At 37.2% G+C, this 115343-nt stretch carries 116 protein-coding genes, 3 tRNA genes and 3 rRNA genes (1 of these 122 running past the window's edge); 39 read left to right on the top strand and 83 right to left on the bottom strand.

Annotation, left to right across the window (positions count from 1 at the left end; genetic code table 11):
* Positions 1-482 precede the first annotated feature (482 nt).
* Entirely contained in the window at positions 483-1784 is a 1302-nt protein-coding gene (gene nqrF, locus R3E91_04820; protein ID MEZ5315511.1) for an NADH:ubiquinone reductase (Na(+)-transporting) subunit F, read from the bottom strand.
* A 422-nt stretch (positions 1785-2206) separates the two neighbouring features.
* Here nqrF and htpG point away from each other — a divergent pair, with 422 nt between their 5' ends.
* Complete coding sequence (gene htpG / locus R3E91_04815; protein MEZ5315510.1) at positions 2207-3988, top strand: molecular chaperone HtpG; 1782 nt, start codon at positions 2207-2209, stop codon at positions 3986-3988.
* A 50-nt stretch (positions 3989-4038) separates the two neighbouring features.
* Here htpG and yajC read toward each other — a convergent pair whose 3' ends face one another.
* Together yajC and R3E91_04805 are read right to left on the bottom strand one after the other, a co-directional pair.
* A complete protein-coding gene (gene yajC, locus R3E91_04810) occupies positions 4039-4431 on the bottom strand; it encodes a preprotein translocase subunit YajC (GenBank protein MEZ5315509.1) in 393 nt (130 codons plus the stop codon).
* Between the two features lie 183 nt (positions 4432-4614).
* Complete coding sequence (locus tag R3E91_04805; protein ID MEZ5315508.1) at positions 4615-4995, bottom strand: histone; 381 nt, start codon at positions 4993-4995, stop codon at positions 4615-4617.
* 107 nt (positions 4996-5102) lie between these two features.
* On the opposite strand from R3E91_04805, the gene R3E91_04800 reads away from it, so the two are divergent.
* The gene (locus tag R3E91_04800; GenBank protein ID MEZ5315507.1) at positions 5103-7865 is read left to right on the top strand and encodes a tetratricopeptide repeat protein; all 2763 of its coding nucleotides are present in this window, start codon (positions 5103-5105) and stop codon (positions 7863-7865) included.
* An 85-nt stretch (positions 7866-7950) separates the two neighbouring features.
* On the opposite strand, the gene R3E91_04795 is transcribed toward R3E91_04800, so the two are convergent.
* The 9 genes from R3E91_04795 to R3E91_04755 all read right to left on the bottom strand — a co-directional run bounded on the left by R3E91_04795 (position 7951) and on the right by R3E91_04755 (position 15965).
* Positions 7951-8316: a hypothetical protein gene (locus R3E91_04795; protein MEZ5315506.1), complete on the bottom strand. Its 366-nt coding sequence runs from the start codon at positions 8314-8316 to the stop codon at positions 7951-7953.
* 217 nt (positions 8317-8533) lie between these two features.
* Positions 8534-8929: a hypothetical protein gene (locus tag R3E91_04790; GenBank protein ID MEZ5315505.1), complete on the bottom strand. Its 396-nt coding sequence runs from the start codon at positions 8927-8929 to the stop codon at positions 8534-8536.
* A 64-nt stretch (positions 8930-8993) separates the two neighbouring features.
* Positions 8994-9551, bottom strand: a complete 558-nt coding sequence (locus tag R3E91_04785; protein MEZ5315504.1) for a hypothetical protein — start codon at positions 9549-9551, stop codon at positions 8994-8996.
* A gap of 200 nt (positions 9552-9751) precedes the next feature.
* On the bottom strand, positions 9752-10750 hold the full coding sequence (locus tag R3E91_04780; protein MEZ5315503.1) for a hypothetical protein: 999 nt from the start codon (positions 10748-10750) through the stop codon (positions 9752-9754).
* Entirely contained in the window at positions 10740-11504 is a 765-nt protein-coding gene (locus R3E91_04775; protein ID MEZ5315502.1) for a glycosyltransferase family A protein, read from the bottom strand. Before R3E91_04775 ends, R3E91_04780 begins: the two co-directional genes overlap by 11 nt.
* A 13-nt stretch (positions 11505-11517) precedes the next feature.
* Positions 11518-12507 carry a hypothetical protein gene (locus R3E91_04770; GenBank protein ID MEZ5315501.1) on the bottom strand — a complete coding sequence of 330 codons (990 nt, stop codon included), beginning with the start codon at positions 12505-12507 and terminating at the stop codon, positions 11518-11520.
* Positions 12508-12727: 220 nt separating this feature from the next.
* Complete coding sequence (locus tag R3E91_04765; protein ID MEZ5315500.1) at positions 12728-13693, bottom strand: CDP-glycerol glycerophosphotransferase family protein; 966 nt, start codon at positions 13691-13693, stop codon at positions 12728-12730.
* Positions 13683-14840, bottom strand: a complete 1158-nt coding sequence (locus tag R3E91_04760; protein ID MEZ5315499.1) for a glycosyltransferase family 4 protein — start codon at positions 14838-14840, stop codon at positions 13683-13685. The genes R3E91_04765 and R3E91_04760 overlap by 11 nt, the downstream gene beginning before the upstream one ends.
* Positions 14841-14987: 147 nt before the next feature.
* On the bottom strand, positions 14988-15965 hold the full coding sequence (locus tag R3E91_04755; GenBank protein ID MEZ5315498.1) for a hypothetical protein: 978 nt from the start codon (positions 15963-15965) through the stop codon (positions 14988-14990).
* Positions 15966-16150: 185 nt separating this feature from the next.
* Between R3E91_04755 and R3E91_04750 the strand changes: the two genes are divergently transcribed.
* Entirely contained in the window at positions 16151-16750 is a 600-nt protein-coding gene (locus tag R3E91_04750) for a Yip1 family protein (GenBank protein MEZ5315497.1), read from the top strand.
* Here the strand turns inward: R3E91_04750 and R3E91_04745 are convergent.
* From R3E91_04745 to R3E91_04730, 4 genes are all read right to left on the bottom strand, one after another.
* Entirely contained in the window at positions 16747-17331 is a 585-nt protein-coding gene (locus R3E91_04745) for a hypothetical protein (protein ID MEZ5315496.1), read from the bottom strand. The two genes, R3E91_04750 and R3E91_04745, sit on opposite strands and share 4 nt — an antisense overlap.
* A 110-nt stretch (positions 17332-17441) precedes the next feature.
* Positions 17442-17556: ribosomal RNA gene (gene rrf / locus R3E91_04740) — 5S ribosomal RNA — on the bottom strand.
* 139 nt (positions 17557-17695) lie between these two features.
* Positions 17696-20642: ribosomal RNA gene (locus R3E91_04735) — 23S ribosomal RNA — on the bottom strand.
* 201 nt (positions 20643-20843) lie between these two features.
* Positions 20844-22394: ribosomal RNA gene (locus tag R3E91_04730) — 16S ribosomal RNA — on the bottom strand.
* Together the 16S, 23S and 5S rRNA genes form the textbook arrangement of a ribosomal RNA operon.
* 358 nt (positions 22395-22752) lie before the next feature.
* Here R3E91_04730 and R3E91_04725 point away from each other — a divergent pair.
* The 5 genes from R3E91_04725 (at position 22753) to R3E91_04705 (ending at position 27688) form a co-directional block, all read left to right on the top strand.
* Positions 22753-22826, top strand: a tRNA-His gene (locus tag R3E91_04725).
* 159 nt (positions 22827-22985) lie between these two features.
* Positions 22986-25229, top strand: a complete 2244-nt coding sequence (locus R3E91_04720) for a DNA translocase FtsK 4TM domain-containing protein (protein MEZ5315495.1) — start codon at positions 22986-22988, stop codon at positions 25227-25229.
* A gap of 6 nt (positions 25230-25235) precedes the next feature.
* Complete coding sequence (locus tag R3E91_04715) at positions 25236-26000, top strand: MBL fold metallo-hydrolase (protein ID MEZ5315494.1); 765 nt, start codon at positions 25236-25238, stop codon at positions 25998-26000.
* Positions 25997-26623, top strand: coding sequence for an SET domain-containing protein-lysine N-methyltransferase (locus R3E91_04710; GenBank protein MEZ5315493.1), 627 nt, complete (start codon positions 25997-25999; stop codon positions 26621-26623). The genes R3E91_04715 and R3E91_04710 overlap by 4 nt, the downstream gene beginning before the upstream one ends.
* Before the next feature lie 165 nt (positions 26624-26788).
* The gene (locus R3E91_04705) at positions 26789-27688 is read left to right on the top strand and encodes a hypothetical protein (GenBank protein MEZ5315492.1); all 900 of its coding nucleotides are present in this window, start codon (positions 26789-26791) and stop codon (positions 27686-27688) included.
* Between the two features lie 88 nt (positions 27689-27776).
* Here R3E91_04705 and R3E91_04700 read toward each other — a convergent pair whose 3' ends face one another.
* Both R3E91_04700 and R3E91_04695 read right to left on the bottom strand, forming a co-directional pair.
* Positions 27777-29057, bottom strand: coding sequence for an amino acid carrier protein (locus R3E91_04700; GenBank protein MEZ5315491.1), 1281 nt, complete (start codon positions 29055-29057; stop codon positions 27777-27779).
* 337 nt (positions 29058-29394) lie between these two features.
* The gene (locus R3E91_04695) at positions 29395-30090 is read right to left on the bottom strand and encodes a hypothetical protein (protein ID MEZ5315490.1); all 696 of its coding nucleotides are present in this window, start codon (positions 30088-30090) and stop codon (positions 29395-29397) included.
* Between the two features lie 139 nt (positions 30091-30229).
* Between R3E91_04695 and R3E91_04690 the strand changes: the two genes are divergently transcribed.
* Positions 30230-30952, top strand: coding sequence for a hypothetical protein (locus R3E91_04690; GenBank protein ID MEZ5315489.1), 723 nt, complete (start codon positions 30230-30232; stop codon positions 30950-30952).
* 7 nt (positions 30953-30959) lie between these two features.
* Positions 30960-32048, top strand: coding sequence for a DUF3419 family protein (locus R3E91_04685; GenBank protein MEZ5315488.1), 1089 nt, complete (start codon positions 30960-30962; stop codon positions 32046-32048).
* A gap of 72 nt (positions 32049-32120) precedes the next feature.
* Here R3E91_04685 and R3E91_04680 read toward each other — a convergent pair whose 3' ends face one another.
* A complete protein-coding gene (locus tag R3E91_04680; protein ID MEZ5315487.1) occupies positions 32121-32675 on the bottom strand; it encodes a carbonic anhydrase in 555 nt (184 codons plus the stop codon).
* Between the two features lie 191 nt (positions 32676-32866).
* Here R3E91_04680 and R3E91_04675 point away from each other — a divergent pair, with 191 nt between their 5' ends.
* Together R3E91_04675 and R3E91_04670 are read left to right on the top strand one after the other, a co-directional pair.
* Positions 32867-33871 (top strand): TauD/TfdA family dioxygenase, encoded by a 1005-nt coding sequence (locus R3E91_04675; protein ID MEZ5315486.1) that lies wholly within the window; start codon positions 32867-32869, stop codon positions 33869-33871.
* A 135-nt stretch (positions 33872-34006) separates the two neighbouring features.
* Entirely contained in the window at positions 34007-34321 is a 315-nt protein-coding gene (locus R3E91_04670) for a hypothetical protein (GenBank protein MEZ5315485.1), read from the top strand.
* 104 nt (positions 34322-34425) lie between these two features.
* Here R3E91_04670 and R3E91_04665 read toward each other — a convergent pair whose 3' ends face one another.
* From R3E91_04665 to R3E91_04620, 10 genes are all read right to left on the bottom strand, one after another.
* Positions 34426-35706, bottom strand: a complete 1281-nt coding sequence (locus R3E91_04665) for a hypothetical protein (GenBank protein ID MEZ5315484.1) — start codon at positions 35704-35706, stop codon at positions 34426-34428.
* Between the two features lie 771 nt (positions 35707-36477).
* Positions 36478-37113 (bottom strand): CatB-related O-acetyltransferase, encoded by a 636-nt coding sequence (locus R3E91_04660; protein MEZ5315483.1) that lies wholly within the window; start codon positions 37111-37113, stop codon positions 36478-36480.
* A complete protein-coding gene (locus tag R3E91_04655) occupies positions 37094-37387 on the bottom strand; it encodes a hypothetical protein (GenBank protein ID MEZ5315482.1) in 294 nt (97 codons plus the stop codon). Before R3E91_04655 ends, R3E91_04660 begins: the two co-directional genes overlap by 20 nt.
* Before the next feature lie 121 nt (positions 37388-37508).
* Positions 37509-37886 carry a hypothetical protein gene (locus tag R3E91_04650; protein ID MEZ5315481.1) on the bottom strand — a complete coding sequence of 126 codons (378 nt, stop codon included), beginning with the start codon at positions 37884-37886 and terminating at the stop codon, positions 37509-37511.
* A 167-nt stretch (positions 37887-38053) separates the two neighbouring features.
* On the bottom strand, positions 38054-38488 hold the full coding sequence (locus tag R3E91_04645) for an Lrp/AsnC family transcriptional regulator (GenBank protein ID MEZ5315480.1): 435 nt from the start codon (positions 38486-38488) through the stop codon (positions 38054-38056).
* A 123-nt stretch (positions 38489-38611) separates the two neighbouring features.
* Positions 38612-39208, bottom strand: a complete 597-nt coding sequence (locus tag R3E91_04640) for a hypothetical protein (GenBank protein MEZ5315479.1) — start codon at positions 39206-39208, stop codon at positions 38612-38614.
* 45 nt (positions 39209-39253) lie between these two features.
* Positions 39254-40726, bottom strand: coding sequence for a YfjI family protein (locus R3E91_04635; protein MEZ5315478.1), 1473 nt, complete (start codon positions 40724-40726; stop codon positions 39254-39256).
* A 328-nt stretch (positions 40727-41054) separates the two neighbouring features.
* Positions 41055-41315: a hypothetical protein gene (locus R3E91_04630; protein MEZ5315477.1), complete on the bottom strand. Its 261-nt coding sequence runs from the start codon at positions 41313-41315 to the stop codon at positions 41055-41057.
* 267 nt (positions 41316-41582) lie between these two features.
* Entirely contained in the window at positions 41583-42194 is a 612-nt protein-coding gene (locus R3E91_04625; GenBank protein MEZ5315476.1) for a hypothetical protein, read from the bottom strand.
* Between the two features lie 3 nt (positions 42195-42197).
* A complete protein-coding gene (locus R3E91_04620; protein MEZ5315475.1) occupies positions 42198-43265 on the bottom strand; it encodes a site-specific integrase in 1068 nt (355 codons plus the stop codon).
* A gap of 217 nt (positions 43266-43482) precedes the next feature.
* Between R3E91_04620 and R3E91_04615 the strand changes: the two genes are divergently transcribed.
* Entirely contained in the window at positions 43483-44076 is a 594-nt protein-coding gene (locus R3E91_04615) for an AAA family ATPase (GenBank protein MEZ5315474.1), read from the top strand.
* Positions 44073-44660 (top strand): DUF6434 domain-containing protein, encoded by a 588-nt coding sequence (locus R3E91_04610; protein ID MEZ5315473.1) that lies wholly within the window; start codon positions 44073-44075, stop codon positions 44658-44660. Before R3E91_04615 ends, R3E91_04610 begins: the two co-directional genes overlap by 4 nt.
* Before the next feature lie 9 nt (positions 44661-44669).
* On the opposite strand, the gene R3E91_04605 is transcribed toward R3E91_04610, so the two are convergent.
* The 37 genes from R3E91_04605 to lnt form a co-directional block, all read right to left on the bottom strand.
* The gene (locus R3E91_04605; protein ID MEZ5315472.1) at positions 44670-45251 is read right to left on the bottom strand and encodes a pentapeptide repeat-containing protein; all 582 of its coding nucleotides are present in this window, start codon (positions 45249-45251) and stop codon (positions 44670-44672) included.
* Positions 45248-46108, bottom strand: coding sequence for a nucleotidyl transferase AbiEii/AbiGii toxin family protein (locus R3E91_04600; GenBank protein ID MEZ5315471.1), 861 nt, complete (start codon positions 46106-46108; stop codon positions 45248-45250). The genes R3E91_04605 and R3E91_04600 overlap by 4 nt, the downstream gene beginning before the upstream one ends.
* A complete protein-coding gene (locus tag R3E91_04595; protein MEZ5315470.1) occupies positions 46095-46694 on the bottom strand; it encodes a type IV toxin-antitoxin system AbiEi family antitoxin domain-containing protein in 600 nt (199 codons plus the stop codon). Before R3E91_04595 ends, R3E91_04600 begins: the two co-directional genes overlap by 14 nt.
* Before the next feature lie 140 nt (positions 46695-46834).
* Positions 46835-47584: an alpha/beta hydrolase gene (locus R3E91_04590; protein ID MEZ5315469.1), complete on the bottom strand. Its 750-nt coding sequence runs from the start codon at positions 47582-47584 to the stop codon at positions 46835-46837.
* Between the two features lie 53 nt (positions 47585-47637).
* Entirely contained in the window at positions 47638-48174 is a 537-nt protein-coding gene (locus tag R3E91_04585; GenBank protein MEZ5315468.1) for a GNAT family N-acetyltransferase, read from the bottom strand.
* Between the two features lie 71 nt (positions 48175-48245).
* Positions 48246-48328: transfer RNA gene (locus tag R3E91_04580), tRNA-Leu, on the bottom strand.
* Between the two features lie 101 nt (positions 48329-48429).
* Entirely contained in the window at positions 48430-49107 is a 678-nt protein-coding gene (locus R3E91_04575) for a hypothetical protein (GenBank protein MEZ5315467.1), read from the bottom strand.
* A complete protein-coding gene (gene gap / locus R3E91_04570; protein MEZ5315466.1) occupies positions 49104-50120 on the bottom strand; it encodes a type I glyceraldehyde-3-phosphate dehydrogenase in 1017 nt (338 codons plus the stop codon). Before gap ends, R3E91_04575 begins: the two co-directional genes overlap by 4 nt.
* A gap of 107 nt (positions 50121-50227) precedes the next feature.
* Complete coding sequence (gene rplQ, locus R3E91_04565; protein ID MEZ5315465.1) at positions 50228-50656, bottom strand: 50S ribosomal protein L17; 429 nt, start codon at positions 50654-50656, stop codon at positions 50228-50230.
* Positions 50653-51750 carry a DNA-directed RNA polymerase subunit alpha gene (locus R3E91_04560; protein MEZ5315464.1) on the bottom strand — a complete coding sequence of 366 codons (1098 nt, stop codon included), beginning with the start codon at positions 51748-51750 and terminating at the stop codon, positions 50653-50655. Before R3E91_04560 ends, rplQ begins: the two co-directional genes overlap by 4 nt.
* A gap of 12 nt (positions 51751-51762) precedes the next feature.
* On the bottom strand, positions 51763-52167 hold the full coding sequence (gene rpsK, locus R3E91_04555; protein MEZ5315463.1) for a 30S ribosomal protein S11: 405 nt from the start codon (positions 52165-52167) through the stop codon (positions 51763-51765).
* 20 nt (positions 52168-52187) lie between these two features.
* On the bottom strand, positions 52188-52556 hold the full coding sequence (gene rpsM / locus R3E91_04550; GenBank protein MEZ5315462.1) for a 30S ribosomal protein S13: 369 nt from the start codon (positions 52554-52556) through the stop codon (positions 52188-52190).
* A 67-nt stretch (positions 52557-52623) separates the two neighbouring features.
* Positions 52624-53985 carry a preprotein translocase subunit SecY gene (secY, locus tag R3E91_04545; GenBank protein ID MEZ5315461.1) on the bottom strand — a complete coding sequence of 454 codons (1362 nt, stop codon included), beginning with the start codon at positions 53983-53985 and terminating at the stop codon, positions 52624-52626.
* A gap of 2 nt (positions 53986-53987) precedes the next feature.
* Positions 53988-54428 carry a 50S ribosomal protein L15 gene (gene rplO, locus R3E91_04540; protein MEZ5315460.1) on the bottom strand — a complete coding sequence of 147 codons (441 nt, stop codon included), beginning with the start codon at positions 54426-54428 and terminating at the stop codon, positions 53988-53990.
* The gene (gene rpsE, locus R3E91_04535) at positions 54428-54904 is read right to left on the bottom strand and encodes a 30S ribosomal protein S5 (GenBank protein ID MEZ5315459.1); all 477 of its coding nucleotides are present in this window, start codon (positions 54902-54904) and stop codon (positions 54428-54430) included. The genes rplO and rpsE overlap by 1 nt, the downstream gene beginning before the upstream one ends.
* A 12-nt stretch (positions 54905-54916) precedes the next feature.
* Positions 54917-55285 carry a 50S ribosomal protein L18 gene (gene rplR / locus R3E91_04530; GenBank protein MEZ5315458.1) on the bottom strand — a complete coding sequence of 123 codons (369 nt, stop codon included), beginning with the start codon at positions 55283-55285 and terminating at the stop codon, positions 54917-54919.
* A 10-nt stretch (positions 55286-55295) separates the two neighbouring features.
* Entirely contained in the window at positions 55296-55835 is a 540-nt protein-coding gene (gene rplF, locus R3E91_04525) for a 50S ribosomal protein L6 (protein ID MEZ5315457.1), read from the bottom strand.
* Positions 55836-55855: 20 nt separating this feature from the next.
* Positions 55856-56251 (bottom strand): 30S ribosomal protein S8, encoded by a 396-nt coding sequence (gene rpsH / locus R3E91_04520; protein MEZ5315456.1) that lies wholly within the window; start codon positions 56249-56251, stop codon positions 55856-55858.
* Positions 56252-56809, bottom strand: a complete 558-nt coding sequence (gene rplE, locus R3E91_04515) for a 50S ribosomal protein L5 (GenBank protein MEZ5315455.1) — start codon at positions 56807-56809, stop codon at positions 56252-56254.
* A 13-nt stretch (positions 56810-56822) separates the two neighbouring features.
* Positions 56823-57155: a 50S ribosomal protein L24 gene (rplX, locus tag R3E91_04510; protein MEZ5315454.1), complete on the bottom strand. Its 333-nt coding sequence runs from the start codon at positions 57153-57155 to the stop codon at positions 56823-56825.
* Between the two features lies 1 nt (position 57156).
* On the bottom strand, positions 57157-57525 hold the full coding sequence (gene rplN / locus R3E91_04505; protein ID MEZ5315453.1) for a 50S ribosomal protein L14: 369 nt from the start codon (positions 57523-57525) through the stop codon (positions 57157-57159).
* Positions 57526-57547: 22 nt separating this feature from the next.
* Positions 57548-57802: a 30S ribosomal protein S17 gene (gene rpsQ / locus R3E91_04500; GenBank protein MEZ5315452.1), complete on the bottom strand. Its 255-nt coding sequence runs from the start codon at positions 57800-57802 to the stop codon at positions 57548-57550.
* 9 nt (positions 57803-57811) lie between these two features.
* Positions 57812-58012 carry a 50S ribosomal protein L29 gene (gene rpmC, locus R3E91_04495; GenBank protein ID MEZ5315451.1) on the bottom strand — a complete coding sequence of 67 codons (201 nt, stop codon included), beginning with the start codon at positions 58010-58012 and terminating at the stop codon, positions 57812-57814.
* Positions 58013-58025: 13 nt separating this feature from the next.
* Positions 58026-58445, bottom strand: a complete 420-nt coding sequence (rplP, locus tag R3E91_04490) for a 50S ribosomal protein L16 (protein ID MEZ5315450.1) — start codon at positions 58443-58445, stop codon at positions 58026-58028.
* Positions 58446-58484: 39 nt separating this feature from the next.
* The gene (gene rpsC, locus R3E91_04485) at positions 58485-59105 is read right to left on the bottom strand and encodes a 30S ribosomal protein S3 (GenBank protein MEZ5315449.1); all 621 of its coding nucleotides are present in this window, start codon (positions 59103-59105) and stop codon (positions 58485-58487) included.
* Between the two features lies 1 nt (position 59106).
* Positions 59107-59460, bottom strand: coding sequence for a 50S ribosomal protein L22 (gene rplV, locus R3E91_04480; GenBank protein ID MEZ5315448.1), 354 nt, complete (start codon positions 59458-59460; stop codon positions 59107-59109).
* Between the two features lie 6 nt (positions 59461-59466).
* Complete coding sequence (gene rpsS / locus R3E91_04475) at positions 59467-59730, bottom strand: 30S ribosomal protein S19 (GenBank protein ID MEZ5315447.1); 264 nt, start codon at positions 59728-59730, stop codon at positions 59467-59469.
* Between the two features lie 3 nt (positions 59731-59733).
* The gene (gene rplB, locus R3E91_04470) at positions 59734-60588 is read right to left on the bottom strand and encodes a 50S ribosomal protein L2 (GenBank protein ID MEZ5315446.1); all 855 of its coding nucleotides are present in this window, start codon (positions 60586-60588) and stop codon (positions 59734-59736) included.
* A 13-nt stretch (positions 60589-60601) separates the two neighbouring features.
* The gene (rplW, locus tag R3E91_04465) at positions 60602-60940 is read right to left on the bottom strand and encodes a 50S ribosomal protein L23 (protein MEZ5315445.1); all 339 of its coding nucleotides are present in this window, start codon (positions 60938-60940) and stop codon (positions 60602-60604) included.
* Positions 60937-61638 carry a 50S ribosomal protein L4 gene (gene rplD / locus R3E91_04460; protein MEZ5315444.1) on the bottom strand — a complete coding sequence of 234 codons (702 nt, stop codon included), beginning with the start codon at positions 61636-61638 and terminating at the stop codon, positions 60937-60939. The genes rplW and rplD overlap by 4 nt, the downstream gene beginning before the upstream one ends.
* Positions 61639-61646: 8 nt before the next feature.
* Complete coding sequence (gene rplC, locus R3E91_04455) at positions 61647-62315, bottom strand: 50S ribosomal protein L3 (GenBank protein MEZ5315443.1); 669 nt, start codon at positions 62313-62315, stop codon at positions 61647-61649.
* A gap of 340 nt (positions 62316-62655) precedes the next feature.
* Positions 62656-63480 carry a hypothetical protein gene (locus R3E91_04450; GenBank protein ID MEZ5315442.1) on the bottom strand — a complete coding sequence of 275 codons (825 nt, stop codon included), beginning with the start codon at positions 63478-63480 and terminating at the stop codon, positions 62656-62658.
* Between the two features lie 78 nt (positions 63481-63558).
* Positions 63559-64497, bottom strand: coding sequence for a methionyl-tRNA formyltransferase (gene fmt / locus R3E91_04445; protein ID MEZ5315441.1), 939 nt, complete (start codon positions 64495-64497; stop codon positions 63559-63561).
* Between the two features lie 3 nt (positions 64498-64500).
* Positions 64501-65379, bottom strand: a complete 879-nt coding sequence (lpxA, locus tag R3E91_04440; protein MEZ5315440.1) for an acyl-ACP--UDP-N-acetylglucosamine O-acyltransferase — start codon at positions 65377-65379, stop codon at positions 64501-64503.
* 16 nt (positions 65380-65395) lie between these two features.
* Positions 65396-65848 carry a 3-hydroxyacyl-ACP dehydratase FabZ gene (fabZ, locus tag R3E91_04435; protein MEZ5315439.1) on the bottom strand — a complete coding sequence of 151 codons (453 nt, stop codon included), beginning with the start codon at positions 65846-65848 and terminating at the stop codon, positions 65396-65398.
* A 24-nt stretch (positions 65849-65872) separates the two neighbouring features.
* Positions 65873-66721 carry a UDP-3-O-acyl-N-acetylglucosamine deacetylase gene (lpxC, locus tag R3E91_04430; protein MEZ5315438.1) on the bottom strand — a complete coding sequence of 283 codons (849 nt, stop codon included), beginning with the start codon at positions 66719-66721 and terminating at the stop codon, positions 65873-65875.
* A gap of 43 nt (positions 66722-66764) precedes the next feature.
* Entirely contained in the window at positions 66765-68372 is a 1608-nt protein-coding gene (lnt, locus tag R3E91_04425; protein MEZ5315437.1) for an apolipoprotein N-acyltransferase, read from the bottom strand.
* 242 nt (positions 68373-68614) lie between these two features.
* Between lnt and R3E91_04420 the strand changes: the two genes are divergently transcribed.
* Positions 68615-69751: an RsmB/NOP family class I SAM-dependent RNA methyltransferase gene (locus R3E91_04420; GenBank protein MEZ5315436.1), complete on the top strand. Its 1137-nt coding sequence runs from the start codon at positions 68615-68617 to the stop codon at positions 69749-69751.
* Here the strand turns inward: R3E91_04420 and R3E91_04415 are convergent.
* A complete protein-coding gene (locus R3E91_04415; protein MEZ5315435.1) occupies positions 69732-71012 on the bottom strand; it encodes a D-alanyl-D-alanine carboxypeptidase family protein in 1281 nt (426 codons plus the stop codon). The genes R3E91_04420 and R3E91_04415 overlap by 20 nt on opposite strands.
* 99 nt (positions 71013-71111) lie before the next feature.
* On the opposite strand from R3E91_04415, the gene R3E91_04410 reads away from it, so the two are divergent.
* Positions 71112-71540, top strand: coding sequence for a hypothetical protein (locus tag R3E91_04410; GenBank protein MEZ5315434.1), 429 nt, complete (start codon positions 71112-71114; stop codon positions 71538-71540).
* On the opposite strand, the gene R3E91_04405 is transcribed toward R3E91_04410, so the two are convergent.
* The 3 genes from R3E91_04405 to R3E91_04395 all read right to left on the bottom strand — a co-directional run bounded on the left by R3E91_04405 (position 71527) and on the right by R3E91_04395 (position 73556).
* On the bottom strand, positions 71527-71925 hold the full coding sequence (locus R3E91_04405) for an ATP-binding protein (protein ID MEZ5315433.1): 399 nt from the start codon (positions 71923-71925) through the stop codon (positions 71527-71529). The two genes, R3E91_04410 and R3E91_04405, sit on opposite strands and share 14 nt — an antisense overlap.
* Positions 71926-71955: 30 nt before the next feature.
* Positions 71956-72501, bottom strand: a complete 546-nt coding sequence (lptE, locus tag R3E91_04400) for an LPS assembly lipoprotein LptE (protein ID MEZ5315432.1) — start codon at positions 72499-72501, stop codon at positions 71956-71958.
* Between the two features lie 104 nt (positions 72502-72605).
* Positions 72606-73556, bottom strand: coding sequence for a tetratricopeptide repeat protein (locus R3E91_04395; GenBank protein ID MEZ5315431.1), 951 nt, complete (start codon positions 73554-73556; stop codon positions 72606-72608).
* Between the two features lie 602 nt (positions 73557-74158).
* Between R3E91_04395 and R3E91_04390 the strand changes: the two genes are divergently transcribed.
* Positions 74159-74983: a hypothetical protein gene (locus R3E91_04390; GenBank protein ID MEZ5315430.1), complete on the top strand. Its 825-nt coding sequence runs from the start codon at positions 74159-74161 to the stop codon at positions 74981-74983.
* 23 nt (positions 74984-75006) lie between these two features.
* On the opposite strand, the gene dnaE is transcribed toward R3E91_04390, so the two are convergent.
* Together dnaE and R3E91_04380 are read right to left on the bottom strand one after the other, a co-directional pair.
* Positions 75007-78666 carry a DNA polymerase III subunit alpha gene (gene dnaE / locus R3E91_04385; protein MEZ5315429.1) on the bottom strand — a complete coding sequence of 1220 codons (3660 nt, stop codon included), beginning with the start codon at positions 78664-78666 and terminating at the stop codon, positions 75007-75009.
* A gap of 179 nt (positions 78667-78845) precedes the next feature.
* Positions 78846-80240, bottom strand: coding sequence for an MFS transporter (locus R3E91_04380; protein ID MEZ5315428.1), 1395 nt, complete (start codon positions 80238-80240; stop codon positions 78846-78848).
* A 196-nt stretch (positions 80241-80436) separates the two neighbouring features.
* Between R3E91_04380 and R3E91_04375 the strand changes: the two genes are divergently transcribed.
* From R3E91_04375 to R3E91_04360, 4 genes are all read left to right on the top strand, one after another.
* On the top strand, positions 80437-80907 hold the full coding sequence (locus R3E91_04375; GenBank protein ID MEZ5315427.1) for a hypothetical protein: 471 nt from the start codon (positions 80437-80439) through the stop codon (positions 80905-80907).
* Between the two features lie 146 nt (positions 80908-81053).
* Entirely contained in the window at positions 81054-82331 is a 1278-nt protein-coding gene (hisS, locus tag R3E91_04370; protein ID MEZ5315426.1) for a histidine--tRNA ligase, read from the top strand.
* Positions 82309-84084 carry an aspartate--tRNA ligase gene (aspS, locus tag R3E91_04365; protein ID MEZ5315425.1) on the top strand — a complete coding sequence of 592 codons (1776 nt, stop codon included), beginning with the start codon at positions 82309-82311 and terminating at the stop codon, positions 84082-84084. Before hisS ends, aspS begins: the two co-directional genes overlap by 23 nt.
* A 1-nt stretch (position 84085) precedes the next feature.
* Positions 84086-84745: an FKBP-type peptidyl-prolyl cis-trans isomerase gene (locus tag R3E91_04360; protein ID MEZ5315424.1), complete on the top strand. Its 660-nt coding sequence runs from the start codon at positions 84086-84088 to the stop codon at positions 84743-84745.
* Positions 84746-84944: 199 nt separating this feature from the next.
* On the opposite strand, the gene trxA is transcribed toward R3E91_04360, so the two are convergent.
* Entirely contained in the window at positions 84945-85271 is a 327-nt protein-coding gene (gene trxA / locus R3E91_04355) for a thioredoxin (GenBank protein MEZ5315423.1), read from the bottom strand.
* A gap of 223 nt (positions 85272-85494) precedes the next feature.
* On the opposite strand from trxA, the gene R3E91_04350 reads away from it, so the two are divergent.
* The 10 genes from R3E91_04350 (at position 85495) to R3E91_04305 (ending at position 94762) form a co-directional block, all read left to right on the top strand.
* Entirely contained in the window at positions 85495-86103 is a 609-nt protein-coding gene (locus R3E91_04350) for a thiamine diphosphokinase (protein ID MEZ5315422.1), read from the top strand.
* A 114-nt stretch (positions 86104-86217) separates the two neighbouring features.
* Positions 86218-87432, top strand: coding sequence for an aromatic amino acid transport family protein (locus R3E91_04345; protein ID MEZ5315421.1), 1215 nt, complete (start codon positions 86218-86220; stop codon positions 87430-87432).
* Positions 87433-87618: 186 nt separating this feature from the next.
* Positions 87619-88338, top strand: a complete 720-nt coding sequence (locus R3E91_04340) for a DUF2709 domain-containing protein (protein MEZ5315420.1) — start codon at positions 87619-87621, stop codon at positions 88336-88338.
* Positions 88314-88745 (top strand): tRNA (adenosine(37)-N6)-threonylcarbamoyltransferase complex ATPase subunit type 1 TsaE, encoded by a 432-nt coding sequence (gene tsaE, locus R3E91_04335; protein MEZ5315419.1) that lies wholly within the window; start codon positions 88314-88316, stop codon positions 88743-88745. Before R3E91_04340 ends, tsaE begins: the two co-directional genes overlap by 25 nt.
* Entirely contained in the window at positions 88720-89298 is a 579-nt protein-coding gene (gene yihA, locus R3E91_04330; protein ID MEZ5315418.1) for a ribosome biogenesis GTP-binding protein YihA/YsxC, read from the top strand. Before tsaE ends, yihA begins: the two co-directional genes overlap by 26 nt.
* Entirely contained in the window at positions 89295-90044 is a 750-nt protein-coding gene (locus R3E91_04325) for a DUF3820 family protein (protein MEZ5315417.1), read from the top strand. The genes yihA and R3E91_04325 overlap by 4 nt, the downstream gene beginning before the upstream one ends.
* 9 nt (positions 90045-90053) lie before the next feature.
* Positions 90054-90932, top strand: a complete 879-nt coding sequence (gene pdxS / locus R3E91_04320) for a pyridoxal 5'-phosphate synthase lyase subunit PdxS (protein ID MEZ5315416.1) — start codon at positions 90054-90056, stop codon at positions 90930-90932.
* Positions 90929-91471: a pyridoxal 5'-phosphate synthase glutaminase subunit PdxT gene (pdxT, locus tag R3E91_04315; protein ID MEZ5315415.1), complete on the top strand. Its 543-nt coding sequence runs from the start codon at positions 90929-90931 to the stop codon at positions 91469-91471. The genes pdxS and pdxT overlap by 4 nt, the downstream gene beginning before the upstream one ends.
* 209 nt (positions 91472-91680) lie before the next feature.
* Complete coding sequence (locus tag R3E91_04310) at positions 91681-92955, top strand: phosphoglycerate kinase (protein ID MEZ5315414.1); 1275 nt, start codon at positions 91681-91683, stop codon at positions 92953-92955.
* 247 nt (positions 92956-93202) lie between these two features.
* A complete protein-coding gene (locus R3E91_04305; GenBank protein ID MEZ5315413.1) occupies positions 93203-94762 on the top strand; it encodes an Npt1/Npt2 family nucleotide transporter in 1560 nt (519 codons plus the stop codon).
* Positions 94763-94795: 33 nt separating this feature from the next.
* Here R3E91_04305 and R3E91_04300 read toward each other — a convergent pair whose 3' ends face one another.
* Both R3E91_04300 and R3E91_04295 read right to left on the bottom strand, forming a co-directional pair.
* Positions 94796-95305 carry a CDP-alcohol phosphatidyltransferase family protein gene (locus tag R3E91_04300; GenBank protein MEZ5315412.1) on the bottom strand — a complete coding sequence of 170 codons (510 nt, stop codon included), beginning with the start codon at positions 95303-95305 and terminating at the stop codon, positions 94796-94798.
* 9 nt (positions 95306-95314) lie between these two features.
* Entirely contained in the window at positions 95315-95920 is a 606-nt protein-coding gene (locus R3E91_04295; protein MEZ5315411.1) for a DedA family protein, read from the bottom strand.
* A gap of 364 nt (positions 95921-96284) precedes the next feature.
* On the opposite strand from R3E91_04295, the gene R3E91_04290 reads away from it, so the two are divergent.
* The 4 genes from R3E91_04290 to rho all read left to right on the top strand — a co-directional run bounded on the left by R3E91_04290 (position 96285) and on the right by rho (position 102036).
* Positions 96285-97307 (top strand): S49 family peptidase, encoded by a 1023-nt coding sequence (locus R3E91_04290; GenBank protein ID MEZ5315410.1) that lies wholly within the window; start codon positions 96285-96287, stop codon positions 97305-97307.
* Positions 97304-99964 carry a DNA polymerase I gene (polA, locus tag R3E91_04285; protein ID MEZ5315409.1) on the top strand — a complete coding sequence of 887 codons (2661 nt, stop codon included), beginning with the start codon at positions 97304-97306 and terminating at the stop codon, positions 99962-99964. Before R3E91_04290 ends, polA begins: the two co-directional genes overlap by 4 nt.
* On the top strand, positions 99958-100560 hold the full coding sequence (gene coaE / locus R3E91_04280) for a dephospho-CoA kinase (GenBank protein MEZ5315408.1): 603 nt from the start codon (positions 99958-99960) through the stop codon (positions 100558-100560). The genes polA and coaE overlap by 7 nt, the downstream gene beginning before the upstream one ends.
* 108 nt (positions 100561-100668) lie before the next feature.
* Positions 100669-102036, top strand: coding sequence for a transcription termination factor Rho (gene rho / locus R3E91_04275; GenBank protein ID MEZ5315407.1), 1368 nt, complete (start codon positions 100669-100671; stop codon positions 102034-102036).
* 215 nt (positions 102037-102251) lie between these two features.
* On the opposite strand, the gene R3E91_04270 is transcribed toward rho, so the two are convergent.
* Together R3E91_04270 and R3E91_04265 are read right to left on the bottom strand one after the other, a co-directional pair.
* Complete coding sequence (locus R3E91_04270) at positions 102252-103631, bottom strand: DUF4116 domain-containing protein (protein ID MEZ5315406.1); 1380 nt, start codon at positions 103629-103631, stop codon at positions 102252-102254.
* Between the two features lie 180 nt (positions 103632-103811).
* A tRNA-Ser gene (locus R3E91_04265) sits at positions 103812-103898 on the bottom strand.
* Positions 103899-103969: 71 nt separating this feature from the next.
* Between R3E91_04265 and dnaB the strand changes: the two genes are divergently transcribed.
* Genes dnaB through R3E91_04245 form a run of 4 tightly spaced genes read left to right on the top strand, consistent with a single transcriptional unit; the run spans position 103970 to position 108033 of the window.
* Positions 103970-105385 (top strand): replicative DNA helicase, encoded by a 1416-nt coding sequence (gene dnaB / locus R3E91_04260; protein ID MEZ5315405.1) that lies wholly within the window; start codon positions 103970-103972, stop codon positions 105383-105385.
* Between the two features lie 47 nt (positions 105386-105432).
* Positions 105433-105522 (top strand): AURKAIP1/COX24 domain-containing protein, encoded by a 90-nt coding sequence (locus R3E91_04255; protein ID MEZ5315404.1) that lies wholly within the window; start codon positions 105433-105435, stop codon positions 105520-105522.
* 5 nt (positions 105523-105527) lie between these two features.
* Positions 105528-107357, top strand: a complete 1830-nt coding sequence (gene mnmG / locus R3E91_04250) for a tRNA uridine-5-carboxymethylaminomethyl(34) synthesis enzyme MnmG (GenBank protein MEZ5315403.1) — start codon at positions 105528-105530, stop codon at positions 107355-107357.
* A complete protein-coding gene (locus R3E91_04245) occupies positions 107338-108033 on the top strand; it encodes a lipoate--protein ligase family protein (GenBank protein ID MEZ5315402.1) in 696 nt (231 codons plus the stop codon). Before mnmG ends, R3E91_04245 begins: the two co-directional genes overlap by 20 nt.
* Here R3E91_04245 and R3E91_04240 read toward each other — a convergent pair.
* From R3E91_04240 to R3E91_04215, 6 genes are all read right to left on the bottom strand, one after another.
* Complete coding sequence (locus R3E91_04240) at positions 108011-109486, bottom strand: glycosyltransferase family 39 protein (protein ID MEZ5315401.1); 1476 nt, start codon at positions 109484-109486, stop codon at positions 108011-108013. The genes R3E91_04245 and R3E91_04240 overlap by 23 nt on opposite strands.
* 63 nt (positions 109487-109549) lie before the next feature.
* The gene (gene sdhB / locus R3E91_04235) at positions 109550-110317 is read right to left on the bottom strand and encodes a succinate dehydrogenase iron-sulfur subunit (protein ID MEZ5315400.1); all 768 of its coding nucleotides are present in this window, start codon (positions 110315-110317) and stop codon (positions 109550-109552) included.
* Positions 110305-112182: a succinate dehydrogenase flavoprotein subunit gene (gene sdhA / locus R3E91_04230; GenBank protein ID MEZ5315399.1), complete on the bottom strand. Its 1878-nt coding sequence runs from the start codon at positions 112180-112182 to the stop codon at positions 110305-110307. The genes sdhB and sdhA overlap by 13 nt, the downstream gene beginning before the upstream one ends.
* Positions 112179-113168: a hypothetical protein gene (locus R3E91_04225; protein MEZ5315398.1), complete on the bottom strand. Its 990-nt coding sequence runs from the start codon at positions 113166-113168 to the stop codon at positions 112179-112181. The genes sdhA and R3E91_04225 overlap by 4 nt, the downstream gene beginning before the upstream one ends.
* A 166-nt stretch (positions 113169-113334) precedes the next feature.
* The gene (locus R3E91_04220; GenBank protein ID MEZ5315397.1) at positions 113335-114135 is read right to left on the bottom strand and encodes a TatD family hydrolase; all 801 of its coding nucleotides are present in this window, start codon (positions 114133-114135) and stop codon (positions 113335-113337) included.
* Positions 114092-115343, bottom strand: partial view of a protein-disulfide reductase DsbD family protein gene (locus tag R3E91_04215; protein MEZ5315396.1) — the 3' portion only. It continues 890 nt past the right edge of the window; only the last 1252 of its 2142 coding nucleotides appear in the window; the start codon falls outside the window, past its right edge; it ends in the stop codon at positions 114092-114094. The genes R3E91_04220 and R3E91_04215 overlap by 44 nt, the downstream gene beginning before the upstream one ends.

Genomic DNA, 115343 nt, shown 5'->3' with positions numbered 1-115343 from the left:
AATTTTGTACTATCAAAATAGACCTCCTCACTCTATTTGAAGAGGATCTTGTTCCTTATAGCTTTTGAAAATCAGAGGGATCAAATTTTGGACTCTTATCAAGAAAAAAAGAAGAGGTCCTTTTCTTATGTGTCCCAGTTTTTAAAAGACGTTTGTAAGCAATCATTCTTGATTGTTTCCCGTCTAAACATCAGACGCTGACATCTCATCAACTTATTTTTATGATTGTGAATAGATAAAGGCTAGGAAACTCATCTTTCATCTTGAGATAAAAGATCATTTTATTCAATGCATTCCTCATTAATCAATTGCAAATCAGTCTATTTAAATAGCTCGAATCAAAAGGTTCCAATGATTTTTTTCATCAAAGATAGAGATTCACAATATTAAGTATTAAAGCAAAATCTTTTGTAAAGATCAGAAGACTTCTTATTACGATGCTCTATGTAAAAGCCGTATAAATTCTCCTGCTGATTTCAGAGTTAGATGCCAAAATCATCAAGAATAATATTTTCTCTTGGGATGCCATAATGATCTAATAAATTCAACACACTAGAATTATGTAAAGGAGGCCCGCAGACGTAGTAAAGAGAGTCTTCTGGCTCCTCCATATGGATCAATTGTCCAAGCTCAAATGCTTTAAAGAGATAGTTTGTGTGAATCGGATCATTCCCTGGCCATCCGCTTTCAAGATCCTCTGAAAGAGGTTCAGAAAGCACTAAGTGATACCGAAAATTTTTATAATCTCGATCAAGTTCTTCGTACTCTTTTTGATAAATATTTTCTTTCAATGAACGAGCTCCATACCAAAAATCAACTTGACGATCTGTTTTTTCAGTTTTAAATAAATGCATAATATGGCTACGACTAAATGAAGAACCGGCACCTCCAATCAAGAAAATTACTGAACGATTGTCATGAATCATAAAAGATTCTCCGTACGGACCTGATAATTTCAGTTTATCTCCAGGTTTAAGGCTAAAGGCATAACTGGAACAGATCCCCCAAGGAATGTTTTTCGCAATCTCTTCTTTAAGAAAAGGAGGAGTGGCAATGCGAATATTAAACTTTAATGTCCTTTCTTCTGCAGGATATGATGCTAATGAATAAGCACGAATGACATCATCTGAATGAAGATCACTAAAATTCACTAGTCGTCCAAATAATCCAAATTTCTCCCAATCCTCATAGAATTTTGGATCCATTGTCTCTTTCCATTGATCGGTATTTGTTTTAAATGGAGGAACATGAAATTGCAAATATCCACCTGATTGATAGGGAATCTCTTCCCCTTCTGGTAACTGAACGACTAATTCTTTAATAAAAGTGGCTACATTTTCATTAGTCAAAACCGTTGCCACCCACTCTTTAACCTCAAGATAACGCTCTTCCACATGAACATGGAGGTCATGCTTGACTTTCAATTGACAAGAAAGTCGCCATCCTTCTTTAAGCTGTTTTTTTGTAAAAGTACTTTTATCAGTTTCTAAAGGCTCCTCTAAACCTTCAAGAACTCGAAGTTGACATTGTTTGCAAGTCGCCTTTCCACCACAAGGAGATGGAACTGGAATGCCTTCTGAGGTTAAAGCTGCAAGCAAGGTCTGACCCCCAGAAACAACTTTAGTCAGTGATTCATTTTCATTAATACGGATCGTGCAAGGAGTGGTTCTGACAAATTTCCTCTTTGTGAAAAGAATCATCACAGTGAGGATTAGTCCAATAAAAACAAATGCAACAATGGCGACTAGTGTGAGAGCTAGTCCCTGAATAAAATATAAAAACATCATATATTTTATTTTACTCTCTGGATCCTCACTTTTCAATATCATAAATTCTAAACAAGAGGAGAGGTTATCCCCCCTCTCCTCTTGTTTTCACACAACTAGAAGATTGTGAATGATATCTTATGAAAAAAAACTTAAAAATAAACTACTGATAAAAAGTTATTTAAATAAAAACATCCCTATCTATTCCTCATATCTATATCATGCTCTTTTTCCCTATTCCAACCAAATAAAGGATCACTAGGTCTTTAAGTCATTGATTTATGATTAGATGGACTTCTATTAGCATGCGCTCTCTTTTCTCTTCTTAAATCCACCAAATCGAAATTCTCATGATTCCAATCTGAGAGAGAAAAGAGTCGCAATTTATTGAAAAAGATGGTAGCCTTTGCAAAATTGTTTTAAAAAAATAGGAATCATCTATGGGTACATTAAAGATCCACAGCGAAAATATCTTACCCATCATTAAGAAATGGCTTTATTCAGATAAAGATATCTTTGTACGAGAGCTTGTGTCAAATAGCTGCGATGCAATTTCAAAACTGAAAACCATCACTCCTTCTGCTGAAAACTGGCGAATTGATATCAAAATTGATAAAGAGAAACGAGAGTTGGTTTTTTCGGATAATGGCATTGGAATGGATCGTGAAGAAGTTGAAAACTACATTGCACAGATTGCTTTTTCTGGAGCTGAAGAATTTGTAAATAAGTATCAATCAGATAAAGAAGAAGATCAGATCATTGGCCATTTTGGATTAGGTTTTTACTCAGCCTATATGGTGGCTGAAAAGGTAGAAATTCAAACTCTCTCTTATCAGAAAGAGGCGAAACCTGTCTATTGGAGTTGTGATGGATCTGTGAACTATACCCTAGATCAAGGCAACAGAGAGGAAGTGGGAACGACAGTCATCTTAACTCTACCAGAAGCAGAAAACGAGTATTTAGATGAGGCTAAGCTCAGAAAAATTCTTCATCATTATTGTAGTTTTCTTTCCTATCCCATTTTTCTTAATGATAGACAAATTAATGAAACTCCCCCCTTATGGGTAAAAGCGCCTTCTGATTGTACAGATCAAGAATATTTGAGTTTTTATCGCCATCTTTTCCCTATGGAACCCGATCCTCTTTTTTGGGTCCATTTGAATGTAGATTATCCATTTCATCTTAAAGGGATTCTTTATTTTCCCAAACTTTCACGAGATTCTGAATTAAAAAAAGAGACGATCAAACTCTTTTGCAACCGAGTATTCGTTTCAGATAACTGTCGTGATTTACTTCCTGATTATCTGACTATTTTGCGCGGAGCTATTGACAGTCCTGATATTCCATTGAATGTCTCAAGAAGCTATTTACAAATGGATCAAACAGTGCGTCAATTAGGATTCCATATTTCTAAAAAAATTTCTGATAGACTATCTGCACTTTATCTAAGTGAAAAGGAAAAATTCCTTTCCTATTGGGAAGATATTGAATTGATCGTCAAATTTGGAGCTCTACAGGACAAGAAATTCTATGAACGTGTGAAGGACCTTATTGTTTGGAAAAACAGTGATCGTGAATGGACCACGATCAAAGCTTACCAAGAACGTCATCCTAATGAAACCATTTATTACACAACAGAAGAGGGGTATATTCTTGATCTTTATCGCAATAAAGGGATAGAAGTACTATTTATTCATAGTGCTATGATTGATCAAGCAATGATCCAATTTCTTGAAAAAGAGACAAATGCTACCTTTAAGCGCATTGATTCTCACCTAGATGAAAAAATTTTAGATGCTTCGAAAGAAAAAAATCTTCTTGATGCAGAAGGAAGGAGCGAGTCAGCAAGATTAGCTGAGTTTTTTCATAAAAAACTCAATATAGAAGTAGAGGCAAAAAGCCTTGCTTCTGAAGCGATGCCTGCTTTTCTTATGCTTAAAGAAGAAGAACGTCGTTTAAGAGATCATTTAGCTTACCAAAGTCATCAACCTACAAATGAGTTTATAAAGCCTACCTTTGTGATTAATACAAATAGCAAGTTAATTAATGCGATCCATGCTGTTGAGAAGACAGACCCCGATCTTGCAAAAGAAATGGCTCATGAAGTTTATGACTTAGCGCGTCTTTCACAAAAAGAAATAGATCCTGAAGGACTAAGAAAATTTATCAAAAGAAGCAACGAAGTTCTTGAAAGACTAGTCTCTAAAATTTCCAATACTTAATTGGTGATAAAACTTCATTCCCTCTTAAATTTTACTGGGAATAATAGGTTCTAGCTGGAGCTTTCTTCAGCCTTTATTGTGGACTCTTCTTCCATCTGACTTTCTTTGGCTTTCACTTCTGTGATTGCTCCTTTGATCACCTCGATTTTAGAACCATCAACCATTTTTAGAACGACTGTCTGCTCTTTCAATCGATCGATAGTCCCTATAATCCCCATCGCTGTCACTTTATCCCCCTTTTTCATTGCACTGCGTTTTTTTTCCATGGATTTACGCCGCTTTTGTTCGGGACGCCAAAGAATAAAGTAAAAAAAGACGACAGCAACCGCCACCATAATCAGTGTCTGCCAAAAAGAGCTTGGATTTTGAGGAGTCTCTTCACCTGCAAAGAGAGAAAAAGAAGATGAAAATAACAAAAAACTGGCAATAATTTTTTTGATCATGGTCTTACCTTAGGATAATTGATTAGAAAAGAAAGTCTAACAGAAAATAGAAAGGAATTTCAAGTGATCCTGACGAATTTTTAAAATTTCATCGATTACCTCATGAAAATAGAAAAGGCTTTTAAGTCTTTTCCCCAATGTTTGACACTTAAAAGCCTTTTAAAATCTAAATAAGAGTATAATTTATTTTTTGCGTTTTTTAGGTAACTTAGCTGTGACTCTTTTACTCGAGAGGGTTTTTTTTGAAATTGCCATGTGCTTAGGGGCAGTGTTCTTTTTAGCGGCACTACTCACAGGAGCTTTTTTTCTCTTAGCCAGTTGTTTCCTTGCAGGGGCTTTTTTAACTTGAGTTTTTTTAAGAGTAGAAGCCGATTTTTTTACCTTCCCTATTTTTTCTGCTTTTACCGACTCTTTACGATAAAGTTTTGCTGCTTTTTCTAACTTAATTGAACAAGTTCGTACACGCTGAGCTGCTGCTCTATTTCCTAACTCTGCTTTATCCAAATCTGCTTGGATCACATCAAGAAGAGATCTCATGATTTTGCATGTATTCTTTAAAGTCATATCAGTTTTCCTCCAATTGTATAAAAAAGTGTTTTATCAATTTAATAAGTCTCTCGTTTGAAATTCTGCAACACTTTTCTCAATTTTTCTGTTAATCTTTTTAAGTGATGAAAAGTGGACATTTCCTACTTATTTCTTGGTTAGTTCTGACTGCGTTTTCGAGTGGAGAGCAGGAAAAAGAGCTCCGTATCCTTCACCAAACAGCAGAAGGAGCGATAAGAAAAAAAAAATTTGCAGAAGCTAAGGAAGCTTATAGCCAACTGATTAATCAGATTGGCGTCCATACATCCCAAAAATATAATGTCACATGGTCCACCTATATCGATGCCATCCTACGCTTTGCTGAAACATGCGAAAAATTAGGAGAAATGGAAGAAGGGGCAAATGCTCTTACAAAACTTTTAGATTGCCAACCTCCAATAGTGCATATTCCTAGAATCAAACTTATGCATGCTCGTCTTGCCTTGGGGCAAAAATCTTCAGGAGAGATTTTCAGACAGATCAAGAGTGTGATGGAACAAGCTTCAGTCAAAGGATGGAAAAAAGAAGATCTCACTTTTTTTCATGCACTGGAATATTTGCTCAATGCCCAATATGACAAGTTAATGCATAAGGCCAAAAGATTTCTAGTCACTGGGTATCATCAAGAAGCTATTGCGCTTTATGAAGAGATTGATGGAGCTATTCAACGAGGTCACTATCCAAAAGCTTTATCACAAAATTCTCTCCTTCCAAAAAAAGTGCGTTATCAACTTGCAGAGAGTTACTATCAAGAGGCTCTTTGCTCTAAAGAGAAAATCTCAGATCAGATAAACCAAAATAAGATTTACCTTGCTACTCGCCTTTATCAAGAAAAAAAAGCCTATCAACAGGCCCTTGACTCTTTTGAAAACGCCTCTGAATCAGAAAGAGAAGTGTATGAAGAAGCTTTATTTGAAATCGGATATTTTTATTATCAGGTTGGGAATGAAAAGGAAGCTCGTCGTTATTTCAAGCGACTTCGTGATTCCCATACTAAACCTTCTTTAGTGGCTGCCCTTTACTTAGCAAAAATAGATCTTAAAGAGGGAAAATCAGAGAATGTTGAGAAATTTTTAGCTCCTTTTGAGAAGCTCATTGATGGGGATCCTCTATCTTGTGAATGGTACTATCAGCGTGCTCAAGCTGCTTATGCCTCCTGCAATTATCACCTAGCAAAGATCTTCTTTAAAAACTCTCTTGTGAATCGCAAATTAGCTAATGACTGGGATCTCGACGCACTTTTTCATCTTGGATGGTGTGAGATATATTTGGCTAACGATGCTCAAGAAAAGATCAGTCAAATTTTATTATTAAAGGCGGAAAAAATTTTTCAATATCTTCTAAATACCTATCAGAATAAAGAAGGGGTTGCTTTAGCGATGGGACGCTTATACCTCACACGTTGGTATCAATTTCATGATGCTGATGCTTTAATGCTCATCGATGATCTGCTACTTCCCTACGAAACATTAGAGGCTTTTTTGATCCGTGCTGAAGCAGCTCAAAGTTATTTAACAAAGGAAGATTTGTTTCAACAAGCAACACAAGAACAATTCAAACCCCATCCAGCTTATCCAGATGTTTGGTATAAAAGAGGCTTAAACCATCTTGAAGAAGGGATAAAAAAAAGCCCAAATCATTCTTTCTATTTTGAACGTGCTATAGAGGCATTTACACATTTTTTTGATTGTTTTGAAAATACCCATACTCTGCAAACACCAGGCATAGTGGTCTCTCAACCAACTCATCCCAATTATCATTTCTCCTCTTCCTCTCTTAAAGATCTGCAAAGACTCTTTGGTACATTCAATACTCTTTCTAAAGAAAGAGAGGAGATACTTTACTTGGGTGGGCTTATGACTTTGTCTTTATCGGACTTTGACAAAGCTAAAGAAGCTTTATTAGCTGTAATTGATAAAAATGGCAAATACTGCGAAAATGCACTCTACTTCCTTGCTCAACTTTACAATAGACAGCATCTTTACGATCAAGCCTCTGAAACCTTTGCGAATTTAGGTAAGATCTACCCTTGTTCTCCATTAGCTGACCGCGCATGGTTTCATGCTGCTGAAGCAGCTCTAAAATCGGGCAACCAAACAGATTTCCAGCTACGTAGCCAAGTCTATAAAAATTATCCTGATACACCTAGAGCAGCTGAAGCCTATTTTTCCCAATATTCCTACGAAACCTATCTCTCAGGAGATAGTCATGCATTAATCCATCTTAAAAGCTTTACAACTCTCTTTCCTCACTCTCCTATTTTAGTGGCTGTTTATTACCTTATCGGTGTCAATGCTAACGAACCGCAAGAAGCAAAAGAAGCTTTTGAAATGGCCATTCAAGCTTTTTCTCTTTGTCTAACTGACGAACTACCCGACACCTTTTTTATCTATTTTCGGTATCAAGCCATGGTAGATTTAGCTCATATTTTTTTAGAAGAAAACTCGGCATCCAGTTTAGAAAGAGCTCACCATATTCTCAAGACCTGCATCGAAGATTTTTCTAATCCTCATCATTTTGCTTCTTTATTGATGAATCAAAATCTCTATCCCTGTATTTATCAAAAAGGAGAATATCTTCTCTTACAAGCCTACCGTAAAAGTGGAAACACACTGGGTGTTCAAGCACAACTGACAAAAATGCGGGATCATTTTGAACAAGCAGGAATCAAAGAAGGCTACTATTTCTCACGAATGTGGCATGATCAAGGAGAGATAGCCTATACGTCTCATGATTTTTCCACGGCCATTCAATGTTTTCATATTGCTCAAGAGTGTGGAACGAGTGACTTTTCTGAAGAAGAACTCTTCTCTCTTACTATTAAAAAACATACCCTATCTAGTCAATGAAGAGAAATTTAGTCAATTTCAATTCATGAGAAAAGATGCCTCCAGCTCTATCCACTTTTTAGCTTATCTAAGCAAGTGATACCTTCTAAGAAGCGGATCTAGGGTAATTCCCTTGCGCTTGATTCCTATAACTCAGATATCGACCCAGGGTCACGATAAGATCTGGAATAAGAAACAGTAACCCGAGTTGTAGAATCTCTAACACCCCACGAATCACGCTGATACATCTAAAACTTAAAGAGACATCTCGCTGATTTAAGGCATTAAGAGTACGAAATTTACTTATACCTGCTAGGATAGAAAAAATAGGGAGGTAGCCCAAAAATCGAACAAAATTAAACGCTTGTATGTGAAAAATTCCTGGTTGAAGGCGATATAGTAATCTCCATGAAGAAGACAGATAATATGTATTGCTAGGATAAAAACCAAAACAATCACTAATTGCAGACATAACCTCTCTTATTTGATTTAAAATCAAATAAGAGAGGTTATGTTAGTATTAGATTTTTTGAAAGTTAAATCTAGAAAATTTTTTTTTGGAATAATGTCTAATGGATACAAATTAAAAGAAATTAACATTCTAAGATTTTTTTCTGAATAACGACACAGAAGTCGTCTACCATCACCTTTATGAACTGTACAAAGAATCCCTCTATCTATCTGTAAAGTTAAGATCTCAAATACCGATATTGCTCTATCTTACTTTCGAACTGGCCAAGTCCTTCTCCATCTTCCTTATGACTCAGATATCGAGCGAAGGTCACAATCAGATCTGGAATAAGAAACAATAACCCGAGCTGTAGAATCTCTAACACTCCACGAATGACATTGACGACTCTAAAACCTAAAGGTGCCTTCTGGTAAAAGGACATAGAAGAAATTCTTGTGATACCTGATATGACTGAAAAAATGGGAACATAGCCAAAAACAAGGCGTCCTCTGCACCATTTTTCGAGCACTTTCTTATCATCTTCCTTAACCTCAGATATCGATCTATTCCAATGCGAAGAGGAAAAAAATGCATCTTTAGGATAAAAACCAAAACAGTCACTGATTCCAGACATGAGTCTTCTTATTTAATAAAATAAATATTTTAAATGATCTAGAAATAGAAAAAAAGTAATTTTATCATCTCTTCAATACTTTATCTATGTATTTTTGGTAATTTTCGTAGTAGGGATTGAGTTGACGTGAGTATCGACTTTTTCGGATCTCCTGAGCAGAGATTCTTGAAATCAGCTGATGTAACCTCTTCTGAGGCTGATTTCTATGACTCACAACATATCGAGCGAGTGTTACAATCAGATCTGGAATAAGAAACAATGGCCCCAGCTGTAGAATTTCTAAGACTCCACGAATCACATTAACCACCCTAAAACCTAATGGAACACTCGCCTCTCCTTTCTGGAGTCCATTCTTACTACAGCAAGCATAAATCCTTAATATCCCTCCTAATATTGAGATAATAGGAATATAACCAGCTATCTGGATAAACATGAATCCAATTTTTGCTGCTCCAGAACTATACTGGTTGATTTTCCAAGGAGAAGAATCAAAGGAAGATTGAGAACAATAAAATCCAAAAGAATGGCTGATGTGAGGTCCTTCTTGATTAGAATTTTTAGTTGATAAATGAGTGAAAGCTTTCTCAGGATAGAAAGGATGATATTGACTAATATTCGACATGAAAATCTTCCTGGGATTATAAGTAATTTAATTTATTATTATATACTATATATTATTTAAAGTCAAAATATAATATAAATTAAATATTTTAATAAGATAATATATAATTATCGGAAAAAACTAAAAAATTTGTTTTACAAAAAAATCATTTTTCACAAACTTCTTATTCTTTGAGTAGAAAAATGAGAACTGCCTGAAATTTATTTAAGGAAATGAAAATACTCTAAAAGAGTCGCAGCTCTATGGTCCCAAGTATGTTCATTTAAGACTTGAGTCTGTAGTCTGTATGCGACTTCTTGCCAATCTTTAAATTGTTGATCCTCCCATTTACCATACTGATAACAATATCCCCCTTCATGAGTACTTAGAACAGCAGCTCCACAAAGAGCAGCATAAAGAATCCTTTCATGTAATCCTCTTTTAAATCTTGGGGAACTATTTACAACCACTTGTGCTTTTTGCATGATTTTAATTGCCTGATCAAAAGAGACTGGTGGATGAATAGTAGCATATGGAAGATACTTTTTCCAGGGACCCTGGCCCCAAATATGTATTTCATGGCTTTTCAGAGCAGAGAGTAGCCGGATACGATCATAGAATCGTACACACAGATCCACTTCAGTATGATAATGGACAAGGCGTTCTTGAGGGATTCCCAATTCAATCAAGGCTTGTAAAATAGAAAGGGTTTGAGAGGAAAGGACACGGTTCGTAGCATGCAAAACGATCTCTTCTTGTACGAGATATTCGACACAAGACCCAAAAAACACCACTTCATAGAGACGTTCTTTCCCCGGTGGAGTAAGAAGATTACGATCTGCTCCATGTGGAAGATAAAAAACATTTTTAAAATTCAATTCTTGTAAAAATTTGAGATCTCCATAATCAACACAGCTTACCCACGAATACTGACCAAGAAGCTGAGGGAGACAATAGATAGCTGGATCAACTAATAAAGAAAGATGGGGAATTTGCCACAGATCTCCAATAGGTTGACCAGATAGATGAATATTAGAAAATGAACAGGTAAGATCTGGTGGGTCAGCCATAATTTGATGAAAAGCATGAAAAAACTCGCCTTCACCGATCCAATGAAGACGCGTATCGACTCCCATTCTTTCAAGTGCTTTTGCAAAAGCTTTTGCAAAATGGAGTGTTGACCCGTATCTATTCTCTGCGACCAAGAAATCAATTTTCATGATAAGAAGAGAGGTAGTGGAAAAAATCAGGAAGATGTTTCTCTGCGAGAAAGCGAGGAATGCGATACTGAGGATATTCACCAGATATATTTGTCTCATGTATTACATGGACAACTCTTCCTGTAGCATCCTTCTCCATGCCTATAGTCCATCCAGCTGCTTTCACAGCAAAATAAAAACTTCGATCTTCAGAAAGATCTTTGTCTTGGAAATAGCATGTTTTTGTAATAGCTTTTCGATAAGCATAGGAAAATCCATATCCAGTTTGCCCTTTTTCGTTAAGCATAGAGACCTGGGATTTTTGCTCAGATCCAAAATCAATCTCTCGCACACGCATACCCAAAAGAGCATCTATCATAAATTGTGTACGTGCTATTTCATCAGTTGCCCAATAGTAGGTCTGTTTTGATTTCAAATCATAGGAAAACCAAGAATGTGCTGTGTAAAAATCATAGTGAACAAGCTGCTGAAGAATAAAATTTCCATAATCAGCAGCATAATAGTCATCATCATCCAAATGGATAATCACATCTCCTGAGGCTCTTGCAATCAAATGATTGCGCTTGGCTCCAATACTGATTATCGATTCATGATGGATATAAATCACTCGTGAATCCTTGAAAGTCACAGGGTGATGACCAGAATCGTAAATAAGCCACTCCCAGTCAGAGACTGTTTGTTTTAAAACTAATGAATAGAGTCCTTGAAGAAAGTGAGGCCTATCAGCGGTTGGAGTGATAAAACTAATTTTCATAAAAACATTTCTATTATGAAGTTTTAACAATATGATCTATTAGTTGGCTAACTTGAGTTTCCCAGGTATGATTCTGGATCTCTTCTTGATAGTCTTGTAAAGCCTCTAACCTATGTTGATCATCAGCAAGATAAAATAAAACCTGCTCATGTAGATCCTCTAAATCAGCCCTAAGCGGAAGAGAGCCTCCTGCTGCCGCAGCGAGCCTCCAAGAAGTATCAAGAGGATCAAGGATCACAATTTTGCTTTCTGTGAAGAGATCAAAGTGAGCAGTATAAGGAAGAGATGGGTGGAGATGAATCCCTTCTGCATTTGGAAGGCGTAGGTACCAGTCTCTACCTATATGATCTCCAAACACATCTAAAGGATAATCCCTACAACTTGTAATCACTCGATAGGCTCTCTTAGCTTTTAGATATTCTTCGATGATGCCAATTTTGTATTTAAGAGTAAGAGAATCAGAGGAATTTTTCAATAATTCATAGATAGAATATCCTAAATTAGCTTGAGTAATGACATCATTAATCCTATCGATTTCTGGATCTGAAAATACTTCGATCCATCTCTTTCTTAAACAATTCGTATCTACCAAAGGTGAAAGAAAAATGACATCAAAATAGGGCTTTTTAGAAGTGAGTGGCTTGACGCCATGAGGAAGATAGAGTGTTCTAGGCAAGTTAGTTGGATTGGGTAAGGCTAATGTTCCGTATTCAGAAGTCAAAAAGTGTGCTCCTTCTGATAGAGAATTCATTACCCACATCAATTGAGAAACACCCACCAAGTCACCAAGAGGAGATTGATAGGGAAGAATCGATTGGAAACTGATCATGGTCACTGGAGGATCTTTCTCTAAAAGCTGAAGATAATCTTGTAAAACTCCGTCAAAAAGAAGAACTTTTTTGTACAAGATTCCAAGTTTCTCAAATTCAAAAATGATCTGTTTAGCCATATAATTTTCATAGGTAGATTCAATCGAAGAAGTTAATAAAAGATCAATACGCATCTTCAATGGCCTTTATGAGTTGTATTAAAGAGATCCTCCTCTCTATCCTACATGTTTGCTGTTCATTTTGATCATATCTAATATGAGAAGCTTTTTCAATTATACGATAAGTAGATCCTTAATCACCAAACTCGTTGTTAAAATAGATGAAAGCCATCATTAGATGTCAATGGGCAAGATGGTCAATGAATATAAGAGGATTCCGAAAAACTCATTCCTTTTATAATTGCTTCTGCAATTGTGTTAAACTTACTTCTTCTCCAAAAACGTAATGATAGATTTTTTGACGCGCTTCTGCTAAGTGATCTGGTCGATCAAGTTCTTGGAATAGACGTTTTGGATTCCTCACTGTGATTCCCCAACTCACCTCTTTTTTTCCTAAAAAAAAGATTGGACGATTAAAAGCAAGAAAATCGTAAGCTACTGATGATTCATCTCCTAAATAAATATCTACTTGGTTAAGAAAAGGATAGATCAAAGGAATCTCATCAATAAAATGAAATTTTGTATATTCTTCTTTCATCTGAACTATCTGATCAGGAAAAAGACGATAAGTGTAGGGATGCAATTTAACATATACTTGGTATTCTTCAGGAATCTGATTGAGAATAGAACGGTAAGCCGAAAAAGCCTGACAAGGGTCAGGATAACTCCATGTGGGTGCCCAAAGAATGGTTTTTTTTTGAGGATCCGGCGAAAAGTGGGGGTGAAGCAATCTATCAAAAAAATTTTGGTGGTGTTTGTAAAATGCATATCGCAAATTCCCAATCCGTATGATCTTTTTCAATCGTTTGAAAATTCCCTTCTGCTTCAAATAATCGACTAAATGCTCTCCATAAATTAAAATGACATCCTCATCAAGATAACGCTCAATCCAAAATATTTGACGAAATTTATCAGGATTCCCATGAAACCCTGCGATTGTTTTAAAATGCCCATGGTAAACAGCGTCTCCAAATTGAACAGCACGACTATGTAAACGGCAAGGTTCGACCACATAAAAAGTTTGGTAAGTGGATAAATCTCCCTCTATAATCTTGATTTCAGGATAAAATTGAGCAGCACATGTTGCCACCCATTCATCCGAACAATGGAGAGGAATATTCATTAGATAGCAAATGGGGGCGAGATGGTCAAGAAAAGAGGTCCTTGGTCCAGGAATTACCCCTACACTTTTAGAGACCATAAAGTTTGCAATCCTTCTGATAGAGATTCTTGATCTTATCTGGATTAGGATCAAAAAGAAGAGGAATACGTTCTCGAGCTATTGCAGGGTCAAATCGTTCAGAAACACGGGCAAGATCTGGAGGAGAAAGATCCTGGCTTAACTTATTCACAAGATCTTCCAAATCAGGAATACAAAAAGCAGGTTGATGTCCATACATCTTTCCTGTGGTATTAACAAAAGTGACTAGATCCTTAAATAAATAAGGATGTGTACTACAATTCAACACAATACAAGGAATCCCCAATCCTAAGGCTTCTACCACCACATGACTTCCTCCTTCTGCTCCAGAAGGATGGAGAAGCAGATCAAATTGTCTATAGAGTGCTAAAACATCAGGGAAAGGTGTATAGCTGGAATCCCATATTAGCCATTCTTCTTCTTGGTATACTTCTAAGATCTTTTTCATAAAGCCTTTATAGGCAGGATAGGGGCTCTTTTCACAAAAATCCCCTTTGAGATAAAGAAGAACATCTTCTCCTTTTTCGACAAGACGACGAACAGCTTCAATAGCAAATTCACAATTTTTTCCATATTCTAATCGCGCAACTGTGCCAATCAGCCGTTTTTTTGACTTTCTGATCTCAAAATTTGATTTTTCTACTTTATCATCCGTCACATAACAATGTGGAAGATATAGCATCTTCCCCTGATCAAGGCCATAGGTCTCTCCTCGCTCATTAGCAAGGAGAGATTCGGTAATGAGTAGATGAGCAGGTGCGTAAAGTTTAGGTAAGATCCGTTCATTAGGATGGTGAGCATAGAGTTTTGCAACAACGTAGTGAGAATGACAAAGATCCGTTGCAAAAAGCGCTGCTAACCCAAAACACCAACTTAGTACAAGAGCAATTTGAGCTTTAGGCAAAGAAAGAGACGTGAGCCCCTCAATCGGGGAATACCCTCCATCAGCTAAATCATAATTGAGCCAGCCATACGGTTCATAAAGTTCTCCCATCAAATCGATCAGATCAATAGTAGGAAAAGTGGAAAATCCAGCCTCCTTGATGAGTTTCTCCATCTTGTATGCTAAGACTCTTTCTCCCATACCTGTACGCGTATGACCAAGAATAAGAAAAGAATTTTGATTTACATTCTGTGTAAGAGACACAATAGCTCGATCCACTCTAACTGATGCAAGTCATAGCCTATTTTCTCATTCACCAACAGCCTTTTTTCGATAGGAAATTTTTATTAGATAAATCTTGTAATAGAGAAAGACAATAGACTTATTCGATAGGGTTTACACACCCACAACCTACAAGCTTCGACAACACTTACCAGTGGTGCTTGCGGTAATTGCAAAGACCAAGAAAGAAATACCAACAGCCCCTAATAGACTAAAACCAATCTGAGATCCAGTAATCGCAAAACCAGCCATCCCTAACGCACCAACAACAATAGGCACAAGAGTCGATATAATCCATGTCCAAGGAACAAAATCGTAGATCTTACTTTCACGATTGAGTGTAGCACATGTAATCACAGCCATAATACACGAAAGAGCGCCTAAACCAACCGCAACCTTCGCTATGGTTAAAAAAGAAAAAACCCCAGAAGCTCCTAAAGATCCAAGTATCGCACAAGCCACTGCACTGATTAACAACCCATTCCAACCTATCTTTTCTATTCTTTTTCTGCATGGTGAGACTGAGGATATTTGTGCAGGTTCTGAGGATATTTGTGCAGGTTGTTGATCTAGGCTAATTTTTGTCTTTTTGCCTATTTCCTTCTTTTTTTCCATTTCCCAAGTATGCATAGGACCATGGAAACTCAAATAAAATATGAATGTAAGAGCAATCATTCCTAAAGGGAGAATAGGCACCATCAATAATCCCCATCCCACTTGAGCTGCAGTTAGACTACCACATACACCCAACATCCCCATAGTCAGAGATAAAAGAGTAGATATAGTCAATGAGACAGGAATAATATCGAATATACCTTTTCTACTTGTACATTTCCCTATCCATCGAGACTGCTTGTCAAATGATAGCAAACCCGTCACAACTCCTAACATCCCTACCCCAGACCCTAATATCCCGATAGTAGAAGAAGAAAACATCCCAGCAACCCCTAAAGATCCTAGTACTGTACAAGCAACAAGTGTAATCACTAGAAGATTGCCAGCAACTTTTTCAACCCTTTTTCGGGTGTGTTTGGTGGCATCACCTTTTGGAAGGTTGCTGGTTGGGGCAGAATTTGGATCTATTGAACCCAACAATGGATCACTCATATAATTTTTATGGTCACGATTTTAATTCACTTTCTAGGAAAGATTAAACTAAAAATCGCTATATTTTGTCAAATATCTTTCATACAGTAAGTTCTTTCTAACTAAGAAACAATCAAAAATAAATTTGATACTAAATTGGCAGGAGTTTTGCTTATTTTTTATTAAAAAATATATAGACCTAACATATGCCATCAATCAATCTCCATCCCTGGTATTCTGTCTGGATATCTCCAAGAAAAACCATGCAAAGCCTGCTAAAGGCTCATTCAAAAAAAACCCTTGTTTGGCTTGCTTTAATTCAAGGTGGCTTATGTTCTTTAACGATCTTTCCCTCTCCTTGGCAAATGGTTTTTTTCGATAAAAAACTGTTTTTTTATCTCTTTTTTTTGACTAAACAACTTATTTTAGGGGGAATTTTAGGTTTAGCACATCTTTATCTAGGAGGGTGGCTCTATAAAATTACAGGATCTTGGTTAGGAGGAAATGGATCATTTATTGATTTAAAATGCGCAGTCGGTTGGAGCAATTATCCTTTCATTATCGCGCAATTAACCAGTTATTTAGGAATGTGGACAATATTTACTCCCCAAATCCAACTGCTCTTTTCTCTAATCACAGTTTTAATCATTATTTGGGCTTTTGTCATTTTAGTGAATCTCATTGGAGAGGCTCACCATGTTTCTAACTCGAAAGGGTTTTTGATTTTAGCTATCGGTTGGATTTTACTCTTTACACTTCTTATGATTATGGGATTAACAATTTCTGTATTGGTTGGCATTGTCTAGCTTTCATCAATATCATCAACATCTGTACAATCTTGTTGATATCCTTTGATTTTAAATAATTTCCCCATCAACACAATCTCTTTATAGACCATATTTGGAGTACAATAGACCTCATTATTTTCATCTTTCACAAAGAGAGCATATCTCTTATTATCCTCTTTGAAATTATCTTCGAATTTTCTCAACTGATAGTTTTCTTTCTCTAAAAAGTCGAAATTATCTTTATTCATTCCTAGAGAAGAAAAATTATCTCCTAAATTAGACTCTAAATACTTCACTTTTTTTTCAAAAAGCATTCTCTGTCTTTTACGATATATTGGGAAAAACATTAGACCAAGAAGAGCGATTCCTCCTCCTACACTCATCATAATAACGGAATCTGTTTGATTTAAGGAAGTCGATAATCCTGCATTACCTCCACCCCACCATCCTTTCATAACTCCAAAAAAACCCAGTCCATTTACAGCTACAAAGACAGCTAAAACAATCAAGGTGATCCATAGATATTCTTTTTTCCCCCATGCTAAATGATAGGATTTACTCTCTTCTACTAAATTAAAATTATTTGTTTTTTCAATCATATATAAAATATTACAAAATAACTATTAATATATGATTAATTTTAAGTTACTAAAATAATTTTTATAGTAATAAAAAAAGCCTATCTTTTTACAAGATAGGCTTGAGGAAAACTTGGCAGCGTCCTACTCTTCCACACTCTTGTGTGCAGTACCATCGGCGATGAAGGACTTAACTTCTGAGTTCGGAATGGGATCAGGTGTACCCCCTTCTCTATTGCCACCAAGAAAATTTGTTTAGTAAATCAACAAAAGACTCACTTAGAATAAATGACGCTTGAAGATACTCATTCTACAGAATGAAAAATCGCTTTTTGCGAAAACTTAAACCACTTATTCAGCCTTCTCGGCCAAATGCAATGAAAAAGTGGTCAAGCCGATGGACTAATTAGTATTGGTTAGCTGAACATATTACTATGCTTACACCCCCAACCTATCAACCATGTTGTCTTCATGGAGTCTCTAAGGGATACCTTATCTTAAGGGAGGCTTGGCGTTTAGATGCTTTCAACGCTTATCCTTTCCAGACGTAGCTACCCGGCAATGCTCTTGGCAGAACAACCGGAACACCATTGGTCTGTCCACTTCGGTCCTCTCGTACTAGAAGCAGCTCCTTTCAAGTATCCTGCGCCCACAAAGGATAGGGACCAAACTGTCTCACGACGTTTTGAACCCAACTCGCGTACCGCTTTAATTGGCGAACAGCCAAACCCTTGGGACCCTCTACAGCCCCAGGATGCGATGAGTCGACATCGAGGTGCCAAACCGCCACGTCGATATGAACTCTTGGTGGCGATAAGCCTGTTATCCCCGGAGTACCTTTTATCCGTTAAGCGACGGCGATCCCACTATCAACCGCCGGATCACTAAGTCCGACTTTCGTCTCTGTTTGACTTGTTGGTCTCACAGTCAACTTACCTTATACCTTTACGCTCTATTCGTGATTGCCAACCACGATGAAGTAAGCTTTGAACTCCTCCGTTACTTTTTAGGAGGATACCGCCCCAGTAAAACTGCCCGCCTGACAATGTCCATCTCCCAGATTCATGGGATAATGTTAGATTCTCAACCTGCCAAGACCGGTATTTCAAGGATGACTCCCGTATGCCTAACGACACACATTCATAGTCTCCCGGCTATCCTACACATGACAAGTCAAAAGCCAATATCAGGTTACAGTAAAGGTTCACGGGGTCTTTCCGTCCTATTGCGGGTAAACAGCATCTTCACTGCTACTACAATTTCACCGAGTCTCTCGTTGAGACAGCGCCCAGATCGTTACACCATTCGTGCAGGTCGGAACTTACCCGACAAGGAATTTCGCTACCTTAGGACCGTTATAGTTACGGCCGCCATTCACCAGGGCTTGGGTTCAGTGCTTCGCTCTTACGAACTAACACCTCTCTTTGACCTTTTGGCATTGGGCAGGCGTCACACCATATACTTCCCCTTAACCGGGTTTGCATAGTGCTGTGTTTTTGGTAAACAGTCGCCTGGGCCATTTCTCTGCGGCCATCTATTGCTCATACAGCTTGCATAATCACAATAAATGGCTCCCCTTCTCCCGAAGTTACGGGGATAATTTGCCGAGTTCCTTAACGAGAGTTCTCTCGCGCGCCTGAGAATATTCATCTCACCTACCTGTGTCGGTTTTGGTACGGTCACCATCAACGACTAGAGATTATTTCTTGTGAGCATTGCGCTACACCATCAGTTCCTCCGAAGATTCCCCTTGATTACGACCTAGTATTTTGCTAGTGGATTTGCCTGCTAGCCAACCTCATCGTACTACGGACACTTCCAATCGTCCGCGTGCTTAACTTACTCCGTCATCCCATCGTCATAGTTTTAGGTGGTACAGGAATATTTAACCTGTTTCCCATCGCCTACGCGTTTCCGCCTTGACTTAGGAGCCGACTAACCCAGGGAAGACGAGCTTTACCCTGGAAACCTTAGGTTTACGGCGAGGAGGATTTTCACCTCCTTTATCGTTTACTTATGCCATGGATAATCACTAGTATACACTCCAGTACTCCTTACGGTATACCTTCAACGCAGTATACTACGCTCTCCTACCGCACCTATTTAAAAAATAGGCACCCGTGATTTCGGCTCTATGCTTAGCCCCGTTAATTTTCGGCGCAAAGTTTCTTGATTGGTGAGCTGTTACGCACTCTTTAAATGATTGCTGCCTCTAAGCCAACATTCCAACTGTCTTTGAAACTTCACTTCCTTACTCACTTAGCATAGAATTAGGGGCCTTAATCGACGATCTGGGCTGTTCCCCTCTTGACAATGAAGCTTATCCCCCACTGTCTATCTCCCGGAAATGTCTTTGGTATTCGGAGTTTGGTTTTCGTTGGTAGCCCGGTAGGGCCCCTCTAAAATCCAGTGCTCTACCCCCAAAGGTTTATATCCGAGGCTAACCCTAAAGTTATTTCGGAGAGAACAAGATATTTCCAAGTTTGATTGGCCTTTCACCCCTATCCACAGCTCATCCAAAGATTTTTCAACATCAACTGGTTCGGCCCTCCACAAAGTGTTACCTTTGCTTCAGCCTGGCCATGGATAGATCACTTGGTTTCGTGTCTACGTCACACGACTAAATCGCCCTGTTAAGACTTGCTTTCGCTTCGGCTCCAGAACGTAATCCTTTAACCTTGCCATGTAACGTAACTCCCTGGCTCATCATACAAAAGGCACGCCGTCAGCCATTTTCTTAAAAAGAACATAGGCCTTCGACCGTTTATAAGCTGCTGGTTTCAGATTCTATTTCACTCCCCTAACAGGGGTTCTTTTCACCTTTCCTTCACAGTACTGGTTCACTATCGGTCATCAACTAGTATTTAGCCTTGGAGGGTGGTCCCCCCAGATTCAAACCGGGTTTCCCGTGTCCGGCCCTACTCAGGTGCCAATCCTGTTAAGTCATTCTTTCGTCTACGGGACTATCACCCTGTGTCGTCTAGTTTTCCAAAAATGTTCGACTAGAATTTCTTAATCCTTTAATTGGTCCTACAACCCTAAAGTCTTAAACTTTAGTTTAGGCTATTCCCTTTTCGCTCGCCGCTACTAAGGGAATCTCATTTTGATGTCTTTTCCTCTGCTTACTAAGATGTTTCAGTTCAGCAGGTATTGCTTTTCTTACCTATGGATTTAGTAAGAAATGATGAGAGATTAATCCCATCGGGTTGCCCCATTCGGAGACCTTCGGATCGATGCTTTTTTCCAGCTCCCCGGAGAATATCGCAGGTAGTCGCGTCCTTCATCGCCTGTTGATGCCAAGGCATCCACCAGCAGCTCTTAATAGCTTGACCACAAAAATTTTGTGCAAATTGCTAAGATTTTAATTTTTCAACGTATATATGATATATTCTTCAAGCGCCACTTATTCTAAGTGAAATTGTTTATTTGCTTGAATTACTAAACTATCCAGAAACACTTCACAGCAAAAAAGAGACAAAATACAGACTGACTCTCAACCTAGACGATCGGAAAACCGATCTATCTTGTCCTTAAAAGGAGGTGATCCAGCCCCACCTTCCGGTAGGGCTACCTTGTTACGACTTCATCCCAGTTATCAGCCTCACCTTAGGCGCCTCTCTCCTTACGGTTAAGTCGGCGACTTCGGGCAAAACCAACTTCCATGATGTGACGGGCGGTGTGTACAAGGCCCGGGAACGTATTCACGGCACTGTGGCTGACGCGCCATTACTAGCAATTCCGACTTCATGTAGTCGAGTTGCAGACTACAATCCGAACTGAGACCGGCTTTGGGGATTTGCTCCACCTCACGGTTTTGCTGCCTTCTGTACCGGCCATTGTAGCACGTGTGTCGCCCCAGACATAAGGGCCATGCTGACTTGACCTCATCCTCACCTTCCTCCTGGTTAACCCAGGCAGTCTCACTAGAGTTCCCACCTTAACGTGCTGGCAACTAGTGATAAGGGTTGCGCTCGTTGCGGGACTTAACCCAACACCTCACGGCACGAGCTGACGACAGCCATGCAGCACCTGTATTCCTGTCCTTGCGGAGGACAACATCTCTGTTGCTTTCAAGAATATGTCAAGTCTGGGTAAGGTTCTTCGCGTTGCATCGAATTAAACCACATGCTCCACTGCTTGTGCGGGCCCCCGTCAATTCTTTTGAGTTTTACCCTTGCGAGCGTACTCCTCAGGCGGTACACTTATTGCGTTAGCTTCGACACAGCTGGGGTTGAGACCAGCTACATCAAGTGTACATCGTTTACAGCAAGGACTACCAGGGTATCTAATCCTGTTTGCTACCCTTGCTTTCGCGCCTGAGCGTCAGGTCTAAACTAGAAAAGCGCCTTCGCCACTGGTGTTCCTCCACATATCTACGCATTTCACCGCTACACATGGAATTCCCTTTTCTCCGTCCATCCTCTAGAATAGTAGTTTTAGATGCAGAATCGAGGTTGAGCCTCGAGCTTTTACATCTAACTTACTAATCCGCCTACGCGCTCTTTACGCCCAATAAATCCGATTAACGCTTGCACCCTCCGTATTACCGCAGCTGCTGGCACGGAGTTAGCCGGTGCTTCTTTACTAGATACCATCAAATTAACTAGATATTAGCTAGTTTCTCTTTTTCTCTAGCGAAAGTACTTTACAACCCGAAAGCCTTCATCATACACACGGCGTCGCTTCGTCAGGCTTGCGCCCATTGCGAAAGATTCTCGACTGCAGCCTCCCGTAAGAGTCTGGGCAGTGTCTCAGTCCCAGTGTTGGCGGTCGATCTCTCAATCCGCCTAGACGTCATCACCTTGGTGAGCCATTACCTCACCAACAAGTTGATATCCCATAAGCTCCTCAACAACCACGAGGTCCGAAGATCCCCCGCTTTAATCAATTTTAGATGCCTAAAATGACCACATCCGGTATTAGCGACCGTTTCCAGTCGTTATTCCAGAGTTGTAGGTAGATTACCTATGTATTACTAACCCTTCCGCCACTAAATAGAGATCGAAACCTCTAATTCGTGCGACTTGCATGCCTCATCCACGCCGTCAGCGTTCAATCTGAACCAAGATCAAATTCTCAAATAAAAAATAAATTTAAAATTAACGGAAACCAAGCTTAAGCTTGATTTTCATAAGTCTTTCCAACCATAAAGATTGGATCTGCATTTTGTCTCATTTTTGCTGTCAAGTGATATATTGCTGTTTTTTAGCATCCATCGCTTAATAACGATGGTATTCTCATTGCCTTTTTTGAAGGTCTCTTTAATGAGAAGACAATACGATACTCAAATCTCTTTTTTTTCAGCAATTTAATTTTTTCACAAAAAAAAATATCTTCGATATCTTTTATTCAACTTGATTCTAGATTACGACTTGCCTTAGCCTAATTGACCCAGAGAAATTGACTTTTTATCTTAGATTTCACAAAATGCTTCCATAGATGGCGGTCGTAGCTCAGTTGGTTAGAGCGTCGGATTGTGGTTCCGAAGGTCGCGGGTTCGAGACCCGTCGATCGCCCTCACTTTTCCTATTGTCATTGAAGTATTTTATATCCATCTCTATTCCTTATCCTTGATTTTCAATCATGTTTTATCCCCTAATCTTAAAACATTATCGAGACTAAAAAACAAAAGAGCGATTCCATAAATTTTAAGAGGTTGATATAAAAGGAAAGATATGAAAAATGAAAAAAAATCCTCTCGTAAACCACCTCATCTTGAATATTTCTATTCCACTCAAGGTTTTTTCTTACTGATATTTTCTCTTTTGCTTGCTTTGAGTCTTTTGAGCTATCATGATCGAGACTCAACCAAGAACTGGCTGGGTCTTTTGGGCCATATTATGGGATGGTGTGCGAATTATCTCTTTGGTCTTGCGAGTTTACTTATTCCTTTTTTTTGCGGATGGTTTGGTTGGAAGATGACGAGAAAACAACCTATCAGACATCCAAGATATAAACTCTGTTATTTTTTTCTTTTGCTTATTGCTACAGCGACTCTTTTAGCACAACTTGCTTATTCTCATCCATGGATGGCGTCTATTTTTCAAAGGTGGATTTACTCCGATTACTATCCACATGGAGCTTTTTACGATTCAGAAAGGTATTGTCATTATCTTGGAGGAGTACCTTTTCATCATATCTATTCGGAAACAGCTGTGAATTTGAAAAATATATTTGGAGGCTTTGGCACCTTTATTCTCTCTTGCTTACTGTGTTTTTCTGCGACTATACTGCTTATTGAAATGCCCATCTCTTATTTGGCTAGAATCATAAAAAGACTCTATAGGAGATCTATTTCTTTCTGGCACTTCCAATTCAAAAAACCCTTAAAGCCTGCGCGGGTGAATTTACAACAGACCAATAAACCGGTCCTTATTCGTGATGATCCATTGAAACGAGAAACTTGTATTAGACTTCCCGAAAAGTCTAACAATACCTCCTCTCACCTTCCCTCTTTAGCTAAACAAGAAGTGTCCTCAAAGAACTATCTTCTACCTCCTTCTTCCCTTCTCACAGAGATTTCTCCTATCGATTCTTCTTCTCTTAAAAACGATTTAAAAAGACAGGCTGAGATTTTAGAAGAGACGCTTTTAAGTTTTGGGATTGAAGCCAAAGTAGGGGATATTCATTGTGGACCTACTGTTGCCTCTTTTGAAGTTCATCCAGCAGTTGGTGTCAAAGTCCAAAAAATTAAAACTCTTGAGAATGACATTGCACTCAATATGGAAGCAAAATCCATTCGAATTATTGCTCCCATTCCTGGAAAAGCTGCTGTAGGGATTGAAATTCCTAGTCCAAAACCTCAGGAAGTTAGTTTTCGTGAATTACTTGAAAATTATCAAAGAAGTCATAAAAAAGCCCATATTCCTCTTTTACTTGGGAAAATTGTCAATGGGAATGATATTTGGACAGATCTCACCAAAATGCCCCATTTAATTATTGCCGGGGCAACGGGTTCAGGTAAATCTGTCTGCATTAATACGATTGTCATGTCACTGGTAATGAATGCTCATCCTAATGAAATTAAGATTGTGATGATCGATCCAAAAAAAGTTGAATTGACAGCCTATACCCATCTTCCTCATATGCTTGCTCCGGTCATTACTGAGCCGAGAGGATCGGCTGCTGCCCTCAATTGGCTTGTCAAAGAGATGGAAAGACGTTACGAAATTTTTCGTCAATTGGGAATACGTAATATTCATGGCTTCAATACACGAAAAATTCATCGACAGCTAGAAGATTCTCTAGATCTAGATATTCCTGATCAGCTTCCCTATATCGTTGTGATTATTGATGAGTTAGCTGATCTAATGATGGTTTCTTCTAGTGATATCGAAACACCCATTGCTCGTATTGCTCAAATGGCTCGGGCAGTTGGGATTCATATGATTCTTGCTACACAACGCCCCTCACGAGAAGTAATCACTGGTTTGATCAAAGCCAATTTTCCCTGTCGTATTGCCTTCAAAGTTTCTAGTCGCATTAACAGTCAGATTATTATCGATGAAAATGGGGCTGAATCACTTTTAGGGAATGGAGATTTGCTCTTTTTACCTCCAGGTACTTCAAACTTATTGCGTGCTCAAGGAGCATTTATACGAGACGAGGATATTAACACTATTATTCACTATATTTGTTCTCAAGCTTCAACTAATTACCTGATCCCCTCATTTGAAACATACCAACAATCTTCAATAGAAGAGGGAGATGATGTTTATCAACCTACTCCTTTGTATGAAGAAGCAAAAGCTCTTATCTTTGAGACAGGAAATGCTTCAACAACTTTCTTACAAAGAAAGCTCAAAATCGGTTATGCACGTGCTGCTGGTTTGATGGATGAACTCCAAGCAAAAGGAGTGATTGGACCATCAGAAGGAGCGAAACCACGCAAAATTTACTATCCAAAACAGGAAGCTTAAAATCACATGGAAGGTTATTGTCCTCTTGCTTCGGGATCAAAAGGCAACTCTCTCTACTTTGGAACAAAAAAAACAAAAATTCTTATTGACGCAGGAATTAGTGGGCGAGCCACTCAGCATAGGCTCTCGGAAATTGGAGTAGATCTTAAGGAAATTCAAGCAATTTTAATCTCTCATGAACATACTGACCATATTGCAGGACTTAAAACACTTGCTTTACGCCATAAAATCCCTATTTTAGCAAATACTGAGACAGCGAAAGGCATTTATGGAATATTACGTGAATGTCCTCAATTCAAAATTTTTACTACAGGAGAAACTTTTACCTTTGGAGACATTGAAATCCATCCTTTTAGTATCCAACACGACACTACTGATCCCGTTGGGTTTACATTAAAAGTTGATGGATATAAAGTGGGTATTTGCACAGATTTAGGCTACCCAACAACTTTGGTAAAGTTACATTTAAAACATTGCGATTCTCTCGTGATAGAGTCTAACCATGAACCCTCCATGGTACATGCTTGTCCACGACCCATCTCTTATAAACAACGCGTTCTAGGACGCAGTGGTCATCTTTCGAATGAGGCCTGTGCAGAACTCTTATCTGAAATCTACCACGATAATCTAAAGCATATCCATCTAGCTCACCTCTCTCAAGAATGCAATGTCCCTGAAGTCGCAATAAAAAAGGTAAAAGACAACATTGGAACATCTTGTCCTATTACAATAGCTCCACAAGATCATCTCGGACAAGGTGTCTTCTTTTGACTCTAAAAATTTCTTCTAAAGAAAGCTCTAAAATAAAAGAATACTCTATCCAAGAATTTGAAGAGTTTTTTGGATTGACCTATCTAAAACAACTCACCTTTTCTGACTGGAGAACTGAGCAGTCGATACGCAAAAAATGCAGATCTGCTGAAAAAAAAAGAAAAATTCATCCATTCTCTCGATGGCTTGGAACTTATCATTTTAAAGAGCTCACTCAACACATGATTCCCCCCGTAGCGATTCAATGGATCAATGAAGAGATCGGCTATGGGCTTTTTTCTACAAAACCCTTTAAACAATGGCAATACATTGGTGAATACACTGGAGTTTTACGACGACGTTCTCTGTTTTTCCCTAATACGAATCGCTATTGTTTTATGTATCCACGCGAGTGGATCTCAACCCATGCCTATACGATTGATAGTAAAAAACAAGGCAATTATACTCGTTTTATTAATCATGATGATTCACCTAACTGTGAATCCATTGCAGTTTATTGCCAAGGTTTATTCCACATCTTATTACGCACCATAAAAACTATCTCATCAGGTGAAGAGTTAACCTATGATTATGGAAACGGATATTGGAGAAACCGTAAAAAATTTCAAGGAAAGAGATTGTAAGAAACTCTATGTCTTTTTAATAGATCTCTTATTGGAAAAAAGATAACACGTTTTTTAAACACTTTATTTATGATTGTGAATTTAATTTTTCATTATAATCACAGGGAGATAGAAAAGAAACAAACCATCTTTAAAATCTCGAGGATTACAGCGATCTGTATTCAAATGCTATCTATTTTAGCAACCATCACTCTATCTTTGAAGGGAGTTGGAACTATGGGAATGATAGCTTCTTCAATGGGAATCGTGGCCTCTGAATTGATCATTGGATTGTATCTATCTTGCAAGAAAAAAACATGGCATTCTCCCCTCTTGTCTAAAAAAACACCAACTTCTTTTAAAGATACCATAGAGAGGTTGAGTCAAGAAAAAATGCATCAAGAGATCCACGGTGTCTACGTGCTATCCAATGAGTCTGGAATAAAAAATACCATTCAATTTATAGAAAAGGAACCTCCTCCTCCGACTAATCAACTCTCTTGTCATGTTGGATTGAGTGGATTACATAATTTTGATATTATCGCTGCTCGTCGATCTCATCATGCAGTCATCATTGATTTTAATTCATTTAATAAGAAATTTATTAATGAATGTTTAAAAATTTTAAATAAATCTAATACGAATGAAGATTTCGTAAAAAAAATTTGCAAACATATGGAGCTAGACCCTAAAAGATATAATCATTATCAAGGTGATTCATCTCCAATATGTAGAATGAAAGCTGAAATAGACCGACCTTCTAGCTGGCTTTGGAAAGAAGATCAGACAGGGAAATTTGAGTATATTAAAACATTAGCAAGAGAAGAAAAAATTGTTCCAATTACTGGAGACTTTCGTCAATTAGAAACTTGTAAAGATTTAGTCAAAAATCTCAACAAATTCAATTGTCCTATCGATACACTTTATCTTTCTAATCTTCATTCTTATCTTTCGAATGATGAATTTGATACGATGTTAGCTATCCTTAGATCTTCTGTACCTCTTGTGATCCACTGTACTCCTCCAAAGGAGTGTACATGTAAACATGGTTGTCAGTGTGCTAAGGTACAACACATTTACAGATGATAGAAAGGAATTCCTAAAAAAACAGAAGACGATAAATTTTTAGTCGTCTACCCTTCTTTTTTAAAAAAATTATCTTCCCTAACGATTTTTAAATATTCTGCTTTTCTATTTGATCAACTAGAAAAAAGCCATAACTTTCATGAATCACTTCTTTTGAAAGACCTACAATCCCAATTAGGTTTAAGACGAGCATCGCAGAGAGAACAATATCTGCTAAAATCCAGACAAAATCGACACGTAAAAATGCCCCAACTGGGACTAATATCACATAGAGAAGTTGGAAAGGACGAACAAACTTCTGTCCGATTAAAAATTCCACTCCTCTCTCCATGCATTTTGCCCAAGCAAGTGCTGTTGTGTAACCAAATAGAACAAGTGAGGCCATTACAATGAAAGGACCAGAAGATCCAATCCCCTCTTTAAAAGCTGCTGCCACCATATTCGTGCTTTGTAAACCTGTCTGGAAAGCACCTGTCACGATTAAAACCAGTCCAGTCACTGTACAAACAATCATGACTACAAACGGAGCTGTCAATGCAACAATACCATCTACCACAGGATGGTGAGTTTTTGCATTAGCTTGCAAGATGGGAGCAATCCCCGTTCCTAAATCTGTCGCAAAAATTGCACGATGAAACCCAGTTGATAGTGCTGTCATAAAAGCAAATCCAAAAGTACCCCCTACAACAGAATCTCCATTCCAAGCTGCTTTAAACATATTACAAATGGCAAAAAATGTTTTTTCTGGATAGTTCCCTAGAATAAAAGTCGCCGTGCCTAAATAGATCAAACCCATGATAGGAACAATAGATGATGAGACTTTTGCCACATGGCTTCTCCCTTGAAAAATCACTAAACCAATGAAAAATGTCATGAATAGACTAATCGTCCCAGGCTCAATCCCAATAGATTGTAAAGGTAAAACGAGAGAATTCATCTGAACAAAATTTCCAACTGTAAAGGCTCCAATAATCAAAAAAATTGAAAATATAGATGCGACTGACTTGATTCTTAGCCCTTCGCTAAGATAATACATCGGCCCTCCTACAAACTCTCCTTTGGGATTTTTAGATCGATACTTGACTCCCAATAAACAATTCGCATATTGAATAATAGAGCCTAGAAAAGTCATGACCCACATCCATACCAAAGCCCCTATGCCTCCTGTGGAAAGAGCAATGGCCATACCAGATATGTTTCCTGTACCAAAATTTCCTGCTAATACTGAAGCGATTGCCTGATAGTGAGAGATCTCCCCCTCCATCCTTGAATCTTTTTTCTTAAAGAGATAGGAAAATCCCATTTTCAATTTAGTTAACTGTAGGCATTTAAGACGAAAAGTAAAATATAGCCCGGTCAGTAGAATCAAAGGCAATACAAAATAAGCCGTAATTAATTCGTTAAAATGTGCTAACAAAATACTGATTTGAACTCCATATATTAATTTTAAATTATTTTAAAGATTTTTAACTTAAATTACAATGTAGGATTTAAAAAAAAACAGTAATCAAAAAACAATGTTTTTATTCAAAAATCATTTATTTAAATAGAGAAAAAATCTTTATCTAAATAAAAAAAATATTTTCACTCTCTCGATAAAGAGACTTTTTGGTTTGAAGCGAAAAATTAAGAACTAAAACTACTTATATATAACTAAAGCGACTTTTAGCAAAGGGTTTCATTGTCTATTGCAGCACGAAAAATAATTAATATCTGCATTCACCATACCGGTCACAATTCCCTTGGCGTGGAATCTCTTCCAGAAGAATTTTAATTAATTGATCCCAATTCTGTTCATGAATTGGCTCCAAAATTTTATGTGGATGGATTGCTACTATACTAGCAAAATGATAGACGTACTCATCTTTTAAATTCCCAATATTTGCTTCAGTATCTAGGCAATCCTTCACTCCATTGATAAAATGGTGCCAAATCCATCCACGACCAAAGATATTGCGAATTCCTACTTTTAATTCTTCATCAGTAAACACTGTCATAAGAAAGCGTAAAGGATGAATATGGTCTATTCGATTGCCAGCAGCTTCTAAATCTGTTTTCATAAATGCAATCGCAATCAGAGATTGATTTGCTAGAGAATTTACGATATAATGAATGTCACTCCATTCTTCTAAAGTGACAGCAGAGCTATAGTCCCTTGGAGAACCAAGATAGTTGCCGTGTTCTTCTGTTTTCATCTTCCAAAACTCTGATTCTGATGAAAGCATGAAAAAATAAGCCTCTTTTGTTAAAGAAGTTATTCTAGCTTGGATCTCTGCTAAGCTTTCAGAAGGATCAAATTCGAATAGGAAAGTCTTTCCATCTCGAGTATTCACAACCATTTCATTCGCATATGTTGAACCCAATACAATTATCAAAATCAGTATCCATTTCTCTAATCGCATTCTTATCACCTCATTTAGAATATTAAAAAAATAATAAGATCCCAAAATAGAGGCTTAAAAAAAATAATCTCAAGAATAAAGTGAGATAGACTAGACTGAAAAATCTATGAAAATCTTCCTTCTGATTTTGACCCTAGTAATGTATCAGCAAACTTGCCAAAGTCATGTACGAGCTTACATAGGGGAAGAAAGTTACTATTTATGGCGTTTTCGCGATAATGGAACTAAACAAGAAGGATTGCTCAATGGAATAAAAATTAAAATTGATTATTTAAAACAAGAGTGCTGGTACTTTGGAACAGAATATTTGTATGCAGTGGGTCCTTTGAAAGGAAAAACAGGAAAAACTCACCCTCTCCTATCTACATTAACTGATCAAATCTTTGAAGCAAGATTTGGATATAGGCTTCAGCAAAACACCGCGAGGTCTCCTTTTATTACTCCTTTCGTTGGCTGGGGATATTTCAAAGAGATCAACAACTTTCACCCCCCTTCACTACTCACTTGGAGATTTACAGATGCATTTAATTTCATTACTGTAGGTTTCTTGTCTGGCACACATTTTTCTTCTTCGCTGACCATGGGAATTGATTTTAAGGTCAGATTTATGGAAAATGCAAAATCCAAAATAACTAATGATCCACTTTATGGGGAAACAGTCCTCGCGATAGGAGATGAAACTCTCTACCTTTTGGAAATTCCTTTTACCATTATGCCTAGTCCTTTATACAAGTTTAGTGGGCAAATTGTGCCGCTTTATGGGTTTCGCCATTTTGGAGAAAGAGAGGGTTATCCCTTTAACTTCAAAAACACAAAGTTTCATCTAATTGGATTACAAATCTTATTAAAACATCAATTTTAAAAAAGGTATGGAACGCTTTTATTCACGTCTAAGCTATAGTTTAGGAAATGAAGATTGGATCACTGAGAAAAAAGCACTGAAAATTCAGTCAAGTGATCAAATTATCTGCATTACTGCAAGTGGTGACCGTCCTCTTAATCTCTTATCAACAGAGGTAGGGAATATCCTATCTATTGATACCAATCCCATACAAAATGCTCTTTTTGATTTGAAACGCGCTGCGATTAAAAATCTTAACTATTCAGATTATATTTCTTTTCTCGGTCTTGAAACTCAATCTCCATCCAATCGTCTGGAAATCTATTCCCAGATTAAAGATGACCTTTCTCCTCATTCAGCAAGATTTTGGAATCATCAAAAACAAAAAATTTCAAAAGGTGTCTTGTATCAAGGATTAATGGAGAAGCGACTAAGAATGATCTCAAAGATACTACGCTTAATGAGTAGGAAAAAGATTGATAAACTATTCTCTTTTGATGACCTAGATGAACAAAAAGCCTACCTAAAAACCTTCTGGAATCACCGTTTATGGAAGCGAGTGATGCGATTAATTCTATCTCCATCGATGGCTCGTCTCTTTTTTAATGACCCTGGTCTCTATGCTTATGTTGATAAAAATATCAATATTGGGATTCATCTCTATACAAAATTTTATGACTCCTTAAATCGCTTTTTAGTGAAAGAAAGCCTTCTCCTCTCTTTGCTTTTTAAGGGAGATATCCATAAAGAGATGCTGCCCCCTTATCTGAATAAAATGGATTTTGAAAAAATTAAATCTCAAATCAATAAAATTGCTTTTGAAACAAAAGACATAAATTTTTTTTTAGACAAGACAGAAGAGAGCTCCATTGATTGCTTCTCCTGTTCTGACATTGCTTCTTATATCAAGAAGGAGAATTTTGACTCTATGATGAGAGGGATTCTCCGTACCTCAAAACCAAGAGGGCGTTTTTGCATCCGACAATTTCTCTCAAATTATCAAATTCCTTTAGATATTGCTTCTCATTTTGAAAGAGATTCTTTGCTGGAACAACAATTAGAAAAAGAAGATCGATGTTTTGTCTATCGATTTATCTGTGGAACGGTCAAAAAGTAAAAAAAGAGAAATAATTCAAAAAGCTAGTATCAATCGCTCTACAAATTTTTAAGAAAATCTAGTTTTAAATGTTTATGGCAGAAAATTCACATAACCTGTTTCAAAATCATAATAAGCTCCGCAGATGGTTAACTGATTCACCAAACGCCTCTCAATCAAAAGACGATCTCTCACAATTTTTAATTGAGCATCTACATTTGCAATCACAGCGGCTTTTATAGTGTTTTTTTTCCCTTCAACTGCCTGAGAAATATAAGCTCCTATTTTTTCTAAATGTTGTCCTGTAGCCCCCTCAATTACAGATTGGACTGCACCACAATTTTGATGTCCCATCACTACAATCAAAGAAATATCGAATTGATGAACTGCAAAATCAAGACTTTCTATCGCAGTGGCACTGGCGATATTTCCTGCAAGACGGACAACAAAAAGATCTCCAATTCCCTGATCGAATAAAATTTCAACTGGGATACGTGAGTCAGAGCAAGTCAAAACAGCACAGAAAGGATTTTGCTCTAAAATCTGACTCTTACGATAGGCAATATTTTGACGAGGATTAGATGGCTGTTCGTTAACAAAACGCGCGTTTCCTGCTTTTAAAAGGTCAAGAGCGTGATTAGCATCCATCATCATCCAAAAAGAATTACCACAGCTGATTATTTCTGTCCGTCCCTTAAGATTTTATTAAATGCCAGTTTTTGATTAAACCTTTTCCTTGCGAGAATTCGCAATTTTATCCATAAAAAAGCTAGTATGTAAATCCTTCATCAATCTTTGTGATTGATAAGAGTCATGTATCAACAAACTTGTATTTAGCCATGAGAAGAACATTTATCACCCAAGAACAATTACCTTTAGTCATAGAGCCCAAAACACAGGTTACATTCGATGATTTTTTAAAATGGTTAAATGATGATCATGAAAACATCCATCGCGACCTCCTGAAATATGGAGGAGTCCTTTTTCGCAACTTCCCCATTCATGGAGCTGACCAATTCAATCTTGTCATTGACAAATTAGGTTTAGGAAAGCCAATTAAATATATAGGAGGAGATACTCCTCGTAATAAAATCCAAGGCAAGATCTATACCTCTACAGAAGCTCCTCCTTCCCTCAAAATTCCTCTTCATAACGAAATGAGTTATATCAAAAATTATCCTAGTCATATCTACTTTCATTGTATGACTCCTTCTAAAATAGGAGGCGAAACCATTATTGGAGATGCACGTGCAATTTATCGTGCTATCGACCCCAAAGTGCGTATCCAGTTTGAAGAAAAAAAGCTTAAATATATTTCGAATTTCTATGGTACAAGCTGGCTTCTCGATACGATTAATTATTTCCAAAAAGCCCATAAAACTTGGATGGATGCCTTCGAAACGGAGAGTAAAGAAGAAGTGATCCGCTTATGCAAAGAAAATGATTTTGGATATCGATGGAATAAAAAAAATTGGCTACAAGTCAGCTACAACCGTCCTGCCATAATAGAACATAGAGAATCTGGAGAAAAAATCTGGTTTAATCAAGCGCATCTTTATGATTACAATCCTCGCCTAATTGGGTGGTTTAATTGGTTTGCAACAAGGATTGTCTATGCGAAAAAAAATACCATCATGCACGAAATGTATTATGGAGATAATACACCTATTCCAAGACATGATCTTTATCATATTATGGATATTTTAGATAACAAGACCGTCTATTTTCGCTGGAAGAAAGGAGATGTGATGGTTTTAGATAATCTCCTCACTATGCATGGACGAAATTCCTATAAAGGTAACAGGCGTATCTTAGTTGCTCTTACTAAAAAAAACTTAGCGTAGTTTAAATAAAAAAACTTCATGACTCTATTCAAATTCTGATCTTTCTCAAAGAACACAAATTGAGATCATCTAATAAATCGGTCGCTTTAAAAAGCAAGGATAAGGCAAAATCTTGTTTTGCTTTTAAAAAGTACCATGAGTTTCATTCAATCATCAGCTCCTCCTTCTTATCGAGTCCAAGATCCACTGCCTCAAAAATCTAGTAAAATGCCTTTAAAGGGATTTATCATTTTTCTTATTTTTACAAGCGCTATATCCATGATCATAGGGTTCTTCGCCCTAATGGCTTCTAAGGGATTGATGCAAACAGCCCTTGGGCTGAATGCATTCACCCATTTGGGTCAAATTGGTTTGTTAAATAGCTCTCTTATGTTGTCTGGAAGCACGATCCTTTTCATTATGAGCTTATCTGGTTGGGGATACCTTCATCATAAAATTAGAGAATCTTAAAGGGGTTTAAATAAAAATAAAGAGCCATTCTTAAACATAAACCCTCTTCTTAAAATGACCAATCAGCAAAGAAAAATCCTATCTCCATTTGAAAAATAGAGCACTTAAGCTCTCATATATCTCAACAATTTGTATCCTGCATAAGTAACAACTATAGCAGCAGTTATGCCAAACGCAAATTTAAAAATTGAGTTCCCACTTTGTTGCACATCCTGATTTTGTTGCGAATCTTCAATTTTTCCCGGACATAATTCCTTAGCTTTGATGAAGTTTTCTAATTTTTCTGCCCAGTCAGGAGAATATCCTAATGCTTCTTTGATGAGATTCTCATCTGATTCTTGTAATTCTAGACTCTCTAAAACAGCAGAAAGAGCTTCTGAAGAATTGACTAATTGACATAGTTTATTTTTTACAAGAATATCTTCATAAGGTTTATTACCGACTTGGGCGGTTGGAATACGTGCAAGAGCAAATTGTGCAGCCATACTTGTTTGATAATACAAGACCCCATCGGCAGCCACTAAAAGATCCTCTGTCTCCGTATCTGAAATTAAAATTTTAGGAAACTTCGGATAATCTTCTTGTTTATGACGTTCTACCAAGAGATTAAGATGCCGAAAACCTAAATTGTCGCTTTTGGTATTAGGATGCGCTTGTATTAAAATAATTACATTAGATACATCCTTATCTTTATTTAGATCCAGTAGAAAACGAGCAAATGCCTGATAAGGTTCTTCACTACTCCCCCCGATATAGGCAAGGACCTTTTGCCCCTTATCTTGTATTTGATAATGTGTGAATAACTGGTTACGTGCCTGACTAGAATCTTTTTCTCTTCTCTCTTTAATCCGATTTGCTTGATCGAAAGAATAGTATCCAATACCAATGCCATCATCAAAGACTTGGTAAGTTCTCATCTTGTCTCTAGGTGTTCGCCAAAGATTACTTGTATTAAGATTTTTATTGGCAAATAAGATACTATTAGTCTCCCACAAGATTTGACTAACAGTTTCAGAATAGCCACCAGGTACATAAGGCTCAGGGTTATCATAATAAACCATACGACATATAGGTGATGATTTATCTTTAAATTTTTTCTGCAAGATAACATTAAATTGATTTCCAATATCAGTGATAACAATTCTAGCCACCTCATTGCATTTTTTCACAAGCTCTTCTGCAACTATGTCATCAGACTTCTTGCCTAGTGAAAAAGGATTGAGTTTTTCAAAACCACACCCCTCCAATGTTTTCAAAGCAGCCCCTGTTGCATGAATCTGGACAGGATAACCTCGTGTTGTTAATTCTTTAGCAAACACTTCAAAATGTTTAGCTGGATTTGTGTCACAAACAACAAAATGGACCTCTGATGGTTGAACAAACATGATACGACCTATTTTTGAAAAATTTTCTCGCAAATTCTAAATATATAATCATCTATAGTCAATAAAAAATCTTAAACATTCATCATCAAGGCGCTTTAACCTCTTCATTCCTCTAAAAGAAATGGGGGTGAGTTTTTGAAAACCTAGATAGGTATTTAACATAACTGTTTTTCGTATTCAGATGAATATTGCTGATTTAAAAGACTGTGCAACTTCACTAGCTCAATTTCTTGTCTTCCTAGAATAGATACCACAGATAGACTATTGCCTGGACTACAGTTATCTCAGAGGAGCACTTTCGATCTGTGGTTCTGAACTAAGAGAAACTCTTATTAATCGGAGTGTTCCACTGTTTTGAGAGTCAAGAGTACCTTTCGCATAAAAACCTCCAAAGGTAGGGCAACAAATTGCAACACCATATACTACCCCAGAGAATTTAAAATTTTCATTGTTTTTCATCTGAATTTGTGCCATCAGTTTGCCACAAACATTTGAAACTCTTGAATATAAATATTTAACCTAAACACCTGAAGATAAATTTGCTCAGAGCGGGACTCGAACCCGCACAGGCAAAAGCCCAAGGGATTTTAAGTCTTCCGTTTTAAAAACTGACCAACGATTCACAATACATAACAACTTATCCAACAGAAACTTCTGAAAACTTTGCAGCTGTCATTCTTTGCTATTCATTCTCATTTTTTGCCAAAAAATGTCCCATTTTTGTTCCATAAACACTTGTCATGTTTGCGAATTCGCGTCTCTGGATACACCTCATTTTGCATGCAGGAGTTCTTGTATATTTGCCCCCACAATAGCAGAAATATTGCGTGTGATCTTTTCATAGTCCCATTCCCACCACTGTATAGCAAGGAGCTGTTGAATGACTTCATCAGAAAACCTGTTTCGAATCGCCCTAGCAGGGTTGCCTCCTACAATGGTATAGGGGGACACATCCTTCGTTACCACCGCTTTCGCAGCAATAATCGCCCCATCTCCAATCTTCACAGCTGGCATGATGGTCGACTCATACCCAAACCATACATCATTTCCAACTTGCGTATCCCCTTTATTTGGAAGATCAAGATCATAATCTTCCCATTCAGGACAGCCTTCTCCCATTTTGCCAAAAATAAAAAAAGGGAATGTGGAGAAACCACTCATTTGATGATTAGCATCGCTTAAAATGAATTTTGTTCCATAAGCAAGCTGACAAAACTTACCAATAATTAGATTGCACGAACGAGCAAAAATGACATTGTCGATTTCAAAGCTTTCAGGATGGTCCCTTCCATCATAATAGGTATAATCTCCAACGCGAATATTTGGGTTCGTAATAAAATTCTTGAGGAAGACAACAGCTTTAGTCACTTTTTCAATTGGATACGGATTATCGGGAGACAACATCATGATCCTTTAGAGCGCTAATGTATAAATAATCTCCACAATTGCTTTCATATTGTTGAATAATGTGATCGATTTTTTTTGTCTCAATATCTCTTTTTAAAGCCTCTAAACCTTCTGAGACCTCTCCTTCAAATCCAGGGCGGGCAAAACTGGAAATCCCCGCTCGAATTGCTGGATCTAGATACATGGAAGGCTGAGATTTTCCTGCATGTAGAAATTGATCTTGTAAAGCATTTGTCACAAAAAATGGGGTAGAAATAACTGATTGTTTTTGCAAATAATGTCCTTATTTTTGGATATTTTATGTCAAGAGAAGGGTTCTTGATCTCTTCATATCTAAATTTTCGGTTTCGGGTTTGTGTGGCGTAGTGCCGTTGTTCTATCGCTTCGTCGTCCATTTATTGCACCCAACCAAACACCTTCTCATTCATGTTGGCAACGACTGTTTCATGGTGATTTGCAGAATGGTGAAGATCATGAAAACGGAAGTCTTCGATTGCAGCCTTTTTAAGAACTTGTTCCCAGGCGCTCCGAATATCAGCGGGCTTTTGTATCTTTTGTCCCTTTTCGGAAGGGAAAGTGTAAGAAGAGGGGCTGCTCTGCTGGTGAGCCAATCGATCCACCAAATCACACAAAGTATGTTTACGCGATTCGATATGCTTAAAATGGCGTCCTTCACGCATTGCTGCTTCCATCTGCTGAATCCAACGCTTCGCGTCGGTTTTCCTTTCAAACGTACGATTTTGTGGCGGATACCCGCAGCTGCACTTTCGCACGATAATGCGTTTTCCCATCTTTGGTAGGTCGCTCTTCAATTGTAGCCATTCTCAACTCATGCTTGTGAAAGCGAACACTCTACAAAAGCCTGGAATAATTGACAACAAGGGATTATGATCTACATTGACAGAAGATGTTTGTGTTAGCAAGGGACAAAATGGGACATTTATATATCCACTTCCCAAGTCCCCGTTTTTTTAGACCCCATTCGGCGCACTATCCCATCTTGCTTTAATTTCTGGACATTCCTCATGACTGTGCTGCGGTCTTTCCCTATGGCTTGGGCTATATCATCGTACGAAGCCTTTGCATTCCCAATTAAAAGATCTATTATTTGTTTTTGTAGAGGAGATAAAGGTGCATTTTTAGGTGCTTTTATAGGTGTATTTTGCACCTTTATTGCACCTTTATTTCTTGATTTTTTAGCATTACCTGGAGAGGAGTGCACCTTTATTCTGTGAATAATTGAGGTGAAGAGGCAGCCCTCTCTATCCTCGACAAAATCAATGTGCGACCAATGTTGAAGGGCACGGCGGATACCAGTCCCTAGCCCTCTATAAGGGAGTAAATTCTTAGCAATGAAGGATGCTAAAAACGGCACGTTGCTTTCTTTTGTATCGCCCAATTCTTACACCGTTCACCTGAACGTTTCGATTTAGCTGTGCATCTTCCCATAGTTTTGTGGCTTTTGTGGGTTTAGTTCCTCTCAATGATACATGGGGTCTTACGTAACTTTTTTATCCACTACCCCACCCGTCTTCATTTCATTTGCTATGACTGCTTTTCCCTCCCCAGATACATGAATGACCTGAATCTGCTGCTTACCCCCAGAGCGATATTTCAATAGCGTTTGCATCGTCTCATTGGCACAACGAAACAGCTTCACCGAAAGCTGAAAGAGTTCCTTCTTATGATAAAACATTTCATTGTAATTCGCATTGTGTAAGCATTGTATGCCAGAATCTTGCAAAGCAAGAAATTGCCCTAACAACAGCGCCTCTGTTTCATTTTGAGGCTCTAGAGTATGAAGCAAGGTCGTGACTTCTTTTAGGCGATGCTCATTGTCCTCTGCAGACATTGCCCAGGCAATCTTGGAAACAATGCGCTCGGCTATTTCAGGGTTCCTGCTGCCGGTCATTCCTTTAAGAGCGAGTTTCAATTTTTCAATAAATTCGGGAGAGTCTGGTTTTGTCTTATCCGACAGCTCAATCCCACATACCTCTCTGCGCCCTGTTTCAGGATTATCTCTAAACTGATACCTCAAAAAAACTTCCTCTACCTTCTCTTGAGCAGGTAAATTTTTTGATACACTCTGGGTCATATTTTCTTCTCCTTATGGTCAAAAAGGACAAAAACCACAAAAAGGCTACTTGTCCTCACAAAAAATGTATGGATTCACATAAAGAACCCGACTCGGTCTTCCCGTCTTTTTCTCCTGTTCTGCTTCGATGATGAAGTAGTTGTCTAAAAGCACTTCAATCGAGTCTTGCAGCTCCTTAGCCTTCTTAAATCGACTCTTATGTGCATATTGGCAATCCCTGAACGTAAAGCTCTCATATCGATTCGCTGCAACCCAGCGTAGAACAGCTTTGGCTCCCTCAAGTGCTGGGTCTGCCCCCATCAAGTCAAAAACAGCTTGTGCATGCTTTGATAGGTAGTGCCCTATTTTGATAGCTGCACCCATATCCTCCATGGAAATTGCTTGCATCCACGGCTTTTCAGATGCATATCTTGCGATGTGAATAAGAGCCCCTATTCTAGCAATTTGACCTGCAAGCTTGCCCGCCCAATCAGTCATGAATGCAAGGGGACCCCCCTCATCCATTTGAATCTCAATAGCACGAGAATAACCAAACCACTTTTCATATGCCTCTGGGGAAAGATTCAAGGCATATTGAGCATCACCGCTCATTTCATGCTCTAAAATCGCTTCGAGCACCCGATGATAGCCGGCTTCTACTTCTGGCAACATTGGAGATGCGTTTAAATCACGCTTCCCCAAGTTTGAACGTGGCATCGCATAAAGAAACCTTCCGAGCAACCCCCTCCCTCTAAAGGTTCGATTTTTTCCTAGCCCTTTCAAAACATCTGGTTGCGGGGTCAGTCCCATTGTCAGAATCGCCCGCTCCAGTAAATCGGGGGGTCTTCCCATCCGATTTACTCTCGCAGGACTTCCCGTGTGACTCTTTAAAAATAAATCTAAATTAGGAATGCCTGATGAATACCTACCAGCCAATATGTCAAAAATTCCAGCCTCATCGCTTAAGACAGCCATACACTCATGATTTAAGACCATGAGTGTTCCCAAATTTTCTGGTGTCACATCGCTTGTCCATAGCTGGGGAAAAGCAGGAGGTTCCTCAATCTTCTCCTCAAGAGTAAAAATTTCTTGTTGAAGTGCCTCAAAATCGCACTCTTTAGCCTTGGCAACCATATTTCGCAATTCCCTGATGCGCACCTCCAAGCTTTTATTCCTGGAGGTAATTTCTTTTATCAAGGGTTCAATTAACTTCTGCTTCTGCTTCTCATACTTCTCGATAGGTTTGATAGCAGCCGCTAAAACAGCCGATTTTCGGCTTCCAGGAGGAAGCGCAACTGCTGTCCAAAGATTCACCGGCTCACGATAGTCCGATTTGACCTGAACGACGTATTTATTGTGTGAGGCTGTCGCTAGGGCTGCCAATATAGTAAGCCCTGCTAAATCACGCGGGGTTTCTGTAGACCGAGACAATTCCCCAACAAACTTTTCAATCGCATCTGGAAAGACTCCTTCAGGGAAAGAAGGTGAATCAATTGCCCCCAAAGGAATGGGGGCTTGCCAATCATAAGAGGTTGTCATTTTCACCTCCTATGCTATCATTAGCTTTATCTGATGATTTAGAGTTTAGATGCTTGGAATTATCACCCGCTGACGGAGCGGTGCCAGCCGCTCCATCAGCCTTTTGAAGGAACTCCAATGCCCTAGCTTTTTCATCAGGTTCTAACAAATAGAATCCAGGATGACAGACCCTTCCGTCACGGTCCTTTGTTATAACCCTCCCTGTATGAATTTTCCACCCAGCCTGTCTCAGGTCATGTGTATTTTGAGCTGGGTTCAAAGCTCCTATCAACTTGAGGAGTTCGCTGACAAATACTCTATCCCGTTTGCTTAGCACTCCAAGAGGCGTTTATTTCTTGGATTCATGGTTCTTTTCTCCCTTTTCACTTTGTTGTTTGTCTATCCAATGGAAAAACGCTTGCTCATCCAGTAAAATTTTTCTCTTGCCAACTCTCTTTACAACGCAACAGAAGCCATTGTTATTGGCATCAAATATCAAATGCCTTAAAGCAGCTTGGCTAAATGCTGGGTGTTTCTGAGAAAGCTGAGGAACTGTGAGTAGATTTCTCACTGAAATACGCTCATGCAGTTCGTTTGCTATGTTTGACATCACTACCTCCTTACGGTTGAATTAGTTTTCAAACATTTACAATCCGAATTGTATGAAAAATGAAATTACAAGTATAATTTATGAACTGTTAGTTCAGATTCAATTGTATTTATATTCAAATACACAAAGATTCAGAAGAAGACAGCTAAAGAACACTGCCGAGAAAAATCGAAAAAGACATTCATTTTAGACGAAAATGACATTCGCAAAGATGTTTTTGAGAGAAAAAACAACAAAGAAAGTTGAAAACTACGTTGTCGAATTAATTTATTTACGCTTACGAGGTCCTACAGAGCTAGTTTTACGCTGATACCACTCATCCTCATAGTCCTTACCATCCCTTATAGCCCTAACAACCGCCCGCAACGACTTGAACTCATCAGAAAATTTAACAATTTCGTTTGCAGGGAGAGAAGCATACTTTGATTCCGGTGATATTTTTTTCATCAATCGTTTAGCCAACTCCGTAAGAAGAAGAGGCAATTTGACGGAGGATAAATTTAAGGACACTCCCTCCTCATCCGAACCTTCTTCTTCAGATTGATTACTTTCATGCCCCTGTTGGACATGCTTCAGATGCTCTGGAAGGCCAAATCCTTTACTGATAGCCCATTGGACAAAATCGACAAACTTAATAGAGGGAGGAGACTTCACAATAAATTCTGAGGACATCAAAACATCATAGATACCGAGATAATCGATAGCTTTTATGATTTGCATATCTCGCTCTTTAAGTTGCTCCATAGCGGGTTCTATTTGATAATACACCAAGACAGCCTCACATGGTTGCATAAAATCCTTCTGCAACCAATGAGGCTTCAGTGGAGTAATTTTTCTTTCCTGCTCAAGATACATCCTCTTTAATTCAATTTCTTTCATAACCTACCCAAAAATATTTTCATTCATTTTTGATACAATGTTTGCAGCATGCCCTTCGGACATATGCGCATACCTCTTAACCATCGCTAGAGTCCGATGCCCTAGCACTTCAGAAATCTCAGCAAGAGAAGCTCCATTCATCAAGAGATATGAAGCGCAGCAATGGCGCAAATCATGAAATCGAAAATTTCGAATCTGCGCCTTTTCTAAAGAAACCTCCCATGCAGTTCTAATATCGATTGGTTTTTGTGGCTTTTGTCCTTTTTGTCTTGGAAAAACAAAGAATGAAGGGTCATCGCTTTGCTCTCTGATTGATAAAAGAATTGCCTTAGTATGACTCGAAAGAGGCACAATGCGCTTGTCGCCATTTTTGGTTTCCAAAAGAACAATTTTATTTCTTTCAAAGTCCACATTTCCCCAGGTGAGATTCAAAATTTCTGCCCGCCGCATTCCTGTCGCTAGAGCAAGCGTAACTATGGGATATAAAAATGGGTTCCTACTCTCCTTGCACGCTTCTAAAAGACGAGTACGTTCATCTGTGTCTAAAAAGCGGACCCTCCCTCCAGGCTCTTTTGGCTTAGAGACCTTTCGCAATGGCGAATCTTCAATCCAACCCCACTCCCTCATAGCTACAGTAAATGCATGGGAAAGTGCAGCTAAATACCTAACTACAGTAGAATTAGAGCGCTTCTTCCCTCTGCAAGTTACTTCACCCAAAAGCAAATCTCGGTATTCAGCCACGAGAGCTGGTGTAATATCAGCAAGTGCATATGCACCCAACTTTTCTTTCCACCAAAGAAGCTGTGCCTGTTGCTTATCAAAGCTTTTTGGTTTACTCGGCAATACTTGCTCGATGTATCTATCGATTAATTCAGCAAGAGTTCGCTTTTTAGCTTCTGCTGTTTTAAAATGACGTCCTTCACGAATTGCGGTTTCAATTTGTTGAGCCCATCGCCTTGCATCTGTTTTCCTTGCAAAAGTAGCTGTTTGGGATGGATAGCCTTTAAGGCGAACCTGGACTCGGTAGGTGGTTTTGCCATCTTTGGAAGTACGCTCTTGAATGTTAGCCATGTATCCTCATGATAATTGAGGACACCATAACATAAGTCATGATAAGCCTGCAAGGGATAAGAAATCCCTTGCAAAACTAGGATAAAATCGGTAATGTCAGAGACAAAAAAATCAAACGCTGCTGATTTGGCACACTAGTGGCACAATCAAGAAATTTTTACTCATCTTTTTAATCTATTTTCTATTCTGTTATCATCTGTTGGCAAACGAGTTACCTATGGAAAAAATAATTTACTTAAACGGCCCTTCAAGCTCAGGAAAAACGACATTGGCCAAGGCTTTACAAAATTCTTTTGAAGAACCCTTTCTCCATCTTGGCATCGATAAAATTATTGGTTTCATGCCCGCTAAGATAAACAATTGGGAAGGAGGCTCTGCGCCTCTTGGGTTTTCCTGGGAGGCCGATACTGACCCAGAAGGACATCGCATTTTTCATGTAAGAGCTGGCCCCTTTGCAAAACGCATTGTGCGCACCCTTAAAGATATTGCCATCCTCCTGACCTCTCAACATTACAACCTGATTATCGATGATGTAGCGTTCGGAACGGTTGAAGTTGAAGAGTGGAAGCAGGTGTTAAAAGATTATAATGTGCTGTATGTCGGCGTTGTCACCCCTCTAGGAATTCTGGAAGAAAGGGAACGTACTCGAGGAGACCGATGTGTTGGCTCAGCACGGGCTCAATACTACAAGGTTCATGAAAACGTTGCCTATGACCTTGAAATAGACAGCCACGCCCATTCACTGGAAGAAAATGTCGCAAAAATCAAAAGAGCACTTGCCGAAAAGTCAAAACCCAATGAGCCATCATGAAGACACTATCGGCTTCCAAGGTGGGCATGTTAAAAAATGCCCTGCATTATATGCACATGAGCGAGCTAAAAGAGCTATGCCAAAAATTGGCTCTCCCCGAGAGGGGCAAAAAGGGAGAAATTATTCAAAGAATTTGTTGCTATTTGGAAGATGGAACCGTACTCAAGCAGCCTCAAATCCCTTCAGCTTCAAAAGCTCAGAAAAATACACGCTATCCTTTAGCACCATCAACTCTTATTTTGCATGGCAACTACAAAAATGATGAGAAGACCCGAAAATTCATGAAGAGTCTTGTAGGAAACCATTTTCACTTTACGGCATTTGGACAAGATTGGATTAAAAATCGATGGATAGAAGGTAACCCTCCCACTTATGCAGAGTTCGCCCAATTTTGGCAAAATGAACACCTCAATAGACAACAAAGAAAAGCTAACCCAAAGCAAGAATGGGCTTACCTCAATTTTATGCAAAAATACAGCGACAAATACCCAAAAGCCTCTCAGAAAGAGATAACCGCAGCATGGGAACGCGAACGTGGCAAACAAGTCGAAATAGTTTGGAGTACATTGAACAAGTATTTATAATCCAAAAGATTATTCAATTTTAATATCAAAAAAACTTAGCAATGCGAGTACTTCTGGTGGTGAGAAAGTCGCTTTCTTCAAGATATTAGCTTGAGGATTGATGGAGTAATTGACAGCACCTCTAAAATCGGCTTTGGAGAGCTCACAATGATGAAAAATAGTCCCCTCTAAGTCAGTTTGCTGAAAATCAGATTCCGACAACTGCGTGTCATTGAAATAGCACTCCTTGACCTTGCTCCCGCAAAAACGTGTTTTCCTCATCTTCAATTCAGAAAAATTACAGGCCATTACGATGCTTTTCTCAAAGCGAATGGAGAAAAAGGTTCTGTCACATTTATGAAATTCAGCTCCCACAATTTTGCTCTCCTCAAAGAATACATCTTGAAAACGGCAACCCTCAATGTTGGTCGAATCCATACTACAATTTTTAAAAGCACACTCTGAAAAACTGGCATTGCGGAAATTGCATCCAGAAAAACGACAGCTTATAAAAACACAGTGTGTAAAGGAACATCCTGAAAATGAGATATTTGAAAAATCTTTGCCTTTAAATTCTTTCTCTTCTTCGGATTGTTTGGGATAACTTTTCATATTTCCAACACATGATTTTGAAAAAATTTCAGCAACTCAAGGTAAGCTTCTTGCATCGATAGAGATAAACCACATTCAGACGCAAGGCTTTCAAATAATGGAAGCCATTCAGAGGGCGGAGGACCAAGATTTTCGGGTAAAGCATGTGTGCCACGCGCACCATACACTTTTTGCAAAGTATCTTTGAAACGCCTTCCATCAATGGGGCGATATTCCTTGAGCAACAGCATGTCAATTAAATCTTTCACGCGAGAGTTTTGTTTTTGCTCTCGGGGAAGGGTATAGGCATGTAGCTTTTCTGCGAACTGCTGTTCAATCGAAATCATCCACATCTTAGGCGCATCGATGCCACAATATTTCAGCCAGTCTAACCCCTCTACTTGCTCTATTTCGTCAACCACGACATCGGCCCCCACATCGAGCTGGAACCTTACAAAAAGTCGCCTGTCGATAAAGGAAGACACAGAATAGCGCGCCCCTCCATAGGGTGCATTATCCAAGTCCATTTGGGCAGGTCCAACCTCAAAGGTAAAATAATCTTTTAGGTCCACTTTCACTAAATTGCGCAACTCTCGAGCAATGACATGTTCAATCGCTACATCAAATGCATTGATTCTGCGCAAGCAAGTCAAATCAATATCTTTCGTTGCCCGTGCCGTAGCAAAGCGCAATTCCATGGCATATCCCCCCTTAAGAACGAAACTATCCGAGCCTTGATGAAATATTCTAGCTAAAAGCCTCTCAAAGGCAACTTTCCGTCTAAGACGTTGCAAATCTTGATTACTGTTAGTCGCGATGCTCTTTAAGCGAGCTTCCAAGCTTCTGCGGAAATCGGTCGGTGTTTTAAAACTTGTCATTCAATAATCTCTTCATTTTAAAGTGGATATTGGGATGTGTCTTTTCGAGAGAATGCAGTTCTTCTTCGGCAACAAGTCCCCTCTCTAACGCTTGATGCACAGCCTGAGCGAGAAAATTGTCGGCTACTGTTTCTGCTTCAAAGACATCCAGCAGTGTCCTAAAAGGAGCCGTTACCCGGTAGCCTTGCCTTTGCTCTATCTCGGATTGGCCCAAATTCGCATAATGCAGGCATAGAACTTTTGGGATTTCAATGCGTCTTCGAAAGCCACGAGGAACCGTCATATGCATTTTAGATGGCATCACATCTGACAGCTCCTGAATATCGAGAGCGGTCTCATGTGACCATACGCCTTGGGGAATATCCTTTAAATTCCTACTCCAGAGACTCCATAATACAAGTTCGGACCGGTCGGTCACGGGGTATCTCGCTAATCGATAAATACCCCTGCCCTCCTGAGTCCATTCTCCTGAAGCAAGTCTTAAATGAAAGTTAGACCGCGCATAGCCACATTCTTCCGCTTGTTTTGCAGTAAAAAAGCCTTGTTGTCGGTCTGCTATCTCAAAGAGTTGGTCTTGGCTTTTCATACACCAATGTTATAATTTTTATGATATTGGCGCAACATCTTAAGTGAGAAAATGTTCTGATATAACAAACTCTTTAAGGAATAACAACTTAAAATCGTTCAGTCTATAGATTCAGATTTGGAACGTAATAGTGAATACGTCTATTGATGAGACGTTGCATTCAGTTTTGAAATATATTCGCCGAACTTCTTTACCATTATTTGAGGGTTTTCTACCCAAATAAAATGACCTGCATTTTCAACGTAAATTAATTCAATATTATCACGCCCAAATCTTTCGTCATTTTCAAATAGCGAAAAAGGACAGATACAATCATATTTTGAACCAAAAATAAGCGTAGGAACATTTTGGGGTATCCATTCTGCTGTAAAGTTTATTTCCACAGCCTTTTTTTGCCACCATCCTGCAGGCAAATACTGAAACTTTAGCTTTGAAACTAGGGCTCGACCTTCCTCTAAAGTCTCTTTCGGAAAATAGTAGGGCATGCAGGCATCTATAGCAATTTCAAATGTACTCTGTGAAGGATTTAATGCCAGTTCTTTTATTTCTTTACGCACATCGGGTAAATCAAATTGCTTGGCATATTCAACAGCTGCCTCTAGCCAAAGGGAAGGGGCAGAACTAAGAATTACAAATCCTTTCAATTGACTCTCAAGCTCAGGAAAAAGCAAAGGAAACATTCCCCCAAATGAATGCCCAACTAAAATTGGGTTCTCAAATTTTTGAATGATAGATGGAAATATCCCAAACCACTCATCATAATCATACGAAACACCGTCTTCTACGTTAGTCCCATTTCCAGGCATATCAACCAAGCTACGATAATAGCTAGAATCAGCTCCTGGTCCACCGGGAAGGAAAATCCAGTTGTAGCTTTCTTTATCGTTCATTGAGTACAATTCATATCTCACATGATTAGAATCATATGAATATTGAGATGAGTTTATTGATTCCACTGTTTCGATTCCTTTTGCTTTGAAATATCTCTTACTATCATGATGACTTCATCTGCTGAAAATAAATCTGAGATGGTCGTTTCAGCTGAAGCGTTTAAAGTCTCTCGATAAATTTTTTGCGCGCTGTTATCTGTCCTAGTAGTAACGATGATATGTTTCAAAACAGCCTCTCTTGTAGCTAATTCTTCTTTGACTAGAGATAGGGAAGAGTTAATCAGATTGGAGCCTATCCCCTGATTTCTCGATTCAGGTAAAACCGCAATTTGCTCAAGTTCCAACACAACCTCTTTTCTAAAACCACTTTTTTCCGTCCACTGAATATAGCCAACAATTTCATTATCAGCATAAGCCACAAAAATCCTAATTCTTGGATAAGCTCTAAAATTACATAGTATCCATTCTTCAGAGTTTAGCTGCCTGGAAAAAGACTGTGCGTGAACTGCCGCAACGGCAGCTACATCACTCAATTCCATTCTACGAATTTTATATCGAGTATCCGTGTTTGTCATTGGGGAGTGTGCCATAGGTGTGCCGTACAAACATAGCAAGGTTATGAATCTTGTTTTGAGAAATCATAACCTGCTTAGTATAAGTTTGCTCAGAGCGGGACTCGAACCCGCACGGGCAAAAGCCCAAGGGATTTTAAGTCCCTAGTGTCTACCATTCCACCATCCGAGCGACCATACAACTCCATGTAACTAAAACTACTATTGGCTTTAGAAAAGCCTCTAAAGAGTTTTCTTGATCTTCCAATTAGATACAAGTCCTATAAGCCATCCTTATTCTTCCTTTGCTGAGTTTGATCCGTTATCTGAGTGATCTACGACAACCTCGTCTTGATTTAATAGGATATCTTCTCTAGCTTCTATTTCTTTGGTACTTTTTGGTATCGCCTCTTTACGTTGGTTCATGGTTTCAAAGATCAGATTCGACGGAGGAGGGATCAAGGTAGGTTTTTCGATATGTTTAGACGAGAGGTGTTTTTCAGGTTTCATTACTGATTCTCCTTCCTTAATCTCTCCATCTTGATGATCCTGCGACTGCTCATTCGTTCCACGACGTTTGCGAACACGACGACGCTCTCGACGTTTCTCAACTTTTTGTTCTTGAGACCCAGATGATTCTAATTCTACAGAAGCATTTTCCGACTGTTTCCCTTCACGAAAAGATTTCACTGCTGTGTCACGTCCACCAGCAATTTTAATTCCTTTTTCAATTGCAGGCGTTTTTAAAACAACCTGAGTTTGACGGACTTCGATCACTGCATACTCACTCATCGGAACTAAAAAAAGCTTAGGTTTTTCTAATGAACGATAAAAAGAACTGCTTCCAAATGAAACCACTTCTATTGCATCAACAAAAAACTCTTCTTCTCCTCTGCTGTTGCGCAAGACTAGTTTATATCCATCCTTAGCATTAATTATCGTTTCTATAAGAGGCTCTCGAGTAAAATTCACATTAATCCCTTTGGTTCTTGATTAGCTATATAATGAATAAGATCTATTACACGACACGCATATCCAATCTCATTATCATACCAAGCTATGAGCTTAAAAAATCGGTCATTGAGTGCGATTCCAGCTTTAACATCAAAAATTGAGGAAAAAGTCGACCCTATAAAATCAGAAGAGACAACTTCTTCCTGACAATAATCTAAAATGCCTTTCATGGATCCCTGCGCTGCTTCAAACATTTTTTCACAAATTGCTTCGTAAGAGGTTGCACGAGTCAAACGAATAGTCAGATCAACTACAGACACATCAGCAATAGGCACACGAAATGCCATGCCTGTGAATTTCCCTTTTAGTTTAGGCAAGCAGAGTCCTACAGCCTGAGCTGCCCCTGTTGAAGAAGGAATAATATTTTGATGTGCACCACGCCCTCCACGCCAATCTTTCTTAGAAGGGCCATCTACCACAGATTGAGTAGCAGTCATGGCGTGAATGGTGGTCATGAGTCCCTCTTCAATCCCAAAATGGTCTAATAAAACCTTAGCAAGAGGGGCTAAACAATTTGTCGTACATGAGGCGTTCGAAACAATTCTATCTTTATCAGGATCATAATTTGTGTGGTTAACACCCATAACAAAAGTCGAAACATCTCCTTTGGCAGGAGCTGTAATCACAACACGTTTCGCACCTGCTTGCAGATGCTGCTGAGCCATTGCTTTTCCAGTAAATAACCCTGTAGCTTCAATAACGTAATCAATATTTAATTTTTTCCATGGTAAAGCAGTTACATCTTTTTCATTTAAGACGAGAATTTTCTTGTTGTCTACTAAAAGGGTTTCTTCTTGAATCTCAATTTTGCCACTGAAACACCCATGAGTCGAATCAAACCGAAGCAGATACCCCAAGTTATCTAAGGGAACAAGATCGTTAACTGCAACCACTGTGATATGAGGATATTTTAAAGCACGTTTTAAAACATGTCTTCCAATACGACCCAATCCATTAATCGCAATTCTTATCCCCATAATTGTCTCCTTTGTAAGAGATATAATGGATTAAGGAAACTTCTGAAAAAAATAACTACATTTGGGAAATTTTTCACTTAAAAAGCACGAAAAAACTTTTCTTATTCATTTAGAAATTCAAGTATACAAATCGGTGCATTATCACCTACTCTATTCATCATGGGGATAATTCGTGTATATCCTCCCTGACGATTGATAAAACGAGGACCTAGCACATCGAAAAGCTTGCTGACAATACCTCGATCTACATTTTGAGCTGTTTTGCTTCCCTCTTTCATTTGTCTTGCTTGTTTACTTGTTAATCGATTATGACGAACCATTAATTTGCTAATCACAGCTCGACGATTTGCAAGTGTATTATTTTTTGCCAAGGTAATAATTCCATCAGCATATCTACGCATCACTTTTGCTTTGGCAAGAGTAGTCTTAATACGCTCTTTATTGATTAAAGACTTTAACATATTCGCAATCATACAACGATTATGTGAAGAGGTACGTCCTAGCTTTAGATTCCTCTTGCGATGTCTCATGATACCGCCTTCTTATGTTCTTCTAAATATTCATCAATTTTATCTTTTACATTGTGTTCTGTTACACCAAATCGAGACAAATCCATTCCTAGACCAAGTTCCATCTCTGTAAGCTTTGCTTTAATTTCGTTTAGTGACTTTTTACCAAAATTACGAAATTGTAGTAATTTAAGTTCTGGCATGACTACAAGTTCACCTATCGTTTCTATATTCGCACCATTGAGACAATTTGTCGAACGAACAGAAAGCTCAATTTCATTAATACTCAAAACAAGCTTAGACATGACATCATCAAAATCACTATCACTACTGATAGCAGCATCTTCAAATGTAATTTGACGCTGATCAATTGTTTCAAAAATAGCGAGGTGTTTAACTAGGATTTTTGCAGCAAAAGCAAGTGCTTCCTGGGGTGTGACCCGACCATCAGTTGTGACATCAAGAATTAAACGATCAAAATCAGTATCTTGCCCAACTCGTGTATCTTCAACAAAGTAATTCACAATACGTACTGGCGAAAATATTGAATCCACAACAATCTCATCAGCTGTTGGATTTACAATCACATGCCTTTCAGAAGGAACATATCCACGCCCAATCATGACTTTCAGTTTAATTCGGCGATTCATCGGCTTTGTTACAGTAAAAATGGGTAAATCAGGATTAACGACTTCAAAATCACTATTGGAAATAAGATCTCCAAGAACGATAACTTTTTGTCCTGAAGAACCTAAATCTTCATTAGTAATTTGCAAACTTTTTGTCAAAGTATGCTGTTCTCGTCTATTAGGCATGTTATCTAAAGGAAGACGACGGAGAAGAGCACTTTTTAAATTAAGAATAATATTCGTTACATCTTCAATAACACCTTCAATGGCCATATATTCGTGTGGAACACCTTCCATAAAAAAGGCAATAATTGCAGGCGCTTCAATAGCTGTTAGAAGCATACGACGTAAACTATTACCAATAGTGTGCCCAAAACCTCTTTCAAAAGGCTCTGCAATGAAGCGTGCATAATTATTTGAGACACTTTCTTCATCAATTTTAATCATTTCAGGCATTTCAAACTTATTATAAAGAATAGATGGCATCTCTTGATCTCCTTATACTCTACGACGACTGGATGAACGACATCCATTATGAGCGACGGGTGTTTCATCTCTAATAATAGTTACCTGTAAACCCACACTAATAAGTGCACGTACAGCTGACTCTCGTCCAGACCCTGGTCCTTTAAGATTGACTTCAACTTCTTTCATACCCATTGTCATGGCAGCTTTCCCTGCATCTTGAGCAGCAACTGTCGCTGCAAAAGCAGAAGACTTACGTGACCCTTTGTAGCCAACTTTTCCAGCAGATGACCAAACAACAACATTTCCAGAAGGATCAGCTATAGCGATAATCGTATTATTAAAGGTAGCCTTAACATATACAATGCCTGCAGGAATGTTACGAATGACTTTTTTTCGGGTTTTCCCGACCTTTTTTACTTGCGGTTGTTTGACCAAAAGAGTCTCCTAAATTAAATTTATTTCTTTTTACCAGCAACTGTTCGTTTTTTGCCTTTTCGAGTTCGTGCATTTGTTTGAGTTCGTTGTCCACGAACTGGAAGGCCAAGTCTATGTCTAAGACCACGATAACAATGAATATTAATTAAGCGCTTAATATTGCTTTGAACCTGTCTTCGAAGATCTCCTTCTACAACATAATCTTTCTGCAACACTTCATTTAAACGGACAATATCGTCATCCGTTAATTTCTCTGCACGCATATTGGGATCCAAACCTAGTTTGGCAATAATTTCTTCGGAACGAAATCGACCAATGCCATAAACATAAGTTAAACTAATCACTAGTCGTTTTTTCCCAGGAATATCTATGCCAATAACACGTGTCATACTTTCTGTCCTTAACTTTAAATCCGCAAAATTCTATCAAACATCTAACTTAAAATCAATTTATAGCTTATCTTTTACTTCTTTTCATGAATCCTTCATAGCGCTTCATTAAAAGATGAGATTCTATTTGTTTCATTGTATCAAGTACAACTCCAACTAAAATGAGTAGAGCTGTTCCTCCAAAAAAGTAACTAATACTTGGATCAATATGCAAAATTTTCCCAATCATTGAGGGAAGAATAGCAATAATTGCAAGAAATATTGCGCCAATTAAAGTAATACGATTCATAGTTGATTCTAAAAAATCTTGTGTAGGCTTTCCTTGGCGAATCCCAGGAATAAATGCCCCATTTTTTTTCATATCTGAAGCAATTTGTTCCGGATGAAACTGAGTAGCTGTCCAAAAATAAGTAAAAAATAAAATAAGAAGTACATAAACAAATGTATAAAAAAAACTCCCTGGAGTCATGGCTACTGCAATTGATCCTAAGAATCCACTACGCCCGAGGAATTGGACTAAAGTAGCAGGAAACATTAAAAGAGAAGAGGCGAAAATTACAGGAATCACTCCAGCATAATTTATTTTTAAGGGGACATAAGATCCTCCTCCTTGAACTTCACGCCTTCCTACAACACGTCTGGCGTATTGAACAGGAATTTTACGTACACCTTGAATAATAAGAATGGTTGTAATAATCACACAGACAAAGACAGCTAATAAAAGAAGAAGAGAAGAAAAATTAAGCTGACCATTTTCTTGTGAATCAAGATTTAACTGCTTAATTACTGAACCAATCGTTGAAGGCAGCGAAGAGATGATTCCTAAAGCAATAATCAAGCTCATTCCATTTCCAATACCCTTTTCTGTAATCTGTTCTCCTAACCACATTAGAAAAACCGTTCCTGTTGTCATGGTTAAAATAGTGACTATAAAAAAAATCCAAGGAATCCCAAAAAGCTGAATTACCAACATTTCTGAGAGAATAATTCCTGGATTTTCCTGATTCATTCCAATTGCATAGCGTGCAAATAACATCGATTGCACAATGGCTAAAAAAACCGTTAAAATACGTGTATATTTATTGACTTTTCTTCTTCCAGCATCAGGATTTTCACGTACTTCCCTTTGAAGATTTGGCATAAGAGCAATCAATAGCTGCATAATAATAGAAGCAGAAATATATGGAACCACACCCAAAGCAATCACAGTCATTTGAGCAAATGCCCCTCCAGAAAAAATATCCACTAGCTGAAAAAGATTTTGACCCCCTCCTGTAGCCTGTTTAAAATAGGCAAGAGCGAGTTCACCATTAATTCCAGGAACTGGGATGAAAACCCCAATTCTACAAACAATTAATATCAATATAGTGAATACAATTCGCTGCTTAAGCTCTGTGATCATCCCAATACGTCTGACGGTCTCAAGCATATTTAAATCAAAATCCCAGTTGCTTTAATTTTCTTTTTCGCTCCATAAGAAAAACTCTCTACTTGAAAAGAGACTTTTTTTAACAATTCTCCATCAGCCAATACCTTAACCCCATTTGACTGTCCTTTGATAAATCCTTTTGCTTTTAACGTTTCTAAATTCACAATCTCTCCCTCATCATACATTGCATTAATTTGTTTGAGATTGATTGCATGCAATTTTTTTGCGAAACGAAAATTTGAAAAACCACGAGTGGGGACTGTTTTATGAAGAGGAACACCTCCTCCAATATACCCTAAACGCTTTGTATAACCAGAGCGTGCACCCATCCCCTTATGTCCTCGACCACAAGTTTTTCCTCGTTTAGAACCAGGGCCACGACCTAAAAGTTTAGATCTCTTCTGCTTACGAGAAGTATTTTTAAGCAATGCGAGCTTGATCATCAAACTAATCCTCTCATTTCCATGGATTCTTTTCGATTTCTTAACTGTGACAGGGCTTTAAATGTGGCTTTAACTTGATTAATGGGATTATTTGATCCAATACTTTTAGCAATCACATCACGAACACCAGCAAATTCTAGAATTGAACGAATCCTTGATCCTGCCACTACCCCTGACCCTTCAGGAGCTGGTTTAAGCAAAAGTTTTGCTCCGTCAAAATCAACGATTACCTCATGAGGAATTGTGGTACCTTCTATTTCAAAAGTTATCAGGTTTTTACGTGCAGCTTCTCCTCCTTTACGGATTGCATCAATTAACTCATTTGCTTTAGCAAAACCATATCCAACATAACCATTATGATTTCCTACTAAAATGAGTGCTGAAAAGCTAAATTTACGCCCACCTTTCACAACTTTTGAGCAACGATTTACAAAAAGTACTTTTTCTTCTAAATCTTCTTCATTTTTTCCTGGCATACGATACTTCTCCTAGAATTCTAAGCCACCTTCTCTTGCACCATCCGCTAAAGCCGCCACCAAACCATGATATTTAAAACCACTACGATCACATACGACTCGACTCACAGACTGCTGTTTTGCTAGTTCGGCAATTTTTAATCCAAGCTGTTTTGCAGATATTTGATTCTTTCTATTATGACTAGCGGAAGAAAAGTCTTTTGAAAGAGTCGACATACTCGCTAAGGTAATAGCCTTCTCATCGTCTATTAATTGAACATAAAGGTGCTTATTACTTTTCATAATACATAAACGTGGCCTTTCAGAATTACGCAATTTTTTTCGACTACGTAAGACTCTCTTTTTTCGAGTTCGAATGGCTTTCGCTTGACTACTATCCATGATAATTATCCTACTTTTTGCTAGTTTTACCAGCTTTACGACGTACATATTCATTATCATAGCGAATTCCTTTTCCTTTATAAGGTTCAGGAGGACGCTTTGCACGAACATCGGCAGCAAACTGACCAACAGCCTGTTTATCAATCCCTTTAATAGAAATAAGCGTGTTTTTTTCAACGCTTAATTCAAGGCCTTTGGGAATAGGCATTTTCATTGAATGAGAGAGCCCTATTTGCAAATCAAGAAAATTTCCTTGAACAGCTGCACGAAATCCTACACCAATCATTTCTAGACGCTTCTCAAACCCCTCTACTACTCCTTTAACCATGTTAAAAATGAGCGACCAATAGAGTCCAAGAAAATTGGTCTTTTCTTTTAGTTCGGGAGATAATTCCACTTTTATTTGATGATTTTGGACCACAACTTCGATTCCTTTCATTAATTTAAGTTCCAAACTCCCTTTAGGACCCTTAACTTCAAGAGTACAATCATCCTTATGAATTTCAACTTCTTTTGGAAAGACAATGGGTAATTTTGCTTTTCGAGACATGAAAATTTAAATCCTCCTAATTACCAAACTTGGCAGATTAATTCCCCGCCTAGATTTTGTTTACGAGCAGTTTGATCATCCATTAATCCCTTCGATGTTGAAATAATTGAAATTCCCATCCTACCTAATACTGTTGGAATCGATTTAGCTTTTACATACTTACGAAGAGAAGATTTTGACACTCTTTTTAAACCATGAATCACTCTTTCTCTCTCATCTGTATATTTAAGAAATATACGCATGGTTTTACGTTTATTTTCTTCTTTGACTAAGTAATACGCGATAAAACCATTGTCTTTCAAAATTTTAACTATTGACTCTAGGAGTTTACTACAATGTATATCTAAATAAAAATGTTTCCCCATCGAAGCATTACGAATCCTAGTGAGTAAATCGGCAATTGGGTCATTTACCATTTATGGCTTCTCCTTCCTAAATTCATCTATAAAAGGTAATCCAAGCTTTGTTAATAGCTCAATACATTCCTTATCTGTTTTTGCATTAGTCACAAAAGTAATATTCATTCCTTGAGTGCGTTTTGATTGATCAAGATTAATTTCAAGAAAAATCTGCTGATCTTCAATACCAATAGAATAAGACCCTCTTCCGTCGCATTTTTTGCGAAATCCGCGAAAGTCACGAATACGAGGAGAAACAATATTAAAAAACCGATACATAAAATCATACATACGCTTACCACGCAAAGTCACCTTTGCTCCTATGATTTGACCTTCTCTAAGCTTTAAACCAGCAATTGACTTACGTGCACCGGTTAAAATTGGTTTTTGACCCGATAACATTGTCAATTCTCTAACCGCATCTTGTAAAGCATTTTTATCTTTAGAAGCCTCTGCAAGCCCCATACTAATCACAATTTTTGTGACCATAGGGATTTGCATAGGATTTTTATACAAAAATCTCTTCATTAGTGCCGGTTTAATTTCTGTACAGTATTTCTCTTTTAGTATTGACATTGTTTTTATGCCTTTAATTCTTTTTGCTTCGAGAACGATACAAATGTTCTTTCTGATCACGCAAATAGTAAATTTCTTTTTTACCTTGTTTGTTAAAGCGTTTTCGCAATTTTACCACTTCTCCCCCAACAGAAGGTTTGATATTAGAAATATCTATGCTACATTCAATATCAATAATTTGCCCTTTTTGATTCTGTTTAGTGGGTTTCATATGTTTTTTACGAAGATTCACACCCTCAATCACAACTCGTTGATGATTAATTGAAATGATTTTTCCTACTTTTCCTTTATCATTTCCTGCAATCACAACTACTTCATCATCTTTACATAAAAGCGTCTTTTTCATACTAAATGACCTCTGGAGCTAAAGAGCTAATCTTAATATAACCACGCTCACGTACTTCACGAGCAATCGGCCCAAAAATACGAGTACCCCGTGGACTCCCTTTATCATCAATAATCACACAACTATTGCTATCAAAACGCAACCAAGATCCATCAGACCTTTTAATATATCGATGTGTTCGAACAACCACAGCTTTAACTACTTCGCCTTTTTTAATTTGAGCATCTGGTTCAGCTTCTCGAACTGAACAGATAATCACATCCCCAACATGCGCATAGCGGCGTTTGGAACCACCAATGACTTTAAAACATTTGACCTTTTTCGCCCCAGTATTGTCAGCAACTTTTAGTTGAGATTCTTGTTGAAGCATATCTCCATTCCACTTAATTAAATTATGATTTTCTAACTACACGCCAATTTTTCAATTTCGAGATTGGGCGCGATTCCATAATAGTCACTACATCTCCCTCTTTAAGAGTCTCTACATGCTCATCGTGAGCATGATAATTTGTAGAACTACGAACGACTTTTCCATAAAGGGGATGGCGATAAGTCCTTTCAACACGAACAACGACTGTTTTTGCCGCTTTTTTGGAAACCACAATCCCCGTTTTAGTTTTTCTATTTCCTCTCTCAGACTGACTCATGAGATATTCTTAATCCTTCTTTAAACTTCTTTCTTTTTTTATGGTAAGAATCCGTGCAATTTGTTTACGTGTTTGACGAAAAAGGTGTGTTTTTTGAGTTTTGCTATCTAAGCGCTCACTTCTTAAATCAAAAAGCTCTTTACGAAAAGTCTCAAGATCTAAGTCAAGTTCCTCATTACTTTTACTTCTAAATTTTTCAACCTTATTCACTGCTTATTCCTTTCTATACCGTTTCAACACGCTCAACAAATCGTGTTCTTAAACCGAGTTTCGCTGCTGCTCTTCTTAAAGCATTCTGCGCATCCTCACGAGATACATTAGCCACTTCAAAAAGAACACGACCAGGACGCACAACTGCCACCCAATGATCAGGAGCCCCTTTTCCTTTCCCCATCCTTGTCTCAGCAGGTTTCTTACTCACTGGTTTATCTGGAAAAATACGAATCCAAACCTTACCCTGCCTTTTGAAATAACGGTTGATCGCAACACGGCAAGCTTCAATTTGCTGACTAGTAATACGACCTCGATCAAGTACCTGCATTCCAAAGTCACCAAAACTAATAAAATTGCCTGCTTTACTTAACCCAGTATGATGCCCTTTTTGCTGCTTACGAAATTTAGTACGCTTTGGGATAAACGACATAAGTGTAGCTCCTATCCATTATTATTTACCTTAAATAGATTACTCACCTTGATTAATCCACACTTGCACACCAATACATCCGTAGGTTGTTTCAGCTCGAGATGTTGCATAATCAATATCCGCTCTTAAAGTATGAAGAGGAATACGACCTTCTTTATACCACTCACTCCTTGCAATTTCAGCTCCTCCAAGACGACCGGAAACACGAATTTTTACACCTAAAGCCCCTGCATCCAAACAGCCCTGCATAGCTTTTTTCATAACTCTTCTAAAGGCGACTCGCCTTTTTAATTGATAGGCAATCCCATCTGCAACAAGCTGAGCATTAAGATCAGGTCGTTTAATTTCTTCTACTTCGACCCAAACTTCTTTACCTGTTAATTGACGCAATTCAATTTTAAGTTGTTCAATTTCAGTACCTTTTTTTCCAATTACAATTCCTGGCTTCGCAGTATGAATAGTAACTTCAATTTTTCCACTCATCCGACGAATGGTAAAATGAGAAGCTCCTTGACAACAAGATTTTTTCTTTAAAAATTCACGAATTCGAAAATCTTCAATCAAAAGAGTCCCAAACTCTTGTTTGTTCCCATACCATAAAGAACGCCATTTTTTGGTAATACTGGTACGGAGGCCAATTGGACGAACTTTCTGTCCCATTTTATTTTTGCTCCTTAGCTATTTTTTCCCCGACAACTACAGTAAAATGGCTCGTTCTCTTTAAAATAGGAGACCTGCCTCCTCGACATTTTGATTTGCTACGCTTATAACGCGATCCTTCATCTACTTTTACTTCTAGTACAAATAACTGATCCCGACGAGCATCCCATTTCATTTCAGCATTAGCAACAGCACTACCAAGAGTTTTTTTTAGCAAACGCCCTCCCTTACATTGGCTGTAATTTAACTGCATTTCTGCATCACTAACCAAACAACCCCGGATAAGATTGGCAACCAACCTAGCTTTACGTGGGGGAATACGGACGAATTTTGTAATTGCTTTAGATCTCTCCATGTATCTTCACTTCTTGATTGGATGGGATTTAAATAACCTGGTTGGTGAAAACTCACCAAGTTTGTGTCCGACCATCGTTTCGGAAACAAATACAGCTAAAAATTTACGACCATTATGCACTTCAAAAGTATGTCCAATCATTTCAGGAATGATCATTGAACGACGAGACCAAGTTTTAATCGCAATCTTTTTTCCTTCTGCATTCATTTTTCTCACTTTATTTAAAAGATGATGATCAACAAATGGTCCTTTTCTTAACGATCTACCCATAGACTACTTCCTACGATCCTTGACAATCCATTTTTTTGTTTTTCTTTTATTTCTTGTACGAAATCCTTTTGTTGGCTTTGCCCATGGAGTCTGAGGAATATACCCATTATGACGCCCTTCACCACCACCATGCGGATGGTCAACAGGATTCATAGCAGTACCCCGAACTGTAGGACGAATCCCTTTCCAACGATTTCTTCCAGCTTTTCCCTCTACTCTTAAACTGTGGTCAGCATGAGAAACTTCACCAAAAGTTGCAAAACAAGACTCATTGATGAGCCTAAATTCTCCAGATGGCATTTTAATAGTAGCATATCCATTAGCTCGAGCTACTAATTGTGCTGAAAGGCCAGCCGAACGCACCAGTCTACCTCCCCCTCGTGGCCGCATCTCTATATTATGAATTAATGAGCCTAAAGGCATTAATTTAAGGCTCATAGAACACCCTACATTAAAAGGACTCTTATCACCTGAAGAGACGAGATCCCCTCTTTTCAATCCTTTTGGAGCAAGAATATAACGCTTTTCACCGTCTACATAAAACAAGAGAGCAATGTGAGCAGAGCGACATGGATCATACTCAATTGAAGCAACCTTTGCAGGAATATTCTCCTTATCTCTTAAAAAATCGATGATGCGATAGTGACGTTTATGCCCACCTCCTCGATGACGGCAAGTAATATGACCATTGTTATTACGCCCACTCAGACGCTTTTTTTGAAGAAGCAAAGTTTTCGTCGGCTTAATTTTACTTTTGAGTGCTTTTCCTTTCACCACTTTTTCACGAGTGAGCTCATGGAAAAGCGGTAAAATAAGATGACGTTGAGAAGGAGTCGTTGGTTTAAATTTTTTAGGCATTGTAAATTCTTAACTAAATTTGATCAATTAGATCACCGGGTTCCATTGTCACAATGGCTTTCTTATAAGCAGAAGTCATACCCTCTTTACGTAACCCTCTTTTCTTCTTTTTTTTTCGTTTTGTATAAAGAGTATTAACTTTTGTGACTTTTATATTCTTTTCTTTATAAATCGTTTCAATTGCACAAGCAATTTGCTGTTTGTTAGCCTTGCGATCAACAATAAAAACATATTTTGGTGATTTAAATCTCTCTATTGATTGATTGCTTTTAGAATCGTGTAATAGTTCAAGCATTTTTGCTTTTTCTGTAATATAACGACATTTAATTATTTTAAGAGCCTCTTGCATCATTCCCCTCTCCATAATTTTTTTAACTCTTCAAAAGCAGAGAAATTCATAACAATTTTCTGAGCTGATATTAAATCATACCCATTTATATTCTGTGCAATAGCAAAATCGCTTTTCGGAAGGTTGTTAAGGCTCTTTTTAAAAATCTTATACTTATCAGTAGGAATAGAGATTGGACTTTTTTGATGATCTATTTCGGATTTATGATACTCTCCATCAACAATAAACAACACTGATTTGTCATAGATTTTCTGTTTTTTTAAAAAAATAGCAATGCTTTTTGAACTCGGTTTCTGAAGCTCTTTTAAAGCATTATCATCTAAAAATAAGACATCTGAATTTTTAATTTTTTCTACAAAAAGATAACTTGACACAAGACGGCGCTCTTTACGATTAATGCGAATATGTTGATTAAATTTAGGTTTAGGGCCAAATACAACTCCACCACCTCGATATTGTGGAGCCGCTAACGTTCCTTGACGCGCATTTCCTGTCCCTTTTTGTCGATGAGGCTTTTTATTCGAATGACTTACTTCAGAACGCCCTTTTGTATTTGCTGACCATTGACGTTGATTCGCTCGAAGAGCAACTATATAATCTTTAACAAGCTGAGGATTGACATGGAGATTTAAAAAAGCATCCTCAATCACTACCTCGCCAGTTACTTCGCCTTGCAGATTATATTTTTCTAAATTTTGCATTAAATGCCTCAACCTACTTTTGATTTAGACTTCTTCTTACAAGCAGGTGATATTGAAACAAGACCACCAAGATGACCCGGCACTGCCCCTTCTACAAGAAGAAAATCTTGCTTTTCATCAATACAAACCAATCGTAAATTTTGAACTGTGACTTGCTCACACCCCATTTGTCCTGCTTTTTTCTGACCAGGTAATGTACGACCTGGAGTAGAACGCATTCCAGTTGATCCCCCATGACGGTGAAACCCGGAACCATGGGCAGCTGGACCTCCAGCAAAGTGATATTTTTTCATCACCCCTTGATAGCCTTTTCCTTTTGATATGCCTGTGATATCGACATAAGAGACTTCATCAAAGAAAGAGACACCAATCAGTTGACCCACTGAATATCCATCTATATCTATCCGAGATTCTGCTAAATAACGACGTGGGTCTACATTAGACTTTTTAAAATGCCCAATTAGGGGCTTCGTTATACGTTTTTCCATTGTACGTGGGTCTTTTATCACAATTTTATCAAAACCTAACTGAATCGCATTATAACCATCTGACTCTATGGACTTGATTTGAGTCACTACATTTGGTTCCACATGAATTATTGTGCAAACTACAATAGATCCAGTTTCGTCAAAACGCTGCACCATCCGGTGCTTTTTCCCCATTAGTTTTAATCCCATGAAATTTCCTTTCATCTCTTCTTATTAGAAAATGCAAAGACAACCCATTTTCTACATCTGACTAGGCTATGGCTTAGATTTAGACGTTTCATTGCAATTTGCAGATATCTAAAATCTTGAAAAAGCACAAAAGCTCTTAATCGAAAAACAGAAATAGAGAGGTTATCAGAGAAAATAGATTTACAACAAGAAAAATTATTGAGCCAGAACTAGGTATTTTCTAAACTCAAATTCTATATCCCTTGCCAAATCAATCAAACATCTAAATTGTATTGAAATCTTACAAAAGAAAGGTCTATAGGAAGAGAATACATTTTTGAGAACTAATGAAAAAACTCCCTCATCCATTCGCAACTTTTTTCCAAGCAGTAATCAGTCCTAAAGTTGCGATAGAGATGTTAATTAAAACTTTGACTCCAGCTGGCATCGAAGATTTAGTAAACATGAATATATCTTTAATGATCTCAAGCACTTTATCGACCAAGCTTAAAATAAGTATGAACAAATTCGAATACAATTTTTCTTGGAGGTATGGAGTTTCTTTTGATTGGTTGTTTAACATTTTTACTGCGTATTGACGTTTATAAGATTTTATCTCGTAAGCTAATTCACAACTATTTTTTAAGAAACTAGTCATATTATTTACTGCCATAATAGAGGGAAATACCGCTCCAAGCTTTCTTGGATTTTCTCCCAAACCAACGTCAAGATACTTATCAATACAACCAATAGGACGAGAAATACCAAACCCAAAGATAACAGCTAAGTTTCCTATGATTGAAAAAACCCCTTCTGCAATCTTCAAGATTTTTTCAACAGCTCCAACAGGAGAGTTGCTATCCTGATTAACATTAGAGGAAAACGATTTAGTTATCTTAATCACTTTACGACCTTGAACAATCGTTGAAGGAATGACTCCTCGAAAAATAGTCAATAAAGAGGTAAGATCACGCGTAGAAATCACTAAATTATGTGCCGTGCCAATATTGGCCATTGTTGGCTGCGAAGCATTCAATTCTAGACTCACTAAGGTAATCAATTGAAACACAGCATCACACGCTTTAAAAACCTTGTCTTGACCATCGTAACTATAAAGCATTCTCACAAGATGGTTGTTTGAATTGCAGAAAAAATTGCTTATCACTCCATTTCCTGTTATCTGCATAAAAACCACCTTTTACTTCATTTGAAGGCAAAATGATAGTCTATTTGAATTAATTTATAAAGAAAAATGATACAAATATTATTTTAATAAAAATTTTAATTTAAAATCTTGAATCCCATTTAAAAAAATATTTGCAGGAAGAGGGGTTTTCCCTGCTAATTGCACTTCAAGCAGCTCTAGTGCTCCTTCCCCACAATAGACAATGATTTTAGATGTTTCGGAGCTCAATGTTGCTGGCCTACCCTTAATATCAAGAATTTTTCGTGTTTTTATCACTCCCAATCTTTTTATATGATCTCCAAGTTGAATCTCACACCAAGCACCTGGATTTGGGGTTAAACCTCGAATTTGATTATGAATAGTTTCTGCTGAAGATCTCCAGTTGATTTCTCGTTCTCCAGATTGTATTTTTTTAGCAAAAGTCGCTGCAGAATGATCTTGAGGTACGGGACGAATTTTTTGTTTTTCGATTTTACTGATTACATCCCCTAATGCTTCTGACCCTACATCAGCTATTTGATTCAATAGATCACCCGCATTCATCTCTTCTAGGATAGGAATTTTTACAATCGAATATATATCTCCAGCATCCATTTCTAAAGACATTTTGATGATTGAGACTCCCGTGTCTTTTTCACCTGCCATTAAAGCACGTTGCACTGGAGCAGCTCCCCTATATTTAGGAAGCAGGCTTGCATGGACATTTAGACAACCAAGTTTTGGAATCTCTAAAATATCTTGTTTAAGAATTTCAGCATAAGCAGCTACAACAAATAGATCTGGATTATGAGTTTTCAAAAGATCTATAAAATCTTCACTAGAGGCTTTATGAGGTTGATAGATGGGAATCCCATACTGTTCAGCAATTTTTTTCACAGGAGTTGGAGAAAGATGTTGCCCACGTCCTTGTGGTTGATCAGGACGCGAAACAACAGCTATGATTTCAATGGGTTGTTTAGTAAGATAACTTAGAATCGTTGCAGCAAAAGATGGCGTTCCAAAAAAGATCACTCGCATTCACTACATTCTCATCTGGAGTAGAAGATCTTCAGGAGACTCATGTAACTCTTCTTTACGAATTCTTACTCGCTTATTAGAAATGCCTTGATGGATTCCTTGCATCCCAATTAATCCTCGTTTTGTCTCACGACAAAATTTAATAAAATGGGCAATTTCAGGAAGCAAATCTACTTCTTTTTCAATTTGTTTCAATGCATCATCAAGATGAAGACGAGAACGATAGACGAGCCTATAAGCATGAGCAAGCGCTCGACGGGTATCAAAGGAAAAATTTCGTCGCTTCAATCCAATTCGATTAATGCCTCCCATACAATAAGGAATTCCTCCTCCAACAGTAAAAGGAGGAACATCATTGGTGACTCGACTCATCCCCCCAACCATGGCATAACGTCCAATACGTGCAAACTGATGGACAGGGGTCATGCCCCCAATGATCGCAAAATCTTCAACAATCACATGGCCAGCAAGTAGGGAGTTATTACTCATCACGACATGATTTCCTATAAGACAATTATGTGCAATATGACAATAGGCCATGATTAAACAACCATCACCTACCTGAACAGTGGTTCCTTTAAAAGTTGAGCTATTAATAGTCGCAAATTCACGAATTTCACAATTTTTTCCAATCTTTACATAGGTTTGTTCACCAGCGTATTTTAAGTCTTGAGTTTTGGTACCAATACTGGCAAAAGGCCAAATGGTGGTTCCACTCCCAATCGTTGTAAAACCATCAATATAAGCATGGGATTTAATCACTACTCTATCTTCCAGGGTCACATGTTTTTTAATAATAGCATAGGGTTCAATTAAGACACCTTTCCCAATAACTGCTCCTTCTTCAATGATGGCTGTCGGATGGATATTTGGTCTTGTCATATTACTCCAGCTACTATTAAATTTTTTCCTTATTTACAAGTGCAAAACCCATTTCTGCTTCGACAGCAACTTGTGAACCAACTATTGCTTTGGTTTTCACACGCCCACCCTTATAACTAAATAACGTGCCTTCGCAATATAACAGTAAAACATCTCCTGGTTTGACAGGTTTGCGGAATTTCACTTGTTTCATAGTGGAAAAAAGCGCAATTTTGTCAATAAAGCCCTTTTGATGAATTAGAATTCCTCCTGCTTGAGCTAAAGCCTCAAGAATTAACACACCTGGCATAATCGGCACACTAGGAAAATGTCCCTGAAAAAAAGCTTCATTAATTGTGATATTCTTTTGCCCTAGAATTGAGGGCTTATTTAAATCCATTTCCAGAATCTTATCGACAAGCAAAAAAGGATATCGATGAGGCAATATCTCACGTATCTTTTTAATTTCAAATAATGTCGGTCTTTCAATCTCGTATTTCTCCATCAACCCTTCCTAATAAGAAGAAAAATGTTTTACAAATTCTTTTCCAATTTGGATATTCGCATGATGTCCAGAGCAAATCGCAATAATATTAGCCAAAAAAGGAAACCCTACTAAGGATAAATCTCCAATTAAATCCAAAATTTTATGCCTGACCATTTCGTCAGGAAATCTCAGTCCCTCCTTACTAAAAACAACATCATCTTTAATAACAATAGCATTTTCTAAACTCCCTCCTTGAATTAATCCTTGTTCCATTAAAGCCGTGATCTCTTCATACAAGGCAAATGTACGACAGGTTGCAATTTCATTCTTGAATACCTCTTGATTAATAGGCAATGAAAGATATTGAGAACGAATCACAGAGGTATTGGGATAGTGAAGCACATAGCTAATTCTATATTCTTCTGAAGGTAACGCTACAATATAGCTTTTGTCATTAGAATAATACAGAGGCTCTTTTAAAGGATGAATGACTTTAATAGCTTTTTGTTCTTCAATTCCAGCTTTTTCGATCAAACTCACAAAAGAAATTGCGCTACCATCTCCAACAGGAGGCTCACCTTCATCAAGTTGAACGCACAAATTATCTACTTGGTAAGCAAAAAGAGCAGCTAAAACATGCTCCACAGTCTGGACTGAAGCAGACCCTACGCCAATGATCGTACTGCGCAATGTGTTCTGGACATACTCTATAGCAGCGGGAATGAGCGGTTTGCCTGGAAGATCAATACGTTGAAAGACAACTCCACTATTAATAGGTGCCGGACAGAAGCGAATAGAAACCTCTTTCCCTGTATGAATACCCACGCCAGAGAATGAAACTTCTTTTTTTAAAGTCCGCTGGGGACGAGATTTCATGTAACAACTTAAATCAAAAATGAAAAAAAAATGTAATGAATATTTAATTTTTATGCAAGGGTAAAACTTCTATATCGTTTATAAAGAATGACTTTCTTGTACGTAGTGCAGATGCACATATCCATACAAAGAATACACTACAAAAGATAATCAACGGTAAATCACCAACTTGAGTATAAAGAGTAGAATAAGTATAGAGTGGTAAAGAGAGCATGAGTACTTCTGCTGATGCATATTTTTTAGGCGACTCATATTCTAAGATCCCAACTAATCGCCCTAAACTATCAAGACCACAAGTGACTCCTGTATTACAACAACGCAATAGCGGCACTCCTGCCTCAATGGCACGTAATCTTCCATGGAGAAAATGAATGATTGGTAAGCGAGAATGTGGGTACCAAACATCATTAGTTAAGTTGACAAGAAGTTGAGCACCTTTTAAGCGATTTGCACGCATTAAATTTCCATAAGTTTCTTCGTAACAGATCGAGACTCCTATTGGAGCATGATTTGTCTCAAATATTTTTGCTTCTTTTCCTGGGCAAAAAGAATCTTTAATCCCATATTTCTGAAGAAAAGCACGACACCATTGAAAGGGAATATACTCCCCCATAGGCACTAAAATGCGTTTTTCATATCGTTCTAATTTTTCTGAAAATGGATGGACTAAAAAAGCAGCATTATAGGCTTGCTTGACTTTTTCTTCATGAATATCAAAATCTTCAAGGCCAATAATCACATCAGCTGAAAAAATATTTGCAATCGCTTGTGCCCAATAGACATTCCCAACATAACTACTTAAAGAAGTCGGATATACCTGTTTTTGATGAAAAAATATATTCATTCTATCCTTCACATCTTCAACAGAATAGATCGGAAAATGGGCTCCATAAGGAACAACTCCTTCTGATAAAACAATCAAATCAGGTTGAGTATTTGTATAAAAAGAGAGCATGGTTAAAATTCTTTCCCATTGCTTCTCAGGAGGGATCGGTATAGAGCCATTAAGAGAAATTTTATATTCAGGATAGATAGCCGTTTGCACAAGAAGTGTCGAGAGAACATGCGAATCTTTTTCAAGAGATTGTTTATGAAATGTGACGTTTAACCAACCAAATAAATAAGGAGTCCCTACCATAATTAACCATAAAATGCACCGATGCCATAAAAAGAGATTTAAGATCTGCAAAGCAAGTAGATTAGTAAAAAACACCCAGAAGCTCATTCCAAAAATGCCAAAAATAGAGGCAAATTGCATTCCATACAAATTTCCTGAAAGAGCTATTCCAATAGGATTCCAGGAATATCCTGAAAAAATAAACAGACGACTCCATTCGCATAAAACCCAACCACCACTGATTCCAAGTATTTTATAAAAAGATAAATTTTTTCGAATGAATAAGCAGATGAAGGCAAATTGAATCGCCAATCCTAAAAGAAGAAGAAAAAAAAATATGTAAATATAGCCCCCTACATATCTATCTGATCTCAACCAATTCAAATGAAATGACTGAATCACCCCAAACCAAATGAGAGAAATCAAAAATCGTATTTTAGCTAATTTAAAATAGAGGAGCCCTTTCCAAAAAAGTGCGTAGCCAAAAGCTGCAGCCATCATGCACGCAAAAGGACTCCAATCAGGCTGAGCCATAACCACTACTAAAAAAGAAAAAAACAAATAGAAAAACGAGACTTTCATATTTAAAATAATTCTCAGAAATGAGTCTTAAAATGAGTTAAAAAAATTACCAAATCTAAATTGATCAGTAGAGACCACAAAATAAAAAAAATGCTAAAATTACTCTTAAGTTTTAACTTTTTTTCAATTAAATCAAATCTAAAAAGGTAAAAAATGAGAGTTCTCTTTAATTTGATTCAATCTTTTAATATAACATGAAAATTCCTTTTATTGAGTACCACTTAATTCGACTTTTGAATCTTTTTGATCAGCAGACTCTTTCACTCGGTTTATTCTTGAACCAGTATTTTCGTAAACATAAACAATTAGGATCAAAAGATCGCAGATATATCGCTGATATTATCTACGAAATGTGGCGTTGGCAATCTTTAATTGACTATCTGATCGATGGTCTTCCTTCATGGGAAAAACGGTATGCATACTTAAAAACCACATTCCAACCTAGTGACTATTTACCTATTGATACAATTCCTATCCATATTCGTCTGAGTTTACCGAAAGAACTCTTTGCTTTGCTCGTTCAAGATTATGGTGAAAAAAAAGCCATTGAGCTCTGTCAAGTATTTAATACAAAAGCTCCAATTTTTGTACGTATTAATCCTATAAAAATCACTAGAGAAGCACTAATAAAACGATGGGCAGGATTTAATGCTGTCTGTTGTAGACATTCTCCACTAGGAATTAAATTTAAAGATCGTGTGCCACTTATCGCCCTTTCTGAATTTAAACAAGGATTATTCGAAATGCAGGATGAAGGAAGTCAATGTGTTGCTCAACTCATGGATATCCGGCCTGGTCAACAAGTGCTTGATTATTGTGCAGGATCAGGTGGAAAAACTCTTGCTTTTGCTTTTCAAATGAAGAATGAGGGGACAATTTATTTACACGATATCCGTCTTTATATGCTAAATCGTGCAAAAAAACGGCTGAAAAGAATGGGCATTAAAAATGTCCAGTTTCTCCATTCAAAACATCCTGATCTACCACATTTAAAAAAAAAGATGGATTGGATTTTAGTCGATGTACCTTGCACAGGAACAGGGACTTTGCGACGCAATCCCGATCAGAAGTGGAAATTTTCTACTTGTTTACTAAACAAGCTAATCAAAAAACAACGTGACATTTTTAAGGAAGCGTTAAGTTTTTTAAAGCCAGAAGGACATATTATTTATGCAACTTGTTCTATTCTAAGATCAGAAAATCAAAAACAAGCCGCCTATTTTAGAAAGACTCATCACCTCAAAATATGTGGCAAACCATTTCTTTCAAAACCAAGCTATGGAGAAATGGATGGATTTTTTGCTATATGTTTTAAAAAAAATTCGACTTAGGCCTTGTATTTTTTTTTCGCCATATGACAGTCAATATCACAAGACATGAGATTCCTACTATTAGTAAAACTCGAATTAAATGATTTGAAATTAGGTAAAACAACCAATAAAATATATTTGGTTTAAGTGATTCAGCCGCGATTAAATCTTCTTCCTGAAGCGTATTTCCTGCATTATCTATTAAAAAAACTCGCCCGACTTTCTCCCCAGCTTTAATAGGTAAAGATGAAATTTCCCATTTCACTTTTGCCTTCACACTCGTCTCTTCAGATGGGTAGAAATCATAATAAAGATCTTTCTGCATTGCAGTTTTTAGAAGACGTTTCGTTCCCCTGACAGATTTAGTTAAGTCAGTTAATCCTTCTTTTAATAAATAACGACGCATCTTAGTTTCATTAAAAGCAGTCTCAAATAATCTGATAGTATCTTGGTATAATTCATTCCGTGTTTCACGTAAGCCAAGCAAAACAGCAATCAAACAACGCCCATTTTCTTGCGCTGCGGCAATTAAGTTTTTACCCGCAGCTTGTGTTGTTCCTGTTTTAACCCCAATAGCTTTTGGATAGAAAAATGGGCCTTTCTGTAAAAGTTTATTAGTTTGCGTGAAAGTTCTCTCACATTCTAGATTTGTCTGAGGAGAGTTATAACGAACTGTGGAAACAATTTTTGTAAAAATAGGGTTTTCTAACCCTTTTTTTGTCATAATTGCCAGATCATAAGGAGTAGTAAAATGATCAGGATGGTGCAAACCATGAGGATTGTTAAAAGAAGTGTTAAGACAACCAATTTTCTTTAAATACTCATTCACCCTCCCCATAAAAATCGGGATTGTTCCACCAATTTCTTCTGCAATCACATTTGAAGCATCATTTGCTGAACTAATTAGCATCCCACATAATAAATCGTATAGCCTGAATTCCTCTCCATTTTTGATTCCAATATGAATTCCACCTGTTTCTAGCCAATAAGGAGGACTACGATAGTTGGATTGCTGCTTGGCTTCTGAAGTAATGAAAGCAATAGATTCTTTTGTAGCTCTACAAGTTCTGTCTAGTTCTTGACTGTGCTGATCTAATACGTAAATTGCTGATGCTATTTTTGTTGTGCTAGCAGGAAATGCACGATGATGAGCATTTTTTTCAAAGAGGATCGCTCCTGTTTTGGCATTCATCAATATAACCCCTTCTGCACGAGTCGTAAAATCCAGTTGTTTAGCATGTAAAGGGAAAATAGAAAGAAATAGGAATAAAAACCATTTCATAGGGAAGCATTTTAGCAAATAGCTTGTATCTAAGCAATTTTGAAAATAAACTTGACGAACTGATAAAAAAGATTCTATAATTACCTTAGAGGGGGATTTATGGAGCCTGCTGATCTTGAAAGGAGTTATAATTACTATATAAATGATTTGTCCAATCATGTTCCTGATGGAATTGTTGAAGTAAATTTAGCTTTGCTACAGGAATTTGGGTTATTAACTTATAATCAAGGGAGTTCTGAAGAGATATCCGACTCTTTTAGTCACAATTTTTTTGTCATTGAGTCTCCAGATAAATTAACTCTATTTAATGATAAATTTTCTATTTGGATTGTCCCTAAAATGATGAATGGTGCACCCACGACTTATACTCTTATTGCTTTAAATGAAGAGAATCAACCTCATCTTGAAATTGTATTCACCGCATCAGGAGTTTACAATCATTCTGGACTAGTTTTAAGAATCTTAGAGAAATTTCTTCAACAAATTGAAGAAAACGAAGAGGAAATTTGTCGCCTTAAAGAAGATTAAAGGCGAGACAAAGGATATTCACTTCGCCTTCACGTCGATAGGAAACCTCATCTATAATCTTGCGAATGAGAAAAATTCCCATTCCTCCTATTTTTCTTTCACCAATGGGAATATTGAATTGAGGATCAATATCAGCATCGATAGGATTAAAAGGAGGACCAAGATCACATAATCTAATCTCAAAACGCATCCCCTGCTTTTTACATGTAATTTCAATTTGACCAGGATCTTTTTGGTAGGCATAAGAAATGATATTGACAATCGCTTCTTCACATGATAGTTCAATTCTATTAATTATAGAACTTTGAATGCCATATAGTTGAGCCTGCTGACGTATATATTCCATCATGTGTGGGAGAGAATCTAAAGAAGCCTCAAACTCCATGAACAGCACATTAAACTATTTCAAAAAAACCTACCAACAATGATTAATGATACTGATGATCTTTTGTGCTAAAATCTGATAAAGACGATTTGTAGCAGCATCAAGAGCTAAATTATGCATTTCAAGTTGTCCTAAGGAAAAAGCATGAAAATTAATGTTCGTTAAATCAGGATCAAAATCGTAGGTAAGCGAAGCAATCGCCTCATAAGGACCAAATATACAGTCTCCTGTTTGATGATCTATCAAACTAAAAGTTGCTTTCATCGTTAGGCGAGCTTCGTCTGAAACAATGAAATCAGAAAATTTATCGTCTTCTTTATTACTAGGAGCATAAGCAAAGCCGATGTTCGTATCCAAGGGAGAAGCTGTAACCACTTTTAATAGAAGATCACCACCATGAGCTCTATAAACCAAAGCTCCACTTACTGTCATAGCATGAATCAAAGCATTTGTTAAGAGCCCTTTATTGTCACCTTCAACATAGGGGATACAAACTGAGGTATAAGACCCTATCAAATCTTTTTGACTAAATCGATACCCACATGCAGAAAGAATAAAAACTAAATAGGAATACAAGAGGATGTGTAAAAATCTCCTCCGTATGGAATTATCAGTTCTCGACCTGATTTCACATCCATTTCTCATGATAATAAGAATCGACTAAAAGTGTTCATCTAAAACTAAACTTTAGCAAGAGAAGAAATATGGGTTAAACGTGTTTTACTTTTTTGAGCCCCATGAGTCATTGGATATTTTTGAATCGCATTCTCGTAATAAATCACAGAGGCACAAGGTTTTTTTTTCTTTTCGTAAAAACGACCAGTATTATAAAGACTTTGTGCATAAATCTCCTCCATACCTATTAAATTAGCTTCTGCAATATGGATTCTTTCATCACCCGGAAATGCTTTCCCAAATTTATTAATGTTTACCTTTGCTAAAGAAATAAGATCAGGATTTTGTGATTCGTATAAACTTTGCTGATAATAAATATCTGAGATTTTAACATAGCTATCAGCAGCAAGTGAATGTCTAAGAAAACGCCGTATTAATATTTGGAAACAATTAATACTTTCACGATACTCTCTTTTATTAAAAAAAGTCTCTCCCTTCATATAGAGAGCCTTTGCAGCAATCTCTTTTCCAGGCAGAGCAGCAATAATTTCATCCAAAATTAAAATGATATCTCTCTTACCAGATGACCACTTTGGCAATTGAGATAGACCAAATAAATGTTTTTTCCGTCCCTTTTCATATTGATTCACAATCTCATACTTGAAATCAAAAACCTTTTCAAAATGTGTTAAGGTTCCATTTTGAATTAGATATAAGTCAAATTGCTGATTGGCTAAATCAAAATTCTCTTTAAAATAATAAGAAGCACCTAAATAAAAAATGGAATCTACATAAAAAGGAGACTCTGGGAAATGGGTAGTAATGATAGTAAAATTTAGCAGAGCTTTATCCCAATTCTTTTCGTAGAAGGCCTGACAACCTCTATCATAATGCTCTTGAATAGAAACAATTGGAATAGGCATTTTTTGTGACCATTTTCTATCTACTTGTCTGAGGGCAGCAGACATAGAAAGGGGCAAAAAGAAAACCCAAATAAATAAAAAAATAGATCTCACAAAACCTGCTCTCAAAATATGCTCCATTAAATCATAATGTTTAAGGTCAGTTCCTGTCAAACAAGATGGTAATTCTAAATTAATTAGGATAAGACATTTATTTGTAGGTATTTATTATGGTTATCTCAAAGATTTTTTTATCAATTAAGACTCCCAACTTCCTGAAATTGATGATCTATCTAAAAATAAATCTGCACGCAGCTTAAGAGATTGAATGATCCTTACCTATTTTTTAAAAAATGATCTCTCATACTCGAGAAATTATTCTTATGTAAGTCTCTTATCTGATTGCAAAATACTACTTCCTCAATTTGTGCTGATGTTGAGAAATATATTGTCATTGATTCCCAAATTCTCCATAGGATCTAATGATTGCAGATTTTAAGAAAATCATTATTGTCCATGGGTTAGAATTTTTTTCTGTTTAATAAATTTTCTAAAAAAATTTTAAGTCAAATAAATGAATATTCTTCATATATAGAATTTATGAGAGATAGGAGACTTCTTTTTAGCGAATCTATGGGTCAAGTTATGATTTTTTTGCTTCAATCTGTTACTCTCAAATTTACAAAATGACTTTAAAATAACATATAGTTGAGTTTATGCGTTTTATTTTTTCTCTTCTAACTTTAGCAAGTCTTGGGTTTGGTGGATGGTATACTTGGGAAAACATTCCAAAGATTCAAGAATTTGTTTATAGCAAATTCACTAATAATGAATTTCGTACACTTGAAATTCGCTATACTCCTGAAGAACTTATGCGTCTTCACAAAGATTATTGCCTTAAAAATAGTGGTTATACTTACCTTGAACCTGAAATGCTCTACTATCCCTACCTATTAATGCATGTGAAATATTCCAAAGATTATACTACGACCTATGAAGGAACACTACTTTGGGGATTATCCGATGGAGAAATGGTGATTGATACAACGACTTGGGAAAAAACTCATGGATTTGAAGATTGTCTACTTGCAAAAGCTGATAAAAATGATTTTAAAGTAATCAAGGCTTTAGTAGAGGCTGGAGGAATGATTGATCGTGAAAAGCTTTACCATTTTTTCAAAGTGGATCGAGATGTTCTTGATAGTTGGATAGAGAGCTGTCGTCAAAAGAAATTGATTGTCATAAGTGGGAATAAATTCCGTCTTCATTTTGCTGAACCCCATTTTGAAACCAAACCTTGCACACATTTAGATCAAGCTCTTGTTTCCCAACCAGCTAAACCTTCTGCTAAAGGGAGTAGAAATTATTCTCCTTCCCAAATTAAAACTCTGACTGAAATTGTCTTTGGAGGTGATTTCGCGATTCGTAAAACTGAAGAGGTATTTTTACCCGTCTGTAGTGTGGGAATTCGTAATCCTGATGGTTCTACGCGTACCGTATACTTCAATGCTCTTAATGGTAAAATCACATCCCCTGACTAACTTTTATCTAAAAAAACCCTATGCTATTTCATTGAATACTGTGAAACACCTGGAATCTTCTTCAATTCTTCTTCCAATCCTGAACCAGTTAAAACACCTTGATTTAAATAGAGTGCCCCAAGTTTTTTATTCCCTAAAAAAAAGAGAATCTCCACTTTTTGAGACCCAGAATGAAAACGAAATAGATTTTTCATTTTGAGAATATGAGAAAGACGCACGATGGTTACATCCAGCTTAAGGGAGAGCAATTCGGATTTCTTATTGATGGATTTAATCCCTTTTTTTTGATGATTTGTCAAATGATTCTGCTGTAATTTAGCATAATCAAAAGCTTTATCACACTCTTCAATCATTACATCATTCACCTTCGTAAGATCATCTAACCAACGACAAGAAAGACGGATGGACTCTTCTCGTCTATCTATTTGCAAAATAGCATAAATCAGCTGATTGACTTTTAACAAATCTCCCTTTTCTTCATAAAGTTGAGACCAAACTGGTAATTCATACGTTTCTACTCCATCACTAATCTGCAGAATTGCAAATTTTTTTTGAGAGCGTTGGGAAACTCTAATTTGCACAGTTTCGAGAATAAAGGCTGCACGAATCAGTTGATTGTGTTCAATTTGATTAAGATCAGCAAGAGGGGTACAGGAAAGGCGCTCCAAAATGTGTTCAAAAGCATCCATTGGATGACCTGTGAGGAAAAATCCTAATAACTCTTTTTCTTTCTTTAAAACCTCCATTTTTGGAGTAGGATGGGTAATTTCAGGAGGATTTGTAAATCGATGACTTATCTCTTCTGTCATCAGAGAAAAAAAAGTTAGTACACCTGAATCTGCCTCTTTTTGGTCAGTTGAAGCAACTTCATGCATCTCTTCGATCTTCATTCTTAATTCATCACGCAGCCAACCAGTAAAATCAAAAGCACCAGCATCCACTAAACACTCAATTGCCTTTTTACTCACACGTTTCAGATCAATCCGTTTAAAGAAATCATAGAAATTTGCAAAAGGACCATTTCTATCTCTTTCCTCTAAAATAACCTCAACAACTCCCTCTCCAACTCCTTTGATCCCACTCATCGCAAATCGAATGCCTTTTTCTGTCATAACAAACGCTTTACCTGACTCATTGATGTCAGGAGAAAGAATATCAATATTCATTGAACGCAGCTCACGAATAAACTTAGCAACTTTAGAGATATCATCACGATCACATGTCATAAGTGCTGCCATCCAAATGCCTGGGTAGTTCGCTTTAAGATAGGCTGTTATATAAGTAAGAAACCCATAAGCTGCTGCATGGGATTTATTAAAACCGTAAGAAGCAAATTTTTCTATCTTATCAAAAATCGCGGCTGCGACTTCTTCATGAAGACCATTTTTTATCGCTCCCTGACGAAATTTTTCTCTCTCTTGCTCCATCTGTTCACGATCTTTCTTCCCCATGGCTCGACGCAATACATCGCCTTCACCTAAAGAGTAATTGGCAAGTTTCTGAGCAATCTGCATGACCTGCTCCTGATACACCATAATCCCATATGTCTCTTCAAGAATAGGTTTAAGCAAAGGATGATCATATTCAATTTTTTCACGTCCATGTTTTCGATGAATAAAAGATGGGATCATATCCATTGGACCAGGGCGGTAAAGAGAACCAATCGCAATAATTTCTTCAAATTTATCAGGTAGTAGCTGGCGAGCAAGTTCTTGCATACCACCTGATTCCATTTGAAACACACCCAATGTCTTGCCTTGCTGCAACAGATGAAATGTTTTTTCATCATCAAGCGGAAGATTCTGCCAATCAAGCTTTTTCCCAGTGTTCATCGCAACTGCATCACAGGCAATTTGAATGCTTGTTAAAGTCTTCAATCCTAAAAAATCAATTTTCAACATTCCCACCGCTTCAACCGGCTTCATAGAAAATTGTGTTGTAATCATATCAGATTCTTTTGGACGACAAATTGGAATATTTTCAGTTAGAGGAGAGCCTGAAATAATTAGACCTGCAGCGTGAATTCCAGTATTACGAATCGATCCTTCAAGTTTTTTCCCCAAATCAATAATTTTTTTTGCATCACTATCTTCCAAATACATTTGATAGAGATCAGGATCAATTTCTAAAGCTTTCTCAAGCGTCATATTCAAATCATCTGGAATATATTTTGCAATCTGGTTCACTTTCGAAAGGGGAACTGATAAAACTCTTCCGACATCTTTGATCGTCATCTTTGCCTTCATAGTTCCAAAAGTCACAATCTGAGCTACATTTTCCCTGCCATACTTTGCTACTGTATAGTCAATGACTTGAGCTCTTCGATCCATACAAATATCGACATCAATATCAGGATAAAAAAGACGCTCAGGATTGATAAAACGCTCAAAAAAAAGATGAAATCTTAAGGGTTCTATATCCGTAATTTCTATTAAATATAGAATGATTGAACCGACCCCAGAGCCTCTTCCTGGACCCACTGGAATTCCTTCTTTCTTAGCCCAGTTGATGAAATCCCAAACAATCAATAAATAATCGCTCATCCCCTTAGCATAGATAATTTCCATTTCGAGTTTGAGACGTTCATGAACAACATCCATTGGATCTTTTTCAGGGTACTTTTCTGCAACTTTTTGGAGTCTTTCAGGGGGATAGCGTTTCTTAATTCCCTCTTCACATAAATGGCGTAAAAATGTTTCCTTTGTATATCCTGGTTTACAGGAAAAGACAGGATAGTGCTTAGTAGAAAAGTCCAGTTCAAGTTGACATTTTTCCGCAATCTTTAGTGTATTTGAAATGGCTTCTGGAAGATCGAAAAAAAGAGCTACCATCTCTTCCTGAGATTTAAAATAAAACTCATGGCTAGAATAGACTCGCCTTTTTGGATTTGGAACACGAAATGTCGGGTTATTAAAGCTATCTTTTTCCCAAATTTCGACTGGTTCCCCTGACTGAATATTGATTAAGATTTCGTGGGCTTGCCAATCATCTGCCTCAAGATAGTGAGTATCATTTGTTGCAACAAGAGGAATACCTAGTTTCTTACTGGCAGCTACCATCATTGCATTCACTTTTTGCTGATTCTGAATAAAATTTCGATATTGTTGTTCCAACCAAGCTTCTGAAGAGATAGCGACAATCTTCTCTTCAACCATTTGGTGACGCTGCAATTCAAGATAATAATCCTCACCAAAAATTTTCTGATACCAGAGTATTTCTTGATAAAATGCTTCTTCTGTCCCATAAAGTGCAAGATCTGCAACTTGACCTGCAAGAGAAGAAGAGAGACAAATCAGACCTTCCGCATACTCTTGAAGAAGTTCTTTATCAATCCTTGGATGGTAATAAAACCCTTCAAGATACCCTTTTGAAGAAAGGTGGCATAAGTTGCGATAACCTTGCGTATTTTTTGCTAATAAAACTAAATGGAAAGCAGTTTTCCCACTAATTTTCTTTTTTTCAAAACGAGAAGTTGGGGCAACATAAACCTCACACCCAACGATTGGTTTCACGTCATACTTCTTGCATGTTTGATAAAAATCAATCACTCCATGCATATTTCCATGATCAGTAAGAGCGGTCGCTTGCATCCCCATTTCCGCTGCTTTTTGTGCGATCCCCTCGACAGAAGATGACGCCTCTAAAATCGAATATTGAGAGTGTTGATGAAGAGAAAACCACATAAGAGAAAAAATTCTACCCTATTTGATTTTAAAGGGAAATATTACTCTCCTTAGGTTATTGTTTTTAACAAGGTAACTCCGAGTGATTGGTTCATTTTCACGATAGCAGATAACTCATGAAACCCTCTTGGAGTAATTTCTTATGCTATCTTCTAATCGAAAAATAAAAATGCAACATTTTAAGATTTAGTCGGTTTAATTTGATCTTGAGAAAGAGAAAATTCCATTTCTTTTTGCTCATTATTTCTAGATTGAGGTTGGGCATTCCACATGGGTAAAAAAAGAAGAACGGTCACAATCCCACAAATAATTAGAATCAAAAAATAACCTAACCAACCGAATTCTTGAGCAATTTTTCCAAGAGGATATCCGGCAACTGCAGCACCAAAATAGGCAAACCAACCAGCAAAACCACTTGCAGTACCAGCAGCTTTCTTATGAGATAGCTCTGCTGCAGCTAGACCAATTAACATCTGAGGACCAAATAAAAAAAACCCAATCATAAAAAGAACTACTGAACATAACCAGCCATTTGCTTCAGGAAACAACCAAAGGACTAAAATAGAACCAATCATACCAAGAGAAAAAAGAACATTCATTGGACCACGACGGCCAGTGGATAATTTATCTGATAACCAGCCAGCAATCAACATTCCAAAAAGACCGCCAATTTCAAAAAGTGAAACGCATCCATTGGCTTTTATCATAGAATAACCCTTAGTTTCAATAAGATAAAGAGCACTCCAATCATTAATTGCCATGCGAATGACGTATACAAAAAAAGAAGCAATTGCGAGGATCCAGATCCACTTGTTTGTCAGAACATAGTTAAGTAAAATTTCCTTTGTCGAGAGTTCTTTTTCCGATTTCTCATAGAGTTTTTCTGGACTAGGATAATCTTGACGATATTTCTCAATGGTGGGCAAACCAAGAGACTGGGGAGTATCACGTAATCGGTTGATTAGAACAAAGCCCATAAAAATACAAAGAATGCCAGGAATAAACATCGCATAACGCCATCCAAAATACTGAGTACAGGCCCCCGCAATAATAGGAATCAAAAATCCTCCCACGTTATGAGAAGTACTCCAAATACTCCACCACATTCCTCTTTCAGATTGAGAGTACCAGTGAGTAAGCAAACGGGCACATGGAGGCCATCCCCATCCCTGAAACCAACCATTGATTCCCTGAAAAATAGCAAATAAAATTAAAGAAGAAGAGAATCCAAAAAAAATACTTGTCATCCCTGTGATAATTAAACCAAATGCCATAAAATAGCGAGGATTCGACTGATCAGACATCACTCCACTAGCAAATTTACTGAGTCCATAAGTGATGTAAAGAGCACTTCCTAATACACCAAGTTGTGCCTTATTAAAACCAAGATCATGCATTAAAGCAGGCATGGCAAAAGTAAAACTTTTTCGGGTAAAATAGTAAAAAATGTATCCCGTAAACATCGCATAAAAAATCCGGAAACGCCAATAACGATATTCTTTCTTTACAATCCTTGGATCATCAATTTCCTCAATGTGTTCTGCAGGTCTTAAGAAATTCAAGACAGTATTCATTCTCTTTTCTCAACAAACTATTAATTTAATGAACAGAAAAAGCCTTAATTCTAACAAGAAATAGTCAAAATGTCACGATTTTTTGACTGCTGAATGTAAATTAAAATTTCATTATTTAAAATAACCTAACTACGAATAAAAAGATTAAAATCTTCGTCTAATTGACTTAGATAAATTTATGTGTTAGAAAAAAAACATGTCAGAAGCAAATCAGGAACTTGCTGATGATCAGTTAAACTCTCTTTTAGAGGAATTAGGAGTTTTAACACCGATCATTTCAAAAGAACCTTTACCAGAAACACCTTCTCTTGACCATATTGTTAAGGAAATTTTTGAATTAACAGACTCTCCTCCTCCTTTCTCCTCCTTACCTCTAGAAAAAGAGAAAAAGAAAAAACGCTTTTCTATCTTGAGTTGGGTAGTGATAGGCATCTTGTTTGGGGGATGTGCGGGTTTTACTTTAAGTATTTTTTGGACTCCTCATAAAAATACATCTCATCCTATCATTAAACCTGATGCGGAAATTTCTGAACAAATTTCTTATTGGATCTCTGAACTAAAAACCCTTTATCAACAACTTGAACCTACTATTCCCAAAAATGAAATCATTGCACCTTATCCCTCTCATAACCAAAGTGAATTTCTTGGAGAGTCTGTAATACGCTAATCTCGAAAATCCCTTGATCCTATCTTGCATTTCAACTATAGTCGTTTAAATTCAAATTTTCATATACCTGATTTTAAGTTTTTTGATAAAAAAGGTTTAAATGATGGATAAAGTTTTAAATTTAACTGATTCTATTCCTATCTTGTATGTCATATCATATTGCGAAAGGGGTGTTTGATATTCTACCTAAAGATGCAGAGGCTTGGCGTGAGTCCCATCTTTGGGAATATTTAGAATCTCAAGTCCGTGCAATTTGCCATCTTTATGGATATCGAGAAATTCGCACCCCCCTTTTTGAGTTAACTGAACTCTTTACCCGGAGTATTGGTCTGAATACCGATATTGTAAGTAAAGAAATGTATACTTTCCAAGATAAGGGAGGTCGATCGTTGACTCTAAGGCCGGAAGGCACTACACCTGTCATGCGAGCTTTTATTGAAAAAAATCTCCATCAGATTAGTTCAATACATAAGTTCTTTTATCTCTGTCCAATGTTTCGTTATGAAAGACAACAAGCAGGACGCTACCGGCAACACTATCAATTTGGAGTGGAGGCGATTGGTTCAAATTCTCCCTATCAAGATGTAGAGATCATTCAAATTCTCTGGTCTTTTTATAAGAAACTCGGTCTCCAGGGGTTTAATCTACACATCAACTCAATCGGTGATGCAAAAACAAGAGAAAATTTCCGTGATGCCTTGAAAAATTACTTAAAGCCCTATTTTAATGACCTCTCTCTAGAAAGCCAAAAACGGTATCAAACCAATCCTATTCGCATTTTAGACTCAAAAAATTCAAAAGACCAAGAATTACTCACTGAAGCTCCACTCATCTACGATTTTCTCTCCAATGAGTCTAAAACCCATTATCAAGAATTTTGCAACCTTCTTGAAGAAGAGAAGATTCCTTTCATCTCTAATCCAAAACTAGTCCGTGGTCTGGATTACTACAATAATATTGTTTTTGAAATCACTTCTGCAGAACTAGGTAGTCAAAATAGCCTAGGAGGAGGAGGACGCTATGATGGTTTAATGACCCAACTTGGTGGTCCTAACCTTCCCGCTTGCGGATTTGGTACTGGCATCGAAAGAATAATTCAGACCATGATCGCTCAAAAGGTGAACCTCCCTACCTACCCTCATCCTTTACTGTTTATGATTCCCATAGGTGAAAAAGCTAAAAAAAAATGTTTTCATATTATGAACCATCTACGCCAAAATACTCTCCCAGTTGAGATGGCCTTTAATGAAACAAAACTCAGAAATTCTATGCGTTATGCAGATATTATAGGAGCTAAATACACTGTAGTGATTGGTGAAAACGAGATTAATTCAGGAAAAGTAGAGATGAAAGAAATGGCGTCTGGAAATATAAAATCTCTTCCTTTAGATAGGTTATTGGATGAATTACAAAAGAACACATGACTGTGGAACCTTAACGGTTCAAAATATTGATCAACAAGTTACCCTAACTGGTTGGGTTCATCGAAGACGAGATCATGGAGGTGTGATTTTTATTGACTTGCGTGATAGGTATGGAATCACACAAATTGTTTTTCACCCCGAAATTCATCTCTCAATGCATGAATTAGCAAGCAATTTACGTGCTGAGTGGGTCATTGCTGTTGAAGGAAAAGTCGTTGCCCGAGCACAATCCATGGAAAACCCTAAACTTAAAACAGGGTCAATTGAAATCTGTGCGAATAAACTGACAATTTTATCTAAAGCGAAAACACCTCCTTTTTCTATTTGTGATGAATACCTTGATATTCATGAAGAATTAAGACTGAAGTATCGATATTTAGATATTCGAAGAGGAAACATCGCTAAAAATTTAGAAATTCGACATAAGGTCATGCTGAGCATCCGAAATTACCTTAGTGCTCATGGTTTTTTAGAAATCAACACACCAATTTTAGCGAAATCTACTCCAGAAGGTGCCCGTGATTATCTTGTTCCCTCTCGTATTTACCCTGGTAGTTTTTTTGCCTTACCACAATCACCTCAACTTTTTAAACAAATCTTGATGATTGCCGGAATGGATCGCTATTTTCAAATTGCTACATGTTTTCGCGATGAAGACTTACGTGCAGACCGCCAACCTGAATTCACACAAATCGATCTTGAGATTAGTTTTAGTTCTCAAGAAGAGCTCTTTCAATTAATAGAAGAGATGATCAAAATTATTTTTGAAAATTCTATGAATATTAAGATCCAAACTAATTTCCGTCGTATTTCATTTCAAGAGTCTTTGGAGCATTATGGAACAGATAAGCCAGATTTACGCTTTGGTATGCGGCTGACACGCATTGATAAAATTGCGGAAAAATCTGACTTTTCTGTGTTCAAAGAGCAGCTTTCGAACGGAGGAATAGTCAAAGGACTCTGCGTAAAAGGTGGAGAAAATCTTTCAAGAAAAACTATAGAACATTACACAAAACTAGTTAGCCATTGTGGAATAGAGGGTCTGGCTTGGATGAAAGTGGGTGATGAGGGTCTCGTTTCAAGTATTACCAAATTTTTCCATAAAACATTGCAAAAAGAACTGATTCAAAGAATGGAAGCTCAGAAAGGAGACCTTCTTTTATTTGCAGCTGGAGAAGAAAAAATCGTAAATATGGCTCTTGATCAGCTACGTCGTTATATTGCGAATCAGCATGGGTGGATCAGACCAGATCACTATGAATTTGCTTGGATTACAGACTTTCCCTTAGTACATTGGGATTCTGAAACTCAAAATTATACCTGCGAACATCATCCCTTTACTTCACCTCGTCTGGAAGATATTTCTCTTTTAGAAAAAGATCCTCTTAAAGTGAGATCATCGAGTTATGACCTTGTCCTTAATGGCTATGAACTTGGATCTGGTTCTCAACGTATCCATAGCGGAGAACTCCAAGAAAAAATTTTCCAGCTCCTGAAGTTATCGGAAGAAGATATTAAAAAACGTTTTGGATTTTTCATTGAAGCTTTAAAATATGGGACCCCACCTCATCTTGGGATTGCTCTTGGAATCGACCGCATTGTGATGCTTCTTACTCGATCTGAAAGTTTGCGTGATGTCATTGCGTTTCCTAAGACACAAAAATCTACAGATCTAATGACAGAAGCTCCTTCAAATGTGATAAAAAAGCAACTTAAAGAATTAAATATACTGATTGAACCGATGGAGAGTTAAAATGAAAAAATCATTCCTATGGCTTTTCTGTCTCTTTGCTTCAACTTGGAGTCATGCTGAGATTGATCATGATCAAATATCTGAAACAATGGGTTACCTGCTTGTTCGTCATCTTGTACAACCTGGATTTCAGTGTAATCTTGATCGATTTATTCAAGGTATTCAAAATGCACGCGCTGGGAAAGAACCTCCCATGAGTGAAGAAGAATATGAGCAAGCCATCTCTTCAATTCAAGAGACGATTTTTTTACAAACAGCAGAAAATAATCTTGCACAAGCAGATGCGTTTTTAAAACAGAACAAAATGGAGAAAGGGGTTGAAGAGATCGATCCTCAGCTTCAATTTCGTATTGTGAAAAAGGGCAGTGGAGAAGAGGTCTCTTGCGATTCAACTCCTTTAATTCACTATCAAGGATCTCTTATTGATGGCACTATCTTTGCCCATTCCGATAATCCCACACCTCTACCAATCAAACAATCCATCCCAGGTTTTACAAAAGGACTTGTTGGGATGAAAGAAGGAGAAAAACGCATTCTCTACATTCATCCTGAGCTTGGATACGGAATCTCTGGAAATCTACCTCCTAACTCTCTTCTAATTTTTGAATTTGAGGTTTTAAAAGCAAATGCTAATGCTTGTGAAGAAATGATACAAAAATAAAGCTTAACTAGAAACATCCCTATTTAGAATCGCTAAATTCTCTATATTCTAAATTTAACCTTCATTTTTATTTTTTTTAAATGATCAATCTCACAGTCTATCTGAATTTATTCCAAAGTTTTTAAAATCTGAGAAAATCCTTTTCTTAGAACAAAAGATAGAACAATGGTCGAATCAATCGAAATACGCTACTTTTAAGCTAGAGTGCCTGATTGACAATCTTCCGTAAAGCATCTAGATCTTTCAATCCAACGACACGCTTCACAATCGCACCATCTTTAAATAAGATGAGGGTTGGGATTGAAGTAACTTCAAATCTCGCAGCAACATCCACAGATTGGTCTGTATCAACTTTAGCAACTGTGATCTTACCGGACATTTCTTGAGCAAGCTCTTCGACAACTGGAGCAAGCATTCGACAAGGACCACACCATTCGGCATAAAAATCCACTAAAACAACCCCTTGAGAGATTCCCTCATCAAAGTTGTCATCTAAAAATTGCTTAATAATATCAGATGAAGCCATTATCTAATCTCCTTAAAAGATTGATTAAACAATTCATCTTAATTGAGAAAGAAAAAAAAGACAATAGTAGAACAGAAGATTTTCATAGCTCAATGATTGAATTTCAAAAAAATCTATCTAAGAAAATTGTGTAAATCATCTTTCCTTTTTTTACTCATGGTTGTAAAAAAGCCAGAGCAGCTCTTTTGTTCTATCAGCTATTCTCATAGAATAGGTACATATTATGTTAACTCTAGTTGCAAATGGAATCCCTCCTAATCAAATATTCCTTTCAACTTTAGCTAAAAAAAGCCAAGGTATCGTAGCAATTGATGGTGGGTTAGTTGCTTGTGATGAAGCTGGTATTGATGTGGATTTGATTCTAGGAGATTTCGATTCAGTCCCTCAAACTCTATTAGACAAATATTCCGATCTTATAAAAATCAAAACTCCTAATCAAAATAAGAGTGATTTAGAAAAAGCAATTGAGTATTTAGTCTATTCTGGATTCGAGATGTTTACAGTTTGTGGAGCACTTGGAAAACGGATAGACCATACTTTGAAAAATATTCACCTATTATGTAATTACCCTGAAACAATGCAGTTTCAATCCGAATATGAGTCCTGTTTTGCAATCCCAAAATCTTATATCCTTTCTTGTAAAAAAGGACAGACAATCTCTTTAATTCCTATTAGCTCTAGAGTATCTGGAGTGATCACGCAAGGGCTTAAATGGGAAATCAAAAACCAAACACTGACCAAAAGCTTTTCAAGTCTATCAAATCAAGCTATTCAAGAGAAAGTATCGATCCAGTTTGATGAAGGAGATCTCTTATTGACTATCAATTCTTAAGAAAAATTCCTAAATATTTAACAAATGACACGATCATTTTTCATCGATAGGATTAAATTTAAATAATTAAATAAAAAATGCTAGGATGAATTTTAATATAGAGGATAGAAATTATTGAGCTTTGTAGTGAAGAAAGGTTCTATTTTTTATGCTACTTGCTTGGTTACAGGAACTTGTATTGGAGTTTCTTTTCTTAGCCTTCCGATTGTCACAGGATTCACAGGGTTTATTCCTGGGATTTTAATGAGTGTGATAATTTGGATTTTCACTCTTGCTAATGCAATGTTTTATGCAGAGGCGACTTTTGGAACTCCTGATGGAGCGAATTTTTATACAATTTCTAAAACTTTTTTAGGCAAAATTCCTGCCATTATCGTCTCTATTATTTTTTTAATCAATATGTATGCCTATATTGGAGCTTACATCTTATCCGGAGTATCTTCTTTTAATCTACTGAGTGAAAAATTTTTAGGATTTCGTTTTCCTTTTTTTCTAGGATCCATTCTTTATGCATTTACTTTTGGAGTAGTCGTTTTCTGTGGAATAAGAGTGGCCAATCGAACAAATTTTATCTTCCTGATCGGACTGGTGATGGCTTTTCTCTATACTTTTTACTATCAAGCTGCTCAAGTCAATACTCAATATTTAACTCGAATTGCATGGATTTATATCTATTTCTCCTTCCCAATTATTTTTAGCTCATTTGGTTTCAATTTAATTATCCCAACACTCTGCACTTATTTGCATCGAGAAAAAAAGAAAGTACAGTTATCTATTTTTTATGGCGTCACTAGCGCCCTCATTTTTTATATCGTATGGCAATGGATCATCGTGGGTTCCATGGGGAAAATTCCTCTTTGGTTATCTTTCTCTGAAGGCAAGGAAATGACTCAGTTTCCTTGGGGAAAAGAATTTCCAATGGTGATGAGATCCTTAAATTGTGTCATTCTTTTTGCAGCTAATACCTCAGTCATTGGGGTGACTCTATCTATGATTGATTTTTACAGTGATTGCTTTTCTATTCCCTTAACAAGACGGATCTATCAAACCCGTTTTATGATTTGTTGTCTAATTTTCCTTCCTTCATTACCTATAATTCTTCTATATCACAGCCCTTTCATAGGAAAAATTATCAATTACGCCATTGTTCCAGGAGGAAGTTTTATTATTAATGCCATTGTCCCTATTTTCATGGTTGCAAAAGCAAGGTATTTCTATAAACTCCCGACACCTCACTTTGTACCCGGAGGATGTTATCTTCTCTTTTTAATTGGATTTGCAATCTTTTTTTTAATCTATTTACAAGGAATCTCGATCTCTGTGATCTAATCGAATCTATTGAAAGAGATACTTTCAGAATATCTTGAATTCTCACTGATCTTTAAAAAATAGAATCCTTTCTCGAGGGTTACTAATAAAAGAATAGTAAGATCGGGATCTAATACTCGTTGTTCTTGAGAAATAAATATCATTTTAATAAGCTATTATCTTCCAAATCGAATATCTGAGAAAAAGATGAGCATTTCTATTAGGATTAAAAAAGACCTTTTAAGTTTTTTAGAAGAAAGACGTTCCCCTGAACTTTTAGGATCTTATCTATTTTACCTAGAAAAAAAATTTCAGCTAAACCCCGTCCTCTTTATACCAGATAAGATGATCTATCAGAGCAGTGAAGCTGCTATTGACAAGCTTGAAAAAGAAGGTAAGGTTTGGCGAGAAACTGAAATCAAAATTGGATTTGGTCCTCCTTCTGTCAATGAACACACAAAAAAAATTTATATATGTCCCTTTACCGGAAAGGTTTTTGCCAATAATACTCATCCTAACCCACAGGATGCGATTTATGATTGGGTCTCTAAATGTCCTGAAAATAAAGAACGTATTGGGGGGGTCCCAGCTAAACGATTTTTTGTTTCTGAAGATCCTGAAATTATTAAGAACTATATTAAACCACGTAAAGAACCCCTTGCAAAAACAGTCTACTCATCCGCTATTACTGGTAAACTTTTTAATAATAAGCAATCTGTAATTGCTAACTTCAAAGATCTTTACCTTAAAAATCTTACGCTTGTTGAAGTACAAAATCAGAATCGATTCCAAATTGAAGATTCTTTTCTTAATTTTATTCAAGAACATCTACAAGAAAAAAAAATTGCAACCTTTGTTGAAAATCTATCAGAAGATAAAGATTTTCATCCTTATGTCAACCAATGGGTCGAAACAGAAGAATCATAATTACCCATTCAGCTGAAGAGACCTTAAATCTTGGAATGAATTTTGGCTTAGAGATAGAGTTAAAGAAAAATATTGTTGTTTGTCTATCTGGAGAAGTGGGAGCAGGAAAGACCACTTTTGTGAAAGGAGTCGTGCACGCCATCACAGGAATCCTCCCAAATCAAGTGGTCAGCCCTACCTTTGTCTATTTAAGGATTTATAAGAATGTTTATCACTTTGATCTTTATAGATTGGATGGTTGTGAAGAATTTTTAAGTTTAGGGTTCGAGGAGTATCTTTTTGCTGGAGGAATTTGTTTTATTGAATGGAGTGAAAAAATCATTTCCATTTTACCCAAGAGAGCAATTTTTGTTAACCTTTCTCATTTAACGGAAGAATCTCGTGAAATTTCTATTTCAAAATCCTAAATTCTTAAAAACAGTCATTGACCCCATACATTTTCCTACTTTTGGCTTTTTGCCTGAAATTGCAATTGTAGGTCGTTCTAACGTTGGGAAATCGACTTTACTGAATCATCTTTTTAAGTCAAAAAATCTCATAAAAACCTCTTCAACACCTGGTAAGACCCAAGCAATTAATTTTTTTTCCCTGAATGATCAATTAATTTTTGCTGACCTTCCTGGATATGGTTATGCTCGAGTTCCTTTTAAAGTAAAAAAAGATTGGCAGATACTTGTGGAAAAATATCTATCAGCAAAACCAAAACTCATCTTATTTCTGGTCGATAGTCGACGCATTCCTAATGGTGATGATCTTCAGATGCTTGAGTGGATTGAAGCGATACAAATTCCAGCCATTCTCATCTTAACAAAAGTAGACAAATTGAAAAAAAATCAAAGAAGTCAGCAAACAAAAAATATTCTTGATCTCTTACATCCCCTTCCCTATGTACATTACTCTGTTTTAAAAAATGAAGGAAGGAATCAGTTAATTCATTTTATCTCTGAGGTTTTGAATTGACTCTATTATCTACTACAACTTTTGTCTGTCTTGACTGTGAATTTACTGGACTCGATCTAGAAAAAGATCAAATTATTGAACTCGCAGCAATTCGCTTCACTTTTTCAAAAATTCTCAATGAATTTAATAAGCTCGTTAAGCCTAATTGCTTAATTTCTGAAGAAGCGTTTGCAATTCATAAGATTTCTCCTGAAATGATCAAAGATAAACCTCCTGTTGAAATGGTGATTTCAGATTTTCTTGCATTTCTTTCAAATGATATGATTGTTGGTCACGGGGTAGGTTTAGATATAGAAATGGTTAATCGTGCTGCTGAGCGCTCAGGTATTCCTTGTAATCTTAAAGAACATCCTTATATAGATACTCTACGTCTCGCTCGTCTTTACGGAGATAGTCCCAATAACTCTCTTGAAAAGCTTTCTCATCATTTTAACATCTCTACGGAACCTGCCCATCGAGCATTAAATGATGTAAAAATGAATATCAAAGTATTTAAACATCTCGTTGCTAGATATAAAACTCTTGAGCAGATTATGGATATTCTATCAAAACCCATCCAGATGAAATTTATGCCTCTCGGCAAATACAAAGGGCGGCTTTTTTCGGAGATTCCCCTTCAATACCTAACATGGGCAGCACGAATGGATTTTGATGAAGATTTGCTCTTTTCAATTCGATTAGAGCTAAAAAAACGCAAACAAGGAGGAGGATTCAAAGAAGCTTCAAACCCCTTCTCAGATCTTTAGGAGTTAATCATGAAAGACCAAGAGTTAAAAATAGGCCTTGCTGAAATGTTAAAAGGAGGGGTCATCATGGATGTAGTGACTCCAGAACAAGCAAAAATTGCTGAAGAAGCAGGAGCTGTCGCTGTGATGGCATTGGAACGTATCCCAGCCGACATTCGTGCAAAAGGTGGAATGGCTCGCATGACACGCCCTGAGTTAATTGATGCGATTCAAAATACCGTGTCGATCCCTGTGATGGCAAAATGTCGTATTGGTCATTTTGTTGAAGCACAAATTTTAGAAGCTCTCAAAGTGGATTTTATCGATGAAAGTGAAGTTTTAACTCCTGCTGATGAAGAACACTATATCGATAAAAGAGATTTTAAGATTCCCTTCGTATGCGGGGCATCTAATTTAGATGAAGCTTTAAGGCGTATTGAAGAAGGAGCTGCAATGATTCGTACTAAAGGAGAAGCTGGCACTGGAAATATTGTCCAAGCTGTACGTCATATGCGAGCTATTCAAGAAAGAATTCGCTATCTGCAGACACTTGATCAGACGGGCTGGCAGGCTGAGGCAAAACGAATAGGGGTTTCTTATAACTTAATCTATTGGACTGTAGAACATGGTACACTGCCTGTACCAACCTTCTCAGCTGGAGGAATTGCAACTCCTGCTGATGCCGCCCTTATGATGCAGCTTGGCGCCCAAGCTCTCTTTGTTGGATCAGGGATTTTTAAATCAAAAGATCCAGAAAATCGAGCTAAAAGCATTGTAATGGCAACAACACATTTTCGTGATGCAACTATGTTACTAAAAGCCTCACAAGGGCTTTTAGAAGGCATGGAAGGTTCGAGATTAGCTGAAATTTCTCCCGAAGAGGTTCGAAACACAATGGCAATCCAATGAAAATTGGAGTTTTAGCCCTACAAGGAGCTTTTTCTAAACATATTGAAATGCTTAGACAAATTGATGTCTCTGCAGTTGAAGTCCGCCGTATGAGTCAACTTGATGATGTTGATGGATTGATCATTCCAGGAGGTGAGTCAACTACCATATGGAAACTTAATGATCTGCCTTTAGCCAATTTTCCCCGCCCTATTTTTGGGACCTGTGCTGGAATGATCCTCTTAGCTCGTCTTGGCCTCGTTGAGGTTACCATTGAACGCAATGCCTATGGCCGACAATATGCCTCTTTTTCGACTCACCTCGATGTCTACCTTGATACACCCCAGAAAATACATGCGATTTTTATACGAGCACCTCGTATTACAGCTATTCACTCTTCTAAAGTCATTCTTTTAGCCAAAACTCCTGTCCTTGTTCGTCAAGAAAACTATTTAGCTAGTGCTTTTCATCCAGAGTTAACCAAGAACCCTGCAATCCACCACTATTTCATTAAGATGTGCAAGGATAACAAATCTTTAACCACTGCTACTCATCCCTAAACCCGCATCTTATTTTATTTATTCAATGTTTATCTAAAGGTAGAAAATAGTGGTTTAAAAAAACCCATAATCTGAATACAAACTCTCTCGATGTATTTTTATCTCTTTTGTTTTGAAAAATTTAACTAATTTTATTTTAAATTAAAAAAAATAATTTAATAATTAAACTTACTTTGACTAAAAGTCGCCTCTGATGATTTGGACAATTGATGATTCAACTTAACCACAAAGAACCAGAAAAGTTATCTATTCAAGATCTCTGTCTACAAGGGAAAAAAATCATCATGCGAGTCGATTTTAATGTTCCAATTGATGCTGATGGAAGTATCACTGATACAACACGTATTCAAGCAGCTCTTCCTTCAATTTTCTATCTCCTTAAGCAAAGCAAAGCTTTGATTCTAATGAGCCATTTAGGTCGACCAGATCATCCGTTTAATCACAAATTTTCTCTTTTACCTGTTGCTAAAGCTCTAGAGACTTTCATTAGAAGGCCTGTCAAAATGGCACCAGACTGTATAGGACAAGAAGTGAAAGAAATGGCAATCAATCTAAAACAAGGAGACGTGCTTCTTCTAGAGAATCTTCGTTTCCATCCAGCTGAGTTACAACCAAGTATAGATCCTGATTTTGCCAAAGAGCTAGCTAGTTTAGCTGATGTTTATGTGAATGATGCTTTCGCTACTGCTCATCGTAAACATAGCTCTACTTATACAATTACTCAATTTTTTTCAAAAACAGCAGCTGCGGGTTTTTTGTTAGAAAAAGAGGTCTCTGTTCTCAGTGAGATACTAAATACTCCTAAACGTCCTTTTTATGCTCTGATCGGAGGAGCCAAAATTTCGACAAAAATCGGATTAATCAAAAATCTATTAAAAAAAACCGATCTTTTGTTTCTTAGTGGAGGTATGGCCTATACTTTTTTTAAAGTCTTAGGATATGAGGTGGGTCAATCTATGTTTGATCCAAAATTTTTTAAACTTGCAAAAGATATTTTAGAAGATTTTCATGATAAAATCATTCTTCCAAAAGATGCACGTATTGCAAAAAATTCTCATCCAGACACCCCTATAAAAGTCGTGGATTTAGCTAAAGAAGGCATTCCGAAAGGATATAGTGGATTGGATATTGGGCCAAAAACTATTCACCATTTTGCAACTCTCTTTCAGCATGCTAACACCATCCTATGGAATGGACCAGTTGGGGTCTGTGAATTACCAGCTTATAGCCAAGGAACATATGAATTGGCCTATCACCTTACACAATTAGATGCAGTGACTATCGTAGGAGGAGGTGATTTGGTGGCTGCAATCAATCAAGCCGGATTAAAGGATAAGATGACTTATATATCCACAGGGGGAGGGGCCACTCTTGACTATCTTGAGCATGGAACGCTTCCTTGTATTCAAGCTTTATCAAACAAATCACCAAAGATCTCCATATCCCCAAATAAAGAGAATAGAAAAGACAAAGAGCATCTTTAACCTGATTTTTGTTCGATTGGCTGACTTAATAAATAAAATAAATTTATTAAATTCAATATTCTATTAAATAAAAAAAATACTTGAATAAAAAGCGATTTTTAAATAAGAAAAATATTTCAAATCGATCTTGCAATCTTATATTCGTTCATCTTATAATGATGATTCGATCTCTTTGAAGAATAGATGGAAATCTTTCTTAAAATACGGTTCTTTTTGGCTTATAAGCGTTCAAAAAAAACAGGTGACTATGTCACAAGATAGAGAGGGTTTTTCTAAACTGCGTGCTTATTTATGGCCAATTCACAGTTTTGAATTATCTAAATTTCTTCCCCTCCTCGTGATGGCCTTCTTCATTAGCTTCAATTACCACATTTTGCGGAATATGAAGGATACGCTTTTAATCACTGCTAAATCTTCCGGAGCTGAAGTCATTCCCTTTATAAAAGTCTGGGGCATTGTTCCAGGGGCTCTTTTGATGACCTTTATTTATAGCCGTTTAAATAATCGTTTAAAACATGAGCGAGTCTTTTATGGAATGATCTTAATTTTCCTCGTTTTTTTTGCTTCTTTTACCTTTATTATCTATCCCATGCGGGATTATCTCCACCCTCATCAAACTGCGGATTTTTTACATGACCATGTGCCAGCTGGTTTTAAGGGACTGATTGCCATGTTTCGCTATTGGACATTCAGTAGCTTCTATATTATGTCAGAATTATGGAGCTCTGCTATTCTCTCAATGCTCTTTTGGGGTTTAGCGAATGAGGTGACTCGTCTTGGTGAGGCAAAACGTTTTTATAGTCTCATTGCAATCGGATTGAATCTTGCAGCAATTACTTCTGGCCAAGTTTCGGTATTTTTAACAGGAGATTTCTTACGCTCACGGATTATGCTTACTGAAAATCCATGGCACCAATCTATGATTTTTTTAACGCTTGTTGTGATCTTCTCTGGAATCATAATTATGTGCATCTACCGTTATCTGACCAAACAAATTTTTCTAGATCACCATTCCAGTGGCTCGATTGAATCTCCCACCCCAAAAATGAAAATGTCTATGCGAGAGAATTTTGCTCTTTTGGGACGTTCGAATTACCTACTCTACATTGCTATTGTCGTTTTATCTTATAATATTGTGATCAATTTAGTTGAGGTCATTTGGAAAGACCAAGTCCGCACCCTCTATCCCCAACCAAATGATTTCAATGCCTATATGAGCCAAATTACAACAATTACAGGTGTGATTTCTGTCTTAACTTCAATCTTAATTTCAGGACAGTTGATTCGTCGATTTGGATGGACTCCTACTGCTTTAATCACTCCGATTATTTTGTTAATCACTAGCTTTTTTTTCTTTCTCTTTTTTTTCGGACGTCATCAACTTACCGGAGCCCTGGCTCTTTTTGGAACTTCTCCTCTAATGATTGTAGTTTTATTTGGTTCGATGCAAAATTGCTTGTGTCGTGCATCTAAATACACTCTTTTTGATGCAACTAAAGAAATGGCTTTTATTCCTCTAAGTGCTTTCGACAGAATTAAAGGGAAAGCAGCAATTGATGGTGTAGGCTCCCGACTCGGAAAATCAGGAGGCTCTTTGATTCATCAGGGACTTCTTGTGATTTTTGCAACGATTTCAGCAAGTGCTCATATTGTTGCAGCCATCCTTTTTCTCGTTATTATCTTTTGGATTGTAGCAGTTTTATCTTTAGGCAGACAATTTAATGCTCTGCCTTCCAATAAAGCTACGCCCTCTCCTCAACCAATAAAAACTGAACATCAACAAAAAGCAGAACTCATTTCCAACTAATATTTGATTATTAACTGCTTTTCTCATTGAATTTCATGATCTGTTTAGATCACGATAGTAACGAAGAAGGAGTTCAAAAAAGGCAAATGCAGCCATTGTGACAAAAATAAGATAGACCCACTTCGGGAAAATAAGATTGAGAGTTAAACAAATTAGTAAGCCAAATTGTGCAATTGTAGTAATTTTACCCCACCAAATGGCTCTTACCTCATATCCATCCCAACCACGAACAATTCCTAAGAATAGTCCAAAAAAACAAAGTGAAATATCTCTAGATAGCAGAGCAGCCAGCCCTAAAAGAGTTAATTTATTTTCTAAAAAAAAGACTCCGCCAGAAAAAAAAACAAAAAATTTGTCCATAATTGGATCAAGAATAGCTCCAAATTGAGTTGTGGTTTTTTGAAGACGAGCAAGATAACCATCAAGAAAATCACTGAGCATAGCTAATCCAATGGCAAGTAAACGGACCCATGGATTATCTTGAAGGAAAGCAAGGGCAAACCCTGCGCGAGATAGGGACAGGATATTAGAAAGATTTAGCATTCACCAATACTAGTCAGTTGAAGAAATTGCTTTGCTTTTCTTATACCAAATGCAACTGATTATAGCGATCAGAAAGATTCCAAAGAAAATGACATTGACATACCGGATAAAATAAGAACAGTTTTTACCAAAAAAATAGGCGATTGTAAAAAGCGTGCCGTTTGAAATAAGACAGGCAATCCCATCCCCAATTAAAAATTTACTAAACCGCATTTTCCCTAAACCTGCTGTTGCAAATAGGCAATTACGTACTCCAAATGGAATAAAACGCCCTACAAGTAGAGTTAATAATCCATATTTCTGATAATATTGTTCTATTTGTTCTAATCTTTTTGCTTTGAAAAGATAAGCAAACCAACGCAGCCGCCATAAGTGTGCTCCCCAAAGTCTACCAATCCAGTAAACCAACCAATCTGAGAGATAGGCCCCTAAAAAAACAGCTAGAAATAATTTAAATATATTCTCAGGAACAATCGTACTTGCAAGGATCGCACTAAAAATAATTACCAAGTCTTCACTAATAGGAAAATTGAGTCCCGCAAGCATTAAGAGACCAAAAACAAACCAATGAGCATGATAAGCATGTAGTTGAATAAAAGAAAGAATTGTCTCCATAACCGGCAATTATATTAAATGAAAATAATAAAAATAATACATATAAATTTCGATAATTAATTCCTATTTTCTCATTACTGGTTGCATCCTCTAAGCTTATTCCAATTGAAAACCTCTTCATTCAAGTCGAAAAAAATGACTCTAAATCCCCCTACTGACTCAATGTGAAAGTCATGATATCGATGAGTACAACCATGTATTTTTAATTGAAAATCTTACTTCTGTATATAAAGATCAAAGTATTTAATTAAAAATTAATATATATATATATATTTAAAGTAAGATCAAAAGGGATCAAGATTCAGAGACAAAAAAACTTTGATATCCTTGTTTGAAAAAGAGAGGTGGATTAATATGCTGAATTATGAAAATAATTCATGAATCTGTCTTTATGAGTGCATTTCGTGCATTCTTTATTGCTTTTTTTGGTGTCCTTGGAACGGTGATTAGCTTACTTGGGATTTTTCTTGCTTCTTACTTAGTCTTCAAATCTAACGATGACCAAACCTTTTCTGCAAATGTAGAAATTCTTCCTGATGGTGATGGAAACAGGAAAAAACTTTCCGGAGATTCTCCGATTCTTTTGCAAATCACAATTGAGGGAGAGATTGGCAAAGATAAGCTAACAGGGAAAAAGATTGAAGAGATCCTAATTAAATCAAGAGAAGAGGCTTTTTCGAATAATCGAGTCAAAGGGATTCTCCTAGTGATTAATTCTCCTGGTGGAGGAGTGAATGACTCAAACATTATTTACCGTCACCTTAAAGAATACAAAACCAAATACCATGTCCCCATCTATACTTTTATTGATGGGCTATGTACATCCGGTGGCTATTATATTGCCTGTGCCAGTGATAAAATCTTTGCGAGTGAAGTTAGTGTGATTGGATCAATAGGTGTCCTTAACTGGCCTCCTTTCATGAATTTTACTGATACAATGAAAAAAATTGGCATCGAATCGATGACTTTATCAGCTGGAAAAGGCAAAGATCAAATGAACCCTTTCCGTCCTTGGCATGAAGGAGAGGAAGAAGACTATCAGTCTTTGATAGATTATTTTTATCAGCAATTTACCACAATTGTGACCTTAAATCGACCCATTGACATGAATAATTTAAAAGATAACATTGGAGCGAAAGTCTTAACTCCTCCACAGGCTAAAGATCATGGCTTCATTGATGAAAGCAATGCTAGCCGTCGTGAAGTTTTAAATGCTCTTGCCAAAGAAGTTGGAATTGAAGACCATTATCAAGTTGTCGGTTTTGAATCGACTTCTTGGTTAAAAAAAGTGATCAAAGAAACACCCTGTTCTCCTATTGTTTCTGGAAAGATCAAACATGAATTTTCTCTCCCTATTTCTGAAGGCAATGCTTTATACTGGAAATGAAAACACTCTACATCCTTGATGTCTCGGGCTATCTTTTTCGCGCCTATTTTGCTCTTCCTCCAATGGTTAGCCCTCAAGGAGAATCCACAAATGGTCTATATGGCTTTATTCGGTCTATTTTAAAACTTTTCAAAGATTTTAATCCCGAACACATCATTGCAGTTTTTGATAGTCCTGATAATAAAAAAAAACGAATCGAGATTTACGAAAAATATAAAGCGAATCGTCTACGTCTCTACGAAGATCTTCCTCAACAGATTGAGCGCGCAAAAGAATTTTGTGATTTGATAGGCATTCCGCAAATTCAAGTCCCAGAAGTAGAAGCTGATGACACCATGGGAAGCATTGCAGTTTGGGCTGCTGCAAAGGGCACTAATGTCTATCTTTGCACAAGTGATAAAGATTTTGCTCAGCTCGTGAATGATAGAATTTTCATTCTTAATACTTGGAAAGATAACTTGATAATTGATAAGAAAAAAGTAGAAGAGTTGTACGGTGTACCTCCTGAGAAAATTATCGATCTCTTAGCTATAGTGGGGGATTCTTCTGATAATATTCCAGGTGTGAAAGGATTCGGCCCAAAGACTACCATTTCTCTTCTTAACGAGTTTGGCTCTCTTGAAACCCTGTTAGCCAATGCTGACAAAATTAAAGGAGAAAAAAAACAAAAAATACTCAAAGAAGAAAGCGATATCGCTCTTATAAGCAAAAAACTTGCTACGATTCAAATAGATATTTCTTTTCCTAAAGAAGAGAGTTATTTTACTAAAACTTCTCCTGATTGGAATAGGTTGAAAGAGTTCTACATCGATCTCGGTTTTCAGACGCTTCTCAAAGAATTATACTCTGTTGCTAATCAAGATTCCCTCAAAGAAGAAAGTATTTACCACCTTATTGAAGATAAAATAGAATTCCAAAAGCTGTTAAACTCCCTCGAATCTTCAAAAGAGATTGCCTTTGATATACTAATATCCAATCAAAATCCGTTGCTTCCAGAAATTTTAGGCTTAAGTTTTAGTATAAAAGCAGGAGAGGGTTTCTATGTTCCTTTAAATGGGAAAATGGATTCAACAACGATCTTAAATGAACTTAAAAAAATATTTAGCAATCAAAATCTTGTGTTTTTTGGTCATCATGTAAAAGACCATCTCCATGCATTGGCTAAGCATGGTATTGAAATCAAAAATGTAAATTTTGATACTATTCTCGCCTTCTATCTTCTTCATGCAGAGAGTAGACGCCATTCCTTAGAATCCCTCATACTTCAATATTTAGGTAAAGTAAAAAACCCGATTGAAGACTTGATTGGAAGCGGGAAAAAAAAGATTAACCTATCTGACATTTCTATCGAGCAAGCTTCTCACTATTGCTGTCAGAATGTCGATAACATTTTCCAATTAAAAAAGGTTCTAAAAGAAGAGATTCATAAGGAACATTTCGATAAAATTCTTTATGAAACTGAGCTACCTATAATGCATGTTTTGGCTAAAATGGAACGGTCAGGAATCTATCTCGATCGAGAAGAGCTGATGGATCTTTCCGAAGAGTTAAAGAGAGAAATTCATTCTCTCGAACAAGAGATTTATACACTAGCTGGTGAAACATTTAATATTAATTCACCAAAACAGCTTGCAATGATTCTTTTTGATAAAATGAAGATTCAACCATTAAAAAAAACCCTAACCAGCCTCTCTACACGGGCAGAAATCCTTGAGTTACTTGCGAAAGACTATCCCATTGCTGAAAAAATTCTGTTTTTTCGTTCTCTTGAAAAACTTCGTTCAACATATGTTGAAACCCTTCCTTTAAACATTCATCCTAATACAAACCGCATTCATGCCACATTCAATCAATATATTACAGCAACAGGACGTTTAACATGTCAAAATCCAAATCTACAGAATATTCCTGTAAGGAGTGCGTATGGTCAACGCATTCGTCAAGCTTTTAAACCACAAAAAAAAGGATGGAGCTATTTATCAGCTGATTACTCACAAATAGAATTGCGTCTTCTTGCTCACCTAAGTGAAGATCCTCAACTTCTTCAAGCGTTTAAACATGGTGAAGATATTCATGCGTACACAGCTTCACTGATCTTTAGTATTCCTCTATCAACAGTCTCACCGACTCAACGTCAACAGGCAAAAGTCATTAATTTTGGAATTATTTATGGTCAACAAGCCTTTGGTCTTTCTCAGGAACTTGGAATAGATATCAAAAAAGCAGCTGATTTCATTAAAGCTTATTTCGAACGCTATCCTCTTGTATATAAGTATATCGAATTATGCGTCCAAGAGACAAAAAAAACTGGTAAGGCCATAACAATGCTTGGTCGTCAAAGAGAAATTCCTGAGATTCGTCATCATAATGCAATGATTCGTCACCAAGGAGAACGGCTTGCGATTAATACGTCTTTACAGGGAAGCGCTGCTGATTTAATTAAGCTAGGCATGTTAGAAATTGATGAGCAAATCCGTATTCGAGGGATGCAAGGATATCTAATTTTACAGATCCATGATGAATTGCTTTTTGAATGTCCAAATGAAGAAATTGATGCATTAGAACCTCTTGTTAGAAAAGCAATGGAAACAGCCTTACCTTTAAAGGTTCCTTTAGTTGTGGATGTTGCTATTGGCAAAAATTGGGCAGAATGTTAAGATTGAAAAAAGTTGCTGTAACAGGCTCTATCTGCTCAGGCAAAACGACTCTCGGCCTTTTTTTTGAAGAGCTTGGCGCTTGTTTCATCAATTCAGATGCGATAGTGCATAAGCTTCTTAAACCTACAACGCCTGTAGGAAGAAAAGTTATTGATCTCTTAGGGACTGAAATTGTTGATGGAAATGATTTAAATCGAAAGGAGATTGCCTCTAGGGTATTTCGTGATTTACCTTTATTAGAGAAAGTAGAAAAAGCGATACATCCAGCAGTCCAAGAAGTAATAGAAACTAAATACCAAAAAGTTTCACAAACCTCATGTCCTCTTTTTATCGTTGAAAACCCTCTTCTTTTTGAAAGTAATCAACAGGAATTATACGATGTAATCATCGTTGTCATTGGCAACAGAGAAGTGAGTCAGCGCAGATTTTTAATATCAACACCCTATGATATAGCAGAATTTGAAAGAAGAGATAAACGTTTAATACCAATAGCACAAAAATGCAAACAAGCGAACTTTGTTGTAGAGAATTTCGGTAGTCGATCGGATTTGTATTTTTTAGCAAAAAAACTCTTTAAAGATTTAAAAGAAGAGTAGAGATTTTATTAAATTAATCAATCTAAATTTAATTATTATTTGTCCAGTTAAAATTAATATAAACATTTTCCTTTTACCTAAAACACAAGAAAATTTTGGAGTCTTTGTATGAATCAAAAAAATTCAAATGACGATAAGCAACGTTCTACTCTTACCCCTCCCGATAAAATAGTCTCTGAAGAACTAAAAGAACCTCGGATACAGCCTGAAACTCCTCTTACTGTAACGAAAATTTCTGAATTACAACAAATGGATATTGAAGAGCTAAATAATCAAGCTCGTCATTATGGAATTAAGAATATGGCTTCATTAACAAAGTCCCAGATGGTCTTTGAAATTGTTAAGATTAAGTCTACAAGACCAGATGAAATGCTCATTGGAGAAGGTGTCCTGGAAGTTCTACCTGATGGTTTTGGATTCCTACGCTCACCAACTTATAACTATTGTCCTTCTGCTGAAGATATTTATGTCTCTCCTGCACAAATTCGCCGTTTTGATCTTAAAAAAGGAGATACTGTCATTGGGACCATTCGCTCTCCTAAAGAAAAAGAAAAGTATTTTGCTCTCTTGAAAGTAGAAACAGTCAATGGCTCGACTTCGGATAAAGCTAAAGAACGCGTGCTCTTTGAAAATCTCACACCTCTCTATCCTAATCAACGTATTGTGATGGAAACGACAAAGGAACGTCTTTCTGAACGAGTTCTTGATCTGATTGCTCCTATAGGTAAAGGTCAGCGTGGATTGATTGTGGCTCCCCCTCGCTCTGGGAAAACGATGATCTTGCAAAGTATTGCTCATGCCATTGCAATTAATCATCCAGAAGTCAATTTGATTGTACTACTGATCGATGAGCGTCCTGAAGAAGTGACAGATATGTCACGTATGGTCAATGGAGAAGTTGTAGCTTCTACCTTTGATGAACAACCAGAACGACATATTCAAGTTGCTGAAATGGTCATTGAGAAAGCACGTCGCCTTGTTGAACATGGTCATGATGTTGTCATTCTTCTCGACTCAATTACTCGGCTAGCACGCGCTTATAATACTGTTCAACCTCATTCTGGGAAAATTTTGACAGGAGGGGTGGACGCAAGCTCTTTACACAAACCGAAACGTTTCTTTGGTGCAGCTCGTAATATCGAAGGAGGAGGCTCCTTAACTATTCTTGCTACAGCGCTTATTGAGACAGGCTCACGAATGGATGAGGTGATCTTTGAAGAATTTAAGGGGACAGGAAACATGGAACTTGTTCTTGATCGACGCTTAGCTGATCGTCGTGTCTATCCTGCGATTGACCTCATTAAAAGTGGAACGAGAAAAGAAGAGCTTCTCTACCATCCATCTGAGCTAGAAAAAGTCTTTTCGTTAAGAGGAGCACTTGCTGACTTAACTCCTCTCGATGCAATGAATCTTTTAATTGGAAGACTTAGAAAAACAAATAGTAATGCAGAATTTCTGCTCTCTTTTAAAGACTAGGAAACTCGATAATGTGAATTTTCTGTTTAGATTATCGAAACTCCCTAATTAAGAAGATGAAAATCGTAACTCTTTGATTGAATTGAACTAACAACTGAAAACCTTAACTACCCAATCATTAGATGATAAATGGAATGGAATTCTGTTGATGTTTAAAATGGTTATTCAATCTTTAAAAGATGCTTTTTAGCCTTGGAGATTAGGTAAGTAATTGGTTAATTCAAATAATTTTCCAATTGCTTAGCCACATCTGGATTATCTGCGATGGATTGATTAAGCTTTGCCTGAAAAGCTGAATGGGGAATTAATTCATGTAATAATCTATATTGAAATTCAGAATCATCTACATCCCTAAAATACAGAAGGGCAAGAGGATTGAGATCAATCGCATCTAACATAAAATCAGAATCTTCTTTTAACAACGAACCAAGATAAGGTATTACCTCTATCCCAATGTTATCAATCGCATCTAACATAAAATCAAGATCGTTCTTTAGCTCTAGATTTGCATAAGCTAATACACCTACTCCTAGCTCCTTGATAGAGGTTAGCATAAACTCAGGGTCATTCTTCAGATCAATATCAGCATAAGCCAAGGTCTCTATACCTATTTCCTTACCAGTCTTTAGCATAAAATCTGCGTCTTGCTTGAGATGAGAAGCTGCATAATCTAGTCCATCAAGATTAATCTTTCCAACTTTTATCATAAAATCTGCATCGTTCGCTAAAGAAGAATCTGCATAAGTTAGTGCCTCTATATTTATTTCCTGAGCAGCTCTTAGCATGAAATTCTTATCTTTCTTAAGATGAGAATCTATATACCCCAGTCCATCAAGATTAATCTTTCCAACTTTTATCATAAAATCTGCATCGTTCGCTAAAGAAGAATCTGCATAAGCTAGTGCAGAAGGATGGATGGTAACAGCTCTTAGCATAAATTGGGGATCTTCTAGTAAAGAAGGGTGTGCATACATCAAGACATCTCGACCTACTAATTTAAGTGCTTCTAACATAAAATCAGAATTTTTCTGTAAATCTGAGAACTCATGAAATAATTCATGAGCGCTCCTTCTATAGATTAAATTTAAATTAGATATTTTTACTTCTAAATAAAAATTTAGATGACTTAATGAAATAATCCCACATTTTTTCAACAATTCCAATACAAAAGCAGAATCATTTTTGAGGTTAGAATCAGCATAAACTAATCCTTTTAAATTTGTCTTAGCCACTTCTAGCATGAATTTGGGATCTTGCCTGAGAGACAAGCTTGCTTGACTTAATTTTTCCTCACTTTCTTGTTTAAGATCATCAATGATAGATTTTTTCATCAGATATTCTTTAAAATCAAAAATAGCAACTATCATATTCCCTACAAAAGGGAATAATAGCATCACTGACCTTTTTGCCTCTTTCGCATCTAATTGAGTGTAAATATGAGTATCATCTAGATTTTCTTTTTTCAGGCTGTGTCGATATCCATATTTTTTGAATAATTTTGCTCCATGAATAAAAGTACTCACAATAGGAATGCGATCAGTCAATCGATGCTCATATCTATGTTTGTAAAAAGAATTATTTTCTCTTATTGTCATAAAAAATTTTTTGTTATTTATTTAATAATAACAAAAAAACCTTTTTTATTATATTATTAATATATAATTTTAAATTTATATAAAGATTGTTTCTTTGAATAAATAAGATCTTTTTATTGTCTTTAAGAGATTGAATGTAATAGGCTTAAAAGATAGGGAGCCAGATAGGCTCCCTGTTTTCGGAAAGAGAGGGATTCGAACCCTCGATACCCTTACGAGTATGCGTCCTTAGCAGGGACGTGCTTTCGGCCTCTCAGCCATCTTTCCAGATTTGGAATAGTGATTCAGTCATATTAGAGGTCTAGATCTTTTATCTCAAGTTAGGTATTGTCGCTAGTATGCAAGAGAAAAAAATCAGAGCGACTCCCTATTCCAAAGAATCAGAAATGATGGTACTAGGCTGTATGTTGTCGAGCATTAACAGCATGAATATTGCTGCAGATGTCCTCCATGAAGACGATTTTTACTTTACTGAACATCAAATCATTTTTCGCGTATTAGTAGGAGCCTATCGCCAAGATAAGCCAGCTGATGTACATCTCGTATCCGAGGAATTAAAAAGGCTAAAAAAACTTGAGGCTATTGGAGGAGCTAGCTACTTAATCACCTTAGCTCAATATGCTGGAACATCTGCTTATATTGAAGAGTATATTGAAATTGTTAAGTCAAAATCGATTTTACGTAAGATGGTTCAAGCAGCACAACTGGTTGAAAAAGATGCTTTAAAAGAACCAAAAGATGTTTATGGAGCTCTTGATGATGCCCAATCTCTTTTCTTTAAAATTAGTCAAACAACGAGTCATCATCCTGGTCTGTTAATTTCCGATTTACTCAATGGCTTAAACACCTCTTCACAAACTCCTTTCCTTAAAGAGTTGCAAGAAAGACAAGAAGCTTGTCGGTTAAAAGGACCAGATGAACCAAAAATCACAGGCATCCCTACTCATTACATTGATCTAGACAAATTAATTGATGGATTTAATCCATCCAATCTTATGATCTTAGCGGGTAGACCAGCTATGGGAAAAACTGCTCTGGCTCTAAATATTGCAGAAAATATTTGTTTTAAGAATAAAATGCCTGTAGGCATTTTTTCTCTCGAAATGACTGCTGAACAGCTTATGTTAAGGATGATCTGTTCTCAAGCTGAGGTAGAGAGTGAAAAAATTCATACTGGATCCTTAAGTGGTATGGAATTTCAGCGCATCGTTGCTGCTGTTGGTGAGATGCAAAAACATACTATGGTGATTGATGATCAACCAGGACTAAAAATTACTGACCTACGAGCTCGGGCACGAAGACTCAAAGAAAGTTATGGAATCCGTTTTTTGGTCATTGACTATCTCCAGCTAATTGTTGGATCAGGATCATCTCGCACCATGGAAAATCGGCAAAACGAAATTTCAGAAATTTCCCGAATGTTAAAAACTCTTGCTAGAGAATTAAATATTCCCATCCTATGCATGTCTCAACTCTCGAGAAAAGTTGAAGATCGAGCCGGTCATCGTCCTATGATGAGCGATCTAAGAGAGTCTGGATCAATTGAACAGGACTCAGACATCGTGATGCTTCTACTACGCCGTGAATACTATGATCCGAATGATAAACCTGGAATGGCTGAGCTAATTATTGCAAAAAATCGCCATGGAAGAGTAGGAAATCTCTCTTTCTCTTTTGTCAAAGAGATTGCCCAATTTCGTAATTATACATCGGTGCAGATCGAAAGCTTTGAAGACTCCTTTGCAAATATCTAAAAATCGATTAAACTTCTAGGAATTTATCATAAATCCTTAGGTGTATAATGTCGTCTGTTAAGAAAAAAAGAAAATGTAAAATTGCTAAGCATAAAAGAAAAAAACGTCGTCGTCGTGATCGTCACAAAAGTAAATAATTTTTATGGATTTTCCTGTTGATTTTGAAGTCATTGTAGTGGGAGGGGGGCATGCTGGCTGTGAAGCTGCTTTCGTCACTTCTCGTTTAGGTCTTCGTACTCTACTTTTAACAATGAATCTCGATACAATTGCAAAGATGAGCTGCAATCCCGCGATTGGGGGAATTGGCAAGGGACATTTAGTACGAGAGATTGATGCATTAGGTGGTGAGATGGGTAAGGTGACTGATCGATCAGGAATTCAATTTCGAATGCTAAATGCAAGTAAAGGACCTGCGGTATGGGCTCCCCGTGCCCAAGTTGATAAAATTGCCTATCAGACTGAAATGAAACACCGTTTAGAAAAAGAGCCAAATCTTCATATTTTTCAAGGTACAGTTGAAGGTTTTCAAGTCAAAAATGACCAGATTACAGCTGTCTTTACAAAAGAAGAGATCACTTACCACGGCAAAGCAGTCATTCTTTCATCCGGAACATTCATGCGAGGACTCCTTCATATGGGAGAAACTCACTTTTCTGGAGGACGCGCAGGTGATAAACCATCAGTTGGCCTCTCTCTTTGCCTTGAACAATATGGTTTCAAACTCGGTCGTCTGAAAACAGGGACTCCTCCAAGAATTAATAAACGCACGATTGACTTCTTACAAACTGAAGAACAACCTACTGAAGAAAACGTGTATTTCTCATATAGTGAGAAGTCCTTAGAACGCTTGCCACAGACTCCCTGTTGGATTACTTATACATCTGAGGAAACAAAAGCGACTGTCGAAGCGAATATCCACCGCTCTCCCCTCTATTCAGGTAAAATCCAAGGGATTGGTCCTCGTTATTGTCCTTCAATTGAAGATAAAGTGATTAGATTTGCTGATAAAAAACGACATCAAATCTTTCTTGAACCGGAAGGATTAAACACTGAAGAGATTTATGTGAATGGAATTTCCTCGTCTTTACCTCTTGATGTCCAAATAGCAATGATCCAAACAATTCCGGGGTTACAAAATGCACAGATTATGCGTCCTGCCTATGCTATCGAATATGATTTTGTCTTGAGTGGGCAAATTCAGTCAACACTTGAGACAAAACTCATTAAAGGTCTTTATTTAGCTGGCCAAATTAATGGAACGACAGGTTACGAAGAAGCAGCAGCGCAAGGCTTAATTGCTGGAATCAATGCTGCTAGAAAAATTCTGAACAAGCCACCTTTTATCCTTAGTCGTAACGAAGCTTATATCGGTGTGATGATAGATGATCTAACAACAAAATCTCTTCGAGAACCCTATAGAATATTCACCTCTCGTGCTGAACACCGTCTTTTATTAAGACAAGATAACGCCGATTTACGTCTCTCCCATTATGCCCATGAATTCGGGCTGATTAATCGTACTCGCTATCGTGAAATAGAAAATAAAAGAGCATTAATTGTGAATGAAATTCAACGGTTAAAAACGATCTATAAACAAGTCAAAGGAAAAGGGCTTTCAATAGCTCAGCTACTTTGCCGTTCTGAAAATACTTATGTCTCTCTTATGGATGAATACTCAGAAATAGAAGATTACGGTGTGGAAATTAACTTTCAGATTGAAGTTGCCCTCAAATATGCAGGTTATATTGATCGACAAAATCAAGATATCGCACGTTCTATTCAATTCGAAAATATGAAAATTCCCTCTAATTTTAATTATAAAAAAATCCATGGAATGCGCAATGAAGCAAAAGAACAGCTTTCGCTTTTTACCCCCCAAATGGTGGGTCAAGCTTCCCGCATTTCAGGAGTCTCCCCAGCGGATATTCAAGTCTTAATGATTGCCCTGAGACATGAAAATCGTCCAGCTTAACCATATTCCCATTCTTGAACAACTATGGATTGAAGAAGCGCTTTTACGTAGTGATCATCAAAACTGGTGTTTGATCAATACTGGATCCCCTCCAGCCATTGTCATGGGAATTTCAGGAAAACCTCATCTAGTCATCAATCTAGAAAAAATAGAGAATGATCAGATTCCAATCATTAAACGGTTTAGTGGAGGAGGAACTGTATATATAGATTGCGACACAGTATTTACGACTTTTATCTGTAATGTTGAAGAGATAGGTGTTCTGGCACAACCCAAAGCTATCTTAGAGTGGTCAGAAAAAATTTACTCTCCTCTTTTTAAAAATTTTAGCTTGCAGGAAAACGATTACATTATAGGTAACAGAAAATTCGGTGGAAATGCACAATACATTCAAAAGGGGCGATGGTTGCATCACACCTCATTTTTATGGGACTATCAAATAGAAAAAATCAACTATCTTCTTCTACCCAATAAATGTCCAAAATACCGAAATAATCGCTCGCACACAGATTTTCTTTGTAATCTACGTCCTTATTTCCCGAAAAAGGCTCAATTTATTGAAGCTTTATCTGAGCATTTCATGAAAATATTTAGTCCAGACATTGTTTCCAAAAGCTCGATTCTGAACATTTTGAAACGACCACATCGGCAAGTTAGTAACCGTATTGATCTATAGGAGCTCCTCCTAAATATCCGTGACACTTAAAAATAGAGAGAGATTTCGATAGGGATCGATTTGTCACATATAAAGGATAGATGCCTAAATAAACAACATCTTCAAAATAAGGTTTAAGTAGTTGAAGATAGTGCTCTTCATAAGTCATAGTTTCCTTATCACTTTGTAAAACAATGAAATAGCCTGTATTGTGCTTTTCACAATCTTCCATTTGTGGCCAATAGGAAAATTGGTTTTTACGACTATGGCTAATATTAAAAAAATAAGCTCTTTTTTTAAGAGGAGAATAAAAACTTAATAGACTAGCTGTCTGATACTTATTTCCCATTAAAAACTCAGTTTGAGGATCATAATCTATCTCTTTAAGAATATCTTCTAGAGCATGCCATCCAAGAGTTTGCTTAAAAGTATAATCGGGAATAATAAACGCAAAACAGATGAGGCTGACTGAAAGCCAAGTTCCAATATGAAGTAAAAAACGGAAACGAGGATAAGCCATCCAACTAATTAGAACAGAAACAGGAGAGTAAAGATAAGCTGTCCAATTGGGTTGAATTTTTTTAAAAATAGCGATGCCTAAATAAATTAAAATCGCCATTGGAAAAGCACTGCAAAACAATAGAGGACGATTATTTTCTTTTGATAAAGCAAAAAAAGCCCTGATCAGGAAAAAAAAATACATTGGAGAAAGCAGTCCTACTTGTGCCATCAAGAGAGCAAAAAAATTCCCTCTTTTCCCTCCAATAAAAACACTTCCAACATGTTTAAAGGTCGCCCATTCATGAGAAATATTCCAGTAAATTGAAGGAAGGAGTGCAACAAGGGAAATAAGTACTCCAGAAATAATAGACCATTTACGCATCTTTGGAAAAAAGATAAGAAAAAAAAAGGTCAAAGGCCAACAAGCAAATGCTATCCATTTATACAGTGCGCCTAAAAAAATCCATCCCCCTACTAAAAGATAATTTGGTCCCTCGTCTGCCTCTATGTTTTTTACAATAGTAGCAATAGCTAGAGTCAAAAAGAAAATAGCTCCTCCATCTGTTGTTGTAGCTAAAGATAAATAGACACCAAGCGGAGAAAAAGCGATCACGATTCCCGACCAAAAGGCTTGCTTCTCTGATTGCTTACAACAGATTGCAAGATAGTAGACAGCAAGAGGCAGTAAAAACCCCACCATGAGTGCACCTAATCTCACTCCAAATTCTGAATGACCTAACAGAGCAGTTGTTAACCAAATTTGCCAAGCAATTGCAGGAGGTTTTGAATAATATCCCCAGTCAATTGCTTGACTCCAAGTCCAGTATTGTGCTTCATCTGGAGAAAGACCCAAATGAGAGAAAGTGATGATGGCACCTAAAATCATGGTCTTACCCAAAAGCAGAACAATCAGAATAAAAAATGGTGAAGAGAGAGACTTTTCTGAATTTTGATCGATCGCTTGTGTGATCATCTTTTCCTTATTGATGAAAGTATAAAGGAAGATCTCTTAGAAAGAGAAAAATCGTATAGACGATTATGTGTCATGAAAGTGAAGAAGATCATGAAAAGCTTGAAGAGTGACCTCGCGTCCAATCACTGCAATACTCTCAGTAAGAGGAAGATTTTTTGGACAGACTTGGACACAATTTTGCGCATTCCCACAATCACTAATCCCTCCTTCTTTCATCAAAACACGTAGGCGATGACGTTTTGCAATTTGACTTGTTGGATGAGCATTGAACAGACGCGCTTGTGAGATAGCTGCTGGGCCAATAAATTGAGAACGTGTATTTATCTGTGGACATGCTTCAGAACAACATCCACATGTCATACAAGTTGCGAGAGAATGGGCAAGTTTTTGTTGGGCTTGGGACATAGGTGGTCCAAAACCTTCTGCACGTGATCCTCGACTTTCAATCCAACCACGAATTTGTTTAAGATTATCAAACATCTGATCGCGATTAACTACTAAATCTCTAACAAGAGGAAATTTAGTCAATGGTGCAATGGTAACCGTATGGTTACCAGTCTGAGTATAATTTTCGATCAGTGCAGTACAAGCTTGACGAGGTATGCCATTAATAAGCATAGAACATGATCCACATACCTCTTCTAAACATCCATCTTCCCAAACAACTGGAGTGACTTTTTTCCCTTCAGATGTTACGGGGGACCTCTGGATCTCCATCAAAGCACTAATGACATTTTCTCCTGATCGAAGGGGAAGTTCAAATGTTTCCCAATACTGTTGATTAGGATGACCACGGTAGATTTTTAAAACAAACCTCTTCATATGGGTAATGTGATTTTTTTAGGGATATTTTTCAAATTATCTCTCTTTTTTTGAGCCACTGTATAGTCTCGAGGCTCTGGGTCTATATGACGAATATCTACAGCTTCATAAGTAATTTTAGGTTCATCGACATCATAGGCAGCAATGGTTGTTTTGAGCCAATTTGCATCATCACGTTCAGGAAATTCAGGTTTAAAATGAGAACCGCGGAATTCATTGCGCAATAATGCACCTTTTGTCACAACTAGGGCAAGCTCAAGCATCGCATGAAATTGATGAGCAAATTGAAATGTATGATTCGCAAATACCCCTTTGTCATCAAGTGAAATATGGTGATATCTTTCTCTTAGCTCTTTGATTTTTTCTAAGGCTTTTAGAAGATCTAAATTATTACGCTTGACTGTGACATGACTAATCATTACCTCACCAAGCTCTTCATGAAGACGATGGATATTTTCTGAACCATCACGATGGATAAGTTCTTTTTTAAATTCTTCTTCTTTTTTTCTAGCCTCTTCAAAGTAAGTTTGTGGACAATCTCCGCTCATTGTCTCAAGATAGTGTGGAATCTCTTCCCCTACGACTAATCCACTGTAGATACAAGATAGTAATGAATTTGCACCAAGTCGATTTGCACCATGATATTGATAATCTGATTCCCCGCAATTAAAACAGCCAATTAAGTTGGTCATCTGACGAAAACGTGTATGACGATCAATATCATCAGCAGCAGGCCAATCCACCCAACCTCCCCCCATTGAATAATGGACAGCAGGAAAAATCTTCATTGGATGTTTTCGTGGGTCTTCTCCTGTAAATTTCTCATAAATATCTAATACTGATGCAAGCTTATCTTGTTTTTCTTTAGAGAGATGACATACATCAAGATAGACCTGATTATCTCCATTAATCCCTAATCCTAATTCGCAAACTCTAAGGACTTCTCGTGCGCCTACATCCCGACTGACTAAATTGCCATATCCTGGATACATTTCTTCAAGAAAATACCAAGGTTTTCCTGTTTCTCCACAAGGGATCATCTGACCATTAGGAGAGAGAATCGATTTAGATGCATCACCTGGTACCCATAGTCGCCCTCCTTCTCCTCTGACTGATTCAGAAATAAGACGCAATTTATCATGCCCAGGAATCGCGGTAGGATGTATTTGAATAAATTCTCCATTCGCATAATGCATTCCTTGCATATAGAGACGTCCATTCGCAGCTCCCGTACAAAAAGTGGAATTAGTGGTTTTCTTAAAGATTAAACCTGGTCCCCCTGTAGCAAAAACAGCCGCTTCTCCTTTTAATATTTCTAATTTCTGATTAAATAAATTCATAAGAATTACGCCACGCACACGTCTATTTTGATCAAAAACAAGACGGACAAACTCATGATTCTCAAATTTCTGAATTCGATTTTTTACTTCCCACTTACGCACTTGTTCATCAAGAGTGTACATCAACTGCTGACCTGTTGAAGCCCCACAAAATACTGTCCGATTATAGAGAGTCCCACCAAAACGACGGGCATCAAGAGCGCCAGACAAAGTACGATTAAAAGGACACCCAAATCGATCCAACATCTGAATAATACGAGGCGCTGATAAACACATTTCAAGAACAGGTGGTTGATTAGCAAGAAAATCCCCCCCTTTAATCGTATCGTATGCATGAATCTCTGGAGAGTCTCCCTCTTCTTTGAAATTAAGTGCAGCATTGATGCCTCCTTGCGCACATACAGAATGAGAACGCTTGACTTTTGTGACAGAAATGAGCTTAACATGGCATCCATTTTCTGCTAGGCGCATCGCAGCAGATAAACCAGCTAGACCTCCTCCTATCACGAGAACATGTGGATGCACTTTTTTCATCTTAGAAACAAATTTGTCCAATAGGTTCCCCAGGCAGCAATTAGCCCAAAAAACATGACTATAGTCATTAGTATTTTTATCACCCAACGCATAATTTTCTGAGAACGATTCGTAAGAGTCAACCCCCAAGAAATCATAAAAGTCCATAATCCATTAAAAGCATGATAGACAGCTGCAATGACTAAAACCGAATAAAGCATAACCAAAGTAGGGCTTATGAATGTTTCACGCAGAATTAAAAAAAATGCTGTTCCCATGTTTTGAGCTAAGACGAGCACTTTCCCCTTTTTTAAGGAAATTTTTTTAAGGAATTCCATCCAATCTTTATTCTCTCTCAATTCCGATAGTGGATCATAAGATTGATCGGAAATTGAAACCCTTGGAGAGGAATTTTCTAAATGTGATCTTTCTTCTTCTATCATTCTTAATTGGTCAGAAATTTCATCCTGGTGATAAATTATGATGTCTAGTTTTTCTGCTATAAGACGAAGCCCAGCATCATAAGATAGAATTGAAAAATAGAAAACTTTTCCATGAGATTGAATTTTTATTGGATATTCGATAAATCGCATGTGAATCACGTGGGCGATAATTCCGATGATAAGTAGCCAAGATGTAACCCTCTGCCAAGTAAATGCTCTGTTTCTTGCGTACATAGGAAGCGCTGGTCTATTTCCTCTAGTTTGAAAAGAATTCCATCGTGATGTTAAGGCATATTTTACCCCCCAAAGACCATGGACTAAAAATGGTAATCCTAAAAATAGGATTTCAATCGCTTTCAAATAAGGAATTTTGTGAATCGAATTAACCATCCGAATAAATCCAGATCCGTAATTCTTAAAGAAAAATGCCATGTGTGCATTGATAAAAAGGTGCTCAAACAAATAGATAACCAGCCATAATCCAAGTAGAGAATGAAGGCGGCGCAAAACAAATGGGAAAGGCAGTCTAAGAGATGAGTTAGATGAAGATTTCTTTTTACTCATTGGCAAAGTCATGATAACACAAAATTAACATAAGAAAAGCCCCTTGTAAAATAGATTTACTTTTGATCATTGTCTAATGAAAATTAGAAATAGAAGAGGTCTTAAAAAAAATAGCTTAATGTAGATTCAAGATCAAAGTTGATCTTTTTCTCACCTTCTATACAACTTACTGAGAGTTTAACTTAAATAGAGTTTCTCCATTTCTAGACGTTGCCATGGCAAATTCTGCAAATGAAATTTTTCTTATCTCTGCAAGAAATTTTGCTGTTTCAATGAGATAAGAGGGTTCATTGATTTTCCCTCGATAAGGCATAGGAGCTAAATAGGGTGCATCTGTTTCGATTAAAAGACGATTGAGTGGAATAGATCGAGCTACTTCACACAATTCTTCACTATTTTTAAACGTGACAATTCCACTTAAAGAAATATACCAATCACGTGCAATTAACTCTTTTGCCTCAGCAAGGGTACCAGTAAAACAATGAAGGACCCCTGAAACTGGTTTTTCTTTATCTAATATCCGAAAAAGATCTTGGAAAGCATCTCGACAATGAATGACGATAGGTAATCCATTGTCAGCAGCGAGTTTTAAATAACGACTTAATAACTTCTTTTGATCATCCATCGATTCTTTCCAATAATAATAATCCAAACCAGTTTCGCCAATAGCAATTAAAGATTGGGTATCGACATTTTGCATCACCAATTCAAAAAATTGTTCCGCTTCTTTTTGAACCTCATGAGGAGTGGTAGCAGCTGCATTGTAAACCCATGGATATTGACTAGAAAGTGTTAAACCAAGTGATAGTTCTTTAGGATTGGTACAAATATTAATGATCTTCTCAATACCCAAAGCTTGTGCCCTTGCAAGAATCAGATCAATATCTTTAAATAATTTAACATGTGTAAGATGGGCATGAGAATCAATCAGCATAAACAGTCGTTTGTGAAGGGGTGAGTTTTTCAAGATATTTATATACGATACTTCCACTCAAAGTTTGAGGAAGCACGTAAGGTTTCTCGTCAGGATGACCCGAATAAAGAACATATAATGGAACTCCTGTTCGGCCTAAATTGTCTAATGCCTCAGTAATGACTGGATTTTTTTTTGTCCAATCTGCTGTCATTTTAACCACACCTTTATCATAAAAAGCTTTTTTAAGATCTGAAGAGTGTAGAATCGCTTTATTCGCCTGACAAATTAGACACCATTTTGCTGTAAAATCTACAAATACTGGGATTCCCTGAGCGCGTAATTCTTCTACACGCTGGGGATTATATACTTCCCAATCCTGCTCAAAAAGAGCATGAGCTACCTCAACATTACGATGTTGCTTCGTAACAAATATTACAATGGTACCACCTAATAAAAAAAGAGCAACAGCAAGAGTAGTCGAGAGGATCCTTGTGATTTTTCTCTTAGTGGGGAGGCTCCATTTACCAAAAATCCATCCCCCAAGAGCTAAAATTACCATCACAGATAAAAGAGCAAAGGTGGCCATATTGTCAGTTTGTGCTCCAAATATCCATATGAGCCAAACAACGGTCCCCATCATCAAAAATCCCATCAACTGTTTAAAGATCACCATCCAATTTCCAGGTTTTGGCAGAAAAGAGATAAGTTTGGGAAAGGCAGAAAAAATAAGATAGGGAAATGCCATGCCAAATCCCATCATGGTAAACACGGTAACTGCTAAAAATGGAGAAAGGGTCATCGCAAATCCAAGTGCTGGCCCTAATAGAGGCCCAGTACAAGGAGTGGCCACAAGTGTAGCAAGAATACCGCTCATGAATGAGTTTTTCAATGATGAGCCTCCAGAAGATTCTACTTGTTGACTTCCTAAGGAAATCATCGATGTGCCAAGTTCAAATACTCCAAACAAACTTAAACCTAATAGAAAAAGCATTGCTGCTAAAATTGCGACAAAAGCTGGTTCTTGTAATTGAAATCCCCAACCAATACTTTCTCCACAAGCACGCATGATCAAAAGCGCAATAGAGAGAATCCAAAAAGATACGAGAACCCCTAATGCAAAAACCCCTCCATGCTTTAAAACTATCTTTCTTCTCTCATGAGCGATTTTGACAAATCCAAAAATCTTCAAAGCAATCACCGGTAAGACACATGGCATAACATTAAGAATTAATCCACCTAAAAAGGCAAATAGCAGCGCT

This window comes from Chlamydiales bacterium (assembly GCA_041395025.1).
Classification (GTDB): domain Bacteria; phylum Chlamydiota; class Chlamydiia; order Chlamydiales; family JAAKFR01; genus JAJACP01.
Note: the sequence above shows the minus strand (reverse complement) of the source record. Positions and strands in the feature narration are given on the sequence as shown.

What these genes read in the sequence shown, in the direction of transcription:
- nqrF (MEZ5315511.1), bottom strand. Translation starts at nt 1,784, where the DNA reads ATGTTTTTATATTTTATTCAGGGACTAGCTCTCACACTAGTCGCCATT.
- htpG (MEZ5315510.1), top strand. Translation starts at nt 2,207, where the DNA reads ATGGGTACATTAAAGATCCACAGCGAAAATATCTTACCCATCATTAAG.
- yajC (MEZ5315509.1), bottom strand. Translation starts at nt 4,431, where the DNA reads ATGATCAAAAAAATTATTGCCAGTTTTTTGTTATTTTCATCTTCTTTT.
- R3E91_04805 (MEZ5315508.1), bottom strand. Translation starts at nt 4,995, where the DNA reads ATGACTTTAAAGAATACATGCAAAATCATGAGATCTCTTCTTGATGTG.
- R3E91_04800 (MEZ5315507.1), top strand. Translation starts at nt 5,103, where the DNA reads ATGAAAAGTGGACATTTCCTACTTATTTCTTGGTTAGTTCTGACTGCG.
- R3E91_04795 (MEZ5315506.1), bottom strand. Translation starts at nt 8,316, where the DNA reads ATGTCTGCAATTAGTGATTGTTTTGGTTTTTATCCTAGCAATACATAT.
- R3E91_04790 (MEZ5315505.1), bottom strand. Translation starts at nt 8,929, where the DNA reads ATGTCTGGAATCAGTGACTGTTTTGGTTTTTATCCTAAAGATGCATTT.
- R3E91_04785 (MEZ5315504.1), bottom strand. Translation starts at nt 9,551, where the DNA reads ATGTCGAATATTAGTCAATATCATCCTTTCTATCCTGAGAAAGCTTTC.
- R3E91_04780 (MEZ5315503.1), bottom strand. Translation starts at nt 10,750, where the DNA reads ATGAAAATTGATTTCTTGGTCGCAGAGAATAGATACGGGTCAACACTC.
- R3E91_04775 (MEZ5315502.1), bottom strand. Translation starts at nt 11,504, where the DNA reads ATGAAAATTAGTTTTATCACTCCAACCGCTGATAGGCCTCACTTTCTT.
- R3E91_04770 (MEZ5315501.1), bottom strand. Translation starts at nt 12,507, where the DNA reads ATGCGTATTGATCTTTTATTAACTTCTTCGATTGAATCTACCTATGAA.
- R3E91_04765 (MEZ5315500.1), bottom strand. Translation starts at nt 13,693, where the DNA reads ATGGTCTCTAAAAGTGTAGGGGTAATTCCTGGACCAAGGACCTCTTTT.
- R3E91_04755 (MEZ5315498.1), bottom strand. Translation starts at nt 15,965, where the DNA reads ATGAGTGATCCATTGTTGGGTTCAATAGATCCAAATTCTGCCCCAACC.
- R3E91_04750 (MEZ5315497.1), top strand. Translation starts at nt 16,151, where the DNA reads ATGCCATCAATCAATCTCCATCCCTGGTATTCTGTCTGGATATCTCCA.
- R3E91_04745 (MEZ5315496.1), bottom strand. Translation starts at nt 17,331, where the DNA reads ATGATTGAAAAAACAAATAATTTTAATTTAGTAGAAGAGAGTAAATCC.
- R3E91_04720 (MEZ5315495.1), top strand. Translation starts at nt 22,986, where the DNA reads ATGAAAAATGAAAAAAAATCCTCTCGTAAACCACCTCATCTTGAATAT.
- R3E91_04715 (MEZ5315494.1), top strand. Translation starts at nt 25,236, where the DNA reads ATGGAAGGTTATTGTCCTCTTGCTTCGGGATCAAAAGGCAACTCTCTC.
- R3E91_04705 (MEZ5315492.1), top strand. Translation starts at nt 26,789, where the DNA reads ATGCTATCTATTTTAGCAACCATCACTCTATCTTTGAAGGGAGTTGGA.
- R3E91_04695 (MEZ5315490.1), bottom strand. Translation starts at nt 30,090, where the DNA reads ATGCGATTAGAGAAATGGATACTGATTTTGATAATTGTATTGGGTTCA.
- R3E91_04690 (MEZ5315489.1), top strand. Translation starts at nt 30,230, where the DNA reads ATGTATCAGCAAACTTGCCAAAGTCATGTACGAGCTTACATAGGGGAA.
- R3E91_04685 (MEZ5315488.1), top strand. Translation starts at nt 30,960, where the DNA reads ATGGAACGCTTTTATTCACGTCTAAGCTATAGTTTAGGAAATGAAGAT.
- R3E91_04680 (MEZ5315487.1), bottom strand. Translation starts at nt 32,675, where the DNA reads ATGGATGCTAATCACGCTCTTGACCTTTTAAAAGCAGGAAACGCGCGT.
- R3E91_04675 (MEZ5315486.1), top strand. Translation starts at nt 32,867, where the DNA reads ATGAGAAGAACATTTATCACCCAAGAACAATTACCTTTAGTCATAGAG.
- R3E91_04670 (MEZ5315485.1), top strand. Translation starts at nt 34,007, where the DNA reads ATGAGTTTCATTCAATCATCAGCTCCTCCTTCTTATCGAGTCCAAGAT.
- R3E91_04665 (MEZ5315484.1), bottom strand. Translation starts at nt 35,706, where the DNA reads ATGTTTGTTCAACCATCAGAGGTCCATTTTGTTGTTTGTGACACAAAT.
- R3E91_04660 (MEZ5315483.1), bottom strand. Translation starts at nt 37,113, where the DNA reads ATGATGTTGTCTCCCGATAATCCGTATCCAATTGAAAAAGTGACTAAA.
- R3E91_04640 (MEZ5315479.1), bottom strand. Translation starts at nt 39,208, where the DNA reads ATGACCCAGAGTGTATCAAAAAATTTACCTGCTCAAGAGAAGGTAGAG.
- R3E91_04635 (MEZ5315478.1), bottom strand. Translation starts at nt 40,726, where the DNA reads ATGACAACCTCTTATGATTGGCAAGCCCCCATTCCTTTGGGGGCAATT.
- R3E91_04630 (MEZ5315477.1), bottom strand. Translation starts at nt 41,315, where the DNA reads ATGTCAAACATAGCAAACGAACTGCATGAGCGTATTTCAGTGAGAAAT.
- R3E91_04625 (MEZ5315476.1), bottom strand. Translation starts at nt 42,194, where the DNA reads ATGAAAGAAATTGAATTAAAGAGGATGTATCTTGAGCAGGAAAGAAAA.
- R3E91_04620 (MEZ5315475.1), bottom strand. Translation starts at nt 43,265, where the DNA reads ATGGCTAACATTCAAGAGCGTACTTCCAAAGATGGCAAAACCACCTAC.
- R3E91_04615 (MEZ5315474.1), top strand. Translation starts at nt 43,483, where the DNA reads ATGGAAAAAATAATTTACTTAAACGGCCCTTCAAGCTCAGGAAAAACG.
- R3E91_04610 (MEZ5315473.1), top strand. Translation starts at nt 44,073, where the DNA reads ATGAAGACACTATCGGCTTCCAAGGTGGGCATGTTAAAAAATGCCCTG.
- R3E91_04605 (MEZ5315472.1), bottom strand. Translation starts at nt 45,251, where the DNA reads ATGAAAAGTTATCCCAAACAATCCGAAGAAGAGAAAGAATTTAAAGGC.
- R3E91_04600 (MEZ5315471.1), bottom strand. Translation starts at nt 46,108, where the DNA reads ATGACAAGTTTTAAAACACCGACCGATTTCCGCAGAAGCTTGGAAGCT.
- R3E91_04595 (MEZ5315470.1), bottom strand. Translation starts at nt 46,694, where the DNA reads ATGAAAAGCCAAGACCAACTCTTTGAGATAGCAGACCGACAACAAGGC.
- R3E91_04590 (MEZ5315469.1), bottom strand. Translation starts at nt 47,584, where the DNA reads ATGAACGATAAAGAAAGCTACAACTGGATTTTCCTTCCCGGTGGACCA.
- R3E91_04585 (MEZ5315468.1), bottom strand. Translation starts at nt 48,174, where the DNA reads ATGGCACACTCCCCAATGACAAACACGGATACTCGATATAAAATTCGT.
- rplQ (MEZ5315465.1), bottom strand. Translation starts at nt 50,656, where the DNA reads ATGAGACATCGCAAGAGGAATCTAAAGCTAGGACGTACCTCTTCACAT.
- R3E91_04560 (MEZ5315464.1), bottom strand. Translation starts at nt 51,750, where the DNA reads ATGCCATCTATTCTTTATAATAAGTTTGAAATGCCTGAAATGATTAAA.
- rpsM (MEZ5315462.1), bottom strand. Translation starts at nt 52,556, where the DNA reads ATGACACGTGTTATTGGCATAGATATTCCTGGGAAAAAACGACTAGTG.
- secY (MEZ5315461.1), bottom strand. Translation starts at nt 53,985, where the DNA reads ATGCTTGAGACCGTCAGACGTATTGGGATGATCACAGAGCTTAAGCAG.
- rplO (MEZ5315460.1), bottom strand. Translation starts at nt 54,428, where the DNA reads ATGATCAAGCTCGCATTGCTTAAAAATACTTCTCGTAAGCAGAAGAGA.
- rpsE (MEZ5315459.1), bottom strand. Translation starts at nt 54,904, where the DNA reads ATGCCAGGAAAAAATGAAGAAGATTTAGAAGAAAAAGTACTTTTTGTA.
- rplR (MEZ5315458.1), bottom strand. Translation starts at nt 55,285, where the DNA reads ATGGATAGTAGTCAAGCGAAAGCCATTCGAACTCGAAAAAAGAGAGTC.
- rplF (MEZ5315457.1), bottom strand. Translation starts at nt 55,835, where the DNA reads ATGTCTCGAAAAGCAAAATTACCCATTGTCTTTCCAAAAGAAGTTGAA.
- rpsH (MEZ5315456.1), bottom strand. Translation starts at nt 56,251, where the DNA reads ATGGTAAATGACCCAATTGCCGATTTACTCACTAGGATTCGTAATGCT.
- rplE (MEZ5315455.1), bottom strand. Translation starts at nt 56,809, where the DNA reads ATGTCAATACTAAAAGAGAAATACTGTACAGAAATTAAACCGGCACTA.
- rplX (MEZ5315454.1), bottom strand. Translation starts at nt 57,155, where the DNA reads ATGAAAAAGACGCTTTTATGTAAAGATGATGAAGTAGTTGTGATTGCA.
- rplN (MEZ5315453.1), bottom strand. Translation starts at nt 57,525, where the DNA reads ATGCTTCAACAAGAATCTCAACTAAAAGTTGCTGACAATACTGGGGCG.
- rpsQ (MEZ5315452.1), bottom strand. Translation starts at nt 57,802, where the DNA reads ATGAGTCAGTCTGAGAGAGGAAATAGAAAAACTAAAACGGGGATTGTG.
- rplP (MEZ5315450.1), bottom strand. Translation starts at nt 58,445, where the DNA reads ATGTCGTTTATCCCAAAGCGTACTAAATTTCGTAAGCAGCAAAAAGGG.
- rpsC (MEZ5315449.1), bottom strand. Translation starts at nt 59,105, where the DNA reads ATGGGACAGAAAGTTCGTCCAATTGGCCTCCGTACCAGTATTACCAAA.
- rplV (MEZ5315448.1), bottom strand. Translation starts at nt 59,460, where the DNA reads ATGGAGAGATCTAAAGCAATTACAAAATTCGTCCGTATTCCCCCACGT.
- rpsS (MEZ5315447.1), bottom strand. Translation starts at nt 59,730, where the DNA reads ATGGGTAGATCGTTAAGAAAAGGACCATTTGTTGATCATCATCTTTTA.
- rplB (MEZ5315446.1), bottom strand. Translation starts at nt 60,588, where the DNA reads ATGCCTAAAAAATTTAAACCAACGACTCCTTCTCAACGTCATCTTATT.
- rplW (MEZ5315445.1), bottom strand. Translation starts at nt 60,940, where the DNA reads ATGATGCAAGAGGCTCTTAAAATAATTAAATGTCGTTATATTACAGAA.
- rplD (MEZ5315444.1), bottom strand. Translation starts at nt 61,638, where the DNA reads ATGCAAAATTTAGAAAAATATAATCTGCAAGGCGAAGTAACTGGCGAG.
- rplC (MEZ5315443.1), bottom strand. Translation starts at nt 62,315, where the DNA reads ATGGGATTAAAACTAATGGGGAAAAAGCACCGGATGGTGCAGCGTTTT.
- R3E91_04450 (MEZ5315442.1), bottom strand. Translation starts at nt 63,480, where the DNA reads ATGCAGATAACAGGAAATGGAGTGATAAGCAATTTTTTCTGCAATTCA.
- fmt (MEZ5315441.1), bottom strand. Translation starts at nt 64,497, where the DNA reads ATGCGAGTGATCTTTTTTGGAACGCCATCTTTTGCTGCAACGATTCTA.
- lpxA (MEZ5315440.1), bottom strand. Translation starts at nt 65,379, where the DNA reads ATGACAAGACCAAATATCCATCCGACAGCCATCATTGAAGAAGGAGCA.
- lpxC (MEZ5315438.1), bottom strand. Translation starts at nt 66,721, where the DNA reads ATGAAATCTCGTCCCCAGCGGACTTTAAAAAAAGAAGTTTCATTCTCT.
- lnt (MEZ5315437.1), bottom strand. Translation starts at nt 68,372, where the DNA reads ATGGCTCAGCCTGATTGGAGTCCTTTTGCGTGCATGATGGCTGCAGCT.
- R3E91_04420 (MEZ5315436.1), top strand. Translation starts at nt 68,615, where the DNA reads ATGAAAATTCCTTTTATTGAGTACCACTTAATTCGACTTTTGAATCTT.
- R3E91_04415 (MEZ5315435.1), bottom strand. Translation starts at nt 71,012, where the DNA reads ATGAAATGGTTTTTATTCCTATTTCTTTCTATTTTCCCTTTACATGCT.
- R3E91_04410 (MEZ5315434.1), top strand. Translation starts at nt 71,112, where the DNA reads ATGGAGCCTGCTGATCTTGAAAGGAGTTATAATTACTATATAAATGAT.
- R3E91_04405 (MEZ5315433.1), bottom strand. Translation starts at nt 71,925, where the DNA reads ATGGAGTTTGAGGCTTCTTTAGATTCTCTCCCACACATGATGGAATAT.
- R3E91_04390 (MEZ5315430.1), top strand. Translation starts at nt 74,159, where the DNA reads ATGCGTTTTATTTTTTCTCTTCTAACTTTAGCAAGTCTTGGGTTTGGT.
- dnaE (MEZ5315429.1), bottom strand. Translation starts at nt 78,666, where the DNA reads ATGTGGTTTTCTCTTCATCAACACTCTCAATATTCGATTTTAGAGGCG.
- R3E91_04380 (MEZ5315428.1), bottom strand. Translation starts at nt 80,240, where the DNA reads ATGAATACTGTCTTGAATTTCTTAAGACCTGCAGAACACATTGAGGAA.
- R3E91_04375 (MEZ5315427.1), top strand. Translation starts at nt 80,437, where the DNA reads ATGTCAGAAGCAAATCAGGAACTTGCTGATGATCAGTTAAACTCTCTT.
- hisS (MEZ5315426.1), top strand. Translation starts at nt 81,054, where the DNA reads ATGTCATATCATATTGCGAAAGGGGTGTTTGATATTCTACCTAAAGAT.
- aspS (MEZ5315425.1), top strand. Translation starts at nt 82,309, where the DNA reads ATGAATTACAAAAGAACACATGACTGTGGAACCTTAACGGTTCAAAAT.
- R3E91_04360 (MEZ5315424.1), top strand. Translation starts at nt 84,086, where the DNA reads ATGAAAAAATCATTCCTATGGCTTTTCTGTCTCTTTGCTTCAACTTGG.
- trxA (MEZ5315423.1), bottom strand. Translation starts at nt 85,271, where the DNA reads ATGGCTTCATCTGATATTATTAAGCAATTTTTAGATGACAACTTTGAT.
- R3E91_04350 (MEZ5315422.1), top strand. Translation starts at nt 85,495, where the DNA reads ATGTTAACTCTAGTTGCAAATGGAATCCCTCCTAATCAAATATTCCTT.
- R3E91_04340 (MEZ5315420.1), top strand. Translation starts at nt 87,619, where the DNA reads ATGAGCATTTCTATTAGGATTAAAAAAGACCTTTTAAGTTTTTTAGAA.
- tsaE (MEZ5315419.1), top strand. Translation starts at nt 88,314, where the DNA reads ATGGGTCGAAACAGAAGAATCATAATTACCCATTCAGCTGAAGAGACC.
- pdxS (MEZ5315416.1), top strand. Translation starts at nt 90,054, where the DNA reads ATGAAAGACCAAGAGTTAAAAATAGGCCTTGCTGAAATGTTAAAAGGA.
- pdxT (MEZ5315415.1), top strand. Translation starts at nt 90,929, where the DNA reads ATGAAAATTGGAGTTTTAGCCCTACAAGGAGCTTTTTCTAAACATATT.
- R3E91_04310 (MEZ5315414.1), top strand. Translation starts at nt 91,681, where the DNA reads ATGATTCAACTTAACCACAAAGAACCAGAAAAGTTATCTATTCAAGAT.
- R3E91_04305 (MEZ5315413.1), top strand. Translation starts at nt 93,203, where the DNA reads ATGTCACAAGATAGAGAGGGTTTTTCTAAACTGCGTGCTTATTTATGG.
- R3E91_04300 (MEZ5315412.1), bottom strand. Translation starts at nt 95,305, where the DNA reads ATGCTAAATCTTTCTAATATCCTGTCCCTATCTCGCGCAGGGTTTGCC.
- R3E91_04295 (MEZ5315411.1), bottom strand. Translation starts at nt 95,920, where the DNA reads ATGGAGACAATTCTTTCTTTTATTCAACTACATGCTTATCATGCTCAT.
- R3E91_04290 (MEZ5315410.1), top strand. Translation starts at nt 96,285, where the DNA reads ATGAAAATAATTCATGAATCTGTCTTTATGAGTGCATTTCGTGCATTC.
- polA (MEZ5315409.1), top strand. Translation starts at nt 97,304, where the DNA reads ATGAAAACACTCTACATCCTTGATGTCTCGGGCTATCTTTTTCGCGCC.
- coaE (MEZ5315408.1), top strand. Translation starts at nt 99,958, where the DNA reads ATGTTAAGATTGAAAAAAGTTGCTGTAACAGGCTCTATCTGCTCAGGC.
- rho (MEZ5315407.1), top strand. Translation starts at nt 100,669, where the DNA reads ATGAATCAAAAAAATTCAAATGACGATAAGCAACGTTCTACTCTTACC.
- R3E91_04270 (MEZ5315406.1), bottom strand. Translation starts at nt 103,631, where the DNA reads ATGACAATAAGAGAAAATAATTCTTTTTACAAACATAGATATGAGCAT.
- dnaB (MEZ5315405.1), top strand. Translation starts at nt 103,970, where the DNA reads ATGCAAGAGAAAAAAATCAGAGCGACTCCCTATTCCAAAGAATCAGAA.
- R3E91_04255 (MEZ5315404.1), top strand. Translation starts at nt 105,433, where the DNA reads ATGTCGTCTGTTAAGAAAAAAAGAAAATGTAAAATTGCTAAGCATAAA.
- mnmG (MEZ5315403.1), top strand. Translation starts at nt 105,528, where the DNA reads ATGGATTTTCCTGTTGATTTTGAAGTCATTGTAGTGGGAGGGGGGCAT.
- R3E91_04245 (MEZ5315402.1), top strand. Translation starts at nt 107,338, where the DNA reads ATGAAAATCGTCCAGCTTAACCATATTCCCATTCTTGAACAACTATGG.
- R3E91_04240 (MEZ5315401.1), bottom strand. Translation starts at nt 109,486, where the DNA reads ATGATCACACAAGCGATCGATCAAAATTCAGAAAAGTCTCTCTCTTCA.
- sdhA (MEZ5315399.1), bottom strand. Translation starts at nt 112,182, where the DNA reads ATGAAAAAAGTGCATCCACATGTTCTCGTGATAGGAGGAGGTCTAGCT.
- R3E91_04225 (MEZ5315398.1), bottom strand. Translation starts at nt 113,168, where the DNA reads ATGAGTAAAAAGAAATCTTCATCTAACTCATCTCTTAGACTGCCTTTC.